The organism is Sporichthyaceae bacterium, from assembly GCA_036269075.1.
GTDB lineage: Bacteria > Actinomycetota > Actinomycetes > Sporichthyales > Sporichthyaceae > DASQPJ01.
In genome coordinates this window covers 1-94,023 of sequence record DATASX010000088.1, presented here as the reverse complement: position 1 = coordinate 94,023, position 94,023 = coordinate 1, and the positions used below count along the sequence as shown (strand labels likewise).

Annotated in this window: 91 protein-coding genes and 1 tRNA gene; 48 read left to right on the top strand and 44 right to left on the bottom strand. The window is 70.5% G+C overall.

Going from position 1 to position 94,023, the window contains the following annotated elements; genetic code table 11:
• Both gltB and VHU88_16895 read left to right on the top strand, forming a co-directional pair.
• Positions 1-3,392, top strand: a 3,392-nt coding sequence (gene gltB / locus VHU88_16900) for a glutamate synthase large subunit (GenBank protein ID HEX3613369.1), incomplete at its 5' end; no start/stop codon positions are given.
• Entirely contained in the window at positions 3,385-4,854 is a 1,470-nt protein-coding gene (locus VHU88_16895; GenBank protein ID HEX3613368.1) for a glutamate synthase subunit beta, read from the top strand. The genes gltB and VHU88_16895, both read left to right, overlap by 8 nt.
• A 36-nt stretch (positions 4,855-4,890) precedes the next feature.
• Here VHU88_16895 and VHU88_16890 read toward each other — a convergent pair whose 3' ends face one another.
• Positions 4,891-5,697 carry a hypothetical protein gene (locus VHU88_16890; protein HEX3613367.1) on the bottom strand — a complete coding sequence of 269 codons (807 nt, stop codon included), beginning with the start codon at positions 5,695-5,697 and terminating at the stop codon, positions 4,891-4,893.
• Positions 5,698-6,038: 341 nt separating this feature from the next.
• Here VHU88_16890 and pyk point away from each other — a divergent pair, with 341 nt between their 5' ends.
• From pyk to VHU88_16870, 4 genes are read left to right on the top strand one after another with little or no spacing between them, the layout of a single operon-like run.
• Positions 6,039-7,484, top strand: a complete 1,446-nt coding sequence (gene pyk, locus VHU88_16885) for a pyruvate kinase (protein HEX3613366.1) — start codon at positions 6,039-6,041, stop codon at positions 7,482-7,484.
• 47 nt (positions 7,485-7,531) lie between these two features.
• A complete protein-coding gene (locus VHU88_16880; protein HEX3613365.1) occupies positions 7,532-7,738 on the top strand; it encodes a hypothetical protein in 207 nt (68 codons plus the stop codon).
• Positions 7,735-8,586, top strand: a complete 852-nt coding sequence (locus VHU88_16875) for an SGNH/GDSL hydrolase family protein (GenBank protein ID HEX3613364.1) — start codon at positions 7,735-7,737, stop codon at positions 8,584-8,586. The genes VHU88_16880 and VHU88_16875 overlap by 4 nt, the downstream gene beginning before the upstream one ends.
• Positions 8,587-8,632: 46 nt before the next feature.
• A complete protein-coding gene (locus VHU88_16870; protein ID HEX3613363.1) occupies positions 8,633-9,253 on the top strand; it encodes a hypothetical protein in 621 nt (206 codons plus the stop codon).
• Between the two features lie 231 nt (positions 9,254-9,484).
• Here VHU88_16870 and VHU88_16865 read toward each other — a convergent pair.
• Positions 9,485-9,569 (bottom strand) — tRNA-Leu (locus VHU88_16865).
• A 79-nt stretch (positions 9,570-9,648) separates the two neighbouring features.
• Here VHU88_16865 and VHU88_16860 point away from each other — a divergent pair.
• Both VHU88_16860 and VHU88_16855 read left to right on the top strand, forming a co-directional pair.
• Positions 9,649-10,272, top strand: coding sequence for a response regulator (locus tag VHU88_16860; GenBank protein ID HEX3613362.1), 624 nt, complete (start codon positions 9,649-9,651; stop codon positions 10,270-10,272).
• A 224-nt stretch (positions 10,273-10,496) separates the two neighbouring features.
• Positions 10,497-11,945, top strand: coding sequence for an ABC transporter substrate-binding protein (locus VHU88_16855; GenBank protein HEX3613361.1), 1,449 nt, complete (start codon positions 10,497-10,499; stop codon positions 11,943-11,945).
• 70 nt (positions 11,946-12,015) lie between these two features.
• Here VHU88_16855 and VHU88_16850 read toward each other — a convergent pair whose 3' ends face one another.
• The 4 genes from VHU88_16850 to VHU88_16835 are packed head-to-tail and all read right to left on the bottom strand — an operon-like array spanning position 12,016 to position 16,071.
• Complete coding sequence (locus VHU88_16850; protein ID HEX3613360.1) at positions 12,016-12,756, bottom strand: ABC transporter ATP-binding protein; 741 nt, start codon at positions 12,754-12,756, stop codon at positions 12,016-12,018.
• Positions 12,746-13,786: an ABC transporter ATP-binding protein gene (locus VHU88_16845; GenBank protein HEX3613359.1), complete on the bottom strand. Its 1,041-nt coding sequence runs from the start codon at positions 13,784-13,786 to the stop codon at positions 12,746-12,748. The genes VHU88_16850 and VHU88_16845 overlap by 11 nt, the downstream gene beginning before the upstream one ends.
• The gene (locus VHU88_16840; GenBank protein HEX3613358.1) at positions 13,776-14,771 is read right to left on the bottom strand and encodes a branched-chain amino acid ABC transporter permease; all 996 of its coding nucleotides are present in this window, start codon (positions 14,769-14,771) and stop codon (positions 13,776-13,778) included. The genes VHU88_16845 and VHU88_16840 overlap by 11 nt, the downstream gene beginning before the upstream one ends.
• A gap of 13 nt (positions 14,772-14,784) precedes the next feature.
• Positions 14,785-16,071 (bottom strand): branched-chain amino acid ABC transporter permease, encoded by a 1,287-nt coding sequence (locus VHU88_16835; protein HEX3613357.1) that lies wholly within the window; start codon positions 16,069-16,071, stop codon positions 14,785-14,787.
• 258 nt (positions 16,072-16,329) lie between these two features.
• On the opposite strand from VHU88_16835, the gene polA reads away from it, so the two are divergent.
• Complete coding sequence (polA, locus tag VHU88_16830; protein HEX3613356.1) at positions 16,330-19,008, top strand: DNA polymerase I; 2,679 nt, start codon at positions 16,330-16,332, stop codon at positions 19,006-19,008.
• Between the two features lie 31 nt (positions 19,009-19,039).
• Here polA and VHU88_16825 read toward each other — a convergent pair whose 3' ends face one another.
• On the bottom strand, positions 19,040-19,402 hold the full coding sequence (locus tag VHU88_16825) for a cyclic nucleotide-binding domain-containing protein (protein ID HEX3613355.1): 363 nt from the start codon (positions 19,400-19,402) through the stop codon (positions 19,040-19,042).
• Between the two features lie 289 nt (positions 19,403-19,691).
• On the opposite strand from VHU88_16825, the gene VHU88_16820 reads away from it, so the two are divergent.
• Both VHU88_16820 and VHU88_16815 read left to right on the top strand, forming a co-directional pair.
• Positions 19,692-21,602, top strand: a complete 1,911-nt coding sequence (locus tag VHU88_16820) for a cyclic nucleotide-binding domain-containing protein (protein HEX3613354.1) — start codon at positions 19,692-19,694, stop codon at positions 21,600-21,602.
• Positions 21,603-21,648: 46 nt separating this feature from the next.
• Entirely contained in the window at positions 21,649-22,374 is a 726-nt protein-coding gene (locus tag VHU88_16815; GenBank protein ID HEX3613353.1) for a metallophosphoesterase family protein, read from the top strand.
• On the opposite strand, the gene VHU88_16810 is transcribed toward VHU88_16815, so the two are convergent.
• Positions 22,368-22,847 carry a cyclic nucleotide-binding domain-containing protein gene (locus tag VHU88_16810; protein HEX3613352.1) on the bottom strand — a complete coding sequence of 160 codons (480 nt, stop codon included), beginning with the start codon at positions 22,845-22,847 and terminating at the stop codon, positions 22,368-22,370. The genes VHU88_16815 and VHU88_16810 overlap by 7 nt on opposite strands.
• A gap of 148 nt (positions 22,848-22,995) precedes the next feature.
• Between VHU88_16810 and VHU88_16805 the strand changes: the two genes are divergently transcribed.
• Entirely contained in the window at positions 22,996-24,405 is a 1,410-nt protein-coding gene (locus VHU88_16805) for a lytic murein transglycosylase (GenBank protein ID HEX3613351.1), read from the top strand.
• A gap of 9 nt (positions 24,406-24,414) precedes the next feature.
• On the opposite strand, the gene VHU88_16800 is transcribed toward VHU88_16805, so the two are convergent.
• Positions 24,415-25,215: a class I SAM-dependent methyltransferase gene (locus VHU88_16800; protein ID HEX3613350.1), complete on the bottom strand. Its 801-nt coding sequence runs from the start codon at positions 25,213-25,215 to the stop codon at positions 24,415-24,417.
• A 315-nt stretch (positions 25,216-25,530) separates the two neighbouring features.
• Here VHU88_16800 and rpsA point away from each other — a divergent pair, with 315 nt between their 5' ends.
• Both rpsA and coaE read left to right on the top strand, forming a co-directional pair.
• Positions 25,531-27,024, top strand: coding sequence for a 30S ribosomal protein S1 (gene rpsA / locus VHU88_16795; protein ID HEX3613349.1), 1,494 nt, complete (start codon positions 25,531-25,533; stop codon positions 27,022-27,024).
• A 94-nt stretch (positions 27,025-27,118) separates the two neighbouring features.
• Positions 27,119-27,712 carry a dephospho-CoA kinase gene (coaE, locus tag VHU88_16790; GenBank protein HEX3613348.1) on the top strand — a complete coding sequence of 198 codons (594 nt, stop codon included), beginning with the start codon at positions 27,119-27,121 and terminating at the stop codon, positions 27,710-27,712.
• 8 nt (positions 27,713-27,720) lie between these two features.
• On the opposite strand, the gene VHU88_16785 is transcribed toward coaE, so the two are convergent.
• A complete protein-coding gene (locus VHU88_16785; GenBank protein ID HEX3613347.1) occupies positions 27,721-28,017 on the bottom strand; it encodes a hypothetical protein in 297 nt (98 codons plus the stop codon).
• Positions 28,018-28,127: 110 nt separating this feature from the next.
• Between VHU88_16785 and VHU88_16780 the strand changes: the two genes are divergently transcribed.
• The 4 genes from VHU88_16780 (at position 28,128) to VHU88_16765 (ending at position 32,145) form a co-directional block, all read left to right on the top strand.
• On the top strand, positions 28,128-28,946 hold the full coding sequence (locus VHU88_16780) for an inositol monophosphatase family protein (protein ID HEX3613346.1): 819 nt from the start codon (positions 28,128-28,130) through the stop codon (positions 28,944-28,946).
• A gap of 4 nt (positions 28,947-28,950) precedes the next feature.
• Positions 28,951-29,874, top strand: coding sequence for a sulfate adenylyltransferase subunit CysD (gene cysD, locus VHU88_16775; protein ID HEX3613345.1), 924 nt, complete (start codon positions 28,951-28,953; stop codon positions 29,872-29,874).
• Between the two features lie 97 nt (positions 29,875-29,971).
• On the top strand, positions 29,972-31,222 hold the full coding sequence (locus VHU88_16770) for a GTP-binding protein (GenBank protein HEX3613344.1): 1,251 nt from the start codon (positions 29,972-29,974) through the stop codon (positions 31,220-31,222).
• A gap of 80 nt (positions 31,223-31,302) precedes the next feature.
• Positions 31,303-32,145 carry a methyltransferase domain-containing protein gene (locus tag VHU88_16765; protein ID HEX3613343.1) on the top strand — a complete coding sequence of 281 codons (843 nt, stop codon included), beginning with the start codon at positions 31,303-31,305 and terminating at the stop codon, positions 32,143-32,145.
• Positions 32,146-32,158: 13 nt separating this feature from the next.
• Here VHU88_16765 and VHU88_16760 read toward each other — a convergent pair whose 3' ends face one another.
• On the bottom strand, positions 32,159-33,040 hold the full coding sequence (locus VHU88_16760; GenBank protein HEX3613342.1) for a hypothetical protein: 882 nt from the start codon (positions 33,038-33,040) through the stop codon (positions 32,159-32,161).
• Between the two features lie 193 nt (positions 33,041-33,233).
• On the opposite strand from VHU88_16760, the gene uvrB reads away from it, so the two are divergent.
• The 3 genes from uvrB (at position 33,234) to VHU88_16745 (ending at position 36,989) form a co-directional block, all read left to right on the top strand.
• Entirely contained in the window at positions 33,234-35,366 is a 2,133-nt protein-coding gene (gene uvrB, locus VHU88_16755) for an excinuclease ABC subunit UvrB (GenBank protein ID HEX3613341.1), read from the top strand.
• Between the two features lie 188 nt (positions 35,367-35,554).
• Complete coding sequence (locus VHU88_16750; GenBank protein HEX3613340.1) at positions 35,555-36,103, top strand: hypothetical protein; 549 nt, start codon at positions 35,555-35,557, stop codon at positions 36,101-36,103.
• 85 nt (positions 36,104-36,188) lie between these two features.
• The gene (locus tag VHU88_16745) at positions 36,189-36,989 is read left to right on the top strand and encodes an alpha/beta fold hydrolase (protein ID HEX3613339.1); all 801 of its coding nucleotides are present in this window, start codon (positions 36,189-36,191) and stop codon (positions 36,987-36,989) included.
• A 10-nt stretch (positions 36,990-36,999) separates the two neighbouring features.
• Here VHU88_16745 and VHU88_16740 read toward each other — a convergent pair whose 3' ends face one another.
• The 4 genes from VHU88_16740 to VHU88_16725 are packed head-to-tail and all read right to left on the bottom strand — an operon-like array spanning position 37,000 to position 39,788.
• A complete protein-coding gene (locus VHU88_16740) occupies positions 37,000-37,251 on the bottom strand; it encodes a DUF3099 domain-containing protein (GenBank protein HEX3613338.1) in 252 nt (83 codons plus the stop codon).
• 37 nt (positions 37,252-37,288) lie between these two features.
• Positions 37,289-38,065, bottom strand: a complete 777-nt coding sequence (locus VHU88_16735) for an enoyl-CoA hydratase-related protein (protein HEX3613337.1) — start codon at positions 38,063-38,065, stop codon at positions 37,289-37,291.
• 60 nt (positions 38,066-38,125) lie between these two features.
• The gene (locus VHU88_16730; GenBank protein HEX3613336.1) at positions 38,126-38,980 is read right to left on the bottom strand and encodes a prephenate dehydratase; all 855 of its coding nucleotides are present in this window, start codon (positions 38,978-38,980) and stop codon (positions 38,126-38,128) included.
• A 19-nt stretch (positions 38,981-38,999) separates the two neighbouring features.
• On the bottom strand, positions 39,000-39,788 hold the full coding sequence (locus VHU88_16725; protein HEX3613335.1) for an enoyl-CoA hydratase-related protein: 789 nt from the start codon (positions 39,786-39,788) through the stop codon (positions 39,000-39,002).
• A gap of 140 nt (positions 39,789-39,928) precedes the next feature.
• Between VHU88_16725 and VHU88_16720 the strand changes: the two genes are divergently transcribed.
• Positions 39,929-40,324, top strand: coding sequence for an SCP2 sterol-binding domain-containing protein (locus VHU88_16720; protein HEX3613334.1), 396 nt, complete (start codon positions 39,929-39,931; stop codon positions 40,322-40,324).
• A gap of 31 nt (positions 40,325-40,355) precedes the next feature.
• Complete coding sequence (locus VHU88_16715; GenBank protein ID HEX3613333.1) at positions 40,356-40,556, top strand: ferredoxin; 201 nt, start codon at positions 40,356-40,358, stop codon at positions 40,554-40,556.
• A gap of 115 nt (positions 40,557-40,671) precedes the next feature.
• Here VHU88_16715 and VHU88_16710 read toward each other — a convergent pair whose 3' ends face one another.
• Complete coding sequence (locus VHU88_16710) at positions 40,672-41,796, bottom strand: DUF222 domain-containing protein (protein HEX3613332.1); 1,125 nt, start codon at positions 41,794-41,796, stop codon at positions 40,672-40,674.
• Between the two features lie 267 nt (positions 41,797-42,063).
• Positions 42,064-42,306, bottom strand: a complete 243-nt coding sequence (locus tag VHU88_16705) for a DUF4404 family protein (GenBank protein HEX3613331.1) — start codon at positions 42,304-42,306, stop codon at positions 42,064-42,066.
• 116 nt (positions 42,307-42,422) lie between these two features.
• Here VHU88_16705 and VHU88_16700 point away from each other — a divergent pair, with 116 nt between their 5' ends.
• Entirely contained in the window at positions 42,423-43,112 is a 690-nt protein-coding gene (locus VHU88_16700) for a hypothetical protein (protein HEX3613330.1), read from the top strand.
• 15 nt (positions 43,113-43,127) lie between these two features.
• Here the strand turns inward: VHU88_16700 and VHU88_16695 are convergent, their stop codons facing one another.
• Genes VHU88_16695 through VHU88_16685 form a run of 3 tightly spaced genes read right to left on the bottom strand, consistent with a single transcriptional unit; the run spans position 43,128 to position 45,751 of the window.
• The gene (locus VHU88_16695) at positions 43,128-44,351 is read right to left on the bottom strand and encodes an FkbM family methyltransferase (protein HEX3613329.1); all 1,224 of its coding nucleotides are present in this window, start codon (positions 44,349-44,351) and stop codon (positions 43,128-43,130) included.
• Complete coding sequence (locus tag VHU88_16690) at positions 44,330-44,986, bottom strand: MBL fold metallo-hydrolase (protein ID HEX3613328.1); 657 nt, start codon at positions 44,984-44,986, stop codon at positions 44,330-44,332. The genes VHU88_16695 and VHU88_16690 overlap by 22 nt, the downstream gene beginning before the upstream one ends.
• Before the next feature lie 27 nt (positions 44,987-45,013).
• Complete coding sequence (locus VHU88_16685) at positions 45,014-45,751, bottom strand: maleylpyruvate isomerase family mycothiol-dependent enzyme (GenBank protein ID HEX3613327.1); 738 nt, start codon at positions 45,749-45,751, stop codon at positions 45,014-45,016.
• Between the two features lie 476 nt (positions 45,752-46,227).
• Between VHU88_16685 and uvrA the strand changes: the two genes are divergently transcribed.
• The 7 genes from uvrA to VHU88_16650 all read left to right on the top strand — a co-directional run bounded on the left by uvrA (position 46,228) and on the right by VHU88_16650 (position 56,101).
• A complete protein-coding gene (gene uvrA, locus VHU88_16680) occupies positions 46,228-49,101 on the top strand; it encodes an excinuclease ABC subunit UvrA (GenBank protein ID HEX3613326.1) in 2,874 nt (957 codons plus the stop codon).
• Positions 49,102-49,267: 166 nt separating this feature from the next.
• Positions 49,268-49,852, top strand: coding sequence for a Rieske (2Fe-2S) protein (locus VHU88_16675; GenBank protein ID HEX3613325.1), 585 nt, complete (start codon positions 49,268-49,270; stop codon positions 49,850-49,852).
• A gap of 64 nt (positions 49,853-49,916) precedes the next feature.
• Positions 49,917-51,977, top strand: coding sequence for an excinuclease ABC subunit UvrC (uvrC, locus tag VHU88_16670; GenBank protein HEX3613324.1), 2,061 nt, complete (start codon positions 49,917-49,919; stop codon positions 51,975-51,977).
• Between the two features lie 27 nt (positions 51,978-52,004).
• Positions 52,005-52,913: an RNase adapter RapZ gene (gene rapZ / locus VHU88_16665; GenBank protein ID HEX3613323.1), complete on the top strand. Its 909-nt coding sequence runs from the start codon at positions 52,005-52,007 to the stop codon at positions 52,911-52,913.
• Positions 52,914-53,140: 227 nt separating this feature from the next.
• Positions 53,141-54,124, top strand: a complete 984-nt coding sequence (yvcK, locus tag VHU88_16660; protein ID HEX3613322.1) for a uridine diphosphate-N-acetylglucosamine-binding protein YvcK — start codon at positions 53,141-53,143, stop codon at positions 54,122-54,124.
• 112 nt (positions 54,125-54,236) lie between these two features.
• A complete protein-coding gene (gene whiA / locus VHU88_16655; protein HEX3613321.1) occupies positions 54,237-55,217 on the top strand; it encodes a DNA-binding protein WhiA in 981 nt (326 codons plus the stop codon).
• Positions 55,218-55,300: 83 nt separating this feature from the next.
• Positions 55,301-56,101 (top strand): oxygenase MpaB family protein, encoded by an 801-nt coding sequence (locus tag VHU88_16650; GenBank protein HEX3613320.1) that lies wholly within the window; start codon positions 55,301-55,303, stop codon positions 56,099-56,101.
• Here the strand turns inward: VHU88_16650 and VHU88_16645 are convergent.
• Positions 56,095-57,171, bottom strand: coding sequence for a hypothetical protein (locus tag VHU88_16645; GenBank protein HEX3613319.1), 1,077 nt, complete (start codon positions 57,169-57,171; stop codon positions 56,095-56,097). The two genes, VHU88_16650 and VHU88_16645, sit on opposite strands and share 7 nt — an antisense overlap.
• Before the next feature lie 189 nt (positions 57,172-57,360).
• On the opposite strand from VHU88_16645, the gene gap reads away from it, so the two are divergent.
• The 5 genes from gap (at position 57,361) to VHU88_16620 (ending at position 61,148) form a co-directional block, all read left to right on the top strand.
• The gene (gap, locus tag VHU88_16640) at positions 57,361-58,365 is read left to right on the top strand and encodes a type I glyceraldehyde-3-phosphate dehydrogenase (GenBank protein ID HEX3613318.1); all 1,005 of its coding nucleotides are present in this window, start codon (positions 57,361-57,363) and stop codon (positions 58,363-58,365) included.
• Positions 58,366-58,373: 8 nt separating this feature from the next.
• Positions 58,374-59,579 (top strand): phosphoglycerate kinase, encoded by a 1,206-nt coding sequence (locus tag VHU88_16635; protein ID HEX3613317.1) that lies wholly within the window; start codon positions 58,374-58,376, stop codon positions 59,577-59,579.
• Positions 59,579-60,361 (top strand): triose-phosphate isomerase, encoded by a 783-nt coding sequence (tpiA, locus tag VHU88_16630; GenBank protein ID HEX3613316.1) that lies wholly within the window; start codon positions 59,579-59,581, stop codon positions 60,359-60,361. The genes VHU88_16635 and tpiA overlap by 1 nt, the downstream gene beginning before the upstream one ends.
• Before the next feature lie 150 nt (positions 60,362-60,511).
• Positions 60,512-60,742, top strand: a complete 231-nt coding sequence (secG, locus tag VHU88_16625; protein ID HEX3613315.1) for a preprotein translocase subunit SecG — start codon at positions 60,512-60,514, stop codon at positions 60,740-60,742.
• A 55-nt stretch (positions 60,743-60,797) separates the two neighbouring features.
• Positions 60,798-61,148, top strand: a complete 351-nt coding sequence (locus VHU88_16620; GenBank protein ID HEX3613314.1) for an RNA polymerase-binding protein RbpA — start codon at positions 60,798-60,800, stop codon at positions 61,146-61,148.
• 20 nt (positions 61,149-61,168) lie between these two features.
• On the opposite strand, the gene VHU88_16615 is transcribed toward VHU88_16620, so the two are convergent.
• The gene (locus VHU88_16615) at positions 61,169-61,366 is read right to left on the bottom strand and encodes a hypothetical protein (GenBank protein HEX3613313.1); all 198 of its coding nucleotides are present in this window, start codon (positions 61,364-61,366) and stop codon (positions 61,169-61,171) included.
• 272 nt (positions 61,367-61,638) lie between these two features.
• Here VHU88_16615 and VHU88_16610 point away from each other — a divergent pair, with 272 nt between their 5' ends.
• The 3 genes from VHU88_16610 to VHU88_16600 all read left to right on the top strand — a co-directional run bounded on the left by VHU88_16610 (position 61,639) and on the right by VHU88_16600 (position 63,486).
• On the top strand, positions 61,639-62,664 hold the full coding sequence (locus tag VHU88_16610; protein ID HEX3613312.1) for a 6-phosphofructokinase: 1,026 nt from the start codon (positions 61,639-61,641) through the stop codon (positions 62,662-62,664).
• Positions 62,665-62,813: 149 nt separating this feature from the next.
• Positions 62,814-63,329, top strand: a complete 516-nt coding sequence (locus VHU88_16605; GenBank protein ID HEX3613311.1) for a hypothetical protein — start codon at positions 62,814-62,816, stop codon at positions 63,327-63,329.
• Positions 63,330-63,342: 13 nt separating this feature from the next.
• A complete protein-coding gene (locus tag VHU88_16600) occupies positions 63,343-63,486 on the top strand; it encodes a hypothetical protein (GenBank protein HEX3613310.1) in 144 nt (47 codons plus the stop codon).
• A 76-nt stretch (positions 63,487-63,562) separates the two neighbouring features.
• Here VHU88_16600 and VHU88_16595 read toward each other — a convergent pair whose 3' ends face one another.
• The 3 genes from VHU88_16595 to VHU88_16585 all read right to left on the bottom strand — a co-directional run bounded on the left by VHU88_16595 (position 63,563) and on the right by VHU88_16585 (position 65,066).
• Positions 63,563-63,688, bottom strand: coding sequence for a hypothetical protein (locus VHU88_16595; GenBank protein ID HEX3613309.1), 126 nt, complete (start codon positions 63,686-63,688; stop codon positions 63,563-63,565).
• A gap of 170 nt (positions 63,689-63,858) precedes the next feature.
• Positions 63,859-64,539 carry a hypothetical protein gene (locus tag VHU88_16590; protein HEX3613308.1) on the bottom strand — a complete coding sequence of 227 codons (681 nt, stop codon included), beginning with the start codon at positions 64,537-64,539 and terminating at the stop codon, positions 63,859-63,861.
• 281 nt (positions 64,540-64,820) lie between these two features.
• Entirely contained in the window at positions 64,821-65,066 is a 246-nt protein-coding gene (locus tag VHU88_16585) for a hypothetical protein (protein HEX3613307.1), read from the bottom strand.
• 104 nt (positions 65,067-65,170) lie between these two features.
• Here VHU88_16585 and VHU88_16580 point away from each other — a divergent pair, with 104 nt between their 5' ends.
• Positions 65,171-66,505: a 3-deoxy-7-phosphoheptulonate synthase class II gene (locus tag VHU88_16580; GenBank protein HEX3613306.1), complete on the top strand. Its 1,335-nt coding sequence runs from the start codon at positions 65,171-65,173 to the stop codon at positions 66,503-66,505.
• On the top strand, positions 66,502-67,530 hold the full coding sequence (locus VHU88_16575) for a GntG family PLP-dependent aldolase (protein HEX3613305.1): 1,029 nt from the start codon (positions 66,502-66,504) through the stop codon (positions 67,528-67,530). Before VHU88_16580 ends, VHU88_16575 begins: the two co-directional genes overlap by 4 nt.
• A gap of 12 nt (positions 67,531-67,542) precedes the next feature.
• Here the strand turns inward: VHU88_16575 and bfr are convergent, their stop codons facing one another.
• The 6 genes from bfr to thiO all read right to left on the bottom strand — a co-directional run bounded on the left by bfr (position 67,543) and on the right by thiO (position 72,695).
• A complete protein-coding gene (gene bfr / locus VHU88_16570; protein HEX3613304.1) occupies positions 67,543-68,034 on the bottom strand; it encodes a bacterioferritin in 492 nt (163 codons plus the stop codon).
• Positions 68,035-68,166: 132 nt separating this feature from the next.
• Positions 68,167-68,367, bottom strand: coding sequence for a (2Fe-2S)-binding protein (locus tag VHU88_16565; GenBank protein HEX3613303.1), 201 nt, complete (start codon positions 68,365-68,367; stop codon positions 68,167-68,169).
• A 106-nt stretch (positions 68,368-68,473) separates the two neighbouring features.
• Complete coding sequence (pknB, locus tag VHU88_16560) at positions 68,474-70,399, bottom strand: Stk1 family PASTA domain-containing Ser/Thr kinase (GenBank protein ID HEX3613302.1); 1,926 nt, start codon at positions 70,397-70,399, stop codon at positions 68,474-68,476.
• Between the two features lie 76 nt (positions 70,400-70,475).
• Positions 70,476-71,273 (bottom strand): thiazole synthase, encoded by a 798-nt coding sequence (locus VHU88_16555; GenBank protein HEX3613301.1) that lies wholly within the window; start codon positions 71,271-71,273, stop codon positions 70,476-70,478.
• Between the two features lie 10 nt (positions 71,274-71,283).
• Positions 71,284-71,526, bottom strand: coding sequence for a sulfur carrier protein ThiS (gene thiS, locus VHU88_16550; protein ID HEX3613300.1), 243 nt, complete (start codon positions 71,524-71,526; stop codon positions 71,284-71,286).
• The gene (gene thiO / locus VHU88_16545) at positions 71,523-72,695 is read right to left on the bottom strand and encodes a glycine oxidase ThiO (GenBank protein HEX3613299.1); all 1,173 of its coding nucleotides are present in this window, start codon (positions 72,693-72,695) and stop codon (positions 71,523-71,525) included. Before thiO ends, thiS begins: the two co-directional genes overlap by 4 nt.
• 153 nt (positions 72,696-72,848) lie before the next feature.
• Between thiO and VHU88_16540 the strand changes: the two genes are divergently transcribed.
• The 3 genes from VHU88_16540 to VHU88_16530 all read left to right on the top strand — a co-directional run bounded on the left by VHU88_16540 (position 72,849) and on the right by VHU88_16530 (position 74,411).
• Positions 72,849-73,220: an Rv2175c family DNA-binding protein gene (locus VHU88_16540; protein HEX3613298.1), complete on the top strand. Its 372-nt coding sequence runs from the start codon at positions 72,849-72,851 to the stop codon at positions 73,218-73,220.
• 3 nt (positions 73,221-73,223) lie between these two features.
• On the top strand, positions 73,224-73,877 hold the full coding sequence (gene thiE, locus VHU88_16535) for a thiamine phosphate synthase (GenBank protein HEX3613297.1): 654 nt from the start codon (positions 73,224-73,226) through the stop codon (positions 73,875-73,877).
• A gap of 201 nt (positions 73,878-74,078) precedes the next feature.
• Entirely contained in the window at positions 74,079-74,411 is a 333-nt protein-coding gene (locus VHU88_16530) for a lycopene cyclase domain-containing protein (protein HEX3613296.1), read from the top strand.
• Positions 74,412-74,640: 229 nt separating this feature from the next.
• Here the strand turns inward: VHU88_16530 and VHU88_16525 are convergent, their stop codons facing one another.
• The 3 genes from VHU88_16525 to crtI are packed head-to-tail and all read right to left on the bottom strand — an operon-like array spanning position 74,641 to position 77,409.
• Positions 74,641-75,648 (bottom strand): phytoene/squalene synthase family protein, encoded by a 1,008-nt coding sequence (locus VHU88_16525; GenBank protein ID HEX3613295.1) that lies wholly within the window; start codon positions 75,646-75,648, stop codon positions 74,641-74,643.
• Positions 75,648-75,890 (bottom strand): DUF5302 domain-containing protein, encoded by a 243-nt coding sequence (locus VHU88_16520; protein ID HEX3613294.1) that lies wholly within the window; start codon positions 75,888-75,890, stop codon positions 75,648-75,650. The genes VHU88_16525 and VHU88_16520 overlap by 1 nt, the downstream gene beginning before the upstream one ends.
• Before the next feature lie 46 nt (positions 75,891-75,936).
• Complete coding sequence (gene crtI, locus VHU88_16515) at positions 75,937-77,409, bottom strand: phytoene desaturase family protein (protein HEX3613293.1); 1,473 nt, start codon at positions 77,407-77,409, stop codon at positions 75,937-75,939.
• A 120-nt stretch (positions 77,410-77,529) separates the two neighbouring features.
• On the opposite strand from crtI, the gene metF reads away from it, so the two are divergent.
• Positions 77,530-78,486 (top strand): methylenetetrahydrofolate reductase [NAD(P)H], encoded by a 957-nt coding sequence (gene metF, locus VHU88_16510; GenBank protein ID HEX3613292.1) that lies wholly within the window; start codon positions 77,530-77,532, stop codon positions 78,484-78,486.
• Between the two features lie 305 nt (positions 78,487-78,791).
• Here the strand turns inward: metF and VHU88_16505 are convergent, their stop codons facing one another.
• From VHU88_16505 to VHU88_16490, 4 genes are all read right to left on the bottom strand, one after another.
• Positions 78,792-80,117 (bottom strand): NAD(P)/FAD-dependent oxidoreductase, encoded by a 1,326-nt coding sequence (locus tag VHU88_16505; protein ID HEX3613291.1) that lies wholly within the window; start codon positions 80,115-80,117, stop codon positions 78,792-78,794.
• Positions 80,118-80,135: 18 nt separating this feature from the next.
• Positions 80,136-80,885 carry a VOC family protein gene (locus VHU88_16500; protein ID HEX3613290.1) on the bottom strand — a complete coding sequence of 250 codons (750 nt, stop codon included), beginning with the start codon at positions 80,883-80,885 and terminating at the stop codon, positions 80,136-80,138.
• Between the two features lie 127 nt (positions 80,886-81,012).
• On the bottom strand, positions 81,013-82,638 hold the full coding sequence (locus VHU88_16495) for an NAD(P)/FAD-dependent oxidoreductase (protein HEX3613289.1): 1,626 nt from the start codon (positions 82,636-82,638) through the stop codon (positions 81,013-81,015).
• Positions 82,635-83,000: an ArsC/Spx/MgsR family protein gene (locus tag VHU88_16490; GenBank protein ID HEX3613288.1), complete on the bottom strand. Its 366-nt coding sequence runs from the start codon at positions 82,998-83,000 to the stop codon at positions 82,635-82,637. The genes VHU88_16495 and VHU88_16490 overlap by 4 nt, the downstream gene beginning before the upstream one ends.
• 105 nt (positions 83,001-83,105) lie before the next feature.
• Between VHU88_16490 and VHU88_16485 the strand changes: the two genes are divergently transcribed.
• Together VHU88_16485 and VHU88_16480 are read left to right on the top strand one after the other, a co-directional pair.
• The gene (locus VHU88_16485; protein HEX3613287.1) at positions 83,106-83,987 is read left to right on the top strand and encodes an SDR family NAD(P)-dependent oxidoreductase; all 882 of its coding nucleotides are present in this window, start codon (positions 83,106-83,108) and stop codon (positions 83,985-83,987) included.
• A gap of 155 nt (positions 83,988-84,142) precedes the next feature.
• Positions 84,143-84,559 carry an SAV_6107 family HEPN domain-containing protein gene (locus tag VHU88_16480; protein ID HEX3613286.1) on the top strand — a complete coding sequence of 139 codons (417 nt, stop codon included), beginning with the start codon at positions 84,143-84,145 and terminating at the stop codon, positions 84,557-84,559.
• 45 nt (positions 84,560-84,604) lie between these two features.
• Here VHU88_16480 and pgl read toward each other — a convergent pair whose 3' ends face one another.
• The 6 genes from pgl to tkt are packed head-to-tail and all read right to left on the bottom strand — an operon-like array spanning position 84,605 to position 92,833.
• Complete coding sequence (gene pgl / locus VHU88_16475) at positions 84,605-85,384, bottom strand: 6-phosphogluconolactonase (GenBank protein HEX3613285.1); 780 nt, start codon at positions 85,382-85,384, stop codon at positions 84,605-84,607.
• Positions 85,381-86,307 (bottom strand): glucose-6-phosphate dehydrogenase assembly protein OpcA, encoded by a 927-nt coding sequence (locus tag VHU88_16470; GenBank protein HEX3613284.1) that lies wholly within the window; start codon positions 86,305-86,307, stop codon positions 85,381-85,383. Before VHU88_16470 ends, pgl begins: the two co-directional genes overlap by 4 nt.
• A gap of 52 nt (positions 86,308-86,359) precedes the next feature.
• A complete protein-coding gene (gene zwf, locus VHU88_16465; GenBank protein ID HEX3613283.1) occupies positions 86,360-87,940 on the bottom strand; it encodes a glucose-6-phosphate dehydrogenase in 1,581 nt (526 codons plus the stop codon).
• Positions 87,937-89,577: a glucose-6-phosphate isomerase gene (locus VHU88_16460; GenBank protein ID HEX3613282.1), complete on the bottom strand. Its 1,641-nt coding sequence runs from the start codon at positions 89,575-89,577 to the stop codon at positions 87,937-87,939. Before VHU88_16460 ends, zwf begins: the two co-directional genes overlap by 4 nt.
• Positions 89,574-90,695: a transaldolase gene (gene tal, locus VHU88_16455; protein ID HEX3613281.1), complete on the bottom strand. Its 1,122-nt coding sequence runs from the start codon at positions 90,693-90,695 to the stop codon at positions 89,574-89,576. The genes VHU88_16460 and tal overlap by 4 nt, the downstream gene beginning before the upstream one ends.
• A gap of 53 nt (positions 90,696-90,748) precedes the next feature.
• Positions 90,749-92,833, bottom strand: coding sequence for a transketolase (gene tkt / locus VHU88_16450; GenBank protein ID HEX3613280.1), 2,085 nt, complete (start codon positions 92,831-92,833; stop codon positions 90,749-90,751).
• A 232-nt stretch (positions 92,834-93,065) separates the two neighbouring features.
• Here tkt and VHU88_16445 point away from each other — a divergent pair, with 232 nt between their 5' ends.
• A complete protein-coding gene (locus VHU88_16445; GenBank protein HEX3613279.1) occupies positions 93,066-93,986 on the top strand; it encodes a heme o synthase in 921 nt (306 codons plus the stop codon).
• Positions 93,987-94,023 lie beyond the last annotated feature (37 nt).

Sequence of the window (94,023 nt, the reverse complement as noted above, 5' to 3'; positions counted from 1 at the left end):
CCACGGTGGTCCGCAAGGGGCGGCTGCAGCCCGGCCGCATCTTCCTGGCCGACACCGCGGCCGGCCGGATCGTCGAAGACGAAGAGGTCAAGGCGGCCCTGGCCGCCGAGCACCCCTACGAAGACTGGCTGCACGCCGGCCTGGTTCACCTCGACGACCTCCCCGACCGCCCGCTGCCCGAAGCCCCCGTCCCGCACCAGCGCGATCTGGACGCGGCCGGAACCGAGCTGATCACCTCGCAGCGGATGCACGGGTACACCGAGGAGGAGCTGCGGGTCATCCTGGCGCCGATGGCGCGGAACGGGGCCGAGCCGATCGGGTCGATGGGCACCGACACCCCGGTGGCCGTGCTCTCGGGCCGGCCGCGGCTGGTGTTCGACTACTTCACCCAGCTGTTCGCCCAGGTGACCAACCCGCCGCTGGACGCGATCAGGGAAGAGCTCGTCACCTCGCTCGGCACCATGACCGGGCCCGAGCAGAACCTGCTCGAGCCGGTCCCGGCCTCCTGCCGCCAGATCGTGCTGCCCTACCCGGTGATCAACGACAACGACCTGGCCAAGATCATCCACGTCAACGACGACGGCGACCTGCCGGGTTTCGCGGCCCGGGTGGTCAGGGGGCTCTATCCGGTGAACGGCGGCGGCGACGCACTGCGCGATGCGCTGGAACGGATCCGCCGTGAGGTGAGCGAGGCGATCGCCGGGGGAGTGCGGCTGATCGTGCTCTCCGATCGCGACAGCGACACCGAGCTGGCGCCGATCCCGTCGCTGCTGTTGACCGGAGCAGTGCATCATCATTTGATCCGGGAGCGGACCCGGACCAAGGTCGGACTGATCGTCGAGGCCGGCGACGTCCGCGAGGTCCATCACGTGGCCCTGCTCGTGGGCTTCGGCGCCTCCGCGGTCAACCCGTACCTGGCGATGGAGACCGTCGAGGACCTGGCGAATGCCGGTGTCCTGCTCGAGGTCGAGCCGGAGAAGGCGCTCCGCAATCTGGTCAAGGCGCTCGGCAAGGGCGTCCTGAAGGTCATGTCGAAGATGGGCGTCTCGACCGTGGGCTCCTACCACGGCGCGCAGATCTTCGAGGCGATCGGCCTGTCTCAGGAGCTGGTCGACAAGTACTTCACCGGCACCACCTCGCAGCTCGGCGGCGTCGGCATCGACGTCATCGCCGAGGAGGTCAAGCTGCGCCACCGGCAGGCCTACCCGCTGGGCGGCATCTCGGCCTCGCACCGGCGCCTCGCCATCGGCGGGGAGTACCAGTGGCGCCGCGAGGGCGAGCCCCACCTGTTCGACCCGGACACCGTGTTCCGCCTGCAGCACGCCACCCGGACCCGGCGTTACGACATCTTCAAGCAGTACACCGAAGGCGTCGACATCCAGTCGAAGCGGCTGATGACCCTGCGCGGCCTGTTCACCTTCAAGGACGGCGTTCGTCCGCCGGTGCCGCTGGAGGAGGTCGAGCCGGTCTCGGAGATCGTCAAGCGCTTCAACACCGGCGCGATGTCCTACGGGTCGATCTCCGGCGAGGCGCACGAGACACTGGCGATCGCGATGAACCGCCTCGGCGGCCGGTCCAACACCGGTGAGGGCGGCGAGGACGCGGAGCGGCTGTACGACCCGGAGCGTCGTAGCGCGGTCAAGCAGGTCGCGTCGGGTCGATTCGGCGTCACCGCCGAGTACCTGACCAACTCCGACGACATCCAGATCAAGATGGCGCAGGGCGCCAAGCCCGGCGAGGGCGGGCAGTTGCCCGGCCACAAGGTGTACCCGTGGATCGCGAAGACCCGGTACTCCACGCCGGGCGTCGGTCTGATCTCGCCGCCGCCGCACCACGACATCTACTCGATCGAGGACCTGGCCCAGCTCATCCACGACCTCAAGAACGCCAACCCGGCCGCGCGGATCCACGTCAAACTGGTGGCCGAGGTCGGAGTCGGCACGGTCGCGGCGGGGGTGTCCAAGGCGCACGCGGATGTCGTGCTGATCTCCGGCCACGACGGCGGGACCGGCGCCTCACCGCTGACCTCACTCAAGCACGCGGGTGCGCCGTGGGAGCTCGGCCTGGCCGAGACCCAGCAGACCCTGCTGCTCAACGGGTTGCGCGACCGGATCGTCGTGCAGACCGACGGTCAGCTGAAGACCGGTCGCGACGTGATCGTCGCGGCGCTGCTCGGCGCGGAGGAGTTCGGCTTCGCGACCGCGCCGCTGGTGGTCTCCGGCTGCATCATGATGCGGGTCTGCCACCTCGACACCTGTCCGGTCGGCATCGCCACCCAGAACCCGGTGCTGCGCGAGCGGTTCACCGGGCGGCCTGAGTTCGTCGTGAACTTCTTCGAGTTCATCGCCGAGGAGGTCCGCGAGCACCTGGCCAAGCTCGGCTTCCGTTCCGTGGCCGAGGCGATCGGCCACGCCGAGGTGCTCGACAACTCGGCGGCGGTGGAGCACTGGAAGGCCTCCGGGCTGAACCTGGCGCCGATCCTGCATGTGCCGGCGCTGCCGGAGGGCGCGGCGCGGTACTGCACCACCGGTCAGGACCACGGGCTGGACAAGGCCCTGGACAACGAGCTGATCGCGCTGTGCGCGGAGGCGATCGAGTCCGGCTCCCCGGTGCGCGGTCGGCTGACCATCCGCAACGTCAACCGGACCGTGGGAACCATGCTGGGTCACGAAGTGACGAAGCGTCACGGCGGCGCGGGCCTGCCCGACGGCACGATCGACCTGACGTTCACCGGGTCGGCCGGGCAGTCGTTCGGGGCCTTCGTCCCGGCCGGCATCACCCTGCGGCTGGAGGGCGATGCCAACGACTACGTCGGCAAGGGCCTGTCCGGCGGTCGGGTCGTGGTGCGGCCGGACCGCGGCGCGACGTTCGCCGCCGAGGACAACATCATCGCCGGCAACGTGATCGCCTATGGCGCCACCAATGGCGAGATCTACCTGCGTGGTCTGGTGGGCGAGCGGTTCTGCGTCCGCAACTCCGGCGCGGTCGCGGTCGTCGAGGGCGTGGGCGACCACGCCTGCGAGTACATGACCGGCGGCAAGGTGGTCATCCTCGGCCCGACCGGACGCAACGTGGGCGCGGGAATGTCCGGCGGCATCGCCTACGTGCTCGACCTCGACCCCTCCGACGTCAACCCGGAGATGGTCGACCTGGACCCGTTGGACGATGAGGACCGCGAATTCCTGCGCACGACCGTGACCCGGCATGCGGAGGAGACCGAGTCGGCCGTCGCGCGCAAGTTGCTCGACGGCTGGGACGCGGCGGTCGAGCGCTTCGGCAAGGTCATGCCCAAGGACTACAAGCGGGTTCTCTCCGCCCAGGCCGAGGCTGCAGCCGAAGGGCTGGACGAGCAAGCGACGATGCGAAAGGTGATGGCGGCTTCTCATGGCTGATCCGCGTGGCTTTCTGACGACCGCACGTGAGGTCGCGGCTCGCCGTCCGATCGAGGAGCGCCTGCAGGACTGGCGCGAGGTGTACCCGGAGGAGGGCCTGGGCCGGGCCCTGCTGCCGATCATCACCAAGCAGGCCGGTCGTTGTATGGACTGCGGGATCCCGTTCTGCCATCAGGGTTGCCCGCTGGGCAACCTGATCCCGGAGTGGAACGACCTGGTCTGGCGCGACGACTGGCACGAGGCGATCGAGCGCCTGCACGCGACCAACAACTTCCCGGAGTTCACCGGGCGGTTGTGCCCGGCGCCGTGCGAGCCGGCCTGCGTGCTCGGGATCAACCAGGAGCCGGTGACGATCAAGAACGTCGAGGTCGCGATCATCGACCGGGCCTGGGACTCCGGCTGGGTCACGCCCCAGCCGCCGGAGCGCCTGACCAGCAACACGGTCGCGGTGATCGGCTCCGGCCCGGCCGGGCTCGCCGCCGCCCAGCAGCTGACCCGGGTGGGACACACGGTGGCCGTGTACGAGCGGGCCGACCGCATCGGCGGGCTGCTGCGCTACGGCATCCCCGAGTTCAAGATGGAGAAGCGCTACCTCGATCGACGCCTGGCGCAGATGAAGGCCGAGGGCACGAAGTTCCGGGCCGGCGTCAATGTGGGCGTGGATCTGACGGCGGATCAGTTGTTGGCCCGCTACGACGCGGTGGTCCTCGCCGTGGGTGCGACCGCCTGGCGCGACCTGCCGGTCCCCGGGCGGGAGCTCGAGGGCGTGGTCCAGGCGATGGAGTACCTGCCCTGGGGGAACAAGGTCTGCGAGGGCGACCTGGAGGCCGCCCCGATCTCGGCGGCCGGCAAGCACGTCGTCATCATCGGCGGCGGCGACACCGGCGCGGACTGCCTGGGCACGGCCAACCGGCAGGGCGCCCTCTCGGTCACGCAGCTGGAGATCCTGCCGCAGCCGCCGGACGCGCGGCCGGACGCGCAGCCGTGGCCGACCTACCCGATGATCATGCGCACCGCGAGTGCCCACGAAGAGGGCGTCGACCGGGTTTACGCGGTGTCGACGAAGGAGTTCGTCGGCGACGCGGCCGGCCAGGTCACCGCGCTGCGGCTGACCGAGGTCGCCTTCGTCGGCGGCAAGTTCGAGGCGGTCGAGGGCAGTGAGCGCGAGATCCCGGCCGACCTGGTCCTGCTGGCCATGGGCTTCGTCGGCCCGGAGCGCAACGAGTTGCTCGAGGGCCTGAAGGTCGAGTTCGACGAGCGCGGCAACGTCTCCCGCGACGACAACTACATGTCCAGCACACAGGGCGTCTTCGTGGCCGGCGACGCCGGCCGCGGCCAGTCGCTGATTGTGTGGGCCCTGGCCGAGGGTCGCGCCGCCGCCGCCGCCGTCGACCGGTTCCTGACCGGCTCGACGACCCTGCCCGCCCCGATCCCCCCGACAGCCCGCCCCCTGGTCGTCTAAGCCCCTCAATCTCCGCACTTCTGCGGCCTGTCCCACCTATTGGGGCGTCCCGATACGTGGGACAGGCAGCAGAAGTCGGGATCCGGGGGCGCGGCGCAGCATCGTCCCGACCTCCCGGACGATCCGGTGCGGGGCGCCGAAAACGTCGGCGGCGGTGTAGCGCAGCAAGGGCAAGTCGCCCAGGAGCAGCAGCCTGTTCTCCCGGACCACATCTGCGAAATGTTGATCCGGGTCGTCGTGGTAGGAGCCGTCGTACTCGAGGCCGAACCAAGGGACGACGTACCGCATGTCCGGGACGCCGAGCAATGTGCCGTCCGGCCCGTAGAGGGGCTGGTTGAGCAGGGGCGGTTCGGGAAGGCCGCCGAGCACGATGACCATGCGCAACCGGGACTCCATCGGTGAGGCCGCGTCGGCCCGCGCCAACTGTGCCGCCTCCCGGACCTTGCGGACGCCAGGCCACCGCGGCCGTTCGTCGGCGTAGCGGGCCAACGCACCCGAACACACGAGTTGGGCATGCAGGAACGCGTCTGCCCAAACGACCGCTTGGGTCAGCGATCCGACGGTCATCAGCCCGAAGCAGGTGCGCTCGGGCGTGGTGACCGGGAAGCCGTGGAATTCGTCGACATCGCCGTCGTCCAGCACGAGGCGGCTGCTGCGCGCCCCACTCGCCACGAAGCCGCCCCGATCTGTTGGTGTGGCGAAATGCAGCGGGACCGGTTCGCCCGGCCGCGGTTTCCACACTCCGTAGAGCCACGCGGCAGTCAATCCGGTGGCCACTGCGTCCATCGGCGCCGTAAGCCTCAGCGCCGCGAGACGGACCTCGTCGGTCTGCTCGATCGACACGTGGACGTGGACCTGGGCGAAGATTCGCGTCCAACATCGGGAGTCCAGCTGGCGGGCGGTGAGGCCCGCTTGCAGAGCGTCCGCACGACGAAACGGGCCGGCGAGCAGAGCGGATGGGGTGGAGGGTCTGGGTGCCATGGGCGGACCTTGCAGGTTCCGGAGCTGCTCCGAACCCGAAATGGCCCCCCTGTGGACAACCCCACCGCGACTTCTGCTGCCTGCCCCACGTATTGGAGCGCCGCGATACGTGGGACAGGCAGCAGAAGTGGGGAGGGGGAGGCTTGCGGCTCGTTCGCGGCGCGGACATCCGGCGGCAACATGTGACCGCATAGGGTCGCCTGGTGCGTAGAGCCAAGATCGTCGTGACCCTGGGGCCGGCAACCGACAGCCCCGAGCAGATCCAGGCCCTCGTGGCCGCGGGTATGGACATCGCCCGGTTGAACCTCAGCCATGGGACCCATGCCGAGCACGAGGCCCGCTACGCGCGGGTGCGCGCGGCCTCCGACGACGCCGGCCGGGCGGTCGGCATCCTCGTGGACCTGCAGGGCCCGAAGATCCGGTTGGGAAAGTTCGCCGGCGGCCGTGCCGAACTGGTGCCCGGCGCCCAGTTCACGATCACCACGCTCGACGTTCCCGGCAGCGCCGAGCGGGCGTCGACCACCTATGCCGGTCTGCCTTCTGACGTCTCGTCAGGTGACCGGATCCTGGTCGACGACGGCCGGCTGAGCCTGGAGGTGCTCGAGGTCGAGGGCGCCGAGGTGCACACCCGCGTCATCGACGGCGGGACGGTCTCGGACCACAAGGGCCTGAACCTGCCCGGCGTGGCGGTCGGGGTGCCCGCGCTGTCCGAGAAGGACGTGGCGGACCTGCGGTGGGCGCTGCACCTGCGCGCCGACCTGATCGCCTTGTCCTTCGTGCGGGACGCCAAGGACGCCGAGGCCGTGCGCGAGGTGATGGACTCCGAGGGGGTGCGCCTGCCGGTCATCGCCAAGTTGGAGAAGCCGCAGGCGGTGGCCAACCTCGACGAGGTCATCGACGCCTTCGACGGGCTGATGGTGGCCCGTGGCGATCTCGGCGTCGAGCTGCCGCTGGAGGACGTCCCGCTGGTGCAGAAGCGCGCGATCAAGCGCGCCGTCATGCAGGCCAAGCCCGTGATCGTGGCGACGCAGATGCTCGACTCGATGATCACCGAGCCGCGGCCGACCCGGGCCGAGGCCTCCGACGTCGCGAACGCCGTCCTCGACGGCGCCGATGCCGTGATGCTGTCGGGGGAGACCAGCGTCGGCAAGCACCCGTTGACCGCGGTCAGCACGATGGCCCGCATCGCCGAGGCCATCGAATCGGAGAGTCTCACGGCGTTGGGACCCGCGCTGGGTCCGCCGCTGACCACCGGTGGCGCGATCGCCCGCGCCGCGGCGGAGGTGGGCGAGGTCGTCGGGGCCCGCTACCTGGTGGCGTTCACCCAGAGCGGGGACACCGCCCGGCGGTTGGCCCGCTACCGCTCGCCGATCCCGCTGCTGGCGTTCACCCCGACCCCGGCTGTGCGCAATCAGTTGGCGTTGACGTGGGGCGTCGAGACGTTCCTCGTGCCGACGGTGCAGCACACCGACGAGATGGTGAAGCAGGTCGACGCCGCGCTGCTCGAGCTCGGGCGCTGCCAGATCGGGGACCGGATCGTGATCGTCGCGGGCAGTCCGCCCGGAATCCCCGGATCGACCAATGCGCTGCGGGTCCACCGGATGGGCGACGCGGTCGGCCTGATCGTCCCGGCCTATGCCGGATCGTGAGATTCGGATGCTTGCTCGATGGCGCAACTGGGGCGAAGCTGACATGCGTGGAGGCCGACTCCACCGGCGGATGCCAAGTCTGCGGCGGAGAGCCGGTGCTGACCGACGACGTGCTCTGCGCCGCGTGCGCCGGGCCGGTTCAGGTGTCGTGGGGCTTGGCGCACTCCCGTGGCGCGTTGCGCGGGGAGGAAGTGCGGTGGAGCGGTCGACGCCGAGCGGTGGAGACCGTATCGCTGAGCACGGAGGTGTTGTGAAGCGCACAGTCCTGGTCGGCCTGATCGCGTTGCTGCCGCTGGCGGCCTGCGGGTCGCACTCGAAATCGACGGCTTCGCCGGAGCAGCCCGCCGCCGCGGTACCGACGGTGCCCTCGGCCGCCGCGGCACCGCACGCCACCGCGACGCGCTCCGCCGCTCCCAAGGTGGCCACGGCGCCGACCAAGCCGCTGGTGGTCGGCTTCGGCGACTCGGTCCCGGCCGGCGGCGGCGGATGCAACTGCATCAACTTCGTGTCGGCATACGCGACCGACGTCGGCAAGACCACCGGGGTGAAGCCCGGGGTCGACAACTTCGCGGTCTCCGGCTCGACGAGCGCGGACTTCCTCGATCAGTTGTCGGACTCCTCGATCAAGACGGCGGTCGGCAAGGCGACCACGATCCTGATCATGACCGGCGCCAACGATTACAACGACGTCTTCGACCAGGTCTCCCTGGGCGCCTCGGCGACCAAGCTGTATCCGCCGGTGGCGGACGCGGTGCAGGACAACGTGACCACCGCGATCGAGAAGATCCAGAAGCTGAACTCGACGGCCCACATCGTGCTGCTGGACTACTGGGCGTCGATGGAGGACGGGAAGGTGGCCGAGAAGGATTACGACGCCACCGCGATGGCCGCGTCGATCGCGTGCACCGCCTCGACGAACAACGCGCTGGCGCTGGCGGCCCAGACCACCGGTGCGACCTATGTCTCCACCTACACGGCCTTCAAGGGCTCCAACGGCAGCAAGGACGACACCGCCCTGCTCCAGCCGGACGGGGATCACCCCGATCCGCAGGGGCATCAGGTGATCGCCCAGGCGATCGCGGCGGTGTATCCGCGTGGCTGAGCGCACCGGTGGCAGGATTCGCGCGGTTCTGGCTGGGAGGTCGCGGATGAACGGTCGATCGACGGCGAAGGCAGGTCGGTCCAGGCGAACCGGCGCCGCGCTCGGCGCACTCGTGGCGGCCCTGTCGTTGGCCGGGTGCGGGTCCGGGGGCGGCAGTCCGACGGCCTCCGACACCGGGGCCCCGCAAGCCTCGTCCGGACCCCACCCGGGGAAAGAGTCCTTCGCGGCCTACCGCGAGTGCCTGACGCAGCACGGCGTGAACCCGCCGACCGGGCGCCCCGCGCCCGGCGCCCCGCGTCCCAGCATGGACGCCGCGCAGGCGCAGGCTTTCCGCGACGCACGCCAGGCGTGCGCCAACCTGCGTCCGGCCGGTGGGCTGACGGCCGGCGGCATCCACAGCGGCCCGCGCCGGCAGTTCCGGGAGTGCATGAAGCAGCACGGTGTCACCCTGCCCGAGCCGCCCCGTCGCACTGCACGGCCCGGCGAAGGCCCGTCGCCCGAGCCTTCCAGCGGCCGCGGTGGCATGCTCGCCGGGCTGGATCTGAAGGACCCGACCGTCCACGCGGCCCTCGAGGCCTGCAAGTCGATCATCTTCGACAACGGCGCCACCCCCGCCCCGGCCGGCGGCGCAGTCACCCCGGCCGATACCGGGGACGCCGCCCAGTGATCTGACGCGGCATCACTGGTCCGGCCGGCGAGCACGGCGTAGGGGTGCGGGGGCGGAGCCCCGCCGCGACGCGGAGCGTCGCAATGTGATGACGCGCGACCCGGCCCGCGCTCTCCGCCGGCAAAGGTGTGCGCAAGCGCGTGTTCCCTTCGGTCAACAGGCTTCAACGGCTCGGGAGCCGGCGAGGGCTCGCAAGCTCGCTCTCGCCGCTCCGCTCGCCTCAATCGCCTGTGCCGAGGGCGGGAGTCGAACCCGCACGTCCCTTTCAAGACAGATGGGTTTGAGCCATCCGCGTCTGCCATTCCGCCACCCCGGCCGGGTGAGTGCCCAGTCTAGGGGCTGAGACCGGGCGGTTAAGCTGGCCTGGCGTTCATCCCCTACGTGAGGCGAAACAGGTGACCGAGTCCGCGCGCCGCGTGGTAATCGCCGAGGACGAGACGCTGATCCGCATGGATCTGCGCGAGATGCTCGAGGAAGAGGGCTACGACGTCGTCGGTGAGGCCGCCGACGGTCGTAGTGCGGTCGATCTGGTCGCGAAGCACTCCCCGGACCTGGTGATCCTCGACGTGAAGATGCCGGTCCTCGACGGAATCACGGCGGCCGAGCAGATCGTGGCGGCCGGTGGCACCGCCGTGGTCATGCTGACGGCGTTCTCGCAACGCGAACTGGTGGCCCGGGCCAGTGCCGCAGGTGCGATGGCCTACCTGGTCAAGCCGTTCTCGAAGAACGACCTGATGCCCACGATTGAGATCGCAGTTTCCCGGCACTCCCAGATTGTCGCGCTGGAGCGCGAGGTGGCCGGACTGGGCGAACGGCTCGAGATTCGCAAGTTGATCGACCGGGCCAAGGGGTTTCTGCAGACCAAATATGGATTGTCGGAGCCCGAGGCATTCCGCTGGATCCAAAAGGCCTCGATGGACCGGCGCATGACGATGAAGGAAGTCGCCGAGGTCATCATCGCCGACACGGCGTCAGATTCCGCGCCCGCCGAGCAATCGGCACCGGATGGTTCCGGCTGAGTTCCGGCGCCGGGCTGACCTGCGAAGAAGGTCAGGAAAACCCCAATTCCTCCTGGGGGAGATCACGAAGCGGCTACGGCTTGGCCGGCTTTGCGAAAGCCTCTGCCCGTTCCAGGCGGGACTCGTTTAGCTTTTCTCCAAGACACGGGGGGCCGAGTCGGGCGACGGGGGATATGTCGCACTCGACGTGGCTCCTGCGCAGCGCCCCGAAGGAGACCCACAGAATGCGACGTGCTTTTCCTGCCACTCGCGCACTCGCCATGGTGGCGGCGGCCGGCCTGGTTCTGACCGGCTGCAGCCTCGGCAGCCACGGCGGGTCGAAGGCCTCGTCGTCGGCCTCGCCATCCGCGTCCTACGCGCCGCACCAAGGCGACGGGATCCTGAAGATCGGCACGTTGCTGCCGGAGACCGGAAGCCTGGTCATCCTCGGCCCACAGCAGATCGCCGCGGTGAAGCTCGCGGTGCAGGACATCAACAACGCGGGCGGTGTGCTCGGCAAGCTGGTCCAGTCGGAGGACTCCGACTCCGGCGACGCGAGCACCGACATCGCCAGCCAGTCGGTCAACCGGCTCATCAATGACAACGTCGATGCGATCGTCGGCGCGGCCTCCTCCTCGGTCACCCTGAACGTGATCGACAAGGTCACCGGCAGTGGCCTGCTGATGATCTCGGGCTCGGCCACCTCGACGAAGCTGCAGGACTACCCGGACCACGGGCTGTTCTTCCGCACCGCGCCCTCGGACGTCTACCAGGGCCGGGTCGTCGCCAACACGGCCATCGACGACGGCGCCCAGACAATGGGCATTCTCGCGCTGCAGGACGCATACGGCACCAGCCTGGCCGACCAGGCCGGGCAGGTGTTCTCCGACAGCGGCGGCAAGGTCGTGCTCAAGCAGATCTACGACCCGAAGGCCTCGGACTACACAGCGGAGGTCGCTGCGCTCAAGGCCGCGAACCCCGACGCGATGGTGTTGATCGGCTTCGACGAGTCCTCGAAGATCATCCAGGAGATGGTCAAGCAGAGCCTGTTGCCGTTGAAGAGCCACAAGCACATGTACATGGTCGACGGGAACATGACCAACACCTACACGTTGCCGGCCGGCACCCTGGCCGGAGTGAAGGGGACGATCCCCGGCTCGAAGCCGACCACCGACTTCGAGAGCCGGCTGAAGACGATCAACCCGAACCTCACCGACTACAACTACGCGGGCGAGGCCTACGACGCGACCGTGCTGACGGCGCTGGCCTCGGAGGAGGCCAAGAGCGACAACGGCATCGACATCGCCGCGCACATGCAGGACATCACCAACGGCAGCACGCAGTGCAGCAGCTTCGCCGACTGCGACAGGCTGATCAAGGCGGGGACGACCATCCACTACATGGGCATCTCCGGCCCGATCGACTTCGACTCGAACGGCAACCCGAGCGTCGCCTCGATGGGTGTCTACGAGTACGGCTCGGACAACAAGTACCAGCCGCTGAAGTTCGTCACCGGCCCGATCTCCGCCACCGCGGCGAGCGCGAGCCCGTCGAGCAGCGCCTCCCCGACGCCGTCGTCCTCGGCCTCGCCGTCCGGTTCGCCCTCGCCGTCGCCCTCGGCGTCGAGTTCGATGAGCCCGACGGGCCTGTCCGGCTCGGTCTCCGGTTCGGTCTCGGGTACGTCGAAGCCGTAACTGATCCACCGTCAGAACGCGCAGGGGCCCGACCGATGCGGTCGGGCCCCTGCCGTCTGTCCTGGCCGGCTCAGGCGCGAGCCAGTGTCCCCAGATACAACTCGATGACCCTCGGGTCGTTGATCAGGCTGCGGCCGGTGCCGGTGTGTGCGTTGCGGCCGTTGTCGAGGACGTAGCCGCGGTCGCAGATCTGCAGGCAACGTCGGGCGTTCTGCTCGACCATCACCACGGTCACGCCGGTCCGCTGGATCTGCTTGGTGCGGATGAAGACCTCGTCCTGCAAGGCCGGGGAAAGGCCCGCGGACGGTTCGTCGAGCAGCAGCACCGACGGGGCGGGCATGAGGGCTCGGGCCATCGCGACCATCTGGCGTTCCCCACCGGACAGCGACCCGGCACGCTGCCGCCGGCGCACGGCCAACGTCGGGAACAGGCCGCACACGTGCTCGAACCGCGCCTTGAACTGACGTGGGCTCAGATACACGCCCATTTCGAGGTTCTCCTCGATCGTCAGGCTCGCAAACACGTTGTTGTTCTGCGGCACGAATCCCACACCGCGCTTGACGAGCTTGTTCGCCTTCGCGCCGGTGATGTCCTCCCCGCGCAGGGTGACCGTGCCGGACCGCACCGGCACCAGGCCGAACAACGCCTTGAGCAGCGTGGACTTGCCCGCGCCGTTCGGGCCGATGATCGCGACGAGTTCACCGGCGGCGGCGTGCAGGTCCACGCCGTCGAGGATGTTCACCTCGGGCAGGTAACCGGCCACGACTCCGGCCGCGCGCAGCAGCACGTCACCGGTCGGCTCAGTGGTCATCGGCCCCACCGTTCTGCTGCGGCGGTACCCAGCCGGTCGGACCGGAGGTCTCCAGCCCGATCTCGGCCGGGTCGACCCCGGCCTCGGCCGCCAACTCGACGCCGGACTCGATCAACCGATCCTCCTCCTCGGCGATGCTCAACGGGGCGTCGTGGTGCGAACCGAGGTAGGCGTCGATCACCCGCTCGTCGGCCATCACCCGGGCCGGCGGGCCCTCGGCGACCACGGCGCCGGCTGCCATCACCACGGCCCAGTCCGCGATGTGGCGAACCATGTCCATGTCGTGCTCGACGAACACCACGGTCATGCCCTCGTCGCGCAGGCCGCGGACGTGCTCGAGCAGGGTCTGCACCAGCGCCGGGTTCACCCCGGCCATGGGTTCGTCGAGCATCACCAGGGTCGGCGAGGTCATCAGCGCGCGGGCCATCTCCAGCAGCTTGCGTTGGCCGCCGGACAGCGTCCCGGCGTAATCGTCGGCCACCCGCTCCAGGTTGAACCGCTGCAGCAGGCCCCTCGCGCGCTCGGTGATCGCCTTCTCCTGGCCGCGCCACAGCGGCGGGGCCAACGCGGCCCACAGCGACTCACCGCGCTGCCCGGTCGCCCCCAACCGCATGTTGTCCAGCACGGTCAGCTTCGCCAGCGCCTTGGTGAGCTGGAAAGTCCGGACCATGCCACGGCGCGCCACCCGATAGGACGGCAGGCCGCTGATGACCTGGCCGTCGAACGTCCAGGCGCCGGCCTCCGGTTGGTCGAAACCGGTGAGCAGGTTGAACAGCGTGGTCTTGCCGGCACCGTTGGGGCCGATCAACGCAGTGATCGATCCGCGCTGGATCTCCAGGTGTCGGACGTCGACCGCGACCAGGCCACCGAAGCGGCGGATCACCGAGTCCGCGACGAGGATCGGGTCCGGCTTGCGGGAACCGGGCGCCGGATCGGCGCCGGACAGGGCGTCGAGCGCGATCGCGTGATGCTCCGAACGCACCGGGGTGGAGTCGCCGTAGCCCGGCTCGGCGAAGGACTCAGCGGGCATCGAGGGCGATCTCCTTCCGGTCGCCGAACACGCCCTGTGGTCGGAAGACCATGAGCAGGACCAACCCCAGGCCGACCAGCATGAAGCGCACCTCGCCGACCTGGATACCGGTGATGATCGAGGACGAGATGTGCCCGGAGTCGACGGCCTGGCGCAGCAGGCTGTCCGTGAACGCCAGCAGGGTCCACAGGATCATCGAGCCGACGACCGGGCCGAGCACCCGGGCGGCCCCGCCGAGGATCAGCACGACGTAGGCCAGGAAAGTCGTCTCGGTGCCGTAGAGGTCCGGCTGCACGGAGCCCTTGCCCAGCGCCGCCACGAAGCCGCCCAGCGACCCGATCACGCCACCGATCACCAGGGCCTGCATCTTGTAGGCGTAGACGTTCTTGCCGAGGCTGCGCACCGCGTCCTCGTCCTCGCGGATCGCCTTGACCACCCGGCCCCACGGGCTGCGGACCAGCAGCCAGACGAGCAGGCAACTGATGGCCACCAGGGCCCAGCCGACCGTCATCACCCACAGTTCGCGGGCGTCGAAATCCACCGACCCGATGCCGTAGCGGCGGGTGTCGGGGTAGGGGTTGTGGTCGAAGAAGTAGCCGGAGAACTGCTGCAGGCCGTCGGTTCCGCCGAAGTACCGGTCCAGCGACACCGACCGCACGATCAGCCGGACGATCTCAGCCGCGGCGATCGTGACGATGGCCAGGTAGTCCGCGCGCAGGCGCAATGTGGGGATGCCCAGCAGGATGGCCAGCACCACGGAAAGCCCGATGCCGATCCCGATGCCCGCCCAGAACGGCAGTCCGTATGTGGCCACCGAGACGGCCAGGCCGTAGGAGCCCATGGCCAGGAACGCGGACTGGCCGAAGTTCAACAGGCCGGCGTAACCGAACTGGACGTTGAGCCCGATCGCGGCGAGCGCGAAGTAGACCGCGTCGATGCCGACCGTCGCCTCGAGCGAGTTCGAGAAGATGCTGCCCCAGTGCATGCCGACCCCCGCCTCAGCCGATCCGCTCGCGACGACCGAGGATTCCCTGCGGACGGATCAGCAGGATCACGATCAGCACACCCAATGCGCCGACGTTCTTCAACTCCGGGGAGACCACCAACGTCGACAACTGGATGCCGACGCCGATCACCAGACTGCCCAGCAGCGCGCCCAGAGTGGTGCCCAAGCCGCCCAGGGTGACCGCCGCGAAGATCAGCAGCAGGATGTTCTGCCCCATCTGGAACTGCACCTCCTCGGCCAGGCCGAGCAGGATCCCGGCCAGGCCTGCCAGCGCGGTGCCGACGATCCAGACCACCCGGATCACGCGGTCCACGTCGATGCCGGAAGCCGCTGCCAGCGCCGGGTTGTCCGAGATCGCGCGGGCGGCCTTTCCCAGCCGGGTCCGCCAGACCGCGAGCATCACCAGCCCGATCGAGGCCACCGCGATCGCCATGCTCCAGTAGTCGATCGGCGCCAGCGCCACCGGCAACGGCCCGGCCTTGACGGCAGCCTGGCCCTGGAAGTCGGTGTAGGACTTGTTGGACCCGCCGTAGAAGTACAGGAACACGTAGCGGACGAACAGGGCCACACCGATCGAGACGATCATCATCGCCAAGGTTCCGGTGCCGCGCCGGCGTAGTTGGCCCCAGAACAACGCGTCCTGCAGCCACCCGGTGGCCCCGCAGATCGCCACGGCGATCGCGGCCGCGGGGATCAACCCGATCCCGTGCACCACGTTCAGCCAGTACGCCACCAGCGCCCCATAGGTGACCAGCTCGCCGTGCGCGAAGTTGACCAGGCCGGTGGTGCCGTAGATCAGGGACAGGCCGACCGCGGCCAGCCCGAGGATCAGGCCGAACCGCAGGCCCTCGGCGATCAGCTGCGCGGTGCGGTCGGTCTCCGACGGCGCCGAAGCAGTGGATTGCCCGGCGCCGAGCGCGAAGAGCTGGGGCCGTTGCTGGTCGGTGATCACGTCACGGACCACCGAGTTCTGGCCGGGGTCGCGCATCGTCTCCCCCGAGGGCAGGGTCGAGGTGTCCAACGTGATCCGGTAGCTGCCCGGGCCGGGCAGCGGGACGACCCAGCCGCCGTCGGCGCCGGTGGTGGCCTGTCCGACCGGTTGGTTGTCCGGGGTGGTGACGACGATCTTCACGCCCGCGATCGCCTTGTCGCCGTCGACCAGGCGTCCGTGGACGTCCTCGTTCGACGCGAAGGCCTGACTCACCCCGAGGGTCAGCCCGAGAACCGTCGCGACCAGCGCGAGCAGCACGCCCACCCAGGCATGCCTCGACGTGCGCACGCGCTCAACCCCTCCGTCGCCGCGCCCCGTGTTCATGATCGACTTTAGTGTCCCGATGCTTGCGCGCAGGCATTCACTCGCCACAACGGTGGCATCCCGCGCTCATGTCGTCGCCCACTTTGCAATGGAAGGGCCAGGTCTCGGCGTTCCTCGGCCAATTGCCCAGGTTCAGTGACGCCCCGCGTATGAGAGAACAACAGCCCGATCATCGATGATCTGGCGTCAGGCGCGGGTCGGGCCGGCGCCTAGGATCGCGACGTGGCCCCAACTCCGCCCCGTCTGCTGCTGCTCGACGGGCACTCCCTGGCCTATCGGGCGTTCTACGCGCTGCCGGTGGAGAACTTCTCCACCACGACCGGGGCGCCCACCAACGCGGTCTACGGCTTCACGTCGATGCTGATCAACGCCTTGCGCGACGAGGCGCCGACCCACGCGGCGGTGTGCTTCGACGTGTCCCGCGTGACGTTCCGCAGCGAGGCCTACCCCGAGTACAAGGCGAACCGGTCGAGTTCGCCCGACGACTTCCGGCCCCAGGTCAGCCTGATCCGCGAGGTGCTCGAGGCGCTGCGCATCCCGAGCCTGGCGGTCGAGGGCTACGAGGCCGACGACCTGATCGCCACCCTCGCCCGGGCGGCCGAGATCGAGGGCTACGAGGTCCTGATCGTCACCGGCGACCGCGACGCGTTCCAGTTGGTGTCCGACCGGGTCACCGTGCTGTACCCGAAGCGCGGCGTGTCCGAGATGAGCCGGATGGACCCCGCCGCGGTCGAGGAACGCTACGGTCTGACGCCCCGTCAGTACCCGGATTTCGCCGCCCTGCGTGGGGATCCCAGCGACAACCTGCCCTCGGTCCCCGGGGTGGGGGAGAAGACCGCCGCCAAGTGGATCCGCGACTTCGGCTCGTTGGCGGAGCTCACCGACCGGGTCGACGAGGTGCCCGGCAAGACCGGCAACTCACTGCGCGAGCATCTGACCGCGGTGCTGCTCAACCGGCAGCTGACCGAGCTGCGCGGCGACGTCCCGCTCGACGTCGTCCCGGCCGACCTGGCGCTGAAGGGCTGGGACCGCGACGAGGTGCACCGGGTCTTCGACACCCTGCAGTTCCGGGTGCTGCGCGAGCGCCTGTGGGCGACGCTGGAGTCGGCGACGCCGGAGGCCGAGGCCGGGTTCGAGATCGCCGGGCGGATGCTCGGCGCGGAGGAACTGGCGCAGTGGCTGGCCGAGCACGCCGCGGACTCCGGCCGGATCGGCATCGACGTGTCCGGGTCCTGGGGCCGGGGCACGGGGCTTGTCACCGGCGTCGCGCTGGCCGCGTCCGACGGCTCGGCGTGCTGGTTCGACCCGGCGACGATCGCGCCGACCGACGACACCGCGTTCGCCGCGTGGGCGGCCGACCCGGACGCCCACAAGGCGCTGCACGATGCGAAGGGCCCGATCCTCGCCCTGGCCGCCCGCGGCTGGACGTTGCGTGGGGTCACCTCCGACACCGCGCTGTCGGCCTACCTGGCCCTGCCCGGGCAGCGGTCGTTCGAGCTGTCCGACCTGGCGTTGCGGTTCCTGCACCGGGAGCTGCGCAACGATGCCGTCGACGACGGCCAGCTCTCGTTCGACGGCGCCGACGAGGAGGCCGCCGGTGCCGCGGCAATGGTCCGGGCCCGGGCCGTCATCGACCTGGCCGACCACCTCGACGGCGAGCTCGCCGGCCGCGGCGGGGCCGCGTTGCTCGAGCAGGTCGAGCTGCCGTTGGTCGACGTGCTGGCCGACCTGGAGGAAGTCGGGATCGCCGCCGACGCGGACTACCTCGCCGAGCTGTCCAGGCAGTTCGGCGCGGCGGTCGCCGACGCCGAGCAAGCGGCGTACGCGGCGCTGGGCCATGAGGTGAACCTCGGTTCGCCCAAGCAGTTGCAGGTCGTGCTGTTCGAGGAGCTCGGCCTGCCGAAGACGAAGAAGATCAAGACCGGCTGGACCACCGACGCCGAGGCGTTGGCCGACCTTTTCGAGAAGACGCAGCACCCGTTCCTGGAGCACCTGCTGCGGCACCGCGACGTGACCCGGCTGAAGTCCACCGTCGACGGGCTGATCCCGATGCTCGACGACCACCACCGCATCCACACCACGTTCAACCAGATGATCGCGGCGACCGGGCGGCTGTCCTCGACCGACCCGAACCTGCAGAACATCCCGATCCGCACCGAGGAGGGCCGCCGGATCCGCACGGCCTTCGTCCACGGCCGCGGCTACGAGTCGCTGCTGACCGCCGACTACAGCCAGATCGAGATGCGGATCATGGCGCACCTGTCGGCCGACGACGGCCTGCGCGAGGCGTTCGCCTCCGGTGAGGATCTGCACACCACGGTGGCCTCCCGGGTTTTCGCGGTCTCGGCCGACGGCGTCACCGGTGCCATGCGCGCCAAGATCAAGGCGATGTCCTACGGCCTGGCCTACGGGTTGTCCTCGTTCGGCCTGTCCCGCCAGCTGAAGATCAGCGTCGACGAGGCGAGCGCCTTGCGCGACGAGTACTTCTCGCGATTCGGCGGCGTCCGCGACTACCTGCGCGAGGTGGTCGAGGCGGCGCGGGTCGACGGCTACACCGAGACGATCCTGGGCCGCCGCCGCTACCTGCCCGACCTCAACAGCGACAACCGGCAGCGCCGGGAGATGGCCGAGCGGATGGCGCTCAACGCGCCGATCCAGGGCTCAGCGGCCGACATCATCAAGGTCGCGATGCTGGGCGTGGCCGGCGCGCTGACGGCCGGGGGGCTGCGCTCCCGGATGCTCCTGCAGGTGCACGACGAGTTGGTGTTCGAGGTCGCGCCGGGAGAGTGCGAGGCCCTCGAGGCGTTGGTGCGCGATCAGATGGGCGCGGCCTACCCGCTCACCGTGGCACTCGACGTCTCGGTGGGCGTCGGGCCGAACTGGCACGACGCCGGCCACTGACCGAGCCGTCGTCGCCCCGAGGCGTTCGGCCTCAGCGCGGTACAACCGCGGTCTGGGCCCGCAACCGCGCAGCCATCGAGCCCATCACGTCGAGGGCGAAGGTCGGTGTCTCGTGGATCAGGAAGAGGAACATCCGGCGGTCGATCACGGCCACCGAGGCGTCGGTGGCGGCGGTCGCGGTCAGGCTGCGCGGCTCCTTGTCGACCAGCGCGAGTTCGCCGAACACCCCGCCCTCGGTGATCCGCGTGACAGGCGTGCCGGCCGAGCTCAGCTCGAGGGTCCCCGAGATGACCCCGTACATCTCCTCGCCCATGTCGCCCTCGTGGAACAGGACGTCTCCGGCGCGCAACTGCTCCACCTTGCGGGCGTTGGCGAACACGGCGCTGTTGCTCACGGTCGCTCCAGGAGGCAGGGGGCGTGCGACATTGCGGTTGGCCAGAAGATCTCCTGGCCAGGTGAACGAAAAATGGCCGGACAGTGAACGTTGCCGCCCCACCGTCGCGCGACCACGGATCGGCTTTCGATCACTGGCGCGAGCGGCGGTAGCGTCCGCACGATGAGCACAGCATCGTCCGGTCGTCCGCGATCGACCTGGATGGGGGCTCTTGCCCGGTCGTGACGGTAGGGGGTGACGTGCGCCTGGGAACAAGGCCCAGCTGGGGTCGGCGCGTTGGCTCACCGTCATGTTCGGAGTGCTCTCGCTGTGCGACCAGGCGGGAACCGCTGCGTTGGCCATCCACCTGTTCAACCACGGTGGCACCCGCGAGTTGTCGCTGCTCGCCGTGCGGTTCTTCCCGCCGGCCCTGGCCGGGTTCGCCGTGCCCGCGGTCCTGGCCCGGGCCGGGATCGGCCGGACGCTTCGCACGGTGCCCGCTGCGCGGGCGGCCCTGATCGTCGTGTGCGGGGCAGCGGCGCTCGCCGGCGCCTCCGTCCAAGTGCTCGTCCTGCTGCTCGGGTTGGACATGGCCGTGGCGCAGGTCGTCCGACCGGCGCTGGCGGCGGCCTTGCCGCGACTGTCGCACTCGGTGGAAGGGGTGGCCCGGGCCTCGGCCGCCCTGGCGAATGCGAAATCCGTCGGGGGGTTGACCGGCGCGACGGTCGGAGCCGCGCTGTGCGCTGTGGCGGGCCTGGGGCCCACCTGCCTGCTCATGGCCGTGGCGATCCTGGCCGTACTTCCCGGCGTGTTCGCGTCCACCGCCACCGCCCCGTTGCGGGGTCGACCGCGGGTCCAGTCGCTGCTGGGATCCCTGCCTGCGGTGCGGACCAGGGCCGCTGTGGTGCCGGTGCTGATGGGCTCGATGCGCACGCTGCTGCGGGGGGTCTGGTCCGGTGTCGTCGTGGTCCTGGCGACCCGGACGCTGGGCCTGGGTTCGCGCGGGGTGTCGCTGCTCGCGTGCGCGGCAGGCCTCGGCGGACTGCTTTCCTTGGCGATCACCCGCCACCTGCTGGCCGGCCGCCGCCTTGCGCCGTGGATGTGCCTGTCGATCACGGTCGCGGCCGCGGCGACGCAGAGTGTGGCGGACTTCCCCCTGGTCTGGCTCAGCCTGCTGGCGATGTTCGTCTGGGGTCTGGCCCTGGCGCTGGCCGATCTGTCGGCATCGACGGTGATCCCGCGTGTCGTCGACCATCGCAACGCCGCCGCGGTCTCCGCGATCAACGAGAACCTGAAACTGATACTCGAGGGGGTCGGCGCCTTCGGTACCCCGCTCCTGGCTCAGCTGCTGGGGCCCCGGCTGGCACTGGTGGTCGGCTGCGAAATAGTCCTCGTGGTCATGGCAATCGGCTGGCCCCTGGCCCACCGGGCCGAGCGCGACATCGCCGAGCGGATGAGCACGTGGGCTCTGCTCCAGTCGGTGCCGCTGCTGCGCCGGTTGCCGCTGGACGCGATAGAGACCTTGGCCGCGGGGGCCCGGTCTGTCTCCTGCGCCGAGGGCCGGCAACTGATCGTCGCCGGGGATTACGGCGACACTTATTGGGTGCTGCGTTCGGGTAGCGCGCTGGTCCTGGCACCGGGTATGGAGCCGAAGCGGTTGGGCCCGGGATCCGGTTTCGGCGAGATCGGACTCCTGCACGCGATCCCGCGCACCGCGACCGTGGTCGCCGCCGAGGACGCCGAGGCGTTGGTCATCGACCGGGACAGCTTCCTGCTCGCGTTCACCGGTCTGGCCACCGTGCCCGAGGCGATGTCCGAGGCGATGCCCGAGCCGATGCCCGGGCCGGACGTCCCGCCCGGCGATGCGGACGAGCTGATCCGCGCAGCGCCGACCGTGGCTTCCCTGGGCGAGCGGCGCGCTGCGGAAGTGGCCCGCCGCGCCGGTCGGGTCTGGTTCGCGCCCGGCAGCGTCGTGTTCCAGGCCGGGGATCCGGCGGACTGCTGCTACGTGGTGCTCTCGGGGGCGGTGCGGGTGGACGCCCCGGGCCGCATGACGACGTTGGGCGTGGGACGCGAATTCGGCTCCATCGGGTTGCGAATCACCGGTTCGCGGACAGCGACGGTGACGGCGGTGGAGGCGACCGAGCTGGCGGTGCTGACCGCGAAGGAACTGGACCCGGCAGGCCCCGAGACGTCCGCGGCCACCGCGGTCCCCGCGTAGCCCCGGTACGGTCTGGGCAACTGCCCGGGACGCGAGGGACCTGAAGATGCGGCTGCTGCTGCTTTCCGACCTGCACTACTCGTTGCGTCAGTTCGACTGGGTGTTGGCCCGGGCCGCCGACTTCGATGCGGTGGTGCTGGCCGGCGACCTGCTCAGCATCGCGGCGCCGGTGTCCGTCGAGGCCCAGATCGTCGCGATCGGTGCGACGCTGCGCAAGCTGGCCGCCTCGACCACGGTCATCGCCTGCTCGGGCAACCACGACCTGAACACCCACAGCGCGGCCGGGGAGAAGACCGCCGACTGGTTGACCGCCGCCGGGATCGGCGGACTCATCGGCGACGGTTCATCGGTCCGGCTGGGGGAGGACCTGATCAGCGTCCTGCCCTGGTGGGACGGCCCGGTCGCGCGAGCCGACTCCGAGGCGTTGCTGGACTCGGTGGACCGGACCGGGGTGCGGCGCTGGATCTGGGTCTATCACTCCCCTCCGGAGTCGTTGCTCAGCTGGACCGGGTCACGGCACTACGGCGACGCCACCGCGACCGAGTGGATCGCCCGCCGGCAGCCCTACGCGGTGTTGTGCGGCCACATCCACCAGGCCCCGTTCGCACCGGACGGTTCCTGGGTGGACCGGGTCGGGTCGACGTTGGTGTTCAACCCCGGCAAGCAGACCGGCTCGACACCGACCTGGGTCGAGATCGACCTGGCTGAGCAGCGGGCCGCCTGGCACTCGATGACCGGCGTCGAGGAACGCGAGTTGGCGCAGGTTCAGTAGTCGGGGACGTCGGTCCGGTCGGAACCGCCCACGAAGCCGCTGGGCCGCACGGAGGTCAACTCCGAGAGCACCTCGGCCATCAGACCCAGGTGCGTGGTGTCGTCGGCGTACTGGTTGCGCAGGTCGACCAGGTAACCGGTCATCGCGTTCAACCTTGCGGCGAGCAGTCGGGCGATGGCCAGCAGCACTGCTGGGTTCTCGCTGATCGAAGCGACGCTCATCACCCGGGTCCGGGTGTCGGTCAGCGCGACCACGCGGGCCGAGTGGGGGGCGTCGAGCAGCGCGGCGATCTCGCCGAGGAACGCCCCCGGCTCGCCCACCCGCTTGACCAGGACCCCGCCCACCTCCACACCCACGGTGCCTTCGGTCAGCACGTGCACCACGCCGCTGCGCGCTCCTTCGGACAGCAGCTCTGCCCCGGTCGGGAATTGCCGCTCGGGCAGGTCCGCGCACAGCGCAAGGATCGTGTCCACGCGGGGCACCCTAGACGGTGCCGGCCTCGCGGGCCTGCCCCGTACCGGGCCGACGTCGAGGCGGCCACGGAATCAAGCAGCCGGCGGATCGGGGTAAAGCGCGCGGGCGCCGCGGCCGATACCTCGTCCGATGGGTACCCACAAGCGATTGAGCCGAGCGCAGCAGGCGCTTTCGCCTGCTGCCGAGTTGGTCGACCGGGTCGACCGGGTCGTGCGCGAGCGACTGCGACGGCCGGAGCCGACGGCCTCGACGAAGCCGACCGAGCCCGGTGAGTTCTTCACCGACGCCACCGACGCCACCGACGCCACCGCGCCGCTGCGGACGCCGCTGGGCGGGATCCGGTTCGAGCAGACGGACGACGTCGGTCTGGTGTGGGACTCGCGTGACTTCCCGGTTGTGCCCGAGGCCCTGGTCCGCAAGGAGAGCAACCTGCGGCTGGCCGGTGTGGCCGGCGCGGTCGTGGCTCTGACCGTCGGCCTGGCCAACATCCTGCCCGGCGGTGGCGGCCAGGCCGTGCTGATGGCCCCGGCCGACTCCAACAACCAACTGCACGGCATTGGCGCGAACGAGCCGCTGCCGACCGTCAGTCCCGCTCCCGGTGCGCCGACCGCGCCGCTGCCGGTGCTCGGCCCGGTGCCGCTCGTCGCGCCGACCGCGACGACCACCCCGTCGACCCAGGTCACGATCCCTGCCGGGTCCTACCGGGGAATCCCGACGATCGTGCTGGCCGCCTACGAGTCGGCGGCCACCCGAATGGCCAAGGAACAACCCGCCTGTCACCTGCCCTGGGCCTTGTTGGCCGGCATCGGGGAGGTCGAGTCCGGTCAGGCCGACAACGGGGCGGTCAACTCCGCCGGCGAGATGTTGACGGCGATTCTCGGTCCGGCGTTGAACGGCGCCAACGGGTTCGCCCGGGTGCTGAACACCAACCCGGCGATGGACGGTGCCGGCCCCTACGCCCGCGCGGTCGGGCCGATGCAGTTCCTGCCGAGCACTTGGGCGCCGTACGCGCAGGACGGCAACGGCGACGGCATCGCCGACCCGGAGAACATCTACGACGCGGCACTGACCACCGCGGCCTACCTGTGCGACGGCGGGGGCGACCTGAGCACCCGCAACGGCCTGCTGGGAGCGGTGTACCGCTACAACCAGTCCTGGCAGTACGTCTCGCTCGTGCTGACCTGGGCCGGGGTGTACGCGGGCTCGTTCCCGTCGATCACGCTGCCGGGCACCCCGACGGCGACCCCCACGGCAACCCCCACGGCAACCCCGACCGGGTCCCCGAGCGCCCCGCCCAAGACCGCGACGCCGGTTCCCACGACCAGCCCGGCCCCGACCGCCTCGGCCCCGCCGAAGCCGGACCCGACGCCCAGCGCGCCCGTAACGGCCGCACCGACCGACCCGCCCACGACGCCGCCGACCACGGAGCCCACCTCGGCACCGACTGACACCCCGACCCCGACGCTGCCCCCGCCGACGTCGGAGGCCACCCCCGGCCCGTCGGATCTGCCGTCGATCGCGTCGACCGTGGCGGTCACCGTGCCGGCCACCGCCTGACGGCAGCGGTCACGCCGGGGGCCGCCGGGTCACGAAGATCGCGGTTCCGGGGATCAACCGGCCGCGCAGCGGGCTCCACCCTCCCCAGGTGCGCTCGTGGTCCTGCGGCCACTCGGGTTCGACCAGGTCGAGCACCTCCAGGCCCGCGGCGACCACCGACCGGACATGGTCGCCGATCGTGCGGTGGTGCTCCACGTAGGACGGCAGGCCGGCCTGGTCGTACTCGACGTAGGCACGGCGGTCGAAGTAGGAGTCGCGCACGACCAGCCCGCCCTCGTCCGGGTCGTCGGGCAGGCACCACCTGATCGGGTGGGTCACCGAGAAAACCCAGCGCCCACCGGGCCGCAGCACCCGGGCCACCTCTTGGTGCACGGCGAAGGTGTCCGCGACGAACGGGAGCGCCCCGTAGGCCGAGCAGGCCAGGTCGAACGAGGCGTCGGCCAAGGGCAATCGGGCCGCGTCGGCGACCACCACGGGCACAGCGATCCCGGTGTCCCGGTCCAGCTTCCGGGCCTGCCGCAGTTGGGCGGCCGAGAGATCCACGCCGACCGGCCGCGCGCCGACCTGCGCCAGCCACCGCGCGCACTGTGCGGCCCCGCAGCCGATCTCCAGCACGGACCGGCCCGCGACCGGCCCCAGCAGCCCCGCCGTCGACTCGCGCAGTCCTTCCGGGCACCAGCAGAAATCGACGTCACCGAGGAAGTCGCCGTGCTCGACCTGGTAGTCCGCCGCGGCGGTGTCCCACCACGCCCGATTCGCGCGTGTGGTCGGGACTGCGGGGCAGTCGTCGCGGCCGACTCCTGCAGACATCCCGGTCCCTCGCCTCGCCGAGCGCTCTGCAAAACCGCAGGTGAATGCGGCAAGCCGGCCTCACCTGCGTGATCGGATTGAGCCTTGTCGACCGCAGGGAGTATTCTGGCAGACGCGTTGTGGGCCAGTGTCACCCCGGACGTCGTGGGGACACGGTCGTAGGTCGAGTTTCCGGTCAATGAATTTCGGTCACAGCACGGCTTTCGGGCCGCGCGGGACAGGGGTCCGACGGGGGTTTCGGCAGGCGAGAGCGGCCCGCAGCACCACCCGCGGGCCACGCGCCCCCCGACCAAATTGTCCGGAGCAACTTCCCATATGACCACCACCGTCGAGGCCTTCAACGCCGCCCCTGCCGCGGTTCCTCAGGTCGCCATCAACGACATCGGTTCGGCCGAGGACTTCCTCGCAGCGATCGACGAGACCATCAAGTACTTCAACGACGGCGACATCGTCGAGGGCGTAATCGTCAAGGTCGACCGGGACGAGGTCCTCCTCGACATCGGTTACAAGACCGAGGGCGTCATCCCCTCCCGCGAGCTGTCGATCAAGCACGACGTCGACCCGAACGACGTCGTCAAGGTCGGCGACGCCATCGAGGCCCTGGTTCTCCAGAAGGAGGACAAGGAAGGCCGACTGATCCTGTCCAAGAAGCGCGCCCAGTACGAGCGCGCCTGGGGCACGATCGAGCGGATCAAGGAAGAGGACGGCATCGTCACCGGTTCGGTGATCGAGGTCGTCAAGGGCGGTCTGATCCTCGACATCGGCCTGCGTGGCTTCCTGCCCGCGTCGCTGGTCGAGATGCGCCGCGTGCGCGACCTCCAGCCGTACGTCGGCAAGGAGCTCGAGGCCAAGATCATCGAGCTGGACAAGAACCGCAACAACGTGGTCCTGTCCCGCCGGGCCTGGCTCGAGCAGACCCAGTCCGAGGTCCGCCAGACGTTCCTGACGACCCTGCAGAAGGGCCAGGTCCGACCGGGTGTCGTCTCCTCGATCGTGAACTTCGGCGCGTTCGTCGACCTCGGTGGCGTCGACGGTCTGGTCCACGTCTCAGAGCTGTCGTGGAAGCACATCGACCATCCGAGCGAGGTTGTCGAGGTCGGCCAGGAGGTCACCGTCGAGGTTCTCGACGTCGACATGGACCGCGAGCGGGTCTCCCTGTCGCTGAAGGCGACGCAGGAGGACCCGTGGCAGCAGTTCGCCCGGACCCACGCGATCGGTCAGGTCGTGCCGGGGCGGGTCACCAAGCTGGTGCCGTTCGGTGCGTTCGTGCGCGTGGACGAGGGCATCGAGGGCCTGGTGCACATCTCGGAGTTGGCCGAGCGCCACGTCGAGGTGCCCGAGCAGGTCGTCCAGGTCAACGACGAGATCTTCGTCAAGGTCATCGACATCGACCTCGAGCGTCGGCGGATCTCGCTGTCGCTCAAGCAGGCCAACGAGACCGCGGGCGGGGCGGAGGTCGGCGACGACCACTTCGACCCGGCCGCTTACGGCATGAAGGTCGAGTACGACGCCGACGGGCACTACGTGTACCCGGAGGGCTTCGACGCGGAGACCAACGAGTGGCTTCCCGGCTTCGAGACGCAGCAGGTGGAGTGGGAGCGGCAGTACGCCGAGGCCCGCACCCGCTACGACGCGCACCGCAAGCAGGCCGTCGCGGCGCAGGCCGCCGACGCCGAGGCCGCGGGCACGGACGACTCCGGGACGACCTCGTACTCCTCGGAGGCCGCCACCGGCGGCGAGGCCAGCGGCACCTTGGCCTCCGACGAGGCCTTGGCCGCGCTTCGGGAGAAGCTCACCGGCCGCAACTAGGGCGAATCTCTCTGGGGCGACCCTGTCCGCGGAAAGCGCGGACCGGGTCGCCCCAGTGTTCCCGCTTTCTGCGCGAGGACGCCAGAATTGCCTGATGCGCATCGGACTGACCGGCGGGATCGGGTCGGGCAAGACCACGGTCACCGATCTGTTGGCGGCGCGGGGCGCGGTCATCGTGGACTCCGACCTGGTGGCCCGGGAGGTCGTCGCGGCGGGCAGCGAGGGCCTGGCCGCGGTTCTCGCCGAGTTCGGGCCCGAGATCCTGGCACCCGACGGCGAGATGGACCGGGCCAAGGTGGCCGCGATCGTGTTCGCCGACCCGTCGGCGCGGGCCCGGCTCAATGCGATCGTCCATCCCCGGGTGCGGGACCGGGCCGCGGCGCTGGTCGCGGCCGCGGCGCCCGGATCCGTTGTCGTGCAGGCGATTCCGTTGCTGGTCGAGGTCGGCGCGGCCGGGAACTTCGACCTGGTGATCGTGGTCGACGTCGACCCGGAGACGGCCGTGCGCCGGCTGGTCTCGGCGCGCGGGATGACCGAGGCGGATGCCCGCGCGCGGATCGCGGCTCAGGCCGACCGGGCGCACCGGTTGGCGGCCGCGGACGTGGTGGTGGACAACACCGGTCCGCCGGAGGCGTTGCGGGAGCAGGTCGACCGGCTCTGGGGCGACCTGGTACGCCGCGTCGGCTGAGGCGTCGGTCACTCGTGCGGGTGCAGGGTGAGCACCTGTGCCGGCGGGCCCAAACGGACCGGACCTGGCTCGTGCAGCCCCTCGACCAGGACGCGCACCAGCTCGAGCACGTCGGTCGCGGCCAGCCGGAACGTGACGTCGTTGCCGTGCAGCGTCCCGATCGTCAGCCCGACGGCGTTCTCCGGGACCCAGGCGGCTGCCAGCCAGCCTTGGCCTTCGGCGTCGTCGAAGACCAGGGGCGCTTTCGGGAGGGCTGCCGGGGGCCGCTTGGCGGTGCGGGCCCGGAACGGTACGACGTCGGCCATTTCAGGACTTCCCTCGTTGGCTGCGGACCCGGTGATCCACCGTGAGCTACCCGGTGGTCGCCCGCTCATGCCCGGGCGGAACGCACCGGTGCACGACGCGTAAAATCCAGGTGGACCGATCATCCGCGGAGAGGACGAACCGGCACGTGCACGAGGTCGACGTCGAGTCCGCCCCCGTTGATCCCGCCGCCGATCTCGCCCTGGCGTTGGATTTGGCACGGGTTGCGGGGGAGCGTCTGCTCGCCCTGCGGGCCGAATGGCCCGCCGGTGAGCCCGGCGGCGGTGCCGCCGGCGACCGCGCGGCCCAGGAGGTGCTGGCGGCCGGGTTGAGTGCGGCACGGCCTGCTGACGCCGTGCTCTCCGAGGAGGCCCTGGACCTGCCGGGCCGCGATCGCGCCGACCGCGTGTGGATCATCGACCCGCTGGACGGCACCCGCGAGTTCGCCGAGGGCCGCGACGACTGGGCGGTCCATGTGGCCCTCTGGGAACGTGCCGCCGACGGCTTGACGGTCGGTGCTGTCGCGCTGCCCGGGCGTGGCCTGGTGCTGGGCTCGGCCGACATCGCCGTCCCGCGACGAGCGCGCGGCCCGCTGCGCATCGCGGTCAGCCGGACCCGGCCGCCGGCCGCGGCCGTCGCGGTGGCCGAGGAATTGGGCGCCGAGCTGATCCCGATGGGTTCGGCCGGCGCCAAGGTGGCAGCCGTCGTCCTCGGTGAGGTGGACGCCTATGTGCACGCCGGCGGCCAGTACCAGTGGGACTCGGCCGCACCGGTCGCGGTTGCGCTTGCGGCCGGGCTGCGGGCGACCCGCCTGGACGGGTCGCGGCTGCGCTACAACGATCCCGACCCCGCGCTGCCCGACCTGTTGGTCGCGCGCACGGAGTATTTCGACGCCGTTCTCGCGGCGGCCAACCGGAAGACCGACAGGTGATCGCATGACCGAGAAGACGATCGCCCGGCACTCCTACCAGCTCAGCCAACTACGGGTGCTGGAGTCCGAGGCCGTCCACATCATCCGTGAGGTGGCTGCGGAGATGGAGCGGCCGTGTCTGCTGTTCTCCGGCGGCAAGGACTCCGCGGTGATGCTGCACGTGGCCGCGAAGGCGTTCGCGCCCGCGCCGATCCCGTTCCCGGTTATGCACGTCGACACCGGGCACAATTTCCCCGAGGTGCTGGACTTCCGCGACGCCGAGGTGGCCCGTTGGGGTGTGCAGCTGATCGTGGCCTCGGTGCCCGAGGCGATCGAGGCGGGCAAGGTGCGCGAGGAGCCGAACGGTTCGCGCAACCGGATCCAGACGCCGGTGTTGTTGGAAGCGTGCGAGAAGCACCGCTTCACCGCGTTGTTCGGCGGTGCTCGCCGCGACGAGGAACGCGCCCGGGCCAAGGAGCGGATCTTCTCGTTCCGCGACGAGTTCGGGCAGTGGGACCCGAAGAACCAGCGCCCGGAACTCTGGAACCTCTACAACGGCCGCATCCACACCGGCGAGAGCATCCGGGTGTTCCCGCTGTCCAACTGGACCGAGTTGGACATCTGGCACTACATCGCCGCGGAGAACGTCGCACTCCCACCGATCTACTACGCCCACGAGCGCGAGGTGTTCCTGCGCGACGGGATGTTGATGGCCGACAACGAGTTCTGCCGGCCGCGCAGCGGTGAGGAGATCTTCACCGCCACCGTCCGGTACCGCACCGTCGGCGACGCAACCCTGACCGCGGCCGTCCGCTCCGACGCCCGCGACGTCGAGGCGATCATCGCCGAGGTCGGTGCCACCCGGCAGACCGAACGCGGCGCCACTCGCGGCGACGACCGGGCCACCGAGGCCGCAATGGAGGACCGCAAGAAGGAGGGGTACTTCTGATGGCGCACCTCTGCGTCTTCTGTGGCCTGTCGCACCTGTCGCGACGCCTTGATACGTGCGGCAGGCCGCAGGAGTCGGGGTTCGGGGGGGTGGCCTGATGGACCTGCTGCGGTTTGCAACCGCCGGCTCCGTCGACGACGGCAAGTCGACCCTGATCGGTCGGCTGCTCTACGACACCAAGTCGATCTTCGAGGACCAGCTCGAGCACGTCGAGCAGGTCAGCCGTGACAAGGGCCGTGAGTACACCGACCTCGCGCTGCTCACTGACGGCCTGCGGGCCGAACGCGAGCAGGGCATCACGATCGACGTCGCCTACCGCTACTTCGCAACGCCCACACGGAAATTCATCATCGCCGACACCCCGGGCCACATCCAGTACACCCGGAACATGGTCACCGGTGCCTCGACCGCGGACCTGGCGATCATCCTGGTCGACGCCCGCAACGGGTTGGTCGAGCAGTCGCGCCGCCATGCCTTCCTGGCCTCGTTGCTGCAGGTGCCGCACCTGGTCGTCGCGATCAACAAGATGGACCTCGTCGACTGGGACCGGAAGCGCTTCGAGCAGATCCAGGAGGAGTTCACCGCGTTCGCGGCCCGGCTGCGGATCCGCGACCTGGTGATCATCCCGATCTCGGCGCTCAACGGCGACAACGTGGTGGAGCGTTCCGCGGTGTCCCCCTGGTATGACGGTCCGTCACTTCTGCACCACCTCGAGCATGTGCACGTGGCCAGCGACCGGAATCTGATCGACGTGCGATTCCCGGTGCAATACGTGATCCGCCCGCAGACTGCGAAGCATCGCGACTACCGCGGGTACGCCGGTCAGGTAGCCGGTGGTGTGCTCAAGCCGGGCGACACGGTCACCGTGCTGCCCAGCGGGTTCTCGACAACGATCGAGGGCATCGACTCCCTGGAGGGCCCCGTCCAGGAGGCCTACGCGCCGATGTCCGTGGTGGTTCGGCTGACGGACAACCTCGACATCTCCCGGGGAGACATGATCTGCCGGCCGCGCAACATGCCGGCCGTCACCCAGGACGTCGACGCGATGGTCAGCTGGATGGCCACCAGCCCGCTGCGGGAGGGCACGAAGCTGGTCATCAAGCACACCACCCGCAGCGCGCGGGCGTTGGTCAAGGAGATTCAGTACCGGCTCGACGTGAACACGTTGCACCGCGACGAGACCGATCGCGAGCTGGGCCTGAACGACATCGGCCGGGTGCGGCTGCGTACGACCGTCCCGTTGTTCGTCGACGACTACCGGAACAACCGCACCACGGGCGGCTTCATCCTGATCGACGAGTCGACCAACGTGACCGTCGGGGCCGGGATGATCACCGACCCGCACTGACCCCTCCGACGACCGAGCCCTTGTGAGGCCTTGATCGTCGGTGTCAGGATCGGCGACGTTTCCGCCACCGAGGAGGCCCCGTGCAACCCACCGATTTCGCCCCAGGCGAGACGATGAGCACCGAGGTGCTCGATCGTGGTCGCGACTACCGGCTGCTGGCGGAGGGTCGGGTCGACGCGGAGCGGGACAGGCTGACCGCGCTCGAGGCGTTGTTCGACCCGACGTCGCGGCTGGCGCGTGGCCTGGTGCAGCCCGGCTGGCGCTGCCTCGAGGTCGGTGGTGGACACGGCTCGATGGCCCGGTGGCTGGCCGAACAGGTGGGCCCGGACGGCGAGGTCGTGGCGACCGACATCGACGCGCGCTACCTGAAGGAGCTGCGCATTCCGAACCTGCGCGCGCTGCAGCACGACATCCTCAACGACGACCTCGCCGACCTCGGACAGTTCGACCTGGTCTGCTCGCGGCTGATGCTGTACTGGCTGCGGGACGGGGCGCAGACCGCGGTGGACCGGATGGCGTCGCTGGTGCGCCCCGGTGGCTGGCTCGTCGACGAGGACGGGGACTGGGGCTCGGTCGTTCCGATCGACCCGACCCACCCGGCGACGGGGCCGCACCGGGCCGCCTACCGCGACGGCGGGTGGTTCGCCGACATGGGCCTGGACCCGTGGGTCGGCCGCAAGCTCTCCGTGATGTTCGAACGCGCCGGTCTCGAGCAGATCTCGCACACCACGACCAGTGAGGTCATCGCGGGCGGGTCGGAATGGGGCGAATGGTGGGCCGATTCGATCGAGGTGGTCGGGGCGCAGAGCCCCGGCATGTCCCCGGACGTGGTGCTCACCGTCTGCGCACCGTTCCGCGACCCGACCGCCCGGTTCATGACGGCGCTGCTGCATGGTTGCCGCGGGCGCCGGCCGACTGACTGACCCACCCGAAGCGCTACGCGGAGTGCTGCTCCACCCCGAACGGCTCGAAGTCGTACACGGTGTTGTTGATCTGCAGGTCGTCGACCGCGCCGGCGAAGAAGTTGTCGCTGCCCTTGCCGACCGAGACCGTGGAGATGGTCGAAGCGGGCAGCTTCATCTTGACCGTAGCCAGCGAGCACGGGGTGGCCGTGGACAGGGTGCAGCCGGTGGTGGTCCCGGCGGCGCCGGTGAGATACCAGTAGCCGGTGCTGGCGGCGTCGAACTTGGTGAATTTCCCGTTGTTCGAGGCATCCCCGGCTGGAACGTAGACGAGCGTGCTGTAGGTCCCGCTCACGCCGTCGTTCGGGTTGATCTCGAGTCGGATCACCGGCAGGTTGTTCACGCCGCCGTTGGCCGCCGCCTGGTTCTCGGCGGTCGTGTAGACGTAGAAGCTGACCTTGGTCAGGCTCGCCACCTTCTGCCCGACGAAGTCGACCTCGTTGCCGAAGTCGACCTTGGTGCCCGCCGGGGTCTGGATGTTGAGACTGCCGCTGCCGGACGGTGGCGCCAGGTTGTTGCCGAAGGCGGTCTCGTAGGGACCGGAACGCAGCGTGGCCGAGGCCCCACCGGTGGTGTTGCGGTCGATCACGCCCCAGTGCGGGCCGACCGAGGTCGGGACACGACCGTCGCGTCCGCCACCTCCGCCCCGGTCGTCGCGGCCGGGCGGGTCGTGGCGGTGGTGGTGTCCGTGCGGGGGCGGGTCGGTGAAGAAGCAGTCGTCGTCATTGTGGTCCGAGACCGGCGAGCACTCGGCCGCGCGCGTCGCCGCCGCTTCTGCCTGCGCCGGCAGGCCGCAGAGCAGCCCTACGGTGGCGGTCGCCAGAGCGGTTCTGGCGGCCCGTCCAAAGTTCGACATTTCGACCCCTACGGGCTGCTTGGAGAACGGCCGATCCGGCCGCAGCCCAGAACGATGAGGTCGGTGGGATCAACCGACAACCGGCTTGGTCCGATCGGGTGACAACGCACTTGAGATGGGTCGCCTCGATCGGTGCAGCGGTCGCCGATCCGGCCGCCGACAAACTGTCGGTCGCGCGACGTAACGTGAACGCGTGAGAATCGACGCCGAGCTCGAGACCAAGCTCAAGCGCACCACCCGCCCGTTCGAGGTGGTCAGCGACTTCCAGCCCTCCGGCGACCAGCCGGCGGCGATCAAGGAGTTGGCCCGTCGCATCCAGGCCGACGAGCAGAAGGTCGTGCTGCTCGGTGCGACCGGCACGGGCAAGTCCGCGACCACGGCCTGGCTGGTGGAGCGGCTGCAGCGCCCGACCCTGGTGATGGCGCCGAACAAGACCCTGGCCGCGCAGTTGGCCAACGAGTTCCGCGAGCTGCTGCCGAACAACGCGGTCGAGTACTTCGTCTCGTACTACGACTACTACCAACCCGAGGCCTACGTGCCGCAGACGGACACCTACATCGAGAAGGACTCCTCGGTGAACGAGGAGGTCGAGCGGCTGCGCCACTCGGCGACCAACTCGTTGCTGACCCGGCGCGACGTGATCGTGGTGGCCACAGTCTCTTGCATCTACGGCCTCGGTACACCCGAGGAGTACCTGGAGCGGATGGTCGCGCTCTCGGTCGGGGAGGAGATCGAGCGCGACTTGTTGCTGCGTCAGTTGGTGACGATGCAGTACACCCGCAACGACGTCGCGTTCACCCGGGGCACGTTCCGGGTGCGCGGCGACACCGTCGAGATCTTCCCGGTGTACGAAAAACTGGCGCTGCGGATCGAGTTCTTCGGCGACGAGATCGAGCGGGTCATGACCCTGCACCCGGTGACCGGCGAGGTGATCTCGGAGGAGACGAGCATCCATGTCTTCCCGGCGACCCATTACGTCGCCGGCCCGGAGCGCATGGAGCGGGCGATCGCCGGGATCGAGGCCGAGTGCACGGCGCGGCTGGCGGAGTTGGAGCGGTCCGGCAAGTTGCTGGAGGCGCAGCGGCTGCGGATGCGGACCCAGTACGACGTGGAGATGATGCGCCAGGTCGGGTTCTGCTCGGGCATCGAGAACTACTCCCGGCACATCGACGGCCGCGAGGCGGGCAGCCCGCCGCACTGCCTGCTGGACTTCTTCCCCGAGGACTTCCTGCTCGTCATCGACGAGTCGCATGTGACGGTCCCTCAGATCGGTGGCATGTACGAGGGCGACATGTCCCGCAAGCGGATGCTTGTCGACCACGGCTTCCGATTGCCCTCGGCGTGCGACAACCGGCCGCTGCGGTGGGAGGAGTTCCTCGACCGCGTCGGGCAGACCGTCTACCTGTCGGCCACCCCGGGTCCGTACGAGCTGGGGCAGGCCGACGGAATCGTCGAACAGATCATCCGGCCCACCGGGCTGATCGACCCGGAGATCATCGTCAAGCCGACCAAGGGCCAGATCGACGATCTGCTGCACGAGATCCGGGAGCGGGCGGCCCGCAATGAGCGGGTCCTGGTCACGACGCTGACCAAGAAGATGTCCGAGGACCTGACTGATTACCTGCTCGAACTCGGCGTCCGGGTGCGGTATCTGCACTCGGAGGTCGACACCCTGCGCCGGGTGGAGTTGCTGCGGGAGCTGCGGGTCGGCGACAACGACGAGCTGGTCGGCATCAACCTGCTGCGGGAGGGGCTGGACCTGCCCGAGGTCTCCTTGGTGTCGATCCTCGATGCTGACAAGGAAGGGTTCCTGCGCAGCGGCACCTCGCTGATCCAGACGATCGGCCGGGCCGCCCGGAACGTGTCCGGTCAGGTGCACATGTACGCCGACAAGGTCACTCCGTCGATGGAGAAGGCCATCGACGAGACCAATCGGCGGCGGGCCAAGCAGGTCGCGTACAACCTCGAGCACGGCATAGACCCAACCCCGTTGCGGAAGAAGATCGGCGACATCCTCGACTCGATCGCCCGTGAGGACGCCGACACCGCCGAGCTGATCGGCGGTGGCGGCCGGCAACGGAGCCGGGGCAAGGCGCCGGTGCCGGGCTTCTCCTCGAAGGTCAGGGGCGACCGCCCCGGTCGGCACGCGGCTGACCTGGCCGGGTTGCCGGCCACGGACCTGGCCGATCTGATCGGCGACCTGACCGAGCAGATGCACACCGCGGCCGCGGAGTTGGCCTTCGAGCTCGCGGCGCGGTTGCGCGACGAGATCTCCGAGCTCAAACGCGAACTGCGCGGCATGCAGGAGGCCGGTGCCACGCGCTGACCACGCCCGAATGTCGCGGCGGACCGCGGTTCAGGAGCGCTCGCGGTGCGGTCCGATCAACTCGTGTTGCGGATCGGTCAAGATGTCGCGCCGCGGTTCGGATCAGGTCGTCGGGGCTGCGAAAGTTGGGTCTTCCTTCGTTCGGGGTGAAGGCGGTCCGGGTCTGCCCCGGTGGAGCGGGAGCGGCTGTGCGAGCGGTTTCGGGGGTGGCCCTGGCGGTCACGGCCGCCCTCGCGCTGACCGCCTGCGGCTCCGGCACCTCGGCCCCGGCGGCGGCTGCCCCGTCCGGTACCGGTTCGGTGGTCGCGACGCCCGCCGACAGCAACGGCCTCACCGCCGACGACATGCGGGTCCCGGCTCCCGAGGTCGTCGACGGGTTGAGCCTGCTGAAGAACATCGTCAACGACGTGGCCAACTCGGTCGGCTCGGATCCGCAGGCCGCGGCCGACGCGCAAGGCCGGATCGAGCCGGTGTGGTCAAGCATCGAGGGTACGGTGCGGGTCACCGAACCCGCCACGTACCGGATCCTCGAGGACCAGTTCGCGATCATCCAGAAGGGCCTGAATCCCGCGAGCCCGGTGCGGGAACGCGCGGCAGCCGACGCGGTCGTCAAGGCGGCGGACGGCTACCTGGCCCGGCATGCCGGCACCTTGGGTTCGTCCAGCCCGGAGCCGACGGGCCACGACTCGGGGGACTCCGGCGCGGGTAACCGCGATCCGCAGACGGTCGGGTACTGACCGAGTTCGAACCCGGCGCGCGGCGGGTGCGATCTGACTGTTCGTCAGGCCTCTGATTGACTTCGCTCGCGACGAGGAGGCCCTCTTGGCTGAGCTGACCGATCACCGGCGTTCCGGTTCCGGCACCCCGATGGTCCTGCTGCACGGTTTGAACGGCTCCTGGCGGGTGTGGCAGCCGGTGCAGGACGCCCTCGCTGAGCATCACGACGTGTACGCGCCGACGATGGCCGGGCACCGTGGAGCACCGGTGGTTGCCGCGGGGCCGTGCGGCATCGACAAGTTGGCCGACGAGATGGAGTCCCGCCTGGATGCCGTTGGCATCGAGCGGGCCCACCTGGTGGGCAACTCGTTGGGCGGCTGGCTGGCACTCGAGCTGGCCGCGCGCGGCCGCGCGCACTCGGTGGTTGCCTTCGCCCCGGCCGGGACCTGGATCAAGCCCCGCGACCTGGCTCGCGTCGGTCGGTTGCTGAAGCTCGGCCGCCGCGCCACCGTGAGCCCGACCGTGCAGCGGATGTTGGCTCGGCCCAGTACCCGGCGCCGCATGTTCCGACCTGTGATGGAACGCGCCGACCTGATCCCGGTCGAGGAACTCACTGGGATGCTCGAGGACACGGCGGCCTGCGAACTGCTGGACGGCCTGCTGGCCGCGCTCCGGGCCTCAGGGCCGGTGGCCCGGTTGCAGGTCGACGTGCCGGTCCGGCTGGCCTGGCCGATGAAGGACCGCACGATCCCGTTCGAGCGCTACGGCCGGCCCTGGTTGACCGTGCTGCCGAAGGCCGAATTGGTTCGCCTACCCGGGGTCGGCCACATGCCCATGTACGACGATCCGGCCCTGGTGGTTCGCACGATCCTCGAGGTCGCCGACAAGGTGGACGCGGGTCGCTGACTGGTCGGCGTCAGTTGTTGCCGACGATCGCGGCGATCGGCGGCATGAACGCCGCGATGGCGAGCGCCCCGAGCCGGAACGGCGTCGGGGCCGGGACGAAGAACCCGAAGGCCACCAGCAGGATGCACGGGACCATCACCCGGTAGTAACGCCGCTGGCGCTGGGCGATCTGCTCGAGGCGCGCCTGGTCGGGGGTGGGCGTGACGACGTCGTAGGTCGGGCGCTCACCCCGTCGACGGCGCGACTTCCGCGCGTCCTTCATGCCGCCAAACTACCCCGGAGAGCTTCGGCGCCGGTCGCTAGTGGCCCTGGTAGACCGACGGCCGTTTCTCGGCGAAGGCGCGTGGGCCCTCGGCGGCGTCCTCGGTGCGCATCACCTCGAGGAACATGCCGTACTCCATCGCCATGCCCTCGGCCAACGGCAGCCCGAGCCCGTCGAGCACCGCGCGGCGGGCCGCCGCGACGGCCAGCGGGCCGCGCGAGGCGATGGTCCGGGCCAGCTCCAGAGCCGCCGGGACGAGCTCGGCCTGCGGCAGCACCCGGTTCACCAGGCCCAGTCGCAGCGCGGTGGCGGCGTCGATCGGGTCGCCGGTCAGGATGATCTCCATCGCCGCGCCCAGCGGGATCGCGCGCGGCAGTCGCTGGGTGCCGCCGGCGCCGGGGATGATCGCCCACTTGGTCTCGGCCAGGCCCAGCGACGCGTTCTCCGACGCCAGCCGGATGTCGCAGGCCAGCGCCAACTCCATCCCACCGGCCAACGCGTGCCCGTTCACCGCTGCGATCCTCGGCTTCGAGCCGGAACCGTCGGTGATCCCGCCGATCACCCAGGGCGGGGCCTGCCCGGCCCGGACCGCGTCGCGGAACGGTGGGATCAGAGCCTTGAGGTCCGCGCCTGCGCTGAACGACTTCGCCCCGGCCCCGGTGAGCACCGCGACCCGCAGTTCGGGGTCCTTCTCGTAGCTGTCGAACGCCGCGGCGAGCGCGTCGTTGTGCTCGGGATCCAGGCAGTTGTGCGCCTCGGTCCGGTCGATCGTGATCAGCACGACGTGGCCGTCGGGTTCGTAGCGGATCGGCATTTCGGGGCCCTCCTCGGCGCGGTTCGCCTCCGACGCTACCGAGATCCGCGCGCAGCCCGATCAGCCGCTGTGCACCAGGTCCGGCCGCAGCGGCGAGGCCGGGAACGTTCCGAGCATCCGCATCTCGGCGGCGAAGAAGCTCAGCTCCTCCAGGGCTCGGCGCAACGGCGGCTGTTCCGGATGGCCGTCGACCTCGGCGTAGAACTGGGTCGCGCTGAACTGGCCGTCGACCATGTACGACTCGAGCTTGGTCATGTTCACGCCGTTGGTGGCGAACCCGCCCAGCGCCTTGTACAACGCCGCCGGGATGTTGCGGACCCGGAAGACGAAGCACGTCACCACATCGGCGACCGCCGGGGAGACCTCGGCGGGGGAGCGGTCCAGCATCACGAACCGCGTGGTGTTGTGCACCTCGTCCTCGACGTTGTGCTCGAGCACGTCCAGCCCGTAGAGCGCCGCGGCGGGCAACGGGGACAACGAGGCGGCGGTCCGGTCGCCGAGTTCGGCGATCTCCCGCGCCGCCCCGGCGGTGTCGCCGGCCACGATCGGGCGCAGGCCCAGCCGCCGGATCACCTTGCGGCACTGGCCGAGGGCGTGGACGTGGGAGTGCACCGTCTTCAACTCCTCGACCGACACCCCGGGCAGCGCCATCAGGTGGAAGGTGATCGGCAGGAAGTGCTCGCCGACGATGAACAGCCCCGAGGTGGGCAGCAAGTGGTGGATGTCCGCCACGCGGCCGGCGAGCGAGTTCTCGATCGGGATCAGGGCGCGGTCGACCTCGCCGTCGACGACCGCGGCGAACACGTCCTCGAACGTCGCGTACGGCACGGTGGCGTGCTCCGGCCAGGCCTGCTCGCACGCGAGTTGGGAGTTCGACCCCGGCTCGCCCTGGTATCCGATGGTGCCCGGAATCATGTGCCTTCCTTGCCAAGCTTCATCGTGACGGTCCGTCAGGGTGGAAGACGGGGCGACGCTTCTCCAGGAACGCGCGGATGCCCTCGGCGCCCTGCGCGGTGACGGCGCTGCGGGCGATCGAGCGGGCCTCGAAGTCGAGGTGCTCGTCGAGGGTCCGGGACTCGCCGTCGGAGAGCAGCCCGCGGATGTTGCCGTAGGCCTGCGTCGGGCCCTGCGACAGCTCCGCGGCGATGCGGTCGACAGTCGATTCGACCGCCTCGTCGGGCACCACGTGGGCCGCGATCCCGATGGCGAGCGCCTCGGCGGCATCGACCGGGCGGTTGGTCATCAGGATCTCGCGGGCCCGCGCGCGGCCGACGATCCGGGGGAGGTTCCAACTCAGACCACAGTCCGGTGTGATGCCGATCGCCGGGTAGGCAACTCGCATCCTGGCGGACTCGCCCAGTACGAGGATGTCGGCGGTCAGCAGGATCGCCATCCCTGCGCCGGCCGCCCAACCACGGGCACCGATGACCACCGGGGCCGGGGCCGCCGACAGGACCCGGATGCAGCGATGCGCCGCTTCGGCCAGTTCGAACAGGTACGCCTCCGGGTCGGTCGCGTCGCGGAAGCCGCTGACGTCGCCGCCGACGCAGAAGTTCGGCCCGTCGTGCAGCAGGCTGAGCGCGCCGATGCCGGGCCCGAAGCCGTCCAGGGCCTTGTACAGGCTGCTCACCGACTCCAGATCGATGGCGTTGGCGCGCTCCGGGGCCGTCAACCGGACCTGGAGGACTCGTCCGGACACGACGGCGGTGGCTGCCTCACTCATTGGCGGCGCTCCCTCGACCTTCGCCCACCCTGGGCACTTGGCTACTTGCGCGTACGTGTTGAATTCTGTCCGACGCCCGGTACGTGACGGCCGCCACACCCCGAGGGCGGCTTCACCGGGTCCCGAGAGGAGCGCGCCTGATGGCTTACTTCGCCGACGCAGCTGAGGTGGACAAGTACATCGGCGGGGTGTTCCGGCTGGCTGCCGAGCACCCCGAGTCCGGTCCTAAGCTCAAGGCTGCGAACCTCGTCATGCGAGTGCTCTACACCGACCCGGACGTCGAGATGAACATCGTGATGCGCGACGAGTTCGCGATCGTCAACGGTCCCATCGACGAGCCCGCCGACGTGACGCTGGCGATGTCGGCCGACATCGCCGACAAGTTCTGGCGCGGCGACTACAACCTCGCCGTCGGCATGGCGAAGGGCCAGGTCAAGGCCAAGGGCCCGGTGAACAAGATCCTCAAGCTGGTGCCGCTGACCAAGCCGCTGTTCCCGATGTACCGCGAACTGGTCGCCGAGAAGGACAAGGCCTAGCAGGCGAGTCGGACGCGCGGGAGGAGGACGGATGGCCAAGCGCATAGTCGTCGATCGGCACCGGTGCACCGGCCTCGGGATGTGCGAGGAGAGCGCCCCCGGGATCTTCGAGATTCAGGACGACGGCACGATGAAGGTGCTCCAGGAATGCCCGCCGGCGGATCGACTGAAAGAAGTGGAGTCCGCCGTCGAAGGCTGCCCGACCGAGGCGCTGAGCCTCGTCGAGGAGTAGCAGTCGGCCAGGCGGCTCAGAAGGGCGGTTGCTCGGGGAGATCCGGAGCCGGTTGCCTCGGCGGGGGCAGTTTCTCGACGGGTTGATCGATGCCGTCTTCATCCGGAGGCCGGGTTCAGTAGGTCCGGCCTGACGGCGTGGTCAGGGTGAGGGTGCCGTCGGGGTCCTGGGTGGCTGTCCAGCCGAGCAAGTGCTTGAGGGTGTGGTGCTTCCTGCATCGCAAGGCGAGGTTGGTGGTGAGTGTGGGCCCGCCGCCGGTGTGGGCGGTGGTGTGGTCCTGCTCGGTGCGGGTGGCCCGGCAGCCGGGGTGGACGCAATGCTGGTCGCGGGCTTTCACGTAGCGGGCTTGGGCCGCGGTAGGGAGGCGGCGGGTGGGGTCGGCGTTCAGGTCGGGGTCGGTGGAGATGATCTGGATCTGGTAGCTGATCCGCGGGGCCATGTCGGGCGGGAAGCAGATAGTGAGGACCAGGGCGTCGGCACGGGCCGCGTCGATGCTGCGATCGTCACCTGGGGTGATGGCTTGGTGGGCGGTGGCGTCGATGACCGCGAAGGCGGCCTGTGCGACCGGGGTGGGCAGGATGGCTTCCAGGGCGGACATCCCATCGCCGATCTCCCACATCTTCACCGAGCGTTGCGCTACGGCCGTGGCGCGGCGTTTGGCGACAGCGTTGGCGTCGAGGCGGGCCACGGCGCGGCGGGTGGCCCGGCGCAGGTTCGCCGGGGTGAGTCCCTCGGCCTTGCCCAGTGCTGCCGCCTCGACCTGCGCGAGCAGTTCGGCGTCGAGCTCGGCGGTCTCCTCCAGGATCACCCGGGCCTTGGCCATCGTGATCCGCCCGGCGCACAGGGCGGCCAAGGCGCCCGGCAGGCGGCGCCGCAGCTCCACCGCGACATGGACCCGCTGATCACTGGTGCAGTCGGCCAGGCCCAGCTCCAGGGCGACCTCGGCGTAGGCCGAACGCTCGGCGAAGTCCAACTCCTGGGACTGCTCCCAGGTCTGCGGGTCGACCCACACGGGGCGCTCCGCGTCATGGCGGTCGAGGGAGTCGGCGACCCATTCGGCCATGGCCAGCACCTGCTCGCCCTGGACCATCGCGACCTGCCGCTCCAGTACCCCGATGCGGGCCAGCACGTCGGTGCCGTCAGTGACCGCGCCGGTCCAGGTGATCTCGCCGGCGGTGGCCGCGAGCCAGTCCAGGGCCTCCTCGACCGACATGAGCCGGTTCGAACTGGTGTTCGACATGAGACTATTCTCGCCCGGTTTTCCCATCTCTGCAAGGGAAATCGGCGAATTCCCGGATCTGTTTACCGGTGGTCGGGCGCCGTAGCTCGCCGCTGCGATCAGCTGCACAGGCCTTGGAAGCCGGTGACCGACGTCCGACGGACCTGCACAGTGGTTACGGTCCGAACCCCTCCCTCCCACAGGCCGGCTGAACGCAACCACCGAGTAAGGAGTCAGCCCACGAAGCCTCGGCGTGAGCCAGTGGCGTCGAGCGTTTCTGACGAGAGCTCAGATACCGGACGACGACAACGCGTCCAGCACCCGGCGGATCGCGTCGGCCAGCTTGGGGTGGCCGGACTCGAACCTGGTCTCGCCGCGGGCCAGGGATTCCGCCAGGCGGTGGTGATCGCCGGCGCTCGCGTGCAGGTCGACCTCGGTACGCAGCCGGTTCAGCTCGGCACGCTCGGCGTCGTCGGTGTTCGCGGCAGCGGCGTCGAGTTGCTCGCGCAGGCCATGCAGATGCTCGTCCACGCGCTCACCGTACCCGGCGCCGCTCCGGTCGGCCGAACGGTGGATGGCGCGTCGGGCGAACGTCCCTTCCACCGCGCGGCGGGGAACGCTTTGCTCGAGTTGTGCGCCGAAACGGTGTGGCAGAAGTTGGCCGGATCCGCGGCCTGCGGACCGGCGTCGGGGCCTGCGTGCTGGCGCTCGCGCTGGCCGCTTGCGTGGCGACCCCGCCGGTCGCGGCGACCTCCCTCGACACGTCGTCGGTGACGATCGCGATGATCCCGCAGCGGCCGGAGACCCCGGACCTCGGCGTCTTCGGTAAGGTCGAGGACACCACGACAGGCCCGGGCGTGCCCAACGCGGTCGTCCAGATCCGCCGGATGAGCTCGACCGGCGGCGTCGTTGTGGCGACCACCACCGCCGACGGCAGCGGCAACTACCAGACGGATCTGCCGATGGCGGCGGCGGCGCAGTACGTCGCGCAGTTCGCTGGGACCGACACGGTGGCCGGGTCGAGTTCGTCCTCGGTCACCGGCGGCGTGACGGCGCAGGTCGTGGCCACCCCGAACAAGACGACCGTCAAGCACAAGCACGCCGTGCTGATCGACGTCCAACTGGTCCCGGCCCAGCCCGGAACCCCCGTCGTCCTGCAGTGGTACGTCCATAAGCACTGGACCAGGGTCGCCGGCGCGACCTTGAACAGCGGCGGGGACGCGCACTTCTGGGTGAAGCCCGCGGACAAGGGTCGTTACGTCTACCGGGTCCTGTGGGCCGGCGACGCGGCCGCCGGCGGCAACAACAGCGGCCCGATCTCGATCAGGGCGACCTGAGCGGGTTCGGCTCGGTCAGTCCGACGGCTCCGGCGTGCACGGTGCCAATGCCGCCCGCCACCGCGCGACCTGCTCGCTGAACGCGTCGTCCAGCGGCTCGGGGGCCAGCAGCCAGTTCCACTGCTGGGAGACCCCGGAACCCTTCAAGTGCGGCTGCGGCCGCATCGGCATCCGGTCGTCCAGCAGCGGGTAGTAGGTGTAGCCGAACGCCGCGACCTGCTCCTCCATGGGCCCGCCGAACTCGTCCTCGACGACCTCGACGATCAGCCATGGCCGGTGCTCGCCCAGCAGCCGCTGTGCCCCGGCGAGCACCTCGGCGTCGGTGGACTCGGTGTCGATCTTGAGCACCGCCGGGGCCGCGCCGGAGCGCGCGACGTAGTTGTCGAGGGTCTCGACCGGCACCATCAGCTGTCGCGACGACTTGCGCCACTGCGGATTCAGGCTGTTCGAGGAGTCGGAGTCGTCGGACAGGTACAGCTTCGCGGCCCCGGGCACCGCGCCCAGCGCGAGTTCCTCCAGCCGGGCGTCGAACTGGTTGGCCTCGGCGATCCGGCGGAAGGCGGACGCGAGGTCCGGCGTCGGTTCGAAGCCGACGACCCGCCACCCGCCCACCGCGGCGGCCAGGTGCGAGAACGGGCCGACGTTGGCGCCGACGTCGAAGAACAAGCCGTCCGGTCCGAGCCGGTCCAGCAGCGCGAGGAAACAGGCCGTCGACTCGGCCTCGTAGCCGGCGAAGCCGCCTTGCTGGAGCAGCTTCACCGCCCAGCCGCGGCTGGCGGTCTCCAGGATCAGGTGCCCGCGCCCGGGCCGGGCCGGGTCCCGGGGCTGCGGCGGCACCGGCAGCCGAAGCAACGTGCGGCGCGGGGTCGCGAGGTCCGTGGCCCGCTCGCGGGCCAGTCGGTCGGCGCGAGTCAGGGCCAGCGAGACCGTCAGCGGGTCGGCCACGCCGGTAGCGGGCAGGCCCAGCTCCCGTTGCAACGCCTTGACGCCGGCCTCGGTTGCCGGCCCGTACGAGCCGTCGATCGGCACTTCGTCGAGGTGGTTGCGGTTGACGGTGCGTTGCACCTGGCGCACCCGGCCGGCGGCCGAGCCGGACCGCACGCTGCCCGGCACCGGCAATCCGCCGGCCTCCGGGGCGGCGAAGCGCCCGACCAGGCGACGGATCGGGCGCAGGGCGCGGCGCAGGCGCTGGCCCAGGCCGGGCGGGGTGGCGGAGTTCACCACCCGCGGGCACGCCACTGCGCGAGGCTCGGCCGTTCCGCGCCCAGCGTCGTGTCCGCGCCGTGGCCGGGGTAGACCCACGTCTCGTCCGGCAGCGTGCCGAAGATCTTGGTCTCCAGATCATCGATGAGCGAGATGAAGTTGGCGGCGTTGCCGAAGGTGTTGCCGGGGCCGCCGGGGAACAGGCAGTCGCCGGTGAACAGGTGCGGCCTGCCCTCCGGGTCGTCGTAGCGCAACGCGATGCTGCCCGGGGTATGGCCGACGAGGTGGATCGCCCGCAGGGTGACGCGGCCGAAGGTGATCTCGGCCCCGTCCGTGACCTCGTCGTCGGTCGGGACCGGGATGCCCTCGGCGTCCAGGGCGTGCGCGGTGGTGCGCGCTCCGGTGTGCCGGACGACCGCCCCGAGCGCCTGCCAGTGGTCGTAGTGCTGGTGGGTCGTCACGACCCGTTCCAGCGGCCCGTTCAGCAGCGTGATCAGCGTGTCGGCGTCGTTGGCCGCGTCGATCAGCAACTGCTCACCGGAGTCCCGGCAGCGCAGCAGATAGCTGTTGTTGTCCATCGGACCGACCGCGACCTTGCTGATGACGAGACCGGGCAGTTCCCGGACGTCCGGCGGTCCGCCGACGGTGACCTTGCCGTGGTACGCGGTCATCGGTTTCTCCTCTGCGTTGCGGTGACGTCAGGGCCAGGGTGGGAGCTCGGGCAGGCCGACGGTGTCGCCGGCGCTCAGCCCGTCGCCGGAACCCCGCCCGGAGAGCCAGGCGAGCAGCCCGGGCCGCGGGCCGCTGACGGTCGCCGGGGCGCCGTCGCCATGGACCGTCCAGGTGTCGCCGGCGCCGTCGGTGGCCTTCAGGGTCAGTTCGGGTATGCCCGGCCGACCCGACATCGATGCCACGAACTCGTCCAGGCAGGCGCGCACGAAACCGATGTCCCAGTGCGCCGGGGTGTATCCGAGGTCCAGGTCGACGTGGTGGAACTCGACCTCCCGCATGCGCCCCGGCAGCAGCCAGGCGACCCGGACCACTCGCCCGGTCATCAGGGTGACCTCGTCGCTCCACTTCTCCACCGGCAGCGAGCGGGCGGCGTCGCTGAACTCGGCCGCAGCCACTGCCAGGTCCTGCGCCATCTCCTCGGCACCCCGCCCGGCGCCGGCCTCGATGGCGTCGTTGCGGGCGGCGAAGGACGGGTACATCGGCCGGTCCTCGCCGGTCGCGGCGGTGTGCAGCAGGTTGAGCAGGGCCTCGGCGTTGCGGGCGATGTGGGTGACCACGTGCCCGCGGGTCCATCCGGGCAGCTTGGACGGCGCGCGCAGGGCGTCGTCGTCCAGCGCGCTCACCGCGTCCAGCATGCGGTCGGAGGCCGCGTCGATCTCGTCGACCGCGAGCGCCACTGCGGTCGCGTCCAGCACCGCGGTCACCGGCTTGCCTCGATCCGCCCGTGCGGGCCAGGTGGTGGCTGACCCTGTGACACCTGTGACATTGGTTCGCTCGCACGCTCGCTCACGGCTGTCGCCCTTCGTCGGGGACCGTCGGGCTTGCGCCGGGCCTGGATCTCGTGCTCGGCCGATGGGGTGCGGATCTCACATGCGGAAGATACCGTCGTCGGCCCGCCACACCTCGGCGGCAGATGTGGATCTTGGTCACGCCCGCTCGGCGGTGGCCAGCCGAAGGGGCTGTCGAGTGCGGCCGGGGCATTTGTCGCTGGCGTTGCCTACAGTCGATTGAGGCGAGAGCAGCGCGAGAGCGAGCCCGCGAGCCCTCGTAGCTGCCGAGCCGATCGAAGACTGTTGAGGAGCGCAGCGACGAATACGATGACCGGCGGGGGCCGGCGGGGCGCCCGAAGCAGTCCGGAGCGGTCAGTGGAACTGAGCACCGGCGAAGTCGAGGGGCGTTTGTGGCCGACCGTCTGATCGTGCGGGGCGCGCGCGAGCACAACCTCAAGGACGTCTCGCTGGACCTGCCCCGCGAGAGCTTGATCGTGTTCACCGGGCTGTCCGGCTCGGGCAAGTCCAGCCTCGCCTTCGACACCATCTTCGCCGAGGGCCAGCGCCGCTACGTCGAGTCGCTGTCCGCCTACGCCCGGCAGTTCCTCGGGCAGATGGACAAGCCCGACGTCGACTTCATCGAGGGCCTGTCGCCGGCCGTCTCCATCGACCAGAAGTCCACCTCACGCAACCCGCGCTCGACCGTCGGCACAATCACCGAGGTCTACGACTACCTGCGGTTGCTCTACGCCCGGGCCGGGCGCCCGCACTGCCCCAAGTGCGGCCGCCCGATCGCCCGGCAGACCCCGCAGCAGATCGTCGACCGGGTGCTGGAGCTGGAGGAGGGCAGCCGGTTCCAGGTGCTCGCCCCCGTGGTCCGGGAGCGCAAGGGGGAGTACGGCGAGCTGTTCCGCGAACTGGTCGCCAAGGGGTACTCCCGGGCCCGGGTCGACGGGGTGGTGCACGCGCTCACCGAACCGCCGACGCTGAAGAAGCAGGAGAAGCACACGATCGAGGTGGTCGTCGACCGGCTCGCGGTGAAGGGCTCGGCCAAGCGGCGGCTGACCGACTCGGTGGAGACCGCGCTCGGGCTGTCAGGCGGTCTGGTCACACTGGAGTTCATCGACCTGCCGGAGGACGACCCGCATCGCGAGCGCGTCTTCTCCGAGCACCTGGCCTGCCTGTACGACGACCTGGACTTCGAGGAGTTGGAGCCGCGGTCGTTCTCGTTCAACTCCCCGTTCGGGGCCTGCACGGAGTGCGCGGGCCTGGGCACCCGCATGGAGGTCGACCCGGAGCTGGTCGTCCCGGACCCGAGCAAGTCGTTGGAGGAAGGCGCGATCGCGCCGTGGGCCTCGGCGCACACCTCGGAGTATTTCGGTCGATTGCTGACCGCGCTGGGGGAGACCCTCGGTTTCAGCACCGACGCGCCCTGGGAGAAGCTGCCGGCCAAGGCCCGCAAGGCGATCCTCGAGGGCCACCAGCACCAGGTCCACGTGAAGTACAAGAACCGCTACGGCCGGGTCCGCTCGTACTACACCGGCTACGAAGGCGTCCTGCCGTGGGTCTCGCGTCGGCACGCCGAGGCGGAGAGCGACGCCAGCCGCGACCGCTTCGCCGGGTACATGCGCGAGGTGCCGTGCCCGGCGTGTGGTGGGGCGCGGCTCAAGCCGGTCTCGCTCGCCGTGACGCTGGGCGGGCGCTCGATTGCTGACGTGGCGTCACTTCCCATCGCGGGCTGCGCGGAGTTCCTGCGCAACCTGGATCTGAGCGCACGGGAACAGCAGATCGCCGAGCGGGTGCTCAAGGAGGTCAACGCCCGGCTGGGCTTCCTGCTGGACGTCGGTCTGGACTACCTGACGTTGGACCGCGCGGCCGGGACATTGGCCGGCGGTGAGGCTCAGCGGATCCGGTTGGCCACCCAGATCGGCTCGGGTCTGGTCGGTGTGCTCTACGTCCTCGACGAGCCGTCGATCGGGCTGCACCAGCGCGACAACCACCGGCTGATCGACACCCTGTTGCGGCTGCGCGGGCTGGGCAACACGCTGATCGTGGTCGAGCACGACGAGGACACGATCCGCACCGCCGACTGGGTCGTCGACATCGGTCCGGGCGCCGGCGAGCATGGCGGCCAGGTGGTGTTCTCCGGGCCGTACAGCGAACTGCTGAAGACTCCGGACTCGCTGACTGCGGCTTACCTGTCCGGTCGGCGGTCGATCCCGGTGCCGACCACGCGGCGGAAACCCCAGCGGGGCTGGGAACTGACGGTGCGTGGGGCGAAGGAGCACAACCTCGACGACGTCACCGTCAGCTTCCCGTTGGGCTGTTTCGTCGCGGTCACCGGGGTTTCCGGGTCGGGGAAGTCCAGCCTGATCAACGACATCCTCTACAACGCACTGGCCAAGCACCTGTACAACGCCCGGACCGCGCCCGGCCGGCACACCCGCATAGACGGTCTCGAGCACATCGACAAGGCCATCCACGTCGACCAGAGCCCGATCGGGCGCACCCCGCGGTCGAACCCCGCCACGTACACCGGGGTGTTCGACAACATTCGCAAACTGTTCGCCGAGACCACCGAGGCCAAGGTCCGTGGCTACCTGCCCGGGCGGTTCTCGTTCAACGTCAAAGGCGGCCGCTGCGAGGCCTGCTCCGGCGACGGCACGATCAAGATCGAGATGAACTTCCTGCCCGACGTCTACGTGCCGTGCGAGGTCTGCGCCGGCGCCCGCTACAACCGGGAGACGTTGGAGGTCCACTACAAGGGGCGCACGATCGCCGAGGTCCTCGACATGCCGATCGAGGAGGCCGCGGAGTTCTTCGAGGCCATCCCGGCCATCTCCCGCCACCTGGTGACGCTCAACCAGGTGGGGCTCGGCTATGTGCGTCTCGGGCAGCCCGCGCCGACGCTGTCCGGCGGCGAGGCGCAGCGCGTGAAACTGGCCGCGGAACTGCAGAAGCGCTCCACCGGTCGCACGATCTACGTGCTCGACGAGCCGACCACCGGCCTGCACTTCGAGGACGTCCGCAAGTTGCTCGGTGTGCTGACCTCCCTTGTCGAGAAGGGGAACTCGGTCATCGTGATCGAGCACAACCTCGACGTGATCAAGACGGCGGACTGGATCGTCGACATGGGCCCGGAGGGTGGGTCGGGCGGGGGCAAGGTGGTGGTGACCGGCACGCCCGAGGAGGTGGCGCAGTGCGCCCAGAGCCACACCGGACGATTCCTCGCGCCGTTACTGGGCAAGTCGCAGCCGGCTCGGAAGAAGCGCGCCGCTCGCTGATCCCGCGGCCTCAGCGCGACTTTCCACGGCCTGGATTGCGTTCCTGGTACGGCCCGACGGCCCAGTGCAACCCAATCGTGACGCGGACCAACCCGGGGTGTCACACGGGCCGAATAGGCTCGGGACGATTGTTACCCACCGGTTCGGAGATCTGGAGAGTGTCGGAATGACCCACGAGCAGAGCGTCGCCGTTCCCGCCGAGTCGGAGCTGGGCGGCACCCGCTGCTGCGCCCGCCGTTCGGTGCTGCGCGGCGCCTTGGCGCTGGGTGCCGTCGGCCTCAGTGGCACGCTGACCGGTTGCGGCAGCAAGGGGTCCTCGGACACTGCCTCGTCCGGTGCGCCGCCTGCGGGCCCTTCGTCCACCGCGTCGACGCCCTCGTCGATGCCGACCTCGGCGGGCTCCACCCCGGAGGCCTCGGCCGCTCCCAGCAGCGCTTCGTCCTCGGCAGCCGCGTCCTCGGGCACCTCGCTCGGCTCGACCTCCAAGGTTCCGGTCGGTGGCGGCAACGTCTTCGGCAGCCAGAAGATTGTGGTCACCCAACCGACCGCCGGTCAGTACAAGGCGTTCACCGCGGTCTGCACCCACGAGCAGTGCACCGTCGGCGACGTCTCCGGCGGGACCATCAACTGCTACTGCCACGGCAGCAAGTTCTCGATCACCGACGGCTCCGTGGTCCACGGCCCCGCCGCGAGCCCGCTCGCGGCCAAGAACGTGACGATCAGCGGCGACAGCATCAGCCTCCAAGGCTGACCCGCGCGGCGGGAACCGCCAAAGACGCGTCAGGACCGTCGGTGCGGCCGCCTAGGCTGGCGGTGTGGCCGACCCGAGCACCTATCGCCCCCGTCCGGGCTCGGTCCCGGACTCACCGGGGGTCTACCGGTTCTCGGACGCGCACGGCCGGGTCATCTACGTCGGCAAGGCCAAGAGCCTGCGGTCCAGGTTGGGCTCCTACTTCCAGGACCCGGCCGCGTTGCACCCGCGTACGCAGACGATGGTCACCAGCGCGGCCAAGGTCGACTGGACGGTGGTCGCCACCGAGGTCGAGGCGCTGCAGCTCGAGTACTCCTGGATCAAGGAGTACGACCCGCGGTTCAACGTCCGGTACCGCGACGACAAGTCCTACCCGAGCCTGGCCGTCACGCTGCACGAGGAGTACCCGCGGCTGCAGGTGATGCGCGGGCCCAAGAAGAAAGGCGTGCGCTACTTCGGCCCGTACGCCCATGCCTGGGCCATCCGGGAGACCCTCGACCTGCTACTGCGGGTGTTCCCGGCCCGGACCTGCTCGGCCGGGGTGTTCCGGCGGGCGGCGCTGTCCGGGCGGCCCTGCCTGCTCGGCTACATCGACAAGTGCTCTGCGCCCTGCGTCGGGCGGGTGAGCGCCGATGAGCACCGGCGCATCGTGCTGGACTTCTGCGACTTCATGGCCGGCCGGACCGCGGGGTACCTGCGGCGGTTGGAGAAGGAGATGACCGCGGCGGCCGCCGAGCAGGAGTACGAACGGGCCGCCCGCATCCGCGACGACATCGGGGCCCTGCGTCGGGCGATGGAGAAGAACGCCGTGGTGCTCGGCGACGGCACCGACGCCGACGTGATCGCGCTGGCCGAGGACGCGCTGGAGGCCGCGGTCCAGGTCTTCCACGTCCGCGACGGTCGGGTGCGGGGACGACGCGGGTTCGTGGTGGACAAGGTCGAGGACATCGGCCCCGCGGAGCTCGTCGAGCACTTCATCCAGCAGCTTTACGGCGATGAGGCGGAGGGCGGGGAGGCAGGATCATTCGAGGCGGTTCCCCGCGAGCTGCTGGTCCCGGCTCTGCCGCCCGACGTGCCCGCGCTGACCGAATGGCTCCAGCGGCGCCGCGGCGCCCGGGTCGAGCTGCGCGTCCCGGTTCGCGGCGACAAGAAGGCGCTGATGGAGACGGTCGCCCGCAACGCGGTCGAGGTCCTGGCGTTGCACAAGACGAAGCGGGCCGGTGATCTCACGAGCCGGTCGGTGGCGCTGCAGGAACTGCAGGACGCCCTCGGGCTGGACGAGGCGCCGCTGCGCATCGAGTGCTTCGACGTCTCCAACCTGCAGGGCACCGAGGTCGTGGCCTCGATGGTGGTGTTCGAGGACGGCCTGGCCCGCAAGAGCGAGTACCGCAAGTTCAACATCAAGAGCGTCGACGGCCAGAACGACGTGGCCTCGATCAGCGAGGTGATCAGCCGCCGGTTCCGTCGGTACCTCGAGGAACGGGACGGGGCCACCCCGGACGCGGCCCAGCCGATCGACCCTGAGACCGGGCGGCCCCGCCGCTTCGCGTACCCGCCGAACCTGGTCGTGGTCGACGGTGGCCCGCCGCAGGTCGCGGCCGCGGCCGCCGCACTGGACGCGCTCGGGGTCAACGACGTCGCGCTGTGCGGGCTGGCCAAGCGGCTGGAGGAGGTGTGGCTGCCCGACACCGAGTACCCGGTGATCCTGCCGCGGAGCAGCGAAGGCCTCTACCTGCTGCAGCGGGTCCGCGACGAGGCCCACCGGTTCGCGATCAGCCACCACCGCAACCGGCGTTCGAAGTCGATGCTCGCCGGCCGGCTGGAGCAGGTGCCTGGCCTGGGGGACAAGCGGCGGGCCCAACTGCTCGCGCACTTCGGGTCGTTGAAGAAGCTGCGGGTCGCCGAGGTCACCCAGATCGCGGCCGTGCCCGGCTTCGGTCCGCGGACGGCGGCCGCGGTCCACGCCGCGTTGGCGAGCCTGCCGGGTGGGGGTCCGGCGGTGAACATGACCACGGGCGTCATCATCGAGGACGACAGAATCGGGGACGACCGCATCGAGGAAGACCGCATCGAGGACGACAGCACGGGATCGACCGGCCCGGCCGACGAGGGGGACCCGGAATGAACCAGTGCAGGCGACGGGTGGGCAGCGATGAGCAACGCACCGGAGACTGACGCCGCGGGCGGCCCGCCACCGGACGCCCCGATCTCGTTGACGATCATCACCGGGATGTCCGGGGCCGGTCGCAGCACCGCGGCCAACGCGCTGGAGGACCGCGGCTGGTTCGTGGTCGACAACCTGCCGCCGGCTCTGCTGCCCAGGCTCGTGGAACTCGGGGTGCGCAGCAAGGGCGGGGTGCCGAACATCGCCGCCGTCGTCGACGTGCGCTCCGGGGCGTTCTTCGACTCGCTGCGGGATGCCCTGGTCGAGCTCGAGGCCCGGGCGGTTGTGCTCCGGGTGCTTTTCCTGGAGGCGTCTGACGGTGCGTTGGTGCGCCGGTTCGAGAGCGTCCGGCGGCCGCACCCGTTGCAGGAGGACGGTCGGCTGACTGATGGTATCGCCGCCGAGCGGGCCCTGCTGCGCGACCTGCGCGGCCGGGCCGACCATGTCATCGACACCACCCTGCTGAACGTGCACCAGCTCCGGGAGCGGATCGACGAGGTCTTCTCGGGCGCGGTCGAACCGCCGCTGTCGGTGACCGTGCTGTCGTTCGGCTACAAGTACGGCCTGCCGGTCGACTCGGACCTCGTCGTCGACTGCCGCTTCCTGCCCAACCCGCACTGGGTGCCGGCGCTGCGGGACCGCACCGGCCTGGACCCGGAGGTCAGCGATTACGTGCTGAGCCGGCCCGGGGCCAAGGAGTTCCTCGACGGCTACCTGGCGCTGCTGCGTCCGGTGCTGGAGGGCTACCGGCGCGAGGGCAAGCGGTACGTGACGTTGTCGGTCGGGTGCACCGGCGGGAAGCACCGCAGCGTCGCCATGTCCGAGCAGATCGGTCCGCAGATCGCGGACACCGGGGCTTCGGTCCGGATCGTGCACCGTGACGTGGGCCGCGAATGAGCGAGCTTGCGAGTGAGTCGATGTCGCAGTGCCCGCCACCGTCGAGCTCGCACGGGAGTACGGAGGCACGGCGGTGAGCGAGCTTGCGAGTGAATCGATGTCGCGGCGCCCGCCACCGTCGAGCTCGCGCGGGCGTGCGGGGGCGTGCCGGTGAGCGAGCTTGCGAGTGAGTCGATGTCGCAGTGCCCGCCACCGTCGAGCTCGCGCGGGCGTGCGGAGGCATGCCGGTGAGCCAGGACGACAGGCGCGCCGCCGGACCGCGGGTGGTCGCGCTGGGCGGTGGCCACGGGCTGGCCGCCTCGCTGACCGCGCTGCGGCAGGTGACCGAGCAACTGACCGCGGTGGTCACCGTGGCCGACGACGGCGGCTCCAGCGGGCGGCTGCGGCGCGACCTCGGGGTGCTGCCGCCGGGCGACCTGCGGATGGCGCTCGCGGCGTTGTGCGGCGACGACGAGTGGGGCGCGACCTGGAGCAAGGTCGTGCAGCACCGGTTCGGCCCGGCCGGGGACCTGCACAACCACGTCGTCGGCAACGTGCTGATCGTCGCGCTGTGGGACCTGCTCGGAGACACCGTGGCCGGCCTGGACTGGGTCGGACGGCTGCTCGGGGCCCGCGGCCGGGTGCTGCCGATGGCCGCGGTGCCGTTGGACATCGTCGCCGAGGTCGCCGGGCTGGACCCGGACGACCCGACCCGGGTGGCGGAGGTCCGGGGCCAGGTCGCGGTCGCGACCACCCGCGGCCAGGTGGTCGTGCTCGGGCTGGAACCGGCGGACCCGCCGGCCTGCCCGGAGGCCGTGACTGCCGTCCGCGAGGCGGACTGGGTTGTGCTCGGCCCCGGTTCCTGGTTCACGAGCGTGCTCCCGCACCTGTTGGTCCCGGAACTTGCGAAGGCGTTGACGGAAACTTCCGCGGCCCGGTTGTTGACCTTGAATCTGGCTCCCCAGCAAGGGGAAACCACTGGGTTCTCACCGCACACCTACCTCGAGGTGCTGGCCGGACACGCCCCTGACCTGTGGCTGGACGTGGTCCTCGCCGATCCCGAGTCGGTCACCGACGTGCCCGGACTGGCCAAGGCGGTCGCCGCATTCGGGGCGGAACTGGTGCTCGAACCGGTCGGTGTGGGCGATGGTGTGGCACGTCACGATCCAAGACGTCTCGCACTCGCGTACCGCAGCATCTTCGCTCGTGGCAGGATTCGAACATGCCGCTGATTCCCGTGTGTGTCCTGTCGGCTTCCCGGGGGGGCTGCGTCGAAGTGCAGCCGTGGTTCGGAATTGTTCCGCCCACGTATTCTGCTCCCCGATCCTTCGCTAGGGTCGAGACATGGCGATGACCTCGTCGGTCAAGGACGAGCTGAGCCGACTGGCGGTGACGAAACCCTGTTGTCGTAAGGCAGAAGTGTCTTCGACGCTGCGGTTCGCAGGGGGACTGCACCTGGTCGGCGGGCGGATTGTGGTCGAGGCGGAGCTCGACACGGGATCCGCTGCTCGGCGATTGCGAAAGGACATCGCCGAGATATTCGGCCACCCCTCGGAGGTGGCGGTGATGGCCCCGGGGGGTCTTCGGCGGGGCAGCCGGTGGGTTGTCCGGGTCGTCGCGGCCGGCGAGGCCCTGGCTCGCCAGACCGGCCTGGTCGACGGCCGCGGCCGCCCGGTCCGGGGGTTGCCGCCGCAGGTCGTCTCGGGTTCGCTGTGCGATGCCGAGGCTGCCTGGCGAGGTGCGTTCCTGGCCCACGGTTCGCTGACCGAACCGGGCCGCTCCTCGGCGATGGAGATCACCTGTCCCGGCCCGGAAGCGGCATTGGCCCTGGTCGGGGCGGCTCGCCGGATGGGCGTGGCGGCAAAGGCCCGTGAGGTCCGCGGGGTCGACCGGGTGGTCGTCAAGGACGGCGACGCGATCGGCGCGCTGCTGACCCGCCTCGGGGCCCACCAGAGCGTGTTGGCCTGGGAGGAGCGGCGGCTGCGCCGCGAGGTCCGGGCGACCGCGAACCGGCTGGCAAACTTCGACGACGCGAACCTGCGGCGCTCGGCCCGCGCGGCGGTAGCCGCCGGCGCCCGGGTGGCCCGCGCGTTGGAGATCCTGCGCGACGAGGTTCCGGACCACCTGGCCGCCGCGGGGAAGCTGCGGGTGGAGCACAAGCAGGCCAGCCTCGAGGAACTCGGTGCGCTGTCCGACCCGCCGCTGACCAAGGACGCCATCGCCGGACGGATCCGGCGCCTGCTGGCCATGGCCGACAAGCGGGCCTCCGAACTCGGGATCCCGGACACTGAGGCCAATCTGACCCCGGAGATGCTCGTCCCGTAGCACCACCAGGCGCACCACGCTTTCTGACGATCCGTCAGCTGTCCGGTGGCACTTCGCGGTGCCGCGTGGGCAACACTGGGCGGATGGACAGCGCGACCAGACAGGCCCCGGGCGACGCTGGGCTGTACGGGCCGGGCAGCGCGACCTGGGCGATCCACGGCCATCCCGTGGCCTGGATCGGCGGAGTCCGCGCCCTGTACCTGCAGGCCCTGCACCCGGCGGCGCTGCGCGGGGTGTTCGGCGCCTCCGACTACCGCGCGGACCCGTGGGGCAGGCTGATCCGTACTGCCGAGTTCGTCGGGGTGACCACTTTCGGCTCGGCTCCGCAGGCCCGGGCCGCCGCCGAGCGGATCCGGTTGATGCACGCCCGCCTCGAGGTCGACGACCCGCACCTGCTGCGCTGGGTGCACTGCTGCGAGGTCGAGTCGTTCCTGGACGTGGCCCTGCGCTCCGGCGGGCCGAGGGTCGATGCCGACGCCTACCTGGCCGAGCAGGCGGCCAACGCCTGGCTGGTCGGGCTGGACCCCAAGGACGTGCCGGCCGACCGGGCCGCGTTGGGGGAGTACTTCGACCGGATGCGGCCAGAGCTCGCGGCGGGCCAGGAGGCCCGTCAGGTCGCCCGGTTCCTGCTCGTCCCGCCGATGCCGAACCAGGTCCGGCTGCTCACTCCCGCGCTGCCGGCCTGGGTGGTGCTGTCCGCGGTCGCGTTCGACACCTTGCCCGGCTGGGCCCGGCGGCTGTACCGGGTCCCTCGCCCGCCGGGCGCGGACCTGTCGGTCGGCCTGCTGCTACGGACCCTGCGCGGAGCCGTCGACCTGCTGCCGGAGCAGGTCAGGCAGGGCCCGCACCAGCGGGCGGCCGTGGCTCGACTGGCCGGTCAGTGACCCTTGGGCATGCCTTTCATCCCGGGCATCGACTCATGTGCGCCTGAGTCGTCGGCGATGTCGCTGGGCACCGCCGTGTTCGGGGTACGGCGCATCGCGGCCGGCGCCGCTGTCCCGGACTTCAGGTCGTCGGTCTCATAGACGGCGATCAGCATGATCCCCATCACGCCGGTGAGCGTCCGGGGCGCGTCGTAGAGGCTGGTGATCCGCAGGTCGTCACCGGCCCGGACCACGCCCAGGCTGTCCCAACTGCAACCGGACATCGAGGTGACCATCCCGGCGAACATCCCGCTGCCGTAGGTGGCTCGCGAGGCGCAGATGCGCTGCCCGGTGGAGGTGTCGTCGAGGGTGACGCCCTGGCCGCCCGGGTGGACGTGACCAGCTGCGGCCACGATCCGCCCGGTCAGCGTGGAGTGCCAGTCCCACGGGGTCGCGCTGTGCCCGGCCGGCACCGAGTACTGGGAGTTGCCGCAGTCGGCGACGTCGAGCCACACCGGCGTGACCGGTTTCATCCCAGCGGTGCTCGCCGGGACGTGGGTGACGTCGGCCTCGAAGAACACGGTGCGCGCCTGGTCGCTGTGGTTCATGAGATCGACGACGCCGGTCCAGCGACCCGGTTCGACCTTGAAGCCGAAGCCGGACGGCAGCTGCATCGGGGTCCGTTCGTCGCCGGAGGCGAAGATCCGCCGGCCCAGGGCACCGATGCCCTGCGTGGGGCCGCACGTCGCGTCGGCCTTGCCCGGCTCGAAGATCACCAGGTGGTGCAGCATCACACCGGTGTCCATGTCGGCGCGCTTGCCGTCGGCGTAGAGGAGCTTGGGCACGACCGCGGTGATGAAGCAGTCGGCGCAGGGCTTCGGGATCGTCGGCACGAAGCGGTTCTGCTCGCCGGTGTCGCCCAATGGCGCCGGCGGGAGCACGAACGGCCCGACCCGCACCTTGCTCACCTGCGGCCCGGACGCCGCTGTGGAGGCAGTGGCGGCAAGCGCCGCGGAGACGTTGCCCGGGGCCGCAGCCAGGGCCGCCACAGCGATGAACAGGGCACCGAGTCGAAGTCGCAGCCGCCCCATGGCGCTCCCCTTCCGCGCGGACCGAGATCTGGCGATTCTCACGATCAGTCGCGCTTGCGCAAATAGCAACCGATTCGGAGGTTTGTCCGGGTTTGTCTGCGGGGTACCGAATACAGGGCCGTGAGGTTCACGAAGACCGGGGGGCTAGGCTTCATTCAGGCCCTGACCAGCGCATGAGGAGGACCGCCAGTGGCGATCCGAGTAGGTATCAACGGCTTCGGACGCATCGGCCGCAACTTCTTCCGCGCCGTGCTGGCGTCCGGGGCGGACATCGAGATCGTCGGGGTCAACGACCTCACCGACACCGGGACGCTGGCCCACCTGCTGCGCTACGACAGCATCCTGGGTCGCCTCGGCACGGACGTGAAGGCCTCGGACAACGAGATCAGCGTCGGCGGCAAGTCGTTCGCGGTCGTCGCCGAGCGCGACCCGGCGGTACTGCCCTGGAAGTCCCTCGGCGCCGACATCGTCATCGAGTCGACCGGGCACTTCACCAAGGCCGCCGACGCCGCCAAGCACTTGGCCGCCGGGGCTCGCAAGGTGATCATCTCGGCACCGGCCAGCGACGAGGACATCACGATCGTGATGGGCGTCAACGACGACAAGTACGACCCGGCGGCGCACAACGTGATCTCGAACGCCTCGTGCACGACCAACTGCGTGGCCCCGATGGCCAAGGTGATGCTGGAGAACTTCGGCATCGTCAACGGCCTGATGACCACGATCCACGCGTACACCAACGACCAGGTGATCCTGGACTTCCCGCACAAGGACCTGCGGCGGGCGCGCGCGGCGGCCACCAACATCATTCCGACCTCGACGGGGGCCGCGAAGGCGACCGCGCTGGTGCTGCCGGAGTTGAAGGGCAAGCTCGACGGCATCGCGATGCGCGTGCCGGTGCCCACCGGTTCGGTCACCGACCTGGTGCTCACGCTGGGCCGGGAGACCGACAAGGCCGAGGTGAACGCGGCGTTCCAGGCCGCGGCGCAGGGGGCGCTGAAGGGGATCCTGGACTACACGGAGGACCCGATCGTGTCCTCCGACATCGTGACCTGGCCCGCGTCGTGCACCTTCGACTCGTTGCTGACGATGGTGCAGGGCAACCAGGCCAAGATCGTCGGCTGGTACGACAACGAGTGGGGCTACTCCAACCGGTTGGTCGACCTGACCACCCTGGTCGGCCGCTCGCTCTGAGTCCGGCCATGCGGAGCATCGACGAACTCGGCAACCTGCGCGGGCGTCGCGTACTGGTCCGTAGCGACCTCAACGTGCCGCTGGACACCAGATCCGACGGACAGAGCGCCATCACCGACGACGGCCGCATCCGGGCCAGCCTGCCGGTGATCACCGAACTGGCCGGCCGCGGCGCCCGGGTGGTCGTCTGCGCCCACCTGGGTCGCCCCAAGGGCGAGGTCGTGCCGGCGCTCTCGTTGGCCCCGGTGGCCCGGCGGCTGGGGGAGTTGGCCGGGCTGCCGGTGGAGTTCAGCCCGGCAGTCAGCGGACCCGACGCGATGGCTGTCGTAAGGGATCTGACGGATGGTCAGGTCGTAGTGCTGGAGAACGTCCGGTTCTCCGCCGCGGAGACCTCGAAGGACGAGTCGGTGCGCGGCGCGTTCGCCGCGGAGTTGGCCGCGATGGCCGACGTCTACGTCGACGACGCGTTCGGCGCGGTGCACCGCAAGCACGCCAGCGTCTACGACGTCGCACGGCTGCTGCCGCACGCGGCCGGGCCGTTGGTCCGGGCCGAGGTCGACGTGCTGCGTCGGCTGACCGAGGACCCGGTGCGTCCGTACACGGTCGTGCTGGGCGGCTCGAAGGTCTCGGACAAGCTCGCGGTCATCGATCGGTTGCTCGGCCTGGCCGACCGCATCCTGGTCGGTGGCGGCATGGTGTTCACCTTCCTCGCCGCCCAGGGCCACGAGGTCGGCAAGTCGCTGCTGGAGAGCGACCAAGTGGACGCCGTCCGCGGGTACCTGTCCCGGGCCGCCGACGAGGGCGTCGAGCTGCTCCTGCCCACCGACGTGGTGGCCGCCGATCGCTTCGCCGCCGATGCCGACGCGATCGTCGTCCCCGTCGAGGCGATCCCGGCCGACCGGATGGGCCTGGACATCGGCCCGGCCAGCGCCGCGGCCTTCGCCGGCGCGTTGGCCGACTCGGCCACCACCTTCTGGAACGGCCCGATGGGCGTGTTCGAGATGGACGCCTTCGCCGCTGGCACCCGAGCCGTGGCCCAGGCATTGGCCACCGGTAAGGGCTTCTCGGTGGTCGGCGGTGGCGACTCGGCCGCCGCGATCCGCCGGCTCGGCTTCCGCGACGACGCCTTCGGACACATCTCCACCGGCGGCGGCGCGAGCCTGGAATACCTGGGGGGCAAGGAATTGCCCGGACTAACGGTCCTGGAGGACTAGTGGCACGAACGCCGCTGATGGCCGGCAACTGGAAAATGAACCTGAACCACCTCGAGGCGATCGCGGTGGTGCAGAAATTGGCCTTCGCCCTCAACGACAAGGACTTCGACGCCGTCGAGGTGGTGGTCATCCCGCCGTTCACCGACCTCCGCTCGGTGCAGACGGTGATCGACGGCGACCACGTGCGGATCAAGTTCGGCGCCCAGGACATCTCGGCGCACGATTCCGGCGCCTACACCGGCGAGGTGTCCGGCGCGATGCTGGCGAAGCTGACGTGCACCTACGCCCTGGTCGGGCACTCGGAGCGGCGGCAATACCACAACGAGGACGACGCGCTGGTCAACGCCAAGGTCCGGGCCGCCTTCCGGCACGGGCTGGTCCCGATCATGTGCGTGGGCGAAGGCTTGGAGGTGCGCAAAGCCGCCGGCCATGTCGGGCATTGCCTGTCGCAGGTCGACAGGGGACTGGTCGACATTCCCGCCGCGCAGGCCCGCACGATGGTCATCGCCTACGAGCCGGTGTGGGCGATCGGCACCGGCGAGGTCGCCACCCCGGCCGACGCGCAGGAGGTCTGCGCGGCCATCCGGGACCGGCTGCAGGAGCTCTACTCGGCCGAGACGGCCGACGCGGTGCGGATTCTCTACGGCGGATCGGTCAAGGGCGACAACGTGGCGGCGATCATGGTCGAGGCCGATGTCGACGGCGCGCTGATCGGCGGGGCAAGCCTCGACCCGGTCGAGTTCACCCGGATCGTCCGCTATCGGGACGCCCCGAAGACCTGACACGCCTGCCGGTTGCGTGACCCGCCGCGCGGACGACGTAGTCTTTGCAACGCAGAAGTGTGTTCGGGTTGTGCTGCTGTGCCCGTGGTGAGGCTGCGGGGCGTCGGGCTCGACCGCATCAAGAGGTGTCCGGAAGGTGGTGAGCAGACCGTGACGGTTCTGTTCGAGGTGCTGCTGATCGTCACGAGCGTGCTCATCATCATGCTCGTGCTGCTGCACAAGGGCAAAGGCGGCGGTCTTTCCGACCTGTTCGGCGGCGGTGTCTCGTCGTCGTTGGGCGGCTCGTCGATCGCGGAACGCAACCTGGACCGGATCACCTACATCGTGATGAGTGTGTGGATCATCAGTTGCATCAGCCTCTCGCTGGTACTGAAGAACTGATTCCCCGCTCTCCTCGATCCGATCAACTGTCAGTCCCGTTCCCGGAGGACATCCTGTGGCCAGTGGTAACGCGATCAGGGGCAGCCGCGTAGGTGCGGGGCCGATGGGTGAGGCCGAGCGAGGCGACACGGCGCCGCGCTTCTGGATCTCCTACTACTGCGCGAACGGACACGAGACCCGGCCCAGCTTCGCGGAGGAGGGCACGGTCACCGCGCCCGAGTTCTGGGACTGCCCGCGCTGCGGCTTCCCGGCCGGCCAGGACGCCAGCGCGCCACCGGCACCGCCGCGCACCGAGCCGTACAAGACCCACCTGGCCTACGTGCGCGAGCGCCGGACGATCGCCGACGGCGAGGCGATCCTCGCCGAGGCGCTCGACAAGCTGCGCACCACCGGCCGCCCGTACTGATCGCACGCAGCGGGCGCTTGCTACAGGTGTATTCCGCGCTCGTCCTGCAGGCCCGTCGGGCTGTACCAGTAGGGCTGCGCCGGTCGTCCCGTCAGGTGCGGGTGGACCGACACCGGACGCCGGTTGGACATCGCCCACATCAGCGTCAGCCCGAGGATTGCGGCCGTGCAGCCGAGGAACACCACTACCGCGGCAGTGACGGACAGCGAATCGATCATTTCTGGCTCCTCCCACTCATCACCGAACTGATATGCGTCTCGGTTACTGAATTCTCAGGTGCCTGACCCTCAGGATGCGCCTGCGCGTCCTTACCGTCCAGTGACGGCAGTCCCTGCGCTCATCGATGAGCGCAGTGCGCACTCTCATGCGCGAGGCGCGCACTCTCATACGCGAGGCGTCGGATTCGCGGCTTCGGCGGGCCCGAACTGATGCTCCAGGTATGAGAGTGCGCCCGGGCGCCCCCGGAGCGGGCGTCGCTAGGGTCGACCCCATGAGAATCGGGGTGCTGACCGGTGGTGGGGACTGTCCTGGGCTGAACGCCGTCATCCGTGGGGTGGTGCGCAAGGGCGTCGGGACGTACGGGCACGAGTTCGTCGGTTTCCGCGACGGCTGGCGCGGCCCGCTGGAGGCCCTGACGATGCCGCTCGGGGTTCCCGAGGTGCGCGGGATCCTGCCCCGCGGCGGGACGATCCTGGGCAGCTCGCGGACGAACCCGATCAAGGTGGACGGCGGCGTCGAACGCATCCGCAAGAACCTCTCCGAGCTGGGCGTCGACGCCCTGATCGCGATCGGCGGCGAGGACACGCTCGGGGTGGCCACCCGCCTGCACGCGGAGGGCGTCCCGGTCGTCGGCGTGCCGAAGACCATCGACAACGACCTGTCGGCCACCGACTACACGTTCGGCTTCGACACCGCGGTCAACGTCGCCACCGAGGCGATCGACCGGCTGCACACCACGGCCGAGTCGCATCATCGGGCCCTGGTCGTCGAGGTGATGGGCCGGCACGCCGGATGGATCGCGTTGCATTCCGGGATGGCCGGCGGGGCGAATCTGATCCTGATCCCCGAGGTGCCGTTCGACATCGTGCGGGTCTGCGAGTTCGTGAAGCACCGTTTCGAGAGCCACTACGCGCCGATCGTCGTCGTCTCCGAGGGCGCTGTGCCCAAGGAAGGCACGATGGAGCTGCGCACCGCCGGGACCGACGCCTTCGGCCACGTCCGCCTCGGCGGCATCGGCGACCGGGTCGCGTCGGAGATCGAGGCCCGCACCGGCGCGGAGTCGCGGGCCGTCGTACTCGGGCACGTGCAGCGCGGCGGCAAGCCGACGGCCTTCGACCGCTGGCTGGCCACCCGCTTCGGGCTGCACGCGATCGACGCGGCCAACGACGCCGACTGGGGCAAGATGGTCGCCCTGCGTGGCACCTCGATCGTGCGGGTCCCGCTGGCCGAGGCGACCGCCGCGCTCAAGCTCGTCGACCCGAACCTCTACGCCGAGGCCGAGGTCTTCTTCGGCTGAACTGAGTCGTGCGCGCGACGAAGGAGCACGCGCGGCCAGGAAGCCGAGGATGGGCGCCGCGGCTGATCTGAGTCGTGCGCGCGACGAAGGAGCACCCGCGGCCAGGAAGCCGAGAATGGGCGCAGCGGCTGACCGGGAGGCCGAGCGCGATGCAGCGTCGGGACGTCTGGCTGCGGCTGGACCTGATCGTCGCGCTGTTCGTGCTGCAGCTGTACGTGACCCTGCCCGGCGGACTGGGGCTGACCGGCTGGGCGGCGGAGCTCGTCCGCTGGGGCACAACCGCGCTGATGCTGGTCATCGCGTGGCCGGGACTGCGGCTGCGCTGGGCGCAGCGCCGGAAGAGGTGGACGCTGTTGGCGCCGCTGCTTCCCATCGGGCTCATCGCTGCCATCCACTTGGGTGCACCGCTCTGGGCGGGTGCGGCCGTGCCGGCGGTCGCGCTCGCGGCCGGGTGCGCGCTGGCGCTGCGCTCGGCACGTGGCCAGTGGGCCCGCGGTGGCCGGCTGTCCAAGGCCAAGACGCTCGGCCTGGTGTACGTGGCGGTCGCGCTCGTGGTGATTGCGGTCTCGTCGTTGCGCAGCGCCTTCAAGTCCGGCGACGACGGCCCGAAGACCGTGTTCATCACGGCTGAACCGGAGCATCGACCCGCGGCAGACGATTCGTGACACCTGCCCGGACGTGATCGACGTGCTCACGATCGATCTCGACGAGGATCTGGACCGGGCGCACGGCACCATCCAGTACTGGGTCGCCCGGACGCCCACACAGCGGTTCAAGGACGCCGCGCTGAATCTGCAGACCGGCGTTGTCGCCTGCCCCTGAGCGGGCTGGACCCGAAGCCGCCGATGAACTCCCGGGGCGCCGGCGCCCACTCGGCGCATTTCCCGGCCTGCGGGTGTCAGCATTGCGACATGTGGCGTGCCGCCGCGCCGATTGCCGCGCTCACGCCGATGTTCAGTTCGCCCGCGGCGAATGCACGGCCCAGTTCCGTTCGGGCGGCGAAGATCGCCTGTCCGACCACCACGTTGTGCCTGTACCCAGGTCCGGAGTTCCAGGGTCAGCCGTTCCTGGTTCCGGCGCCGGTTGCGGCCGCCGGGTAGCGCATGAACAACGAACGGTATCGCTCGGTGCGCAGGGTTGCGCACTGAGCATCGCCGCGACGGCGTGATCGGACGTCCCCGCGGGAACGTTTTCTCAGTTCACCGAGCCGCGCGGGGTGCCCGGACAGGTCGTGTAGACGCCGTCCAGGTTCCGGCCGGACATCGCGTCGACGAAGACGATTTGGTCGCACCTCTCCGCGGGCGGCAGCTGACCGGGGCAGGGACCGCAGCACGCGCACCCGACCGGCACCCCTGCCTCGTGGTTGGTCACCACCCACGCCAACTTCCGGCCGTAGCGATGCTTGGCTCGGCAGCCGGGGAAGCCGCCGTACGTGAGGGACCGCAGGTTCGCGTCGGGCGTGACCGGCCGGTTCTGCCGGTCGCGCATTCCTCCGGCTCGGCGCGCGATCCCGATCGCCTGCTCGCGGGTGATCCTCGGCCGTGCGTCCGCGGGCGGGGGCCCGGTCAGGATCCCGATGCCGGGATAGGCCTTCTCGCCGGGGCCGGGACGGACCGGGCACTGCATGACGGTGCTGCAGTGCGGCGGGGTCGTGTGCGCCGCGCAGTACTCCGGTGACATCTCGGTGAAGAACCTCGGGTCGCACTTGGCCATGTCGTCGGGGTGCTGAGCGCAGTACGACCCGGGCCGCGGCGTGAACGTGGCTGTCGGCATCGATTGCGGCGCTCCGGCCGCGCCGGCCTCGGCCAACTGCGGCCCGCATCCACCGAGAACCGTCAGCGCGGCCGCCGCCGCCAGTGCGCTCAGGTGCTTCACGCCGTCCTCCGGGAGCCATCGTTCCTGCTTTCACCAGCGAGGACGGCGCAATACGGACATTCGTTCACCGACGTGCGCGATTCCGGCAGATCAGGGTCGTGAGGGGGTACTCCGGGACTCCGTTGGCCCGCGCTCGGGATCCGCGCCGGGCGCGTGGTGCTGCTGGTGAATGTCCCGGTCGGGTTCGGGGAGCGCCTGGACGGCCGGACGACGTGGACCTGCGTCGAGCTTCGGGGCAGCCGGCCGACTTGCTGGGGCTGCGTGTCGAACTGCGACCCGGATCAGTCCTCGGCAGGCGGTTCCTCGTGGTGCGGGTGCCGCTTGATGTGGATGACCTCGCCCGGATCGATCGGGCGGGGAGCGATGACTGAGTTGGCGGTCTCGACCCGGGCCGGCTCGGTCGGCATGCGCGGCCGCCGGCCGCCGAACGCCAGGTAGGAATCCGGCGCTCCGGCGTACTCCGCGAACTCCGCGGTGGCCTCGCGGCGCCTACCGAACAGCTCGCGAATCGCGCTCATCAGGCTCATCGCGGCACCCCCGTTTGATCACCTATGTGCTGAACGTAGGCGAACCGCGACGTCCGTGGGTTATGAATTCGAAGGCTCGTCCCACTCCGACGTACCCTTTGACCGTGACCGTTGACCTCGACAGCTGGCGGACCCTGCCCGCGCTGCAGCAGCCCGAGTACCCCGATCAGGCCGCTGTGGCCGACGTCACTGCCCAATTGCGGGCGCTGCCGCCGCTGGTGTTCGCGGGTGAGTGCGATCTGCTGAAGAAGCGCCTGGCCGCCGTGGCCCGCGGTGAGGCGTTCCTGCTCCAGGGCGGCGACTGCGCCGAGGCCTTCGAGGTTTGCGGCGCGGACGCGTTGATGGCCAAGCTGCGCACGCTGCTGCAGATGGCCGCGGTGCTGACCTACGCGGGCAGCGTGCCGGTGGTCAAGCTGGGCCGCTTCGCTGGGCAGTACGCCAAACCGCGGTCGTCCCCGATGGAGACGCGCGACGGCATCGACCTGCCGTCCTACCGCGGTGACGCGGTCAACGGCGCCGAGTTCACCGAGGCGGCGCGCATCCCGGACCCGAACCGCCTGCTGCGCATGTACAACATGTCCGCCGCGACGCTGAACCTGGTCCGGGCCTTCACCACCGGTGGTTACGCCGACCTGCGCCAGGTGCACGCCTGGAACCAGGACTTCGTCGCGTCCAGCCCGGCCGGGCAACGCTACGAGTCGCTGGCCCGCGAGATCGACCGGGCCATGGAGTTCATGGCCGCCTGCGGCGTCGACGTCGACCAGTTCCGCGCCGTCGAGATGTACTGCAGCCACGAGGCGTTGCTGCTGGAGTACGAGCGGGCGCTGACCCGGATCGACTCCCGCACCGGGCTGCCGTACGACGTCTCCGCGCACTTCGTGTGGATCGGGGAGCGCACCCGAAACCTCGACGGTGCCCATGTCGAACTGCTGCGCAAGATCCGCAACCCGATCGGCGTGAAGGTCGGTCCCTCGGCCACGGCCGACGACGTCCTGGCGTTGGTCGACGCGCTCGACCCGGACCGCGAGCCCGGCCGGCTGACGCTGATCACCCGCATGGGCGCGGGCAAGGTCCGCGACAACCTGCCGCGGCTGGTCGAGAAGGTCGTCGCCGCCGGGATCGTCGTGCCGTGGGTGTGCGACCCGATGCACGGCAACACCTACGAGGCGCCCAGCGGACACAAGACCCGTCGGTTCGACGACGTACTCGACGAGGTCCGCGGTTTCTTCGAGGTCCACCGGGCCCTGGGCACTCACCCGGGCGGCATCCACATGGAACTGACCGGCGACGATGTGACCGAATGCGTCGGTGGCGGGTACGCCCTCGTCGAGGGCGACCTGCACCAGCGCTACGAGACCGTCTGCGACCCGCGATTGAACCGCAACCAGTCCTTGGACCTGGCCTTCGAGGTCGCCGAGTTGTACCGGGACCAGCACTGACCATCGTCGATCTGCGCAGCGACACGGTCACCCGGCCGACCGCGCCGATGCGGACGGCGATGGCCGCGGCCGAGGTCGGCGACGACGTCTACGGCGAGGATCCGACGGTCCGTCAGTTGGAGGAGCGGGTCGCCGATCTGCTCGGCCATGAGGCGGCGCTGTTCACGCCGACCGGCTCGCTGGCGAACCAACTGGGCGTCAGATTGCTTGTCAGACCGGGCGAAGAGGTGCTCTGCGAGTCGACCGCGCACATCGTGCGCGCGGAGCTGGGCGGGCATGCGGCGTTCGGGGGAGTGACGACCCGGACCTGGACGGCGCAGCGCGGGCAGTTGGTCGCCGACGACGTGCGCCGAGCCGTCGCCCCGCCGGCCGGGCCATTCCTGGTCTCCACCGGCGTGGTCTCGGTGGAGAACACGCACAATTTCGGCGGTGGCACGGTCTCGGAGTTGGCCGAGCTACGGGCGCTGCACGGTTACGCCCGAGCGGGCGGCTTCCGCCTGCATCTGGACGGCGCTCGGTTGTGGAACGCGTCCGTGGCGACGGGGACGGCACTGGCCGATTACGGCGAGTTGTTCGACGCGGTCACCGTCTGCCTGTCCAAGGGCCTGGGTGCGCCGGTGGGTTCGTTGGTGGTCGGTTCGGTCGACTTGATCGAGCAGGCCCGGTGGTGGCGCAAGCGCATGGGCGCCGGGATGCGTCAGGTAGGCATCCTGGCGGCCGCCGGGCTCTACGCCCTGGACCATCACCTCGAGCGCCTGGCCGATGACCATCGCCGCGCACGCGGCCTCGCCGAGCGCCTGACCGAGGCCGGGGCGGCGGTGGCGCCGGTGGACACGAACATCGTGGTCGTCGCGCTTGCGGAGGACGGGCCGCGGGCCGATGAGATCTCGGCGGCCGCGCGCGAGCACGGCGTGCTGGTGGGCGGCCTCGGCCCTCGGGTGCTGCGCCTGGTGACCCACCTCGACGTGGACGACGCCGGCTGCGACCGCGCGGCCGACGTCCTCGTCCCGCTGCTCAAGGCATAGCCGCCAGGAGGCTCAGGTGCTGCCGCCCCCCGGCGGCCGCGAGACGCACTGCGACAGGTAGATCGCCTCGCCGAGGGCGTCCATCAACTGGAGCTGGGTCTCGAGGTAGTCGATGTGCTCCTCCTCGTCGGCGAGGATCTCCTCCAGCAGATTCGCGCTGGTGATGTCGCCTTTCTCGCGGCACATCGTGATCCCCGGCCGCAGGCGCGCGACGACCTCCAGCTCGACGGACAGGTCGGCCTGGAACTGCTCGCGGACGGTCTGGCCGATCCGCAGCGGCAGCAGCTTCTGGTAGTTGGGCAGGCCCTCCAGGAAGAGGATCCGGTCGGTGACGTGCTCGGCGTGGTGCATCTCCTCGATGGACTCGGCGCGAGTCTTCTCGGCGAGCTCCGTGTAGCCCCAGTTCTGCTGCATCTTGGCGTGCAGGAAGTACTGGTTGATCGCGGTCAACTCGCTGGTCAGCTGCTCGTTCAGGAGAGCGATGACCTCCGGATCGCCTTGCATTTTCCCCGCCTGTCGGTCGATGCTGCGCGGCCAGATGACCATGGCAAGTTATCGGCCGAACGGGGGTGTGTCATCGAAGGCCAGCCAATCCTGACCCGCGGTGTCGCGGCCGCGGCGGGCCCGGAAGGTCGTTCAGGCGGTTCGCGCGAGGGCCCGCAGGCGGCAGCCGTAGGGCGCCGAGCCGTCGAGAAGTTCCCCCAGCCGCTGCAGGCAGCCGCCGCAGCCGGTCCCGGCACCGGTCTCGTCGCCGACCTCGTCCTCGGTGTGCGCGCCGGCGGACACGACGTCGAGGATCTCGTCCTCGGTGACGGCGTGGCAGAGGCAGACGTACAAGGCGAGTGCTCCAAGGAAGGCGGGACTTACTTAGGAAAGCCTAAGTGAACTAATCGCCCAACGCCAGTCCCGGACACCAACTCGGTGTGTAGGGCGTGTCACGTGCTCAGAAGAACGCGTACTGCAGGTGGATCGTGGTCCCGGTGGGCACCTGCGTGCCCGGCTTCGGGTCCTGACCGGTCACCTTGTTGCCGAAGCCGAAGTTCGAGCTGTCCGACTCCAGGTTCATCCGCTCCAGCACCTGTTCGGCCTGCTCGCGGCTCATCCCGACCAGGTTCGGCACGGTGACCATCGCCCCGTTGCCGCCGGGGGCGCCGGAGACCTGCAGGGTGATCGTCGAGTTGTGCGGCGCCTTCTGGTCCGGGGTCGGGCTCTGCGCGACGACGGTCCCGGAGTCGGCGCCGGAGGCCACCTGTTGGGTCGCCACTTGGAATCCGGCCTGCTGCAACGTCCGGGTGGCGTCGTCGACCGAGTCGCCGATCACGTTGGGCACAGCCGTCGGCTTGCCGCCGTCGCTGACCACCAGGTTCACCACGGCGTTGCGCTTCAAGGCGGTCCCGACAGCCGGGTCGGTGGAGGCGACCTGGCCGGCCGCGACGGTGTCGCTGTACTTGTGCGTGACCGTGCCCGGGCTCAGCCCGGCGTCGATCAATTGCTGCTTGGCGTCGTCCAGGCCCGCGCCGGCAACCGAGGCCGGGACGGCGATCCGCTCCGGGCCCTTCGACAGCACGACGGTGATCCAGCCGTGCTTGGCCACCGGGTGGCCGGGCAGCGGGTCGGTGCTGAGCACCTCGCCGGCCCCGACGTTCTCGCTGAACTGGCCCGCGTCGGCGAAGCGGAGCTGCAGGCCGTTTGTCCTCGCCTTCGTGAGCGCCTGATCCTTGCTGAGGTTGAGCAGCGACGGGGTGCTGACCGAGTTGTCGGCGGCCAGGCGCCAGCCGCCGACGCCGAGGGCCAGCGCGGCGCACACCACCGCGGCCAGTGCCAACCGGCCCCGGCTGCGGCGCCGGGCGAACCGGGGCGGCGCGGCGACGACCGTGGTCGGCGGCAGGATGCCGCCGCCGGACGCGGTCTCGAACGAGAGGGTGGGCTGGGCCGGCGTTCGGTGCTGCGCGACCTCCTCACCCCAGACTGCCGTCGTCGCCGCCTCCGCTGCGGCCTGGGCACCGGCGACGTCGTCCAGGGCGTCGGCGGACAGTCCGCGGCGTAAGGCCAGCAGTTCCCGCAGGAACTCCCCGGCATCGGCCGGGCGCCCGGCGGCGTTGCGGCAGGTGGCCCGGCGCACCAAGGCGTCGATCTCGCCGGGCAGGGTCGGCCGGGTCAGCGACGGGGCCGGCACGTCGGAGTTCACGTGCTGGTAGGCGATCTGCAGCGGGGTCTCGCCGTAGTGCGGCTGATGGCCGGTCAGGCACTCGTAGAGCAGGATGCCCGCGGCGTAGACGTCGCTGCGCTGGTCGGCTGTGCCCCGGTCGACCTGCTCGGGCGAGAGGTACGCGACGGTCCCGATCAGGGTCCCGGTGACGGTGGCGTTGCTGACCGCGCGGGCCAACCCGAAGTCGGCGACCTTCACCCGGCCGTCGTCGGCGATGAGCACGTTCTCCGGCTTGACGTCGCGGTGCACCAGGCCCGCCGCATGCGCCGCCGCCAGGGCTGCCAACACCGGCTCCAGGACCGCGAAGGTCTCCCGCGGCGTGAGCCGGCCGCGTTCGCGCAGCCAGTCGCGCAGGGTGCGCCCGCGGACGTACTCCATCGCGATGAACACGTGCCCGGAATCGGCGCTCTGGTCGTACACCGCAACGGCGGCCGGGTGCGAGAGCCGGGCCGCGGCGTGCGCCTCACGGATGAAGCGCGACACGAACTCGCGGTCGACCGCGAGGTTCGGGTGCATGACCTTCAGGGCGACCTCGCGGCCCAGCCTGGTGTCCAGCGCCGTGTAGACGGTCGCCATCCCGCCCCGTGCCAACCGGCGCGTGACGCGGTAGCGGCCGTCGAGGAGCTGGCCCACCAACGGGTCCGACAGCGCAGTACTCATGTCCGATCGAGTCTAAGGTCGCAAGCCGACTTGCCGTCGTCATCGACAGAAATCCCAGCTCACAGCCTCTTAACGATCAGGTCTCGCCGAGCACCCCGATGGTCGGTGAGGAGGCGTTGGCGTGGGTACGAACCGGGATACGTCCGGCATTTCGGGCATATCGCCCGGCGATCACGGCATGCCGCATCGCGGCTGCCATCGCAGCCGGGTCCTGCGCGCGGGTCACCGCGGAGGCGAGCAGGACCGCGTCGCAGCCCAGTTCCATCGCCAGGGCCGCGTCGGAGGCCGTCCCGATGCCCGCGTCGAGCACGACCGGGACACCGGCGCTCTGGACGATCAGCTCGATGTTGTGCGGGTTGCGGATGCCCATCCCCGAGCCGATCGGGGAGCCCAACGGCATGACCGCCGCACACCCGGCCTGTTCCAGTCGCCGGGCCAGGACCGGGTCGTCGGTGGTGTACGGCAGGACGATGAAGCCGTCGGCGACGAGTTTCTCGGCCGCCTCCAGGGTCTCCACCGGATCGGGCAGCAGGGTGCGGTCGTCGCCGATCACCTCGAGCTTGACCCAGTCGGTCTCCACGGCCTCGCGGGCCAGTCGGGCGGTCAGCAGCGCCTCGCCGACGGTCCGGCAGCCGGCCGTGTTCGGCAGCACCGCGATGTTCAGCCGGCGCAGCAGATCCAGCACCGAGCCGCGCGCCGCGGCGTCGATGCGGCGCATCGCCACTGTGGTCAGTTCGGTACCCGAGGCCACCAGCGCCGCCTCGAGAATTTCCAGGCTCGGCGCTCCACCGGTACCCATGACCAGCCGGGAGCCGAACGGCCGACCGGCGATCAGCAGGGGCTCGATCTCCGACCGGAATGCGATCTGATGCATGCTCACTTATTCACCCACCTTGAACTGCGGTCAACACCTCGACCCGATCGCCGTCGCCCAGCAGCAGGCTGGGCCAGCGGCCGCGGGGCACCACCGCGCCGTTGACCGCCGCCGCGACCCCACGCGCCGAGGCGCTGCCGGCCAGTTCGGCGACCAGATCGGCCACAGTGGTCCCGGACGGGCGCTCCGACGCTGTCCCGTTGACGATCACGGTCACCGGCCCCTCCGGGCCGTTGCCCTCGCCCTGATTCACGCGGCGCCGTCCACGGCCCGCGCGAACCGGTCGGCGGCAAACGGTCGGGCCACGGCCGGCAACTCGCCGCCGCGCAGCACGGCGGCGATCGCCTCGGCGGTCGTCGGGGTCAGCAGCACGCCGTTGCGGTAGTGCCCGGTGGCCACGACCAGGTTCTCCAGATGGGCGCGGCCGAGCAGCGGCCCGTTGTCGGTGGTACCCGGGCGCAGCCCGGCGAGCGTCTCGACCAATGCGCACTCACCGATCGCGGGCAGCAGTTCGGTCGCGTCGCGAAGCAGGTCGTGGACCGCTCCCGCGGTGACTGTGGTGTCGAAGCCCTGCTCCTCGACGGTCGCCCCGAGCACCAGTTCACCGTCGGCCCGGGGGACCAGGTAGATGCTGGCGCCACGGACCAGGCCGCGCAGGGTGCGGCCGATCAGCGGCCGCATGCTCGCCGGGACGGTCAGCCGCAGCAGTTGGCCCTTCACGGGGCGCAGGCAGGCGAACGCCTCGGCAGGCAGACCGCCCAACCCACCGGTCGCGGCGCCGGCGGCCAGTACGACCTGACCGGCGGCCAACGCACTGCCGTCCGCGAGCACGACCCCGACCGCCCGCTCGCCGCGCCGGACAACCGCGGCGACTCTCGAGCGCACCACCTCGACCCCGGCGGCGGCGCAACCGGCCAGCAGGGCGGCGACCAGTCGCCGTGGGTCGACCTGGTGATCGCCGTCGACCTGCAGCCCGCCGCGGATGCCCGGGGCGAGCATCGGCTCGAGCCGGCGGGCCTCCCGAGCGGTGAGTTCGGCGACCTCCAGGCCCAACTTGCGTTGGAACGCGGCCAGTTCGCCGATCACGTTCAGGTCGCCGCCGTCAGCGGCCACCAGCAGCGTCCCGCTGGGCCGGTACGCGGGGTCGACGCCGGTCGCGGCCTGCAACTCGGCGACGAACTCGGGGTAACGGGCCGCGGAGTCCAGGTTCAGCCGCAGCAGGTCGTCCTCGTTGTAGGCCGCCTCGGTCACCGGCGCGAGCATCCCGGCGGCGACGTACGAGGCCCCGCTGCCGGGTGCCGGGTCGACCACGGTGACGCGCAGCCCGTCCAGGGCGGCTCGCCGGGCGACCGCCAAGCCGATCACGCCTGCACCCACCACGGCGACGTCGGGGCAGCGATCGGTGTTCGACTCCTCGATCATCTCGGCGTCAGCCTATGCCGGCCCGGATGAGAGGCTGAGGGATGCGACGGTGCCGGCTCGGACGGGGTGGAACGCGGTGAGCGAGCTTGCGAGTGAACCAATGTCACAGTGCAAGCCACTGCCGGGCGTGCGCGGGCGAACGGGGGCGCGCCGGTGACAGTGCAGGACTCGGCTGACCCGGTGGAGCAGGCGGTCGGTCGGTGGTTGACCTTGCCTGAGCTGGCCGAGGAGCTCGGGACGGACGCCGCCCGGGTGCGGCGGATGTACTCCGAGGGCCAGTTCGTGGCCCGGCGACGCGGGGAGCGCTCCGTCCTGTCGGTGCCCGCCGAGTTCGTCCAGGACGCGGTGCTGGTCAAGGGCCTGACGGGCACGTTGACCGTGCTGTCCGACGTGGGGTACGCCGAGGAGGAGTCGTTGACCTGGTTGTTCACCGAGGACCCGAGTTTGCCCGGCAGCCCGATCACCGCGCTGCGGGAGAACCGGGGCACTGAGGTGCGTCGGCGCGCCCAGGCGCTGGCCTTCTGAGAGATGGATCTCCGTTCCCGGCTGGCCACGGCCCGGCTTTACCTGTGCACCGATGCCCGGGAACGGCAGGGCGATCTTGCCGAGTTCGCCGACGCGGTCCTGGCGGGCGGGGTCGACATGATCCAGTTGCGGCAGAAGGGCCTGGAGGCCCGCGCCGAACTGGCCGCGTTGGAGATCCTTGCCGATGCCGCCGCCCGGCACGGCGCGCTGTTCGCGGTGAACGACCGCGCCGATCTCGCCTACGCCTCCCGGGCCGACGTGCTGCACCTGGGCCAGGACGACCTGCCGGTACCCGATGCCCGGTACCTGATCGGTTCGGCGCCCCTGATCGGGCGCTCCACGCACGATCCGGACCAGGTCGACGAGGCCGAGTCCGAGCCGGGGGTCGACTACTTCTGCGTGGGACCGACCTGGCCGACTCCGACCAAACCGGGCCGTCCGGCCCCCGGCCTCGACCTGCTCCGGTACGCCGCTGCGCGCTCCCGCCGGCCCTGGTTCGCGATTGGCGGGATCGACCTGGACCGATTGGACGAGGTGCTGGCGACCGGTGCCGCCCGAGTGGTGGTGGTTCGGGCCATCACGGACGCGGACGATCCGGGCGCCGCCGCCGCCGAGTTGTCGAAACGTCTTGCTGAGAAGACGATCACTCAAATCTGACTGGGCGTCATATTACGGTTCCACGGTTGGGCAAAGTCCCCGCGGCCGCGCAACGACGTCAGTAGCGTTCTTCGTGGCGGGGTTCGCCCCGTCTTCGGGCCGGTTCCCCGAGAGTCCGCCCGGAGCCGGCGGGCGGGGCTTTGTCCCTCGGGACACGGCCCCGCCCGTTCGGTACCGCCGGCGGCGCCACAAAATTGGGCCGTGCGTCACCTCTCCTACCTGGTCGTCCTGGGTGCCTGCCTGCTCGCAACGCTCCCGCTGGAGCTTCTGCGCGGGGTACGCGTGCTGCGCCGGCCCGTGCGCCTGGTGGCGACCCTGCTGGCAGCCGGTGCCCCGTTCGTGCTCTGGGATGCGCTGGCCACCGAGCACCGGCAGTGGCGTTTCGACCCGGCGCAGACCCTGCCGCCCCGGGTGTTCGGGCTGCCGGTGGAGGAGCTCGGGTTCTTCGTGGTGATCCCGTTGGCGATCATCCTGACGGTGGAGGCGGTCCGGGCGCTGAGGGCTCGGGCCGACCTGACCGGGCCGCCGCGGTGACGTACACGGCCTGGGCGGTGCTCGCCGTGGTGGCGGTCCTGGGGCTCGATCTGGCCGTGCCGCGCAGCCGCCTGGTGCTGCGCCGGGAGTTCTGGATCTCCTACGCGATCGTGCTGTTCTTCCAGTTGCTCACGAACGGGTGGCTGACCGGGCGACGGATCGTCACCTACAGCGCGCGGGCGGTGCTCGGGAGCACGACGCCGCACCTGCTCGGCGCCGGACGAGTTGGCTACGCGCCGGTGGAGGACCTGCTGTTCGGCTTCGCACTCGTGCTGTGGACGTTGCTGTGCTGGGACACCTTCGGCAGGCGCAACGTGTCGGGGGCGGGCCAGGACCGGCGGGCCCGACGGTAGGCGGAGAGCCCGACCCGGACCCGGGTGACCGTGCCGACGGTCGCGCGCGCCCGCAGCACCTGGTAGTCGCTGCGCTCGACCGCGTCGAGGATTCCGGCGTACAGCCCGTGGGCGGCGCCGATGCACTCCCGGCTGGACGGGTGCAGCATCGCGATGCCGGGGCGCGCGAGGTCGTACCAGGACCGGGCACGGGCGATCTGGAACCGGATCAGCTCCCGGACCCGTGGGGTAACCTCGCCGCGCTCCAGATCGGTGCGGGTGACGGCGAACCGGGCGAGGTCCTCACCGGGCAGGTACAACCGGCCCCGGACGAGGTCCTCGCCGACGTCGCGGATGAAGTTGGTCAACTGGAACGCGATTCCCAGCGCCTGCGCGGCGTTGCCCGCGTCCGGGTGCTGCGTTCCGAGGATGGGCAGCATCTGCAGACCGATCACCGCCGCCGAACCGTGCATGTAGCCGAGCAGGTCGTCGAACGTGTCGTACTGATGGACCGTCAGGTCGGTGGCCATCGCGTCCAGGAACGCGGTCACGTGCTCGAGCGGGATGTCCCAGGTGCGAACGGTGTGCACCATCGCCCGGCCCACCGGGTGCGTGCTGCGCCCGGCTTGCAACTCGGCGACCCGGGTCGCGGTCCAGGCCTCGAGGCGTGCGCGACGTTGCGCGGGGGAGTCGGCGACCGCGAGGTCGTCGACGATCTCGTCGGTCGCCCGGGCGAAGCCGTAGAGCGCCCACACCCAGGGCCGGCGCGCCGGCGGGAGCAGGTTCGTGGCGAGGTAGTACGTCCGGCCATGGCGGGCGTGCAGGGACCGACAGGCCCGGAACGAGGCCCGCAGGTCTGGGTCGTAGATCCCGGCGGCGTCCAGGCAGGTGTCCGGCGGCAGCATCAGCCGCCGCTCTTGCGGCGAAACGTCCGTTGCGCCTTGGCCGGGCCGTGCGCCGAGCCGCCGACCTTCGACGCCGGCCCGCCGGCAGCCTCGCCCTTGCCGCCCCCGCCGTGCTTACGGGCCAGGGCCTCGCGGAACTTCGCCTTCGGGTCGTCGCCGGCGAAGACGTCGACAGCCTCTTCCGCGGGGGCTTCCTCGGGGGCCGACTCCGACTCCGCAGTCGGTTCGGTGTCCTGCGCCATCGCCGTCTCCCTGCTGCTGCCGTTGTCGTCGGCCAGCCTAACCGGCTCAGGTGACCCAGCAGCGCGAGTGGTAGCGCCGGTCGGGCCCGGTGACGCGCTCGGCGGCCAGTCGACCGGAGACCAGCACGCAGGGGATGCCGACGCCGGGAACCGTACCCGATCCGGCCAGGACGACGTTGTCCCAGCCCGCGGCCAGGTTCGGCGGCCGGAACGGGCCGGTCTGGGAGAACGTGTGGGCCGCGGCGAACGGCGTGCCGGCCGCCATCCCGCGGTGCGCCCAGTCGTCCGGGGTCACGAACTCGGCGAGGGCGAAGTCGGCCGCGAACTCGGTGCGTCCGCGCGCCCGCAGCGTCGTCACCACCCGCTCCAGGTAGGGCTCGCGCAAGGTGGACCAGTTCTGACGGCCAGTCAGATTAGGTGTCGGGAACAGCACCGAATGGCAGTGCCGCCCGGGCGGGGCCAGGTCCGGGTCCGTCAACGACGGGGTGCTGACCAGGAACGACGGGTCGCTCATCAACTCGCCGCGGTCGATCAGTTCGGTGAACGTGCGGTCCCAGGCCGCACCGAAGTCGATCTCGTGGTGCACCCGGTCCGGTGCCGCGGGCCCTGTCCCGGCCAGCAGCAGCGCGCAGGATGGCGAGTAGCGCAGCCGCCGCACCCGGCGCGGGGCACCGCCCAGCAGGCGGTCCCAGGCCACCGGGAGATCCGCGGTGACGACCAGTGCGTCACAGGCGATCCGGTCGCCGTCCGCGGTCTGCACCGCGACGGCCCGACCGGCGGTGCGCTCAAGGCCGACGACCTCGGTGGACAACCGCACCTGCACCCCGTGTTTGGCCGCGGCGGCGGCCAGCGCGACCGGGACCGCGTGCATGCCGCCCCGCGGGAACCAGACCCCGGCGACGGTGTCCATGTACGAGATCACCCCGTAGGCGGCCAACGCCTGCGCCGGGGCCAGGCCCGCGTACATCGACTGGAACGTGAACAGCCGCCGCAGTCGAGGATCGGGCAACCGGCGGTGCACGGCGGGTTCGAGACGACCGAACCCGCCCGCGGCGATCAAGCGGGCCAGGTCCGGGGTGAGCAGGGCCAGCGGCGAGTCCAGATTGCGGTCGATGAAGCTGCGCATCTGGGCCCGGTACAGCCGCGCCGTCCAGGCGATCAGATCCCGGTAACCGGCCGCCGCGGCAGGCCCGGCGAACTCGGCAACCGCGTCGGCCATCCGCGTCGGGTCGGCGTGGACGTCGAGCGTCGAACCGTCGGCGAAGCGCGCCCGGTAGGCCGGGTCGAGGCGATCCAGGTGCAGCCAGTCGCGCAGTCGCTCGCCTACGCAGTCCAGCGCGTCGGCGAGCAGATCGGGCATCGTCAGCACGGTCGGCCCGGTGTCGTAGGTGTATCCGTCCAGTCGCAGCACGCCGGCCCGGCCGCCGGGCACCGCCGCCTGTTCCAGCAGTACGACCGACCGACCCGCGCCGGCCAGGCGCAGTGCGGCGGACAGCCCGGACAGGCCCGCGCCGATCACGACAACGCGGTCAGTCGGTCCATCGACCCGGCGCAACCCCACGGCACCCCTGTCCGATTGGTCCCACGCTCGGCCGCAACGCCACGGCACGGTCCGCGTAACCCTCTAAGCTCCAAAACTATGACTAGCGCAAATCCGACCGCTTCCGGTGGGGACGGACTGGGCGCGACGCTGCGCGATCTGCTTGCCTCCGGGGGCCGGTCGTACTCGTTCGAGTTCTTCCCGCCGGCCAACGACGAGGGCGAGAAGGCGCTCTGGGAGGCGATCCGCCGCCTGGAGCCGCTGGCCCCGACCTTTGTCTCGGTGACCTACGGTGCGGGCGGGTCGACCCGCGATCGCACCCTGCGGATCGTGGAGAACATCGGCACCGAGACCACGCTGACCGCGGTCGGCCACCTGACCTGCGTGGGCTCCTCGCGCGCGGAACTGCGCTCGGTGATCGGCGGATTCGCCGCCGCGGGCATCCGCAACGTGCTCGCCCTGCGCGGCGACCCGCCCGGCGGGCTGGGAACGGCGTGGGAGGCGCATCCGGAAGGCCTGGAGCATGCCGATGAACTCGTCCGCCTGCTGCGTGAACTCGGCGGGTTCTGCGTCGGGGTCGCGGCGTTCCCGGAGGGCCACCCGGAGTCGCGCGACCTGGACTCCGACGCGAAGTATCTGGCGGCGAAGGCCGCGGCCGGCGCGGATTTCGCGGTCACCCAGTTCTTCTTCGACGCCGACGACTACTTCCGGCTCGTCGAGCGCGCCGCTACGCACGGCTGCACCATCCCGATCCTGCCGGGAATCATGCCGGTCACGAACGTGTCGCAGATCGAGCGATTCGCGAAGCTGTCCGGGGCGGTGTTCCCGGCGGATCTGGCCGAACGACTGCACGCGGTGGCGGATCGCCCGGCGCAGGTGCGCCGGATCGGCGTGGAAGTCGCCTCCGAGTTGTGCGCGCGACTGCTCGACGGTGGCGCGCCCGGCCTGCACTTCTACACACTGAACCGGTCGACGGCGACCCTGGAGATCTACGAGAACCTCGGCCTGGCCCCGCGCCGGGCCCCGCGCCACCGGGCGGGTCCGGCCGGCCCCTGAAGCCCTTCTGAATCGCGTACACAGGCTCTTCACGGGCGAGATCGTCCGAATGTACGACACGCCTCGAGCGATTCGTTCGATGGGAAATCCGCTCGGGCCAGGCATTCTTTAGTCACGGAGTTACGGGCGCCCCACTTCCGGCGGGGTCGCGAGGACACGGAACTCCTAACGGAACTCGAACTACCGGGCGCGTACCGCTCACGCAAACGGTTACGGGGAAAGTTCCGAGGGTCTGTCAGGGCCAGGTACGTCGCAGTTGCCGAGGGGGTGCACCCTCGACAGCTGCGACGTCCGCCGTTAACGGCTCAGTTGCCGGGCCGGGCCCGACCCAGGTACTCGGCGACCAGCGCGCCGCCCAACGGCGCCAGATCCACCCCGGGGCCGGGATGTGCGGCGGAGCCGACGTGGAACAGACCGCTCACGGTGGTGGCGTTCGGCGCTCGTCGTAAGGCATCCCGCCCGTGCACGGCCGGTCCCACCATTGCGGCGGACTGGCGGATCTCGTGCCAGAGCAGGCGTTCGGAGATCTGGTGGCCGCGGGCATCCAGCACACCGATGATTGCTGTGGCCTGCCGGGCGCCGGGCGCGATCACCGTCAAACCGGTGTTGCCCTCCGGCGCCTGCGCGGGGCTGAGGAACAAAGTCGGGTCGGAGCTCCTCGGCTCGGCGGGGAACGAGACGATGTTGGGTACGGCGGGGCCCTCGCGCAACGCGAGCAGCAGCACGACGGCCGAGTCGGAGCGCTCGCCTGGTGTGGGCACCGACCCGGAGCACCAGCGGTCCACGGCGACGTCGTCCACCGCGGCAACCACGACGTCCGCGGGCAGTGTGGTTCCGTCAGCGGTCCGCACCCCACGGACCGCGCCGTCGGCGGTGTCGATGCCGATCACCTCGGTGTCGTAACGCAGTTCGGCTCCGCGCAGGCGCGCCCGCTCGGCGATCGCGTCGACCAGGACGCCGATCCCGCCGACCACTTCCCAGGCTCCGAAGGTCTGCTCGAGCCAGGGCCAGAGCACGGCGGTGGCCGGTGCCCGGTCCGGGTCGGACCCGAGCCGGCGCAGGTACGAGCCGCCCGCCTGGCGCAGTCGTTGATCCTTCAGATGACGATCCATCAGATCGGCGTAGGACTTGGCCGGGTGCAGTGTCGCGTGCGCGGCCCGCCCGGCCCGCCCGGCCCGCCAGCCCTGCGCCGGGGGCAGCGGGCCGGCCAGGAAGCCTTGCCGGAACTGGGCCCACACCTCATCGCCGGTCGCGATGAACCGGTCCCACTGATCCGCCGCGGATGCGCCGAGAGCTGCGCTCAACGCATCCATCGTGCCCGCGCGGGAGGCGTTGGGCAGATCGACCGAGGTGCCGTCGGCAAACTCCCAGCGCACCGCGGTGGGGACCGGACGCAGTTCGAGAAGGCTCTCCAGCGGGGCGTTCTTGCCGGTCTTCACGAACAGGTCGCGGTAGGCGGCCGGCAGGTGGACCAGGCTCGGCCCGAGGTCGAACCCGAACCCGTCGCGCTCCAGCCGCCCGGCCGCACCGCCCGGGCCGGAAGTTCTTTCCAGCACTGTGACCTCATGGCGCAGCCGGGCCAGTCGAGCGGCGACCGCCAGCCCGGACAACCCGGCGCCGACGACGAGCACCCGGGCCAAGGATCGCCCTCAGGCGCTGGTGCGGGTGACGATCGAGAACGCCTCGCCGGCAACCCCGCCGAGCGCGGCGTAGCGGCCCATGTTGGGCACGTCGGTAGCCGGGGTCGCCACCTGGCCGCCGAGTTCGACGGCCTTGGCGACCGCGTCGTCGACGTCGTCGACCGCGAATGTCACCGTCCACGCAGGGTGGATCTCCACCGCGCCCGGGGGGCAGACCATCCCGGCGACGCCGATGCCGTTCAGTCGGGCCAGCGCGTAGCTGAACTCGCCGATCGACTGCAGGTCGACGACCCAGCCGAACACGTTCGCGTAGAACTGCGCGGCGGTGTCGACGTCAGGGGTGATCAACTCGGTCCAGCACCAGCTGTTCGGGACGTCGGTGAGGGAGGCGCCGGTGAATCCACGCGGCTCCCACAACGAGAACACCGCCCCGGTCGGGTCTTGTGCGGCGGCGCCCCGGCCGTCGCTACCGAGGTCGACCGGCCGCACCAGGGCCATACCGCCGAACTCCACCACGTCGGCCAGGGTCTGCTCGAGGTTCGCGACGCAGAGGTAGACGTTCCAGCTGGCCGGTCGCTCTCCGGAGGGTCCGATCCCGGCCACCCGCTCCTCGCCGACGGCGAAGTTCGCGAAGCCGTCCGCGTAGTCGTCGCGGACCCGCCAGCCGAACAGGCCCTCGTAGAAGTCCGCCGCCTTCGACTGGACCTGGCAGGTCAGGTCCAACCAGCACGGCGTTCCCGGTGGGTAGATCACGGTCACGGCGCATCCCCCAATCGCTGAGGCCGACCCTACAGTCGAGGAAGGCGAGAGGAGCGCGAGAAAGCGAGCTTGCGAGCCTTCTCGGGGGCTCCGGAGCCGATTGAGTCTGTTGACGAGGCAGCGAGGATCACTGCCGGCGGCTGCCGCGGCGCCGGACGCGAGCCAGGTCGCGCAGTATCGTCCGGGCCGCGTTGCGCCCCGAGGCGCCGAACACGCCACCGCCGGGGTGTGTGGAGGCCCCGGTCAGATAGAGGCCGGGGACTGGACCGCGGTAGTGCGCGAACTCCGGCACGGGCCGCAGCCGGAACATCGCGTCCAGCGCCATTTCCACGTGCATGACGTTGCCGCCCCGCAGGTCGAGCTCGCGCTCCAGGTCCTTCGGCGTCTGAACGTGGGTGGCCCGGACCGAGCCGGCGAAACCCGGGGCGCGCCGCTCGACCTGCGCGATGACCGACTCGGCGGTCTGCTCGCGCAGGTCGTCCCAGTCGATGCCGGCGGCGAGGTGGCGGCGATGCCACTGCGCCCACAGGGTCAGGTTGTGCTCACCGGCCGGTGCCAGCGACGGGTCGAGCGCGGTGGGGGTCATCGCCAGCACCGCAGGTTCACGGGGGGCCGCACCGACCAGGTAGGCACCGTAGGCGGCCCGCAGGGTTCGTCGGTCCTCGACGAGCAACTGCATGCCGCGTAAGGCATCTGACGGTGCGTCAGGGTAGATCGGCAGCCGGACGGTGACGATGCGCACCGCGACGCCGATCCCGTCGCCGACGCGGATGCGCAGGCGCGTCGGGTCGGCGGCTGGCGTGCCGAGCAGGTCGAGGGTGGTCAGCACGTGGGTCCCGCTGAGCACGACCCGGGCACGCACCGCGCGACCGGTGGACGTCCGCACCCCGACCGCCCGACCGCCCCGCACGAGGACCTCGCTCACCGGGTCGGCCAGGTGCAGGCTGCCGCCGCTGCGCCGCAGTCGCTCGGCCAGCGCCACGGACAGTTCGCCGGAGCCGCCGATCGGTCGGCCCGGGGCCCGGGTGTGCAGCAGGCCCAGCCACATCAGGTGCCCGGCGGTGCCCGGCTCGTGGGCCGGCGGCCCGGACTGCGAGACCAACCAGGCCAGCGCGGCCTTCAATCGCTCGCTGCGAAACGTGGCGTCCAGCAGGTGGTCGGCCGGTTGGAGGAACCACCGGGCGGTCTCCGGCCGGTTCTGATCGATCGTCAGATTACCTGCGTTACGGGCGATCCGCGACATCGTGGGGGAGTCGGTGAAGGTCGCCAGCAGGCGACGGGTCAACGGGGTCAGCCGCTCGACCAACGTGCGGTAGGCCGCCGCGTCCGTAGCGCCGCAGGCCGCGGCGATCGAGTCCGTCGTCCGGTCCAGGTCGGTCGCGAAGACGATGCCGGGCTCGTCGGGGGACTGCGCGGGCGCGTAACCCCAGGGGTCGGCGTCGAGGTAGCGCAGGCCGCACTCGCCGAGTTCGAGATCCTCGATCAGGTCGGTGTGCCGCACCATGACGTGCAGGCTCGAGCCTCGGTCGACCCGGTGCCCGGGGAAGCGTTCGATCGTCGAGACCGCGCCGCCGGGTACCGCGTCGCGTTCGAACACCGCGACCTGCAGGCCGGCCCGGGCCAGGTAGCAGGCGGCGACGAGCGCGTTGTGGCCGGCGCCGACGACGGCGACGTCTGCAACGAGCTCGTCGGCGTCGGACACCGAGGATGCGCAGTGGCCGGCGACGTCGACCGCGTCCGTCGGGCCGGTCAACTGTCCGCGGCCAGGGCCCGGTCGAGTTCCTCGGGGGTGCGGCCGACCACGGTGGTCCCGTCGCCGGCGGTCAGGATCGGCCGCTGGATCAGGATCGGATTGGCGATCATGACCTCGATCCAACCGGCCCGGTCCGCGGGCGTGCGCGGTCGGTCGCGCAGACCGAGGCCGGCGGTGACGGACTCGCCGGTGCGGGCAATGTCCCATGGCTCCAGGCCCAGGCGGTCGAGCACCTCGGTCAACTCGGCGGCCGTGGGCGGGTCGTCGAGGTAACGGCGGACGGTGTACTCGATGCCTGCCGCGTCGAGCGCCTCGGTGGCGACGCGGCACTTCGAACAGGCCGGGTTGAGCCAGATCTCCATGGTTGCGGAGACTAGCCGCGACATCTGCGGACGTCGCCCGCAGATGTTGTGGTGGGCCGCTCGAGGTGTATCTTACTAAGAGTAAGTTTTCTGGAGGGAGTTCCCGTGGACCGACGGATCCTGATCACGGGTGGGGCGTCCGGGCTCGGGCGCGCACTCGCCGCGGCGGCGCTCGCCGACGGTGCTCGCGTGCTGATCACCGACGTGAACGTGGCGGCGGGTGAGCTGGCCCGCCTGGAGTTCGCCGAGCGCCTGCGGGAGACGGGAGAGGACGTCGAGCGCGTCGCGTTCCTGCCGCTCGATGTCCGCGACGAGGCCGCGTGGATCTCCGTCCGCGAGTGGTGTCGACGCGAGTGGAGCGGCTTGGACGTCCTGGTGAACAACGCCGGGGTGGCACACGGCGGACCGATCGCGGACATCCCGATGGCAGACTGGGACTGGATCATCGACATCAATCTCAAGGGCGTCGTGCGCGGGGTGCACACGTTCCTGCCGGTGTTCGCCGAGCAGGGAGGCGGGCACGTGGTGAACATCGCGTCCCTGGCAGGCCTGGTGAACATGCCGAACATGGCCGCTTACAACGTCACCAAGGCCGCCGTCATCTCGCTGTCGGAGACCATGCGGCACGAGCTGGCACCGGCGCACGTGCGGACGACGGTGGTGTGCCCGAGTTTCTTCGCGACGAACCTGGCCGACACGATGCGGGCCACCGACCCGTCGTTCGAGGTGATCGCGCGGCAGATGCTTGCCGGCGCTCTGCCCGGGCCGAAGCTGACCGCGGACGACGTCGCCCGAAAGGTGCTGCGTTCGCTGGGCCGGGACCGCTTCTGGTGCCTGCCGCACGTCGAGGGCCGGGTGCTGTGGGGCGTGAAGCGCTACGCCCCGCCGGTGTTCTGGGCCGGCATGCGGGTGGCCACCAAGGTGATGGACCGGCTGGCGCAGTCCGGCCGGGTCACGGACCGGACGCGACAGATGGAGCGCAGCTGACGCTCCCGGCCCCAAGTTCGGAAATTGTCGGTGACGAGTTCTACTGTGCTCCTTGTATCGAACATATTTTCGATACACTCTGAACGCACCGGCTGCGGCGGCCTGACCTCGACCCCCAGACCGCCGCGCCGGTGCCCGAGCACGGAGGACTGTCGATGATCTCTTGCCCGTCGCGTGCGGGGCGGCCGGACGAACTGCTGTCCGCGGCCGATCGGGACCTGAGCCTTGCCGGTCTGGCGACCCGCCCGGCCGATCGGTACGCGGCCGCGCACCTCGCGGCGCTGCGGGCTGCTGCTGCCGTCCTGGCTGCCCGGCCGTTGGCCGCGGCGCCGCCCCCCCGGGCACGGGAGGGCCGGGCCACACCACGTCGGGCCCCAGCCAACGCCTGGGCCGAGTTGGCGGTCGCGGCGCCGGAGTTGGCGCCCTGGGCGGCGCATTTCGCCGCCGGGGCCGACAAACGTGCCGCGGCCTCCGCCGGGTTGAGCTCGGCCGTGTCGGACAGCGAGGCCGACGGGCTCATGCGCGACTCAGGAACGTTCCTAGGGGTGGTCCGGGCGCTGCTGGCGGCCTGACGGAGGCCGGCTCAGGGCACACGACTGGCTCAGGGCACGACTGGCTCAGGGGGAGGCGAGCCGGGACAGCGAGGCCGGGACCTCGGCGGCTGCGGCGCGGTCCAGCAGCCACAACGTTCGGGCGCGGCCGGCTGCGCCGGCGGCCGGGATCTGCATCGTCCCGGCGCCGGACAGGGCCATCCGCACCGCGGCGGCTTTCTCGGCTCCGGCGACGATCATCCAGACCTCACGGGCCGAGCGGATCGCGGGCAGAGTCAGGCTGATGCGGGTCGGCGGCGGCTTGGGAGCACCGCGGACCGCCACGACCGAGCGCACGGTCTCGTGCAGGGCGGGCTTCTCGGGGAACAGCGACGCGACGTGGCCGTCCGGGCCGACGCCGAGCATCAGCACGTCGAAGCTCGGCACGCTGCCGTGGTCCTCCGGTGCGGTCGCAGCCTCCAGCGCCTTGGCGTACAGCTCTGCCGCAGCCTCCGGATCGTTGCCGGCCTGGCCGTCGCTGGCGGGCATCGCGTGGATCCGCGCCGGGTCGAGCGGGACGTGGTCGAGCAGCGCGCCGCGGGCCTGGGTCTCGTTGCGGTCCTCGTGACCGGAGGGCAGGAACCGCTCGTCGCCCCACCAGACGTCGAGGTTGCGCCAGTCGACGGCGTCGCGTGCGGGCATCGCGGCGAGTGCACTCAGCGTCCCGATGCCCATGCCGCCGCCGGTCAGGACCACCGAGGCAGTGCGGCGGGCGGCCTGTACGTCCACCAGTCGGGTCACCAGGCGTGCTGCCACCGCGGCGGCCAGGGTCTGCTGATCGCGGTGCACGATCACCGTCGGTGTCATGATCCGGACCCTTCTGCGTTGCGGCTCGCCAACGCGGCCAGGCAATCGCCGTAGATGTCGTCGGGATTGAGTTGCCGCAGTTCCTCGCCCATCAACTCGGCCAGGTCGCGACGCTTCAGCGCGATCGGTTGCGGCGTCGAGTGGCCAGGAGAACGCAGCGTCGCCAGCCGGCCGTCGGTGCGGCTGACCGCGACCTCGTCCGCGCCGAGCATCAGCACCACGTCGGTCAGCCCGGGGCCGGCGGAGACCTCGCGGTCGACGCCGACCCCGAGCCGGCACTCCAACCAGATCGCCAGCAGTTCGGCGCTGGCGTTGCCGGCCTCGGCGGCGACCCGGGCACCGGTCGGTCGGCCCGCGTACTGGTCCAGCGCGGTCGCGAGCAACGTGCGCCACAGCGTCAACCGGGTCCAGGCCAGGTCGGTGTCGCCCTCGACGTAGTGCGCGGCGCGTCGCCGCAACGTCCCCGTCGGGTCGCCGCAGCCTGCCAGGTCGGTGATCCGACGCTGGCTGAGGCGACCCAGCGGATCCCGGGCCGGGTCGTCCGGCCCGACACCCGGCCAGTAGGTGACGACCGGGGTGTCCGGCAGCAACAGGGGCATGACCACGGACTCGGCGTGCTCGGCCAGTTCGCCGCGCAGGTCGAGGATCACCAACTCGCCCGGACCGCGGTCGCCGCTGCCGAAGACCTCGGCGTCCAGCCGACCCGGGCCGGGTCCCGGGTGCTTGCGCAGCACCAGGATCCGCGACGGGTGCTCCACCGCGGTCGCCGTCGTGGCCTGGATCGCCGCGTTGTGCTCGTGGCTCTCCGCGGCCACGAGCAGGGTCAGCACGTGCCCGGCCGTCGGCCCGCCGTGGGCCCGCCGGGCGTCCACCAGCGCGCGGTCGATGTCGGCCGCCGAGGTGTCGGACAAGGTGTTGCTCACCGGTGCCACCCCCACGGTTGCCGGCAGAAGTCGGGAAGCAGCGGGCAGCGCGTCACGGGCGCCGCCAGGTACGCCCGTCGCGGGCCATCATCGCGTCGGCCGAAGCCGGGCCCCAGGTGCCGGACTGGTAGTCCTCCGGCGGAGATTGGGTAGCCCAGAACTCCTCGATCGGGTCGAGCACCTGCCAGGACAACTCGACCTCCCGGCTGCGCGGGAACAGCGGCGGGTCGCCCAGCAGCACGTCGAGGATCAGCCGCTCGTAGGCCTCCGGCGAACTCTCGGCGAACGACCCGCCGTAGGCGAAGTCCATGTTGACGTCGCGGACCTCCATCGACGACCCCGGGACCTTCGAGCCGAACCGGACCGTGACGCCCTCGTCCGGCTGGATGCGGAACACCAACGCGTTCTGGCCGAGTTCCTCGGTCGCGGTCGCCTCGAACGGCAGGTGCGGCACGCGCTGGAAGACCAACGCGACCTCGGTGACCCGACGGCCCAGGCGCTTGCCCGCCCGCAGGTAGAACGGGACGCCGGCCCAGCGCCGTGTGTCGAGTTCCAGCTTCATGGCCGCGAAGGTCTCGGTCCGCGAGTCCGCCGGAATCCCGTGCTCGTCAAGGAAACCGGGCACCTTGGCGCCGCCCTGCCAGCCCGCCGAGTACCGGCCCCGGGCGGTCGAGGCAGCCAGATCCGCAGGCAGCCGGATCGCCGAGAGGACCTTCTCCTTCTCGGCCCGCAGGTCGTCCGCGCGGAACGAGACCGGCTCCTCCATCGCGATCAGCGCCAGTAGTTGGAGCAGGTGGTTCTGGATCACGTCGCGGGCGGCGCCGATGCCGTCGTAGTAGCCGGCGCGGGTGCCGATCCCGATGTCCTCGGCCATCGTGATCTGCACGTGGTCGACGAAGTTACGGTTCCAGATCGGCTCGAACAACTGGTTGGCGAACCGGATCGCCAAGATGTTCTGGACGGTCTCCTTGCCCAGGTAGTGATCGATGCGGAATACCGACTCGGCCGGGAAGACGCCCTCCAGCAACTGGTTCAGCTGCTGAGCGCTGGCCAGGTCGCGGCCGAACGGCTTCTCGACGACGACCCGGCGCCACGGCACGCGCCCGTCCGGGAGTGGCGCGCATGGTTGGGCCAAGCCGTGCTTGGACAGCTGCGCCGTCACGTCGGGGAAGAACCTCGGCGGGATCGACAGGTAAAAGGCGTGGTTCCCGCCGGTGCCACGGGTCTCGTCCAGTTCGGCAATCGTCTGGCACAGCTTGACGAAGGCGTCGTCGTCGCTGAAGTCGCCGGGCACGAAGCGGAAACCGTCCGCCAACTGTGCCCAGACCTCCTCACGGAAGCCGGTCCGGGAGTGAGCGGCCACCGCGTCGCGGACGGTCTGGGCGAAGTCCTCATCGGCCCAGTCGCGTCTGGCGTAACCGACCAGTGAGAAGCCCGGGGGCAGCAGCCCGCGGTTGGCCAGGTCGTAGATCGCCGGCATGACCTTCTTGGTGGCCAGGTCGCCGGTGACCCCGAAGATCACCATCCCGCAGGGGCCGGCGACCCGTGGCAGGCGCTTGTCGCGCGGGTCGCGCAGCGGGTTCATCGCCCCGCCGGCGCTATGTCCATTGATGAGCTCGCCGCGCTCGCTCATCGGCCGATCGCGGCCAGCACGGACTCCAAACCGGCCTGACGATCCGTCAGATGCAGTCGGAGCGCGGGCCTGCCGCGTCCGGTCAGGGCACCGAGGTCGCCCAGGGCCTGAGCCAGATGCAACGCGCCGAACGTGAACGGCCGACCCGGGATCGCGAGGTCCTTGGCGACGGCTCCGGTCAGCTGCAGGAACACCCCGACCTGCGGGCCGCCCTTGTGGAACTGCCCGGTCGAGTGCAGGAACCGCGGGCCCCAGCCGAAGGTGACCTGACGATCCCTCAGACGTCGGGCCAGCGCCGGCCGTAACCCGGCGGCGTCCGCGTCCGCGAAGCGGTCCAGGTAGGCCATCACCGCGAGGTAGCCGCCCTCCTCGACCGAGGCGAGCAGCGTCTCGAGCGCGTCGGTCAGCGACTTGGCGCCGTCGAACGCGTGCGGGTCGCCGTAGACCTCGACCGGTCCGTCGGTCAGCAGCGGCGCGGGGACCACCGGGCCGTCCGGGCCGGAGTCAGCCAGCAGGCGGTTGGTGTTCTCCTTGGACTCGGTGACGTTCGGCTGGTCGAACGGGTTGATTCCCAACGACCGGCCGGCCACTGCGGTGGCGTACTCCCAGACCAGGAACTGTGCGCCCAGCGGCCCGGTGGTCGAGATCGAGGCGCTCTTGGCGTCGCCGAGCGCGGCGAGGATCGAGTCCGGACCGGCATCGACCCAGCCCGGGGCGTTCGGGCCCTCGACGACGACCGGCAGGATCCCCGTGCCGGCCTTGCCGGTCGACTCGGCGATCAACTGCTCGGCCCAGTCGCCGAACCCGACCAGCGCCGGGTCCAGGTCGCCGATCACCAGCTTGTCGCGGCCCTCGTCCACGGCTCCGCCCAGCGCGGCACCGAGCAGCAGTCCGGGATTGTCCTCGTTCTCGGCCAGGGCCGGACGAACCGCGTCGGCGGCATCCAGTAACGCCTCCACATCGACGCCGGCCAACGCGGAGGGCACCAGTCCGAAGGCGCTGAGCGCGCTGTAGCGGCCACCGATGTTGGGGTCGGCCAGGAAGACCCGGTAGCCCGCGTCGCGAGCGGTCTTCTCCAGCGGCGAGCCCGGGTCGGTGACCACGACGATCCGCGCGGCGATCTGATTGTGCGTCAGACCCCCGTCCGCAAAAGCCTTCTCGTAGACCCGACGGTGCGAATCGGTCTCGACGGTGCCACCGCTCTTGCTGGCCACGACGACCACGGTGCGGTCCAGGCGGTCGGCCAGCGCTCGGCGCACCTGCCCCGGGTCTGTGGTGTCGAGCACGGTCAGTGGCTTGCCGGCGCTGCGGGTGATTACCTCCGGTGCCAGCGACGAGCCGCCCATGCCGGCCAGCACGACATGGTTGAGCCCGGCGCTGCGGCACCAGTCGACCAGTTCGCGAAGCTGGGGCAGCAGGCCACGCGAGGCGACCGTGACGTCCATCCAGCCGAGCCGGATGCTCGCCTCGGGCTGCGCCTCGGGCCCCCACAGCGTCGGGTCGGCCTCGGCCAGCCGGGGGGCGGTGTCGGCGCCGATCGCGTCGAGCAGCGCCGCGGCGGCCGCCTCGCGCACGGCGTCGTCGAGGATCCGGACGGTCACGCCGGCGGCCGCGGCCGAACTGGCGGGATGACTCATGCGCCACCCCGCAGTCGGTCGAGCTCCGCGGAGATCGAGCCGAGCAACTCGTCCCAGGCACTCACGAACTTGTCGACGCCCTCGCGCTCGAGCAGGTCGACCACGTCGTCGTAGGAGATGCCCTGCGCTGCGACGCCGGCCAGCACTGCGGCAGCCTCGGTGTAGTGCGACCGGATCGAGTCCGAACCGTCGCCGCCGTGGTCCGCGACCGCGTTGAGCGTCGCCTCCGGCATCGTGTTCACGACGCCGGCCGTGACCAGGTCGTCGACGTAAAGGGTGTCCGGGTACGCCGGGTCCTTGACGCCGGTGGAAGCCCAGAGCGGGCGCTGCGGTCTGGCGCCCGCGGCGGCCAACGCCTGCCACCGGGCCGAGCCGAACACCTCCTCGTAGGCCTGGAAGGCCAGCCGGGCATTGGCGACCGCGGACTTGCCGCGCAGCTCCGTGGCCTCTGGGGTCCCGAGCTTGTCCAGCCGCTTGTCGATCTCGGTGTCCACCCGGGACACGAAGAACGAGGCCACCGAGCCCAGGTGCTCCAGTGGGTGGCCGGCGGCCCGGGCCCGCTCGACGCCGTCGAGGAAGGCGTTCATCACCGCGCGGTAGCGGTCGAGGGAGAAGATCAGCGTGACGTTGATGCTGATGCCCTCGGCCAGGCACTGCGCGATCGCCGGGAGACCCGCGAGGGTCCCCGGGATCTTGATGTAGAGGTTCGGCCGGTCGACCGCCCACCACAACGCGCGGGCCTCAGCGATCGTCGCCGCGGTCTTGTTCGCGAAGCGCGGGTCCACCTCGATGGAGACCCGGCCGTCGACGCCTTCGCTCGCGTCGTAGACCGGACGCAGCACATCGCAGGCGTCGCGCACGTCGGCAGTGGTGATCGAGCGCACCGCCTCGTCGACGCCCACTCCGCGTGCGGCGAGGTCGGCGATCTGCGGGTCGTACAGGTCGGACTTCGAGACCGCGTTCTGGAAGATGGACGGGTTCGTCGTCACGCCGACCACATTCTTGTCACGAACCAGCGCCGCGAGGCTGCCGTCGCGCAACCGCGCTCGCGACAGGTCGTCCAGCCAGATCGCCACACCAGCCGCGCTCAATGCGCTCAGCCGTTCGTTCCCCACCATCTCGTCTCCGTCTCTCACCGCCGGCTGAATTCCGCGAACGACCTGATGGGCCGTCAGTTACCCGTCTTGCTGCCCTTCTCGCCCTTCGTTCGGGCGAGGCTGCGGTGCGCGGCCGCGACCACCGCGGGCACCGTGATGCCGAACTGCTCGTAGAGGGTCGCGTACGGGGCGGAGGCACCGAAGTGCTCGAGCCCGACGACCTCCCCGCCGTCGCCGACGTAGCGCCACCAACCCTGGGCGATGCCCGCCTCGACCGCGACTCGGGCCTTGACTCCGGGCGGCAGAACGCTCTGCCGGTAGGCGTCGTCCTGGGCGTTGAACCATTCGACGCAGGGCATCGACACCACGCGGGTGGGCACCCCCTCGGCCTCCAACGCCTCGCGGGCCCCAACCGCCAACTGCAGCTCACTGCCCGTGCCGATCAGGATCAGCTCCGGCAGACCACTGCCCGCCTCCTGCAGGACGTACCCACCGCGGGACACGCCCTCGGCCGACGCGAACCCGTTCGACCGGTCGAAGGTCGGCACGCCCTGGCGGGTCAGCGCGAGCGCCGCCGGGCCGTGCGGGTTCTCCAGGATCGTGCGCCAGGCCACGACGGTCTCGTTCGCGTCGCCCGGGCGCACCACGTCGAGGCCGGGGATCGCGCGCAGGGCCCACATGTGCTCGACCGGCTGATGGGTCGGGCCGTCCTCGCCCAACCCGATCGAGTCGTGCGTCCAGACGTAAACGACCGGCTGCTTCATCAGCGCCCCCAGTCGTACGGCACCGCGCATGTAGTCGGAGAAGACCAGGAACGTGCCGCCGTAGGGGCGGAAGAACCCGTCCAGGGCGATGCCGTTCATCGCCGAGCCCATCGCGTGCTCGCGCACGCCGAAGTGGATGTTGCGGCCGGCCGGATCGGCGCCCTTCACCTGGGATCCGGCGGGCAGGAAGGAGGTCTCGCCCTCGATGTTCGTCAGGTTCGACTCGGCCAGGTCGGCCGACCCGCCCCACAACTCGGGCACGGCGCCGGCGATGGCGTTGAGCACCTCGCCGGAGGCCTTGCGGGTGGCGACGTCCTTGCCTGCCGGGTACGACGGCAGCTTCGCGGCCCAGCCGTCGGGCAGCCGCCGGGCCAGCATGCGGTCCAGTTCGGCGGCGCGGTCAGCGTTGGCCGAGCGCCAGGTCGCGTAACGGGTGTCCCACTCCGCGTGGATCGCCCGGCCTCGGTCGACGACCTCCCGGGCGTGGGTGAGCACCGCGTCGTCGACGTCGAAGTTGCGCTCCGGGTCGAATCCGAGGATCTGCTTGGTCGCGGCCACCTCGGCCGCGCCCAGCGCAGACCCGTGCGCCTTGCCCGTGTTCTGCAGGTGCGGCGCCGGCCAGGCGATGATCGAGCGGACGGCGACCAGCGACGGCGCCTCGTGGTGGTCGCGGGCCGTGGTCAGCGCCGCGTACAGGGCTGCAATGTCGTTGGCGTTCTCGACCCGCTGGGTGTGCCAGCCGTAGGCGGCGTAACGGGCGACGACGTCCTCGGTGAACGCGACGTCGGTGTTGCCCTCGATCGAGATGTGGTTGTCGTCGTAGAGGACGACGAGGTTTCCCAACTGCTGGGTGCCGGCCAGCGAGGAGGCCTCGGAGGCGACGCCCTCCTCCATGTCACCGTCGGAGGCGAAGACCCAGATCGTGTGGTCGAACACGCTGGCGCCGGGCGCGGCCTCCGGGTCGAACAGGTACCGCGCGCGCCGAGCCGACATCGCCATGCCGACCGAGGTGGCCAGACCCGCTCCGAGCGGACCGGTGGTCGTCTCGATGCCGGCGGTGTGGCCGACCTCCGGGTGGCCCGGGGTCAGGCTGCCCCACTGCCGTAGGTGGGTCAGGTCCTCCAGCGTCAGCCCGTAGCCGGACATGAACAGCTGGATGTACTGGGTCAGGCTGGAGTGTCCGCAGGACAATACGAACCGGTCGCGACCCAGCCAGTGCGGCTCGGTCGGGTCGTGGCGCAACAGGCGCTGGTAGGTGAGGTACGCGGCAGGCGCGAGCGCCATTGCGGTGCCCGGATGGCCGTTGCCCGCGGCCTGCACCGCGTCCATCGCCAGCACCCGTGCGGTGGCCACGGCACGGTCGTCGAGATCGGACCAGGTCAGCTTCGCTCCCATGAGCCTGACCCTACCCATCGTCGCCAGCGCACCCGCTGGGCGTCGAGGGTGAATGGCCGGGCTACAGTTGGCGTCGCCCGTCGTATGCGCCCCACGTCCGGACCCGGACGCTCCAGCGCTTCAGTCAGACCCGAAGGTGCGTGTGACAACACTCGACACCGGTCGGCCGCGGGGCGGCATGGTCGCCCACGGAACCGGCTACGCGCCGCAGAGCCTTGACGATTCTGGCGAGGTGCCAGTCGAGCCGTCGGCCCTCGGCCGACGCACCGCCGGACAGACATTGCGGGCCTACGTCGCGCTCACCAAGCCGCGGATCATCGAGCTGCTGCTCGTCACCACTGCGCCGGTGATGTTCCTGGCCGACCGGGGGATTCCCGGTGCCTGGCTGGTGTTGGCCACTCTGGTCGGCGGCACGCTCGCCGCGGGCAGCGCGAACGTCCTGAACTGCTACCTCGACCGCGACATCGACGCCGACATGCGTCGCACGCGACGTCGGCCGCTGCCGATGCACGGGGTCAGCGCGCGGGAGACCGTGGTCTTCGGCGTGGTGCTCGGGATCGTCGCGACCCTGCTGCTCGGGTTCGCGGTGAACTGGCTGTCCGCGATGCTCGCGCTGACGGCGAACCTGTTCTACGTCTTCGGCTACACGATGCTCCTCAAGCGCCGTACGGCCCAGAACATCGTCTGGGGTGGCGCGGCCGGATGCTTCCCGCCGTTGATCGGCTGGACCGCGGTTACCGACTCGGTCTCGTGGGCCCCGCTGGTGCTGTTCCTGGTCGTGTTCTTCTGGACGCCGCCGCACTTCTGGGCTCTGGCGATGCGCTACCGCGACGACTATGCCGCCGCCGGCGTGCCGATGCTTCCGGTGGTCGCGGGGGAGCGACGGGTCATCACCGAGATGACCGTCTACACCTGGGCGACCGTGGCGACCTCCGTGGTTCTGTGGCCCGTGGCCCACACCGGCTGGCTGTACCCGGTGGTGGCCGGCTTGCTGGGCGCGCTGATGCTCGCCGAGGCCCACCGCCTGCTCCGCCAGGTGCGCCGCGGGGTCACCGGCGTCGAGCTGTCGCCGATGCGCCTGTTCCACCTGTCGAACACCTACCTGGCGCTGCTCTTCCTCACGATCGCCATCGACGCCGTCGTGTTCGCCTGACGCTGGGGCCCCCTATCTCGCATCTTCTGCCGTGGGG

Excerpts from the sequence above, each read along its gene's own strand:
- VHU88_16895 (HEX3613368.1), top strand. The coding sequence starts at position 3,385 with ATGGCTGATCCGCGTGGCTTTCTGACGACCGCACGTGAGGTCGCGGCT.
- metF (HEX3613292.1), top strand. The coding sequence starts at position 77,530 with ATGACTAGCGCAAATCCGACCGCTTCCGGTGGGGACGGACTGGGCGCG.
- tal (HEX3613281.1), bottom strand. The coding sequence starts at position 90,695 with ATGGTGGGGAACGAACGGCTGAGCGCATTGAGCGCGGCTGGTGTGGCG.
- VHU88_16460 (HEX3613282.1), bottom strand. The coding sequence starts at position 89,577 with ATGAGTCATCCCGCCAGTTCGGCCGCGGCCGCCGGCGTGACCGTCCGG.
- thiE (HEX3613297.1), top strand. The coding sequence starts at position 73,224 with ATGGATCTCCGTTCCCGGCTGGCCACGGCCCGGCTTTACCTGTGCACC.
- VHU88_16675 (HEX3613325.1), top strand. The coding sequence starts at position 49,268 with ATGACCCACGAGCAGAGCGTCGCCGTTCCCGCCGAGTCGGAGCTGGGC.
- pgl (HEX3613285.1), bottom strand. The coding sequence starts at position 85,384 with ATGACACCGACGGTGATCGTGCACCGCGATCAGCAGACCCTGGCCGCC.
- VHU88_16585 (HEX3613307.1), bottom strand. The coding sequence starts at position 65,066 with ATGAGCCTGATGAGCGCGATTCGCGAGCTGTTCGGTAGGCGCCGCGAG.
- VHU88_16490 (HEX3613288.1), bottom strand. The coding sequence starts at position 83,000 with ATGGAGATCTGGCTCAACCCGGCCTGTTCGAAGTGCCGCGTCGCCACC.
- VHU88_16840 (HEX3613358.1), bottom strand. The coding sequence starts at position 14,771 with ATGCACTGGGGCAGCATCTTCTCGAACTCGCTCGAGGCGACGGTCGGC.
- rapZ (HEX3613323.1), top strand. The coding sequence starts at position 52,005 with ATGAGCAACGCACCGGAGACTGACGCCGCGGGCGGCCCGCCACCGGAC.
- VHU88_16720 (HEX3613334.1), top strand. The coding sequence starts at position 39,929 with ATGGCTTACTTCGCCGACGCAGCTGAGGTGGACAAGTACATCGGCGGG.
- VHU88_16735 (HEX3613337.1), bottom strand. The coding sequence starts at position 38,065 with ATGCCGATCCGCTACGAACCCGACGGCCACGTCGTGCTGATCACGATC.
- thiO (HEX3613299.1), bottom strand. The coding sequence starts at position 72,695 with ATGATCGAGGAGTCGAACACCGATCGCTGCCCCGACGTCGCCGTGGTG.
- VHU88_16635 (HEX3613317.1), top strand. The coding sequence starts at position 58,374 with ATGCGGAGCATCGACGAACTCGGCAACCTGCGCGGGCGTCGCGTACTG.
- tkt (HEX3613280.1), bottom strand. The coding sequence starts at position 92,833 with ATGGGAGCGAAGCTGACCTGGTCCGATCTCGACGACCGTGCCGTGGCC.
- VHU88_16815 (HEX3613353.1), top strand. The coding sequence starts at position 21,649 with ATGCGGCTGCTGCTGCTTTCCGACCTGCACTACTCGTTGCGTCAGTTC.
- bfr (HEX3613304.1), bottom strand. The coding sequence starts at position 68,034 with ATGCAAGGCGATCCGGAGGTCATCGCTCTCCTGAACGAGCAGCTGACC.
- VHU88_16650 (HEX3613320.1), top strand. The coding sequence starts at position 55,301 with ATGGACAGCGCGACCAGACAGGCCCCGGGCGACGCTGGGCTGTACGGG.
- coaE (HEX3613348.1), top strand. The coding sequence starts at position 27,119 with ATGCGCATCGGACTGACCGGCGGGATCGGGTCGGGCAAGACCACGGTC.
- VHU88_16730 (HEX3613336.1), bottom strand. The coding sequence starts at position 38,980 with ATGATTCCGGGCACCATCGGATACCAGGGCGAGCCGGGGTCGAACTCC.
- cysD (HEX3613345.1), top strand. The coding sequence starts at position 28,951 with ATGACCGAGAAGACGATCGCCCGGCACTCCTACCAGCTCAGCCAACTA.
- whiA (HEX3613321.1), top strand. The coding sequence starts at position 54,237 with ATGGCGATGACCTCGTCGGTCAAGGACGAGCTGAGCCGACTGGCGGTG.
- VHU88_16480 (HEX3613286.1), top strand. The coding sequence starts at position 84,143 with ATGATCTCTTGCCCGTCGCGTGCGGGGCGGCCGGACGAACTGCTGTCC.
- VHU88_16645 (HEX3613319.1), bottom strand. The coding sequence starts at position 57,171 with ATGGGGCGGCTGCGACTTCGACTCGGTGCCCTGTTCATCGCTGTGGCG.
- VHU88_16555 (HEX3613301.1), bottom strand. The coding sequence starts at position 71,273 with ATGCATCAGATCGCATTCCGGTCGGAGATCGAGCCCCTGCTGATCGCC.
- VHU88_16785 (HEX3613347.1), bottom strand. The coding sequence starts at position 28,017 with ATGGCCGACGTCGTACCGTTCCGGGCCCGCACCGCCAAGCGGCCCCCG.
- VHU88_16845 (HEX3613359.1), bottom strand. The coding sequence starts at position 13,786 with ATGCCCGCTGAGTCCTTCGCCGAGCCGGGCTACGGCGACTCCACCCCG.
- VHU88_16710 (HEX3613332.1), bottom strand. The coding sequence starts at position 41,796 with ATGTCGAACACCAGTTCGAACCGGCTCATGTCGGTCGAGGAGGCCCTG.
- VHU88_16820 (HEX3613354.1), top strand. The coding sequence starts at position 19,692 with ATGTTCGGAGTGCTCTCGCTGTGCGACCAGGCGGGAACCGCTGCGTTG.
- VHU88_16850 (HEX3613360.1), bottom strand. The coding sequence starts at position 12,756 with ATGACCACTGAGCCGACCGGTGACGTGCTGCTGCGCGCGGCCGGAGTC.
- VHU88_16770 (HEX3613344.1), top strand. The coding sequence starts at position 29,972 with ATGGACCTGCTGCGGTTTGCAACCGCCGGCTCCGTCGACGACGGCAAG.
- VHU88_16525 (HEX3613295.1), bottom strand. The coding sequence starts at position 75,648 with ATGCTGCCGCCGGACACCTGCCTGGACGCCGCCGGGATCTACGACCCA.
- VHU88_16800 (HEX3613350.1), bottom strand. The coding sequence starts at position 25,215 with ATGTCTGCAGGAGTCGGCCGCGACGACTGCCCCGCAGTCCCGACCACA.
- zwf (HEX3613283.1), bottom strand. The coding sequence starts at position 87,940 with ATGAGCGAGCGCGGCGAGCTCATCAATGGACATAGCGCCGGCGGGGCG.
- pknB (HEX3613302.1), bottom strand. The coding sequence starts at position 70,399 with ATGAGTACTGCGCTGTCGGACCCGTTGGTGGGCCAGCTCCTCGACGGC.
- VHU88_16870 (HEX3613363.1), top strand. The coding sequence starts at position 8,633 with ATGAACGGTCGATCGACGGCGAAGGCAGGTCGGTCCAGGCGAACCGGC.
- VHU88_16855 (HEX3613361.1), top strand. The coding sequence starts at position 10,497 with ATGCGACGTGCTTTTCCTGCCACTCGCGCACTCGCCATGGTGGCGGCG.
- VHU88_16520 (HEX3613294.1), bottom strand. The coding sequence starts at position 75,890 with ATGGCGCAGGACACCGAACCGACTGCGGAGTCGGAGTCGGCCCCCGAG.
- rpsA (HEX3613349.1), top strand. The coding sequence starts at position 25,531 with ATGACCACCACCGTCGAGGCCTTCAACGCCGCCCCTGCCGCGGTTCCT.
- VHU88_16605 (HEX3613311.1), top strand. The coding sequence starts at position 62,814 with ATGCAGCGTCGGGACGTCTGGCTGCGGCTGGACCTGATCGTCGCGCTG.
- VHU88_16715 (HEX3613333.1), top strand. The coding sequence starts at position 40,356 with ATGGCCAAGCGCATAGTCGTCGATCGGCACCGGTGCACCGGCCTCGGG.
- VHU88_16740 (HEX3613338.1), bottom strand. The coding sequence starts at position 37,251 with ATGAAGGACGCGCGGAAGTCGCGCCGTCGACGGGGTGAGCGCCCGACC.
- VHU88_16725 (HEX3613335.1), bottom strand. The coding sequence starts at position 39,788 with ATGAGTGAGGCAGCCACCGCCGTCGTGTCCGGACGAGTCCTCCAGGTC.
- VHU88_16615 (HEX3613313.1), bottom strand. The coding sequence starts at position 61,366 with ATGATCGATTCGCTGTCCGTCACTGCCGCGGTAGTGGTGTTCCTCGGC.
- VHU88_16610 (HEX3613312.1), top strand. The coding sequence starts at position 61,639 with ATGAGAATCGGGGTGCTGACCGGTGGTGGGGACTGTCCTGGGCTGAAC.
- VHU88_16760 (HEX3613342.1), bottom strand. The coding sequence starts at position 33,040 with ATGTCGAACTTTGGACGGGCCGCCAGAACCGCTCTGGCGACCGCCACC.
- VHU88_16690 (HEX3613328.1), bottom strand. The coding sequence starts at position 44,986 with ATGACCGCGTACCACGGCAAGGTCACCGTCGGCGGACCGCCGGACGTC.